This window comes from Hyphomicrobium sp. (assembly GCF_019753045.1).
GTDB lineage: Bacteria > Pseudomonadota > Alphaproteobacteria > Rhizobiales > Hyphomicrobiaceae > Hyphomicrobium_B.
This window is the reverse complement of record NZ_JAIELN010000017.1, coordinates 1-114,515: the sequence shown is the minus strand read 5'-3', so window position 1 is coordinate 114,515 and position 114,515 is coordinate 1. Positions and strand designations below refer to the sequence as shown.

102 protein-coding genes, 1 other RNA gene, 2 pseudogenes and 1 riboswitch (1 of these 106 running past the window's edge) are annotated in these 114,515 nt (G+C 61.0%); of the genes and pseudogenes, 48 read left to right on the top strand and 57 right to left on the bottom strand.

Translation table 11 applies throughout. The annotated features are described in order from the left end of the window. A protein-coding gene (locus K2Q04_RS18275; RefSeq protein WP_291166258.1) for an usg protein crosses the window boundary here: on the top strand, positions 1 to 107 show its 3' end. Its footprint begins 166 nt before the window's first position; 107 of the gene's 273 nt are visible here — the last part of the coding sequence; the start codon falls outside the window, past its left edge; the stop codon is at positions 105 to 107. Between the two features lie 295 nt (positions 108 to 402). Here the strand turns inward: K2Q04_RS18275 and K2Q04_RS18270 are convergent, their stop codons facing one another. Then, positions 403 to 1,434 (bottom strand): DUF4118 domain-containing protein, encoded by a 1,032-nt coding sequence (locus tag K2Q04_RS18270; RefSeq protein ID WP_291166212.1) that lies wholly within the window; start codon positions 1,432 to 1,434, stop codon positions 403 to 405. A gap of 226 nt (positions 1,435 to 1,660) precedes the next feature. Between K2Q04_RS18270 and K2Q04_RS18265 the strand changes: the two genes are divergently transcribed. From K2Q04_RS18265 to K2Q04_RS18250, 4 genes are all read left to right on the top strand, one after another. Next, positions 1,661 to 2,038 carry a DUF930 domain-containing protein gene (locus K2Q04_RS18265; protein ID WP_291166210.1) on the top strand — a complete coding sequence of 126 codons (378 nt, stop codon included), beginning with the start codon at positions 1,661 to 1,663 and terminating at the stop codon, positions 2,036 to 2,038. Between the two features lie 45 nt (positions 2,039 to 2,083). Next, positions 2,084 to 2,497, top strand: coding sequence for an arsenate reductase (glutaredoxin) (gene arsC, locus K2Q04_RS18260; protein ID WP_291166208.1), 414 nt, complete (start codon positions 2,084 to 2,086; stop codon positions 2,495 to 2,497). Between the two features lie 242 nt (positions 2,498 to 2,739). Beyond that, positions 2,740 to 3,564 carry a heme-binding protein gene (locus K2Q04_RS18255; protein WP_291166206.1) on the top strand — a complete coding sequence of 275 codons (825 nt, stop codon included), beginning with the start codon at positions 2,740 to 2,742 and terminating at the stop codon, positions 3,562 to 3,564. A 511-nt stretch (positions 3,565 to 4,075) separates the two neighbouring features. Next, positions 4,076 to 5,719, top strand: a complete 1,644-nt coding sequence (locus tag K2Q04_RS18250) for an arylsulfatase (protein ID WP_291166204.1) — start codon at positions 4,076 to 4,078, stop codon at positions 5,717 to 5,719. A gap of 228 nt (positions 5,720 to 5,947) precedes the next feature. On the opposite strand, the pseudogene K2Q04_RS18245 reads toward K2Q04_RS18250, so the two are convergent. The 3 genes and pseudogenes from K2Q04_RS18245 to K2Q04_RS18235 all read right to left on the bottom strand — a co-directional run. Continuing rightward, positions 5,948 to 6,142, bottom strand: a pseudogene (locus K2Q04_RS18245) (PsiF family protein); the annotation flags it as partial. 47 nt (positions 6,143 to 6,189) lie between these two features. Next, positions 6,190 to 6,567 carry a hypothetical protein gene (locus K2Q04_RS18240; protein ID WP_291166202.1) on the bottom strand — a complete coding sequence of 126 codons (378 nt, stop codon included), beginning with the start codon at positions 6,565 to 6,567 and terminating at the stop codon, positions 6,190 to 6,192. A 200-nt stretch (positions 6,568 to 6,767) separates the two neighbouring features. Further along, complete coding sequence (locus K2Q04_RS18235; RefSeq protein WP_291166200.1) at positions 6,768 to 7,094, bottom strand: hypothetical protein; 327 nt, start codon at positions 7,092 to 7,094, stop codon at positions 6,768 to 6,770. A gap of 926 nt (positions 7,095 to 8,020) precedes the next feature. On the opposite strand from K2Q04_RS18235, the gene K2Q04_RS18230 reads away from it, so the two are divergent. Then, the gene (locus K2Q04_RS18230; protein WP_291166199.1) at positions 8,021 to 8,569 is read left to right on the top strand and encodes a hypothetical protein; all 549 of its coding nucleotides are present in this window, start codon (positions 8,021 to 8,023) and stop codon (positions 8,567 to 8,569) included. Between the two features lie 1,156 nt (positions 8,570 to 9,725). After that, positions 9,726 to 11,207: a hypothetical protein gene (locus K2Q04_RS18225; protein WP_291166197.1), complete on the top strand. Its 1,482-nt coding sequence runs from the start codon at positions 9,726 to 9,728 to the stop codon at positions 11,205 to 11,207. A gap of 62 nt (positions 11,208 to 11,269) precedes the next feature. Here K2Q04_RS18225 and K2Q04_RS18220 read toward each other — a convergent pair whose 3' ends face one another. Then, on the bottom strand, positions 11,270 to 11,896 hold the full coding sequence (locus K2Q04_RS18220) for a DUF1285 domain-containing protein (RefSeq protein WP_291166196.1): 627 nt from the start codon (positions 11,894 to 11,896) through the stop codon (positions 11,270 to 11,272). Between the two features lie 188 nt (positions 11,897 to 12,084). Here K2Q04_RS18220 and K2Q04_RS18215 point away from each other — a divergent pair, with 188 nt between their 5' ends. From K2Q04_RS18215 to thiC, 7 genes are all read left to right on the top strand, one after another. Continuing rightward, positions 12,085 to 13,083 carry a MoxR family ATPase gene (locus K2Q04_RS18215; RefSeq protein WP_291166194.1) on the top strand — a complete coding sequence of 333 codons (999 nt, stop codon included), beginning with the start codon at positions 12,085 to 12,087 and terminating at the stop codon, positions 13,081 to 13,083. Between the two features lie 8 nt (positions 13,084 to 13,091). Next, entirely contained in the window at positions 13,092 to 14,090 is a 999-nt protein-coding gene (locus K2Q04_RS18210; RefSeq protein ID WP_291166192.1) for a DUF58 domain-containing protein, read from the top strand. Continuing rightward, on the top strand, positions 14,087 to 17,065 hold the full coding sequence (locus K2Q04_RS18205) for a DUF4159 domain-containing protein (protein WP_291166191.1): 2,979 nt from the start codon (positions 14,087 to 14,089) through the stop codon (positions 17,063 to 17,065). The genes K2Q04_RS18210 and K2Q04_RS18205 overlap by 4 nt, the downstream gene beginning before the upstream one ends. 11 nt (positions 17,066 to 17,076) lie before the next feature. Beyond that, positions 17,077 to 19,218, top strand: coding sequence for a hypothetical protein (locus K2Q04_RS18200; RefSeq protein ID WP_291166188.1), 2,142 nt, complete (start codon positions 17,077 to 17,079; stop codon positions 19,216 to 19,218). 30 nt (positions 19,219 to 19,248) lie between these two features. Beyond that, a complete protein-coding gene (locus K2Q04_RS18195; RefSeq protein ID WP_291166186.1) occupies positions 19,249 to 20,031 on the top strand; it encodes an NAD(P)-binding domain-containing protein in 783 nt (260 codons plus the stop codon). A gap of 86 nt (positions 20,032 to 20,117) precedes the next feature. Further along, the gene (locus K2Q04_RS18190) at positions 20,118 to 21,677 is read left to right on the top strand and encodes a DUF4332 domain-containing protein (protein ID WP_291166185.1); all 1,560 of its coding nucleotides are present in this window, start codon (positions 20,118 to 20,120) and stop codon (positions 21,675 to 21,677) included. Positions 21,678 to 21,886: 209 nt separating this feature from the next. Next, positions 21,887 to 21,997: riboswitch (TPP riboswitch) on the top strand. 112 nt (positions 21,998 to 22,109) lie between these two features. Beyond that, positions 22,110 to 23,993, top strand: coding sequence for a phosphomethylpyrimidine synthase ThiC (gene thiC / locus K2Q04_RS18185; RefSeq protein WP_291166183.1), 1,884 nt, complete (start codon positions 22,110 to 22,112; stop codon positions 23,991 to 23,993). A gap of 41 nt (positions 23,994 to 24,034) precedes the next feature. On the opposite strand, the gene K2Q04_RS18180 is transcribed toward thiC, so the two are convergent. Beyond that, entirely contained in the window at positions 24,035 to 24,253 is a 219-nt protein-coding gene (locus tag K2Q04_RS18180) for a hypothetical protein (RefSeq protein WP_291166181.1), read from the bottom strand. Between the two features lie 289 nt (positions 24,254 to 24,542). Here K2Q04_RS18180 and K2Q04_RS18175 point away from each other — a divergent pair, with 289 nt between their 5' ends. Both K2Q04_RS18175 and K2Q04_RS18170 read left to right on the top strand, forming a co-directional pair. Continuing rightward, complete coding sequence (locus K2Q04_RS18175; RefSeq protein WP_291166179.1) at positions 24,543 to 24,953, top strand: hypothetical protein; 411 nt, start codon at positions 24,543 to 24,545, stop codon at positions 24,951 to 24,953. Positions 24,954 to 25,012: 59 nt separating this feature from the next. After that, positions 25,013 to 25,297 carry a hypothetical protein gene (locus K2Q04_RS18170; protein WP_291166178.1) on the top strand — a complete coding sequence of 95 codons (285 nt, stop codon included), beginning with the start codon at positions 25,013 to 25,015 and terminating at the stop codon, positions 25,295 to 25,297. Positions 25,298 to 25,992: 695 nt separating this feature from the next. Here K2Q04_RS18170 and K2Q04_RS18165 read toward each other — a convergent pair. Next, positions 25,993 to 27,381, bottom strand: a complete 1,389-nt coding sequence (locus tag K2Q04_RS18165) for a polysaccharide deacetylase family protein (protein ID WP_291166176.1) — start codon at positions 27,379 to 27,381, stop codon at positions 25,993 to 25,995. Between the two features lie 223 nt (positions 27,382 to 27,604). Here K2Q04_RS18165 and K2Q04_RS18160 point away from each other — a divergent pair, with 223 nt between their 5' ends. Continuing rightward, the gene (locus K2Q04_RS18160; protein WP_291166175.1) at positions 27,605 to 27,931 is read left to right on the top strand and encodes a hypothetical protein; all 327 of its coding nucleotides are present in this window, start codon (positions 27,605 to 27,607) and stop codon (positions 27,929 to 27,931) included. A 225-nt stretch (positions 27,932 to 28,156) separates the two neighbouring features. Beyond that, positions 28,157 to 28,651, top strand: coding sequence for a polymer-forming cytoskeletal protein (locus K2Q04_RS18155; protein WP_291166173.1), 495 nt, complete (start codon positions 28,157 to 28,159; stop codon positions 28,649 to 28,651). A gap of 78 nt (positions 28,652 to 28,729) precedes the next feature. On the opposite strand, the gene K2Q04_RS18150 is transcribed toward K2Q04_RS18155, so the two are convergent. Then, positions 28,730 to 29,041, bottom strand: a complete 312-nt coding sequence (locus K2Q04_RS18150; RefSeq protein ID WP_291166172.1) for a hypothetical protein — start codon at positions 29,039 to 29,041, stop codon at positions 28,730 to 28,732. 182 nt (positions 29,042 to 29,223) lie between these two features. Here K2Q04_RS18150 and K2Q04_RS18145 point away from each other — a divergent pair, with 182 nt between their 5' ends. Further along, positions 29,224 to 30,195 (top strand): magnesium transporter CorA family protein, encoded by a 972-nt coding sequence (locus K2Q04_RS18145; protein WP_291166171.1) that lies wholly within the window; start codon positions 29,224 to 29,226, stop codon positions 30,193 to 30,195. 2 nt (positions 30,196 to 30,197) lie between these two features. On the opposite strand, the gene chrA is transcribed toward K2Q04_RS18145, so the two are convergent. Then, on the bottom strand, positions 30,198 to 31,526 hold the full coding sequence (gene chrA, locus K2Q04_RS18140) for a chromate efflux transporter (RefSeq protein ID WP_291166170.1): 1,329 nt from the start codon (positions 31,524 to 31,526) through the stop codon (positions 30,198 to 30,200). Positions 31,527 to 32,047: 521 nt separating this feature from the next. On the opposite strand from chrA, the gene K2Q04_RS18135 reads away from it, so the two are divergent. Then, the gene (locus K2Q04_RS18135) at positions 32,048 to 32,536 is read left to right on the top strand and encodes a septal ring lytic transglycosylase RlpA family protein (protein ID WP_291166169.1); all 489 of its coding nucleotides are present in this window, start codon (positions 32,048 to 32,050) and stop codon (positions 32,534 to 32,536) included. Positions 32,537 to 32,828: 292 nt separating this feature from the next. After that, positions 32,829 to 33,266 (top strand): septal ring lytic transglycosylase RlpA family protein, encoded by a 438-nt coding sequence (locus K2Q04_RS18130; RefSeq protein ID WP_291166167.1) that lies wholly within the window; start codon positions 32,829 to 32,831, stop codon positions 33,264 to 33,266. Positions 33,267 to 33,311: 45 nt separating this feature from the next. On the opposite strand, the gene K2Q04_RS18125 is transcribed toward K2Q04_RS18130, so the two are convergent. Then, complete coding sequence (locus K2Q04_RS18125) at positions 33,312 to 33,710, bottom strand: lysozyme inhibitor LprI family protein (RefSeq protein ID WP_291166164.1); 399 nt, start codon at positions 33,708 to 33,710, stop codon at positions 33,312 to 33,314. 232 nt (positions 33,711 to 33,942) lie between these two features. Between K2Q04_RS18125 and K2Q04_RS18120 the strand changes: the two genes are divergently transcribed. Further along, the gene (locus tag K2Q04_RS18120) at positions 33,943 to 34,740 is read left to right on the top strand and encodes a helix-turn-helix transcriptional regulator (RefSeq protein ID WP_291166162.1); all 798 of its coding nucleotides are present in this window, start codon (positions 33,943 to 33,945) and stop codon (positions 34,738 to 34,740) included. An 84-nt stretch (positions 34,741 to 34,824) separates the two neighbouring features. On the opposite strand, the gene K2Q04_RS18115 is transcribed toward K2Q04_RS18120, so the two are convergent. After that, positions 34,825 to 35,904: a patatin-like phospholipase family protein gene (locus K2Q04_RS18115; protein ID WP_291166160.1), complete on the bottom strand. Its 1,080-nt coding sequence runs from the start codon at positions 35,902 to 35,904 to the stop codon at positions 34,825 to 34,827. Between the two features lie 345 nt (positions 35,905 to 36,249). Further along, positions 36,250 to 37,155, bottom strand: coding sequence for a metallophosphoesterase (locus K2Q04_RS18110; protein WP_291166158.1), 906 nt, complete (start codon positions 37,153 to 37,155; stop codon positions 36,250 to 36,252). A 48-nt stretch (positions 37,156 to 37,203) separates the two neighbouring features. Here K2Q04_RS18110 and K2Q04_RS22255 point away from each other — a divergent pair, with 48 nt between their 5' ends. The 4 genes from K2Q04_RS22255 to K2Q04_RS18095 all read left to right on the top strand — a co-directional run bounded on the left by K2Q04_RS22255 (position 37,204) and on the right by K2Q04_RS18095 (position 41,186). Next, complete coding sequence (locus K2Q04_RS22255; protein WP_366935768.1) at positions 37,204 to 37,761, top strand: NUDIX domain-containing protein; 558 nt, start codon at positions 37,204 to 37,206, stop codon at positions 37,759 to 37,761. Between the two features lie 57 nt (positions 37,762 to 37,818). Beyond that, complete coding sequence (locus K2Q04_RS18105) at positions 37,819 to 38,340, top strand: N-acetyltransferase (protein ID WP_291166156.1); 522 nt, start codon at positions 37,819 to 37,821, stop codon at positions 38,338 to 38,340. A 196-nt stretch (positions 38,341 to 38,536) separates the two neighbouring features. Continuing rightward, on the top strand, positions 38,537 to 40,696 hold the full coding sequence (locus tag K2Q04_RS18100; RefSeq protein WP_291166154.1) for a DUF1217 domain-containing protein: 2,160 nt from the start codon (positions 38,537 to 38,539) through the stop codon (positions 40,694 to 40,696). Positions 40,697 to 40,862: 166 nt separating this feature from the next. Next, the gene (locus K2Q04_RS18095; RefSeq protein ID WP_291166152.1) at positions 40,863 to 41,186 is read left to right on the top strand and encodes a hypothetical protein; all 324 of its coding nucleotides are present in this window, start codon (positions 40,863 to 40,865) and stop codon (positions 41,184 to 41,186) included. Positions 41,187 to 41,271: 85 nt separating this feature from the next. Here the strand turns inward: K2Q04_RS18095 and K2Q04_RS18090 are convergent, their stop codons facing one another. From K2Q04_RS18090 to glmM, 11 genes are all read right to left on the bottom strand, one after another. Beyond that, on the bottom strand, positions 41,272 to 42,096 hold the full coding sequence (locus tag K2Q04_RS18090; RefSeq protein ID WP_291166150.1) for a hypothetical protein: 825 nt from the start codon (positions 42,094 to 42,096) through the stop codon (positions 41,272 to 41,274). Between the two features lie 337 nt (positions 42,097 to 42,433). Continuing rightward, positions 42,434 to 42,934 (bottom strand): c-type cytochrome, encoded by a 501-nt coding sequence (locus tag K2Q04_RS18085; RefSeq protein ID WP_291166148.1) that lies wholly within the window; start codon positions 42,932 to 42,934, stop codon positions 42,434 to 42,436. A gap of 5 nt (positions 42,935 to 42,939) precedes the next feature. After that, positions 42,940 to 43,752, bottom strand: a complete 813-nt coding sequence (locus K2Q04_RS18080; protein WP_291166146.1) for a quinoprotein dehydrogenase-associated putative ABC transporter substrate-binding protein — start codon at positions 43,750 to 43,752, stop codon at positions 42,940 to 42,942. Next, positions 43,733 to 45,403 carry a methanol/ethanol family PQQ-dependent dehydrogenase gene (locus K2Q04_RS18075; protein WP_366935767.1) on the bottom strand — a complete coding sequence of 557 codons (1,671 nt, stop codon included), beginning with the start codon at positions 45,401 to 45,403 and terminating at the stop codon, positions 43,733 to 43,735. Before K2Q04_RS18075 ends, K2Q04_RS18080 begins: the two co-directional genes overlap by 20 nt. A gap of 379 nt (positions 45,404 to 45,782) precedes the next feature. Beyond that, complete coding sequence (locus K2Q04_RS18070) at positions 45,783 to 46,580, bottom strand: YdcF family protein (protein ID WP_291166145.1); 798 nt, start codon at positions 46,578 to 46,580, stop codon at positions 45,783 to 45,785. An 81-nt stretch (positions 46,581 to 46,661) separates the two neighbouring features. Further along, entirely contained in the window at positions 46,662 to 47,951 is a 1,290-nt protein-coding gene (locus K2Q04_RS18065) for an adenylosuccinate synthase (protein WP_291166143.1), read from the bottom strand. 98 nt (positions 47,952 to 48,049) lie between these two features. Then, a complete protein-coding gene (locus K2Q04_RS18060) occupies positions 48,050 to 49,744 on the bottom strand; it encodes a mucoidy inhibitor MuiA family protein (RefSeq protein WP_291166142.1) in 1,695 nt (564 codons plus the stop codon). A 155-nt stretch (positions 49,745 to 49,899) separates the two neighbouring features. Next, entirely contained in the window at positions 49,900 to 51,072 is a 1,173-nt protein-coding gene (locus tag K2Q04_RS18055; protein ID WP_291166140.1) for a phosphoserine transaminase, read from the bottom strand. An 88-nt stretch (positions 51,073 to 51,160) separates the two neighbouring features. Beyond that, positions 51,161 to 52,093, bottom strand: a complete 933-nt coding sequence (locus tag K2Q04_RS18050; RefSeq protein ID WP_291166139.1) for a hypothetical protein — start codon at positions 52,091 to 52,093, stop codon at positions 51,161 to 51,163. 279 nt (positions 52,094 to 52,372) lie between these two features. Beyond that, entirely contained in the window at positions 52,373 to 53,173 is an 801-nt protein-coding gene (locus K2Q04_RS18045) for an outer membrane beta-barrel protein (protein ID WP_291166137.1), read from the bottom strand. A 252-nt stretch (positions 53,174 to 53,425) separates the two neighbouring features. Beyond that, on the bottom strand, positions 53,426 to 54,775 hold the full coding sequence (gene glmM, locus K2Q04_RS18040; protein WP_291166136.1) for a phosphoglucosamine mutase: 1,350 nt from the start codon (positions 54,773 to 54,775) through the stop codon (positions 53,426 to 53,428). Positions 54,776 to 55,126: 351 nt separating this feature from the next. Between glmM and K2Q04_RS18035 the strand changes: the two genes are divergently transcribed. From K2Q04_RS18035 to K2Q04_RS18025, 3 genes are read left to right on the top strand one after another with little or no spacing between them, the layout of a single operon-like run. Then, positions 55,127 to 56,035: a ParA family protein gene (locus K2Q04_RS18035; protein WP_291166134.1), complete on the top strand. Its 909-nt coding sequence runs from the start codon at positions 55,127 to 55,129 to the stop codon at positions 56,033 to 56,035. A gap of 26 nt (positions 56,036 to 56,061) precedes the next feature. Then, positions 56,062 to 56,583, top strand: coding sequence for a hypothetical protein (locus K2Q04_RS18030; RefSeq protein WP_291166132.1), 522 nt, complete (start codon positions 56,062 to 56,064; stop codon positions 56,581 to 56,583). A 33-nt stretch (positions 56,584 to 56,616) separates the two neighbouring features. Continuing rightward, on the top strand, positions 56,617 to 57,948 hold the full coding sequence (locus K2Q04_RS18025) for an APC family permease (RefSeq protein ID WP_291166130.1): 1,332 nt from the start codon (positions 56,617 to 56,619) through the stop codon (positions 57,946 to 57,948). Between the two features lie 35 nt (positions 57,949 to 57,983). Here the strand turns inward: K2Q04_RS18025 and folP are convergent, their stop codons facing one another. From folP to K2Q04_RS17935, 18 genes are all read right to left on the bottom strand, one after another. Continuing rightward, entirely contained in the window at positions 57,984 to 59,087 is a 1,104-nt protein-coding gene (gene folP, locus K2Q04_RS18020; protein ID WP_291166128.1) for a dihydropteroate synthase, read from the bottom strand. Further along, a complete protein-coding gene (locus tag K2Q04_RS18015; RefSeq protein ID WP_291166125.1) occupies positions 59,084 to 59,701 on the bottom strand; it encodes a hypothetical protein in 618 nt (205 codons plus the stop codon). Before K2Q04_RS18015 ends, folP begins: the two co-directional genes overlap by 4 nt. Before the next feature lie 184 nt (positions 59,702 to 59,885). Further along, complete coding sequence (ftsH, locus tag K2Q04_RS18010) at positions 59,886 to 61,841, bottom strand: ATP-dependent zinc metalloprotease FtsH (protein ID WP_291166123.1); 1,956 nt, start codon at positions 61,839 to 61,841, stop codon at positions 59,886 to 59,888. A 151-nt stretch (positions 61,842 to 61,992) separates the two neighbouring features. Next, positions 61,993 to 63,339 (bottom strand): tRNA lysidine(34) synthetase TilS, encoded by a 1,347-nt coding sequence (tilS, locus tag K2Q04_RS18005; RefSeq protein WP_291166121.1) that lies wholly within the window; start codon positions 63,337 to 63,339, stop codon positions 61,993 to 61,995. A gap of 40 nt (positions 63,340 to 63,379) precedes the next feature. Continuing rightward, positions 63,380 to 64,384 carry a tol-pal system protein YbgF gene (gene ybgF / locus K2Q04_RS18000; protein ID WP_291166119.1) on the bottom strand — a complete coding sequence of 335 codons (1,005 nt, stop codon included), beginning with the start codon at positions 64,382 to 64,384 and terminating at the stop codon, positions 63,380 to 63,382. 145 nt (positions 64,385 to 64,529) lie between these two features. Further along, positions 64,530 to 65,321 (bottom strand): OmpA family protein, encoded by a 792-nt coding sequence (locus K2Q04_RS17995; protein ID WP_291166118.1) that lies wholly within the window; start codon positions 65,319 to 65,321, stop codon positions 64,530 to 64,532. Positions 65,322 to 65,518: 197 nt separating this feature from the next. Next, positions 65,519 to 66,040 carry a peptidoglycan-associated lipoprotein Pal gene (pal, locus tag K2Q04_RS17990; RefSeq protein WP_291166116.1) on the bottom strand — a complete coding sequence of 174 codons (522 nt, stop codon included), beginning with the start codon at positions 66,038 to 66,040 and terminating at the stop codon, positions 65,519 to 65,521. A gap of 1,090 nt (positions 66,041 to 67,130) precedes the next feature. Next, positions 67,131 to 68,474, bottom strand: a complete 1,344-nt coding sequence (gene tolB, locus K2Q04_RS17985) for a Tol-Pal system beta propeller repeat protein TolB (RefSeq protein ID WP_291166114.1) — start codon at positions 68,472 to 68,474, stop codon at positions 67,131 to 67,133. Positions 68,475 to 68,562: 88 nt separating this feature from the next. Continuing rightward, positions 68,563 to 69,726 carry a cell envelope integrity protein TolA gene (tolA, locus tag K2Q04_RS17980; RefSeq protein WP_291166112.1) on the bottom strand — a complete coding sequence of 388 codons (1,164 nt, stop codon included), beginning with the start codon at positions 69,724 to 69,726 and terminating at the stop codon, positions 68,563 to 68,565. Positions 69,727 to 69,909: 183 nt separating this feature from the next. After that, positions 69,910 to 70,359: a protein TolR gene (gene tolR / locus K2Q04_RS17975; RefSeq protein ID WP_291166111.1), complete on the bottom strand. Its 450-nt coding sequence runs from the start codon at positions 70,357 to 70,359 to the stop codon at positions 69,910 to 69,912. 4 nt (positions 70,360 to 70,363) lie between these two features. Beyond that, a complete protein-coding gene (tolQ, locus tag K2Q04_RS17970) occupies positions 70,364 to 71,080 on the bottom strand; it encodes a protein TolQ (protein WP_291166256.1) in 717 nt (238 codons plus the stop codon). Between the two features lie 359 nt (positions 71,081 to 71,439). Next, entirely contained in the window at positions 71,440 to 71,931 is a 492-nt protein-coding gene (locus K2Q04_RS17965; RefSeq protein WP_291166109.1) for a YbgC/FadM family acyl-CoA thioesterase, read from the bottom strand. Then, a complete protein-coding gene (locus tag K2Q04_RS17960) occupies positions 71,928 to 72,872 on the bottom strand; it encodes a metallophosphoesterase (RefSeq protein WP_291166107.1) in 945 nt (314 codons plus the stop codon). Before K2Q04_RS17960 ends, K2Q04_RS17965 begins: the two co-directional genes overlap by 4 nt. Positions 72,873 to 72,992: 120 nt before the next feature. Next, the gene (ruvB, locus tag K2Q04_RS17955) at positions 72,993 to 74,039 is read right to left on the bottom strand and encodes a Holliday junction branch migration DNA helicase RuvB (protein WP_291166105.1); all 1,047 of its coding nucleotides are present in this window, start codon (positions 74,037 to 74,039) and stop codon (positions 72,993 to 72,995) included. Positions 74,040 to 74,103: 64 nt separating this feature from the next. Next, positions 74,104 to 74,508 carry a hypothetical protein gene (locus K2Q04_RS17950; protein WP_291166103.1) on the bottom strand — a complete coding sequence of 135 codons (405 nt, stop codon included), beginning with the start codon at positions 74,506 to 74,508 and terminating at the stop codon, positions 74,104 to 74,106. A gap of 53 nt (positions 74,509 to 74,561) precedes the next feature. Then, positions 74,562 to 75,185: a Holliday junction branch migration protein RuvA gene (gene ruvA / locus K2Q04_RS17945; protein ID WP_291166098.1), complete on the bottom strand. Its 624-nt coding sequence runs from the start codon at positions 75,183 to 75,185 to the stop codon at positions 74,562 to 74,564. Continuing rightward, the gene (gene ruvC / locus K2Q04_RS17940; RefSeq protein WP_092864616.1) at positions 75,182 to 75,709 is read right to left on the bottom strand and encodes a crossover junction endodeoxyribonuclease RuvC; all 528 of its coding nucleotides are present in this window, start codon (positions 75,707 to 75,709) and stop codon (positions 75,182 to 75,184) included. Before ruvC ends, ruvA begins: the two co-directional genes overlap by 4 nt. Beyond that, positions 75,706 to 77,790 (bottom strand): hypothetical protein, encoded by a 2,085-nt coding sequence (locus K2Q04_RS17935; protein WP_291166095.1) that lies wholly within the window; start codon positions 77,788 to 77,790, stop codon positions 75,706 to 75,708. Before K2Q04_RS17935 ends, ruvC begins: the two co-directional genes overlap by 4 nt. Before the next feature lie 164 nt (positions 77,791 to 77,954). Here K2Q04_RS17935 and K2Q04_RS17930 point away from each other — a divergent pair, with 164 nt between their 5' ends. Further along, positions 77,955 to 78,272 (top strand): hypothetical protein, encoded by a 318-nt coding sequence (locus K2Q04_RS17930; RefSeq protein ID WP_291166093.1) that lies wholly within the window; start codon positions 77,955 to 77,957, stop codon positions 78,270 to 78,272. 24 nt (positions 78,273 to 78,296) lie between these two features. Here K2Q04_RS17930 and K2Q04_RS17925 read toward each other — a convergent pair whose 3' ends face one another. The 6 genes from K2Q04_RS17925 to K2Q04_RS17900 all read right to left on the bottom strand — a co-directional run bounded on the left by K2Q04_RS17925 (position 78,297) and on the right by K2Q04_RS17900 (position 81,456). Beyond that, the gene (locus K2Q04_RS17925) at positions 78,297 to 79,046 is read right to left on the bottom strand and encodes a YebC/PmpR family DNA-binding transcriptional regulator (RefSeq protein ID WP_291166091.1); all 750 of its coding nucleotides are present in this window, start codon (positions 79,044 to 79,046) and stop codon (positions 78,297 to 78,299) included. Between the two features lie 97 nt (positions 79,047 to 79,143). Then, positions 79,144 to 79,971 carry a TIGR00282 family metallophosphoesterase gene (locus K2Q04_RS17920; protein ID WP_291166089.1) on the bottom strand — a complete coding sequence of 276 codons (828 nt, stop codon included), beginning with the start codon at positions 79,969 to 79,971 and terminating at the stop codon, positions 79,144 to 79,146. A 13-nt stretch (positions 79,972 to 79,984) separates the two neighbouring features. Further along, positions 79,985 to 80,560: a 5-formyltetrahydrofolate cyclo-ligase gene (locus tag K2Q04_RS17915; protein WP_291166087.1), complete on the bottom strand. Its 576-nt coding sequence runs from the start codon at positions 80,558 to 80,560 to the stop codon at positions 79,985 to 79,987. Between the two features lie 32 nt (positions 80,561 to 80,592). Then, positions 80,593 to 80,752: non-coding RNA, 6S RNA (ssrS, locus tag K2Q04_RS17910), on the bottom strand. 88 nt (positions 80,753 to 80,840) lie between these two features. After that, positions 80,841 to 81,188 (bottom strand): cell division protein ZapA, encoded by a 348-nt coding sequence (locus K2Q04_RS17905; protein ID WP_291166085.1) that lies wholly within the window; start codon positions 81,186 to 81,188, stop codon positions 80,841 to 80,843. Positions 81,189 to 81,234: 46 nt separating this feature from the next. Then, complete coding sequence (locus K2Q04_RS17900; RefSeq protein ID WP_291166083.1) at positions 81,235 to 81,456, bottom strand: hypothetical protein; 222 nt, start codon at positions 81,454 to 81,456, stop codon at positions 81,235 to 81,237. Between the two features lie 280 nt (positions 81,457 to 81,736). Between K2Q04_RS17900 and gap the strand changes: the two genes are divergently transcribed. Continuing rightward, on the top strand, positions 81,737 to 82,747 hold the full coding sequence (gene gap / locus K2Q04_RS17895; protein WP_291166081.1) for a type I glyceraldehyde-3-phosphate dehydrogenase: 1,011 nt from the start codon (positions 81,737 to 81,739) through the stop codon (positions 82,745 to 82,747). A 76-nt stretch (positions 82,748 to 82,823) separates the two neighbouring features. Beyond that, a complete protein-coding gene (locus tag K2Q04_RS17890) occupies positions 82,824 to 83,858 on the top strand; it encodes a class I fructose-bisphosphate aldolase (RefSeq protein ID WP_291166079.1) in 1,035 nt (344 codons plus the stop codon). Between the two features lie 81 nt (positions 83,859 to 83,939). Here the strand turns inward: K2Q04_RS17890 and K2Q04_RS17885 are convergent, their stop codons facing one another. Continuing rightward, positions 83,940 to 86,276 carry a L,D-transpeptidase family protein gene (locus K2Q04_RS17885; RefSeq protein WP_291166077.1) on the bottom strand — a complete coding sequence of 779 codons (2,337 nt, stop codon included), beginning with the start codon at positions 86,274 to 86,276 and terminating at the stop codon, positions 83,940 to 83,942. Positions 86,277 to 86,612: 336 nt separating this feature from the next. Here K2Q04_RS17885 and K2Q04_RS17880 point away from each other — a divergent pair, with 336 nt between their 5' ends. The 5 genes from K2Q04_RS17880 to K2Q04_RS17860 all read left to right on the top strand — a co-directional run bounded on the left by K2Q04_RS17880 (position 86,613) and on the right by K2Q04_RS17860 (position 91,452). Beyond that, positions 86,613 to 87,266, top strand: coding sequence for a thiamine phosphate synthase (locus tag K2Q04_RS17880; protein WP_291166075.1), 654 nt, complete (start codon positions 86,613 to 86,615; stop codon positions 87,264 to 87,266). After that, positions 87,263 to 88,354: a tetratricopeptide repeat protein gene (locus K2Q04_RS17875; protein ID WP_291166073.1), complete on the top strand. Its 1,092-nt coding sequence runs from the start codon at positions 87,263 to 87,265 to the stop codon at positions 88,352 to 88,354. Before K2Q04_RS17880 ends, K2Q04_RS17875 begins: the two co-directional genes overlap by 4 nt. 100 nt (positions 88,355 to 88,454) lie before the next feature. After that, on the top strand, positions 88,455 to 89,249 hold the full coding sequence (locus tag K2Q04_RS17870; RefSeq protein ID WP_291166071.1) for an inositol monophosphatase family protein: 795 nt from the start codon (positions 88,455 to 88,457) through the stop codon (positions 89,247 to 89,249). A 118-nt stretch (positions 89,250 to 89,367) separates the two neighbouring features. Beyond that, positions 89,368 to 90,417: a flagellar motor protein MotA gene (locus tag K2Q04_RS17865; RefSeq protein ID WP_291166067.1), complete on the top strand. Its 1,050-nt coding sequence runs from the start codon at positions 89,368 to 89,370 to the stop codon at positions 90,415 to 90,417. Positions 90,418 to 90,423: 6 nt separating this feature from the next. Further along, complete coding sequence (locus tag K2Q04_RS17860) at positions 90,424 to 91,452, top strand: peptidoglycan -binding protein (RefSeq protein WP_291166065.1); 1,029 nt, start codon at positions 90,424 to 90,426, stop codon at positions 91,450 to 91,452. Positions 91,453 to 91,695: 243 nt separating this feature from the next. On the opposite strand, the gene K2Q04_RS17855 is transcribed toward K2Q04_RS17860, so the two are convergent. Next, a complete protein-coding gene (locus K2Q04_RS17855; RefSeq protein WP_291166062.1) occupies positions 91,696 to 93,519 on the bottom strand; it encodes an ABC transporter transmembrane domain-containing protein in 1,824 nt (607 codons plus the stop codon). Between the two features lie 286 nt (positions 93,520 to 93,805). On the opposite strand from K2Q04_RS17855, the gene rpmE reads away from it, so the two are divergent. Continuing rightward, complete coding sequence (gene rpmE / locus K2Q04_RS17850; RefSeq protein ID WP_291166060.1) at positions 93,806 to 94,030, top strand: 50S ribosomal protein L31; 225 nt, start codon at positions 93,806 to 93,808, stop codon at positions 94,028 to 94,030. 85 nt (positions 94,031 to 94,115) lie between these two features. On the opposite strand, the gene K2Q04_RS17845 is transcribed toward rpmE, so the two are convergent. Together K2Q04_RS17845 and K2Q04_RS17840 are read right to left on the bottom strand one after the other, a co-directional pair. Beyond that, entirely contained in the window at positions 94,116 to 94,664 is a 549-nt protein-coding gene (locus K2Q04_RS17845; RefSeq protein WP_291166054.1) for a DUF1465 family protein, read from the bottom strand. 382 nt (positions 94,665 to 95,046) lie between these two features. Beyond that, positions 95,047 to 95,238 carry a DUF1192 domain-containing protein gene (locus K2Q04_RS17840; RefSeq protein WP_291166052.1) on the bottom strand — a complete coding sequence of 64 codons (192 nt, stop codon included), beginning with the start codon at positions 95,236 to 95,238 and terminating at the stop codon, positions 95,047 to 95,049. A 149-nt stretch (positions 95,239 to 95,387) separates the two neighbouring features. Here K2Q04_RS17840 and K2Q04_RS17835 point away from each other — a divergent pair, with 149 nt between their 5' ends. After that, positions 95,388 to 96,386 carry an NAD(P)H-quinone oxidoreductase gene (locus tag K2Q04_RS17835; RefSeq protein WP_291166050.1) on the top strand — a complete coding sequence of 333 codons (999 nt, stop codon included), beginning with the start codon at positions 95,388 to 95,390 and terminating at the stop codon, positions 96,384 to 96,386. A 21-nt stretch (positions 96,387 to 96,407) separates the two neighbouring features. Here K2Q04_RS17835 and K2Q04_RS17830 read toward each other — a convergent pair whose 3' ends face one another. Beyond that, on the bottom strand, positions 96,408 to 97,355 hold the full coding sequence (locus K2Q04_RS17830) for a TIGR01459 family HAD-type hydrolase (protein ID WP_291166048.1): 948 nt from the start codon (positions 97,353 to 97,355) through the stop codon (positions 96,408 to 96,410). A gap of 37 nt (positions 97,356 to 97,392) precedes the next feature. Continuing rightward, positions 97,393 to 99,666, bottom strand: coding sequence for an EAL domain-containing protein (locus K2Q04_RS17825; protein ID WP_291166047.1), 2,274 nt, complete (start codon positions 99,664 to 99,666; stop codon positions 97,393 to 97,395). A gap of 475 nt (positions 99,667 to 100,141) precedes the next feature. On the opposite strand from K2Q04_RS17825, the gene K2Q04_RS17820 reads away from it, so the two are divergent. The 7 genes from K2Q04_RS17820 (at position 100,142) to K2Q04_RS17790 (ending at position 108,274) form a co-directional block, all read left to right on the top strand. Further along, positions 100,142 to 100,879 carry an SDR family NAD(P)-dependent oxidoreductase gene (locus K2Q04_RS17820; RefSeq protein WP_291166046.1) on the top strand — a complete coding sequence of 246 codons (738 nt, stop codon included), beginning with the start codon at positions 100,142 to 100,144 and terminating at the stop codon, positions 100,877 to 100,879. Between the two features lie 115 nt (positions 100,880 to 100,994). After that, entirely contained in the window at positions 100,995 to 101,900 is a 906-nt protein-coding gene (locus tag K2Q04_RS17815) for a LysR family transcriptional regulator (RefSeq protein WP_291166045.1), read from the top strand. A 204-nt stretch (positions 101,901 to 102,104) separates the two neighbouring features. Beyond that, on the top strand, positions 102,105 to 102,635 hold the full coding sequence (locus K2Q04_RS17810) for an NAD(P)H-dependent oxidoreductase subunit E (RefSeq protein ID WP_092864546.1): 531 nt from the start codon (positions 102,105 to 102,107) through the stop codon (positions 102,633 to 102,635). Continuing rightward, positions 102,632 to 104,197 carry an NADH-quinone oxidoreductase subunit NuoF gene (locus tag K2Q04_RS17805; protein WP_291166044.1) on the top strand — a complete coding sequence of 522 codons (1,566 nt, stop codon included), beginning with the start codon at positions 102,632 to 102,634 and terminating at the stop codon, positions 104,195 to 104,197. The genes K2Q04_RS17810 and K2Q04_RS17805 overlap by 4 nt, the downstream gene beginning before the upstream one ends. A 54-nt stretch (positions 104,198 to 104,251) precedes the next feature. Next, complete coding sequence (gene fdhF, locus K2Q04_RS17800; protein ID WP_291166255.1) at positions 104,252 to 107,149, top strand: formate dehydrogenase subunit alpha; 2,898 nt, start codon at positions 104,252 to 104,254, stop codon at positions 107,147 to 107,149. A 31-nt stretch (positions 107,150 to 107,180) separates the two neighbouring features. Further along, positions 107,181 to 107,999, top strand: coding sequence for a formate dehydrogenase accessory sulfurtransferase FdhD (gene fdhD, locus K2Q04_RS17795; protein WP_291166043.1), 819 nt, complete (start codon positions 107,181 to 107,183; stop codon positions 107,997 to 107,999). Positions 108,000 to 108,031: 32 nt separating this feature from the next. Next, positions 108,032 to 108,274, top strand: a complete 243-nt coding sequence (locus K2Q04_RS17790; protein ID WP_291166042.1) for a formate dehydrogenase subunit delta — start codon at positions 108,032 to 108,034, stop codon at positions 108,272 to 108,274. On the opposite strand, the gene K2Q04_RS17785 is transcribed toward K2Q04_RS17790, so the two are convergent. Together K2Q04_RS17785 and K2Q04_RS17780 are read right to left on the bottom strand one after the other, a co-directional pair. Further along, positions 108,271 to 108,756, bottom strand: coding sequence for a cupin domain-containing protein (locus K2Q04_RS17785; protein WP_291166041.1), 486 nt, complete (start codon positions 108,754 to 108,756; stop codon positions 108,271 to 108,273). The two genes, K2Q04_RS17790 and K2Q04_RS17785, sit on opposite strands and share 4 nt — an antisense overlap. Before the next feature lie 98 nt (positions 108,757 to 108,854). Next, the gene (locus K2Q04_RS17780) at positions 108,855 to 110,939 is read right to left on the bottom strand and encodes an elongation factor G (RefSeq protein ID WP_291166040.1); all 2,085 of its coding nucleotides are present in this window, start codon (positions 110,937 to 110,939) and stop codon (positions 108,855 to 108,857) included. 362 nt (positions 110,940 to 111,301) lie between these two features. Between K2Q04_RS17780 and K2Q04_RS17775 the strand changes: the two genes are divergently transcribed. Further along, positions 111,302 to 111,550: a hypothetical protein gene (locus K2Q04_RS17775; protein ID WP_092864537.1), complete on the top strand. Its 249-nt coding sequence runs from the start codon at positions 111,302 to 111,304 to the stop codon at positions 111,548 to 111,550. 78 nt (positions 111,551 to 111,628) lie between these two features. Here K2Q04_RS17775 and K2Q04_RS17770 read toward each other — a convergent pair whose 3' ends face one another. Further along, positions 111,629 to 112,831, bottom strand: a complete 1,203-nt coding sequence (locus K2Q04_RS17770) for a pyridoxal phosphate-dependent aminotransferase (protein WP_291166039.1) — start codon at positions 112,829 to 112,831, stop codon at positions 111,629 to 111,631. Positions 112,832 to 113,685: 854 nt separating this feature from the next. Between K2Q04_RS17770 and K2Q04_RS17765 the strand changes: the two genes are divergently transcribed. After that, positions 113,686 to 114,171 carry a hypothetical protein gene (locus tag K2Q04_RS17765; RefSeq protein ID WP_291166038.1) on the top strand — a complete coding sequence of 162 codons (486 nt, stop codon included), beginning with the start codon at positions 113,686 to 113,688 and terminating at the stop codon, positions 114,169 to 114,171. Positions 114,172 to 114,407: 236 nt separating this feature from the next. On the opposite strand, the pseudogene K2Q04_RS17760 reads toward K2Q04_RS17765, so the two are convergent. Beyond that, positions 114,408 to 114,515: pseudogene (locus K2Q04_RS17760) on the bottom strand (class I SAM-dependent methyltransferase); the annotation flags it as partial.

Here is a 114,515-nt window from a genome sequence, read left to right as displayed (position 1 = left end):
GGACAGCAAAGCTCGAGGGCCAGCTCTACCGCGTAACCGTCGCGCATTCGAAGCTGATCCGCCCGGCGGAACTCAGATTGATCGGGACAGAATTTAAGCTGCACTAGGAAGCGAAGTTCGCGCTAAAGGCGGTCCGCCTTTTCGAGGACCGCCGCGCCGGGTTCGGAAATGGGGGATCGCGCGCCGCGTCGCGCGCGACGCCGAACGAATTCGATCATCGCCGAGGCTTTGGCGGCCTATGCGCGACGTAGCATTCCATCAGTCCGCGAGCAGGCCGACCGCCCCCCACTTTACGGAAGTGTAAGTACTGTTTCCCGCCGGATTGGGGTTACGGTCGGGCCTCACTGGGGAATTCCCAAGGACTCCGAAACTCCAGGCAGGGCGAAATGCACTGCCTTTTTTTTATTTTGCGGCCTTCACCGGGATCGTGACGACGATTGCAGTCCCCGGCGAGCGGGGTTCGACTTCAATCTTACTGCCGAGCTGCGCTGCGAGCATCCCCATCAGGCGATTTCCGATGCCTGACAACTTTTCCGATTCCGGCCTGTCACCCTGCCCGACGCCATCGTCCGCGACAACGAGCTTATAGACCTCTCCCTCCCGTCGAAAATCCACGACGATGTTTCCGGGGCGTTGACCAGGAAAAGCATGCTTCGTGGCATTGGTAACGGATTCATTGATGATCAACCCGAGCGGGACTGCCTTTTCCAAACTGACCGAATGGCTTTCGGCATTGCATTGGATTGCAACGGGGCGCATCGCGAGCCGCGACAACCGGAGGTCGGCGCACAGTTCTGTAATATAAGATTTCGTATCGACGAAAACCTGCTCGTCGCGCAGCTCCAGCCGCCGGTGTACGCGCGCGATCGTCTGCACGCGCTCCGCGGCCGAGGCCAACGCCTCGCGCGCCTCCGCATTTGCCGACCGCGATTGCAAGTTCAGAAGCGTGATGACATTGGCGAAATCATTCCTTGTGCGGTGGGCAAGCTCGTGGAGCAGCACGTCGCGATCCCGCACGGCTTCGCTGACACGCGCATGCTCGTCGGCGAGCGACACGAGCCCCGAATGCAAAGCTTCGACAACCGCCGAGATCGCAAATCCGATCACCACAAAGAGCGCGAGAGCCGCCTGGTCGGACCGGTCGACGGCCTCCACCCAATAGCGCGGCTCCATAAAGAAATACGAGACCGCCAGCGCGCTCAAAACCGTGGCGAAAAAGCCGTTGCCGCGATCGAGGAACGCCCCGGCAATAAAAATTATCGGAAAATATGCAAGGAATGGGTAGCGATGAGCCGCGTCCTGCACCCAATTTTGCTGGATCCAAACGACCAGTGCCACGAGTGCGACAGTCACAAGATAGCGCAACGCGACAGGAACTCTTCTCGAGGCGTCGGCAGCTCGGTGAACTGTCGAGATCCATCCTTGCATGCGCATGAAACGCGCCTCGGCAAGAATTGTTCAAAAGACTGTGGTTGCCTCCTTTCCGTTTCCTGAGGCATGAAGCTGCGAAGCGACCCGGTCATGCAAACCCGGCAAACCAAAAAAGAACGTGACGCTCGCTATGCTCTCTGGGCATAAGGAGCCCGAGGAGCTGCGCCTTCGTCTCGGCAGATTTTTTGGCGAGAAGTTGGACGCAGTTCCAGGCACCGACGGAGGACGAATGCAGCGCTGGCTTTTTCTGATTTTGATTGGACTGACATCTCCCGCAAGCGCTGCGTCGATTGATCAATCCCTGCTCAAGCTCGATCCGGAGGAGCGCGCGCATCAGGTCTGCATCCTGAAGGGCATCGACGATATCAAGCGCTCGAAGAAGTTGCGGCACGTCGATCGCGTAAAAACGAGCATCCTCTCGCGCGCAAAATTCGACGGTACCACGGTCGTCGCGAACGGCGGAGCCGTACGCGCCAATAATCATTGGTATCAGCTGAAGTTCACCTGCGCCGTCACGAGTGAGCAAATGAAGGCGACGTCATTCACCTATGAACTCGGCCCCGAAATTCCCGAAAGCCAATGGGAGGACCTCGGCCTGTGGAAGTGACGCTCCCCACGCGGCGGCAGATGCCGGCAATCGCAAAGTGAAATCATGTCCATCACGATCTATCACAACCCAAGTTGCGGAACATCGCGCAACACGCTTGCGATCATTCGCCAAAGCGGAGCGGAACCGCGCGTCGTTGAATATCTGAAGACGCCGCCGAGCCGCGATGAACTCCGAGCGTTGCTCCTTGCGATGGGCATTTCAGCCCGTGATCTGCTTCGCCGGAAGGGTACCCCGTACGACGAGCTTGGCCTCGACGATCCGAAATGGACCGACGATCAGCTGATCGGCCTCATGCTCGAGCACCCGATCCTCATCAATCGCCCGATCGTGGTGACACCCCTCGGCACCCGGCTTTGCCGGCCATCCGAAACTGTGCTCGACATCCTTCCCAACGCCGACATCGGCGCATTCACAAAGGAAGACGGCGAAGTCATCCCAGCGCGCGAAAAGAAATAAGTCGCCTTTGCGATGCTCGCGCGGGCGTGCCTGCTGGCGCCGGGAATATCTTTTGCAACGGGCGAGCATAAATCTCACGACATCTTAGGCAGTCCCCGCGCACCGAGAGAACGCCGAGTGCACGATGAACCATGTTCGTGCAGTCAGGCCCAAGCCCGAAGACGTCAGGGCGGCGAATAATGGCGCGTACTGAATATTACGAAAACCCAAGACACCAGTTATTTTCAAAGAGGAGATTGCCAGTGAAAGCTCCAAAATTCGTAGCGTGCGTTCTCACGGTACTCAGCGCCTCTGCCGGCGTCGCGCATGCGACGGACGCTTCGTCTGATTTGAAGCGATCGTGTGCCGGCCTTCCCAGCGTTTCAGTGCTGCGAGCCAGCCTCATCGCAGCGGCAAACAGCCCGAACGCCTTGAACGGCCTGCAGCTGCTCAACTGGGCGACGGTCGTCAACCGCGATGGCATCGTCTGCGCAGTCGCATTTCAAGGCGACGACCGCGGCGCGCAATGGCCGGGAAGCCGCGTGATCTCGGCGCAAAAGGCCAACACCGCGAATGCGTTCAGCCTCAACAAGCTCGCCCTTTCGACGGCGAACCTCTTCTCGGCCGTGCAACCGGGTGGAAGCCTTTTCGGCCTGCAGGAAAGCAACCCCGTCAACACCAGCGTCGCGTACGGCGGCGATTCACGCCTTATCGGCACCTCGAATGACCCGATGGTCGGCGGCAAAATCGGCGGTGTCAACGTCTTCGGCGGCGGGCTCGCGCTTTACGATGGCAGCGGAACGATCATCGGCGGCGTCGGCGTTAGCGGCGACACCTCGTGCCGCGACCACTTCGTCGCTTGGGAATTGCGCCACGTGCTGAAACTCGACTACGTGCCCTCAGGCGTTTCCGGCGATCCCAACCGGCCGGACAATATCATCTTCGACATCCCAACAGCGCAGGTCGCAGCGCCGTCACCCGTGCCAGGACCGAGCACAGGCGGCTTCGGACATCCGAAATGCATCAACACGGGCAACCCCGCCGCGCTCGATCCGATCCGCCACGTTTCGATCGCTTCATCGCATTGAGCCAACACAATCGGCAACCTGCTCGCGCAACGCGAGCCGGTTGCTCCACGAAAAACGCTGCATCAAACGCAATCTGGCCCGCTCCGCTCAACTGAAACAAGGATTTTTGAGTAACGGTTAAAGATCGCCGAAAAAGCGCTTTGGCTCGCGGCATCACTAAGAAACCGGATGCAGACCTAAGCTGGAGCCGCGTCTCTATTTTTTGGTTATGCGCGCCAAACAATTTCCAGCTGCCGGCAACCCTCAGCGACGCACGCATTCAACGGTAAATTTTCGCAGCAGAACCGTTTGGCGCCGCGCCGGGACGAGAATTGCATTTGACGTGTCGCCGCTTTGAGCAGAGCTTCCCCTCAAGGACGGGAATTTATCACCGCTTGTTCCGGGGGGACCGGAGCGATGCTATGCCGACTTCATTTGGCAAGGTGATCTTCGCGTCGGATATCGGACGATATCCATCCCAATTTTCCATTTCTCATTTTGAAAAATAGCCGCTGGCACCAGGAGATTTTCCATGCTCGCTTCACGGCCCTCAACGAAGATCACCGGGCTGCTCGCAGCCGTGGCTCTCACTCTTCCATCGCTTTCTGCCTCACCCGCGCAGGCCCAATCCCAACCCAACATCGTCGTCATCATGGGCGACGACATAGGCATGTGGAACATCGGCGCTTACCACAGGGGATTGATGGCCGGGCGAACGCCAAACCTCGACAAGATGGCCAAGGAAGGCATGCTGTTCACGGACTATTACGCCGAGGCGAGTTGCACGGCAGGTCGCGCCAATTTCATCACCGGCGAGCTTCCGATCCGCACCGGCATGACGACGGTGGGTCAAGCGGGCGCTGCGATCGGCCTCCCTGCCGAGGCCATCACCATAGCAACGGCGTTGAAATCGATGGGCTACGCCACAGGCCAATTCGGCAAGAACCACCTGGGCGACAGGAACGAATTCCTCCCGACCGTCCACGGCTTCGATGAATTCTTCGGCTACTTATATCATCTCGATGCGATGGAAGATCCGGCCCATCCCAACTATCCGCAGAACCTTCTGAATGTCGTCGGCCCGCGCAACATGGTCCATAGCTGGGCGACGGATGTCGACGATCAGACCGAGATGCCGCGTTGGGGCAAGATCGGAAAACAGCGGATCGAAGACGCCGGCACGCTCTATCCCAAGCGCATGGAAACGGTCGACAACGAGATCCGCGACCTCGCAGTCAACTTCATGGATAAAGCCAAAAAGGATGGCAAGCCGTTCTTCGTCTGGCTCAACCCGACGCGCATGCACATCGTCACCCACCTCTCTCCCAAATACGAGGCGATGCGCAATTCAGAGAATGGCTGGTCGGAAGAAGAGGCAGGCATGGCGCAGCTCGACGACGACGTCGGGCTCGTGATGCAGAAGATCAAGGACCTCGGCGTCGACGACAACACCATCGTCGTCTTCACGACCGACAACGGCACCGAAGTCTTCACGTGGCCCGACGGCGGCCAAACGCCGTTCGCGCAGTCCAAGGGAACCGTTCTCGAAGGCGGCTTCCGCGTACCTGCTATCGTTCGCTGGCCCGGCCACGTACCGGCGGATTCAGTGCAGAACGGAATCTTTTCCGGCCTCGACTGGTTTCCGACGTTGGTCGCCGCCGCCGGCAATCCGAACATCACGGAAGAACTGCTGAAAGGTAAGCAGGTCGGCGACCGGACGTACAAGAACCATCTGGATGGCTACAACCAGCTCGATTGCATCTCCGGCAAGGGCCCATCCGCGCGCCACGAGATTTTCTATCTCGGCGAAAGCACAGTCGGCGCGGTGCGCATCGACGACTACAAGTTCCGCTTCATCGATCAGCCGCAAGGTTGGGTGGGACAAAAGACGCACCCCGACATCCCCTACATTACCAACTTGCGCCTCGATCCGTTCGAACGCACGGGCTGGCCGGAGAGCGGTACGAAGGAAGGCGGACAGCAATACTTCGATTGGTTCAAGTATCAGTTCTGGCGCTTCGTGTTCGTTCAGCAGATGGTCCAGAAGGAACTTCAGACGTTCCTCGACTTCCCGCCAATGCAGCGAGGCGCGAGCTTCAACCTGGACGCTGTCAAAGCGGAAATGCAGAAGCGGATGGAGCAGGCCGAAGCCGCAAGCAAAGGCACCGGTCAGTAACACAGCAGGTGTGATCGGCGGCCGGCGCGCGGAACGCGTGTCGCCGATCACAACTCAAAAACTACGGCCGGCTCCGCGGAGCGGAGTCGCCGATCGCAAAACAAAAGACTATTAATTTTGCGTCTTGGCAGTCGCCGCTGAATTGTCGGCCTTCGCCGGAGCCGGTGTCGCGCTAGACTTGTCGGCCGCTGCCGCTGGCGTCGTCGCAGCCGAAGAGCCGGCCGCCGATTTCGCTTTCAGGTCCTTTTTGCACTGGGCGCGGAATTTGACACGCTCCTTGCCGTGCAAGCCCTTTGCGTCGGCCTGCTTCGAGCATTCGATCGACTCAGGCGTCTTCGGTTTGGATTTCGAATCTGCAGCGAAAGCCCCAGTCGACGTGGCCGCAATCGCAACGGCCGCCAGCAATGTCGTGAAAGATTTCATGTCGTCATTCCTTTAGTTTTTTCGGATCAGTTACGTTGCACGGCGTGTCAGTTCCACCATCCGCGCCGCGAGCGGTAGTCTTCGCTGAGGTCCTCGCGGTCGTGACGAATGTCCGTCACGTCCCGATTGAACTTTTGCTCTGCCCCGCGAAGCTCGACGGCCTCTTCACGGGCATTTTCCCTGGCCTCATGGGCGGCCCAGACTTCGTCATGCAACCACGCCCAGCGCGCATGGCGGCGCGCATCGCTGAGCTCCTGGCGTTCCTCATCGATATGGCGCACATCGCTGGCGATTGCGGCGCTATCTCGGCGAATGTCGTTCCGATCTGTGCGTATGTGAGTATTGTAGTCATAAGCGTAAGCCGTGGACATCGAGGTTGCAGCGACACCGGCGGCTAGAGCGATAGCGGGAAAAATCCTATTCACGTGACTCTCCATGGAGACGCGTTGAATGCGTTGGCTCAGCGGCGTCCTCGCGCTTTTGCCGTTCGGGATAATTGAAAAGGGATGCCACCCGACGCAGCGCAGATTGCGCGCCTTCGGTTGAACCGTTTCGGAATAGGGAGTTCACAGACCGTTCAGGATTCGGTCATCGCTTTGCTAACGTCCGCCCAGCCGCCAGGCGCTCAGGAAATTTCCGATAGCTCTCGGTGGAGCGGCAGCATGCTGTCGCGAGCCCAATCATCGAGGGACGCGAATATCCCAGTCGCTGGCCAGCGCGGATCGGGCTCGGTCCGCTTGCTCCACGTCATATGGACTTCCGCGACGCGGCCATCGGCGAGACGGAATAATGCGTCGTCGGTGTCATCGCGCCGTGCGATCAGCCGAACGGCCTCGCCGTAGAGAACGTGACGGCTCGAGACTTCGAGCCGAAGCTGGGCTTCGAGACCCGCGCAGATGGCCTTGTCTTCGACCGGATACCACGGCTCGAGCCAATCGAAACCGTCCGCCATTTCACTGCACCCTCTGAAAAATACCCGTGTCCCCGCCCCGAAAACGCATCGTCGCGCACCTTCTATGCAGCGGCAAGCAGCTAAGCAACGGCTTCCGTCATCCTCGACCGAGCGAACCGACGCTGCGCTGTGTATCACAATGCTGCAATAGGATGTCGTCAGACTATTTCTGTCGGTTGATCGCGCTTGAAGCGGGCGCCGGCGAAATGAAAAAGACGACGGAAATGCTCAAGCCACGTCATTCTTTTGACCCAGTTTGCGTATAAGCTTGGCCTTGCGGGATTTCAGAGTATTGCGCGACGGTGTGCAAAATCACACCGCGTTTGCAAGCGTATTCGGAGCCCGCTATGCGTATTCTTCCCCTCCTGCCATGGGCCGCGATCGCGGTCATTTGCGTCACTCAGACCAGCACCGCGCGCTCTCTTCCCGGCCCGTTGGGATCGCCACAACCCGTCGCTGCGCCGGGAAATATCCTGCCCGCCTTCGTCTCACCGGGAACGCTCGGGGCATTTCTCACCGCCGTGCGTGACGCGACTTTCATCACGTCCGAAAGCCGTACGGCTGCGGAAACCCTCAGCGCCAGATTTTTCGACGACGCCGAGACCAGGAGCGACGTTTCTAAACGCCCGGAACCTGCTGCGGCGTCGGCAATTAGCAACGTTCACGTACCGTATATTTTCGCAGCGGCCCTTTTCGAACCAAGTCTTGTCCAACCGGGGAGCGCTTCTCCCAAACACACAACAAAACAACGACGCGTTGCGCGGCGTGCGCAAGCACAGCGGCCCGTTGCTCGAAGCTTTGAAAATGCACCGCGTCCAGTCCGGCTCCAGCCCGCACGTGATCAACTCTCCAAAGCCGACCTTCTTTGGTTGAACGGATAATCGAGCGCCGGAAGCCATTCAGGATTTATCTCAAAGGATTTGGGTATGTCGGCACCTTCCATTCAAATTTCCAATTTCGCCGCGCATGCAATCGACATGGAATACGATGTCGAGAGGATCATGTGGCATAGCTTGGCCGATAGCGAGAAACGGCAAGTAAGCATTCCGGATCAGGATCGCGGAACATCTTTGCTGCTCATGATGCGCGACGACTTCAAGGAAGCGCTGCGGGCGATGCACAGTCATGTCATCCTGTCGAACGCGCTGCGCAAACGTCAAAACCTCGCGCAGATTCATGTGTTCGTCGGCTACGGCGGAGGCTTTTCTGAGGTCCTGCCGGTCGACGACATCGTGGCCGAAGTCATCAAAGAAGGGGCGGCCGGCGACGGCGATCTCAAAATTCTCTGCCATTGGAATATCGATCGAAATGGGAGGACGGTTTTCCCGTTTCAGCCGGGCCGCCTCATGGAGGTGGAGCGCGTCATCAAGCTGGTTCATCTCCAACAACGAGCCGGAGAACTCATTGCTCTAGCGAATGCATGCGCAGCCGAGGCGGACCAAAAGGGCGGAACCTGGCTTCAAAAGCGAGGATAAACCACGCAAGCCCCTCACCTACCCCCACCACACGCCACCACTCCACACGACATCTCATCGCGACCATCACCACCCGCATCGCTCGCGCCCATTCCACGCATGCGCATCCATCCGGCGCGACGGCAAGCGTCCGCGACGGCCAGCTCGCGGATCTCGAAAAGAGAAACAGCAAACGTGCACGGCGGCCGGCTCGCCGGAGGCGAGTCGCCGTGCACAAAACAACAAAGGGACGGGGCGGCACGGCCTCGCTCTTTGCAGTTGGATTTGGGATGCGGACCGATGCCGCCCCGTGCATGCCAACTCTCCGCCTCGGCTCCGGCCCTTGCGTCCGGCGCCTCTCGTATGAGTGCGGATCGCCTGTGAAAAGCGACCCCTGAGCCGTCGAACCCGCCATCCGCCCCCGCATCTCCTTTCGAGAAGGCGTTTCACCGCGCCGCCTCCTCAGAGGCCCGCGCGCGGCAGGCAGCGAACCCGCGGCATACCGATTTCTCCGCGCGACCCCGCATGCTCTTCACCACACACGTCTCGCGGCACGAGCTCATGCCCTTTGTCAGCGTGGCAAGATGCGGGAAGTATGCGAGCGCGGACGAGAGCGGGGATAAGTTTTCGGTGACCGTCTCGAAACGCAGTTAAGGCGGCACTGCTTCCCCACCGTCATCCCGGCGAAGGCCGGGATCCAGCCAACGTGCAGCGCACACGCACAGCGGTAGCCTGCGCTACGCTCCCGTCATCCTCGACCGAGCGCGGTGAAACCGCGTCGAAGGTCGGGGATCCAGCGTGAGACTCGTCGAAGACGCAATATCGAGCCTCCGGCGCTTCTAACGCTGGATCCCCGAACGCGCATCGCTGCTCTCACGCGTTCGAGGATGACGAAGGTTGAGTTGAGCGCACTTGCAAGTCACGGCCGGACAAAAGGAGTGCGCCGTGCGCACAATGACCGGGGATAAGTTTAAGCGTGGGGCACATCCCAAACGACAAAGTCATTTCGCCGTCGTAGTCGTTTCGGAGGGGCATAACAAGGCATCGAATCGCGACCTAAAAAAGAACCATTACCAGCTAATTAGATATATTACCCTCTTCGGACTCGCCCCCGTTAGTCGGAACATAATCCATGTGCGATGGCCAACGACTTCGACGTGATAGAGCCCGCAAAAGATTGCGAAAGCTTCTTTCTCGAACTGACAAGCCATCACTGCTGCGCACAGTCTGGGTGCTAGATCGCGCGCGATATGATCCCGATTTTGTTCAGCCCAGCGGCTACAATTTCCCCCCCGAAGCTTTGACGCCGGAGTATGGGAACGCACATGCGATTTATCCATGGGAACTCGAAACGCTTCTCACCGAACTTCTTTATGTGCGGGGAAATAGGGGGCAGAGGATTGCGAATGCAAGATCCTGGGCTCTAATAGCGACCACAGCGAATTGCATCCGAACCATCGAAGATGCCGAATACGCTCTATTTGCTGAAGAGGGGCAGATACTTCGCGAGATGTCGCGGATTGGATATCGTCAATTTCGCTGGCAACCGCAAAATTGGGACGGCGCAGAGTACGTCCGTTGGTGGTCAATTTTTCGCGGCACCGATCTATCCAGAATATTTGAACGATTGATGGGGGTCAGCGTCGATAAAATCCTCTCTGTCGGGATCACTTGGAATCACTTGTTCAACTCACAGATGCAGACTGAAAGAATTCAGATATCGGACCACCCTAATATTTCTCAACAAGATGTTGACACCGTAATGCATTTACTAAGCGCTCCAATAGACGAACTTGAAGAATCTTCGCGTGAAGTGATCGCTCAAGGAGGATCGACCGCCTATCGCCGTGGCGTGCTGCGCCGCACCCCCATCATAAGAAATATGTCAAATGGCATTACCTCTTATATGCGTCCCATGGAATTGCTTTTAAAATGGAGAATATCATCAGGATTATACTACGATGTTATCGGAGACCGCGAAGTCAGGGACAGAAATCTAATTGGCATAGCGTTTGAACAGTATATTCGAGATCTGTTCGCAGCCAAATTTATCAACTGCACAATTGTTGGCGATTTAACCTACGGCAGCGCCGCACGCCCCCGAAGGACTCCTGACGTATTGGTGTGTCAAGGGAATATCGTGAGGCTCGTTATAGAGTGTAAAGCCATCAAACTCCCACTACCCGTCCAAACTACCCTAGGGGACACACCCGAGCGTTCAAGGGTGATCGAGGATATCGCAAGAGGCATAAAGCAGGTTTGCGAGTTTGACTTCCGCTTAAGCAATGAGATCCCGGAGCTTGACCTTCAATATCCCGACGATTTGCTAAACGTCGTGGTAACCCTCGATGATTGGGTTTTTCTTGGACACGATGTTAAACGCGACATCGTTGATCGTGCCCGCGTATTGCTGGACGCCGATGAGCTGTCTGACGCTGCCTCGGCGGTAGGACGGACCATTCTATGTAATGCCGATGAAATTGAAAAGCTGTTGACAATTTACACACCCGAAGGTGTGTTTGATCTTCTTCGCAATTCCCTTTCCGACGAACATCATGCGTCACCGTTAGGTGCAGTGATGTCGACGCATCGAGCCGGACGGATGACTCAAACGCGCAACCCCTTGGCCGATCGCGTGCATGAATTTCTGAGAGTATAAGAGTAGTTAGGTTCGAAACCTGTGGAATAAAATCGAGCACTAGAAGTTTTGGCGACAACCCCTCACCCCATCCGCCACCACTTCCCCCCACTCCACACACCCACCTCATCCCCACCGCTCTCACCCACTTCCGCCAGCTCCACCAGCTCCGCATAGACCGCACGCGTACAAAGCGCCTCCAGCCTCCCGCGCACGAGCACGTAGGGTTTCAATCCACCATCAGGCTCCGACGGCTGGAACCGCAGCGGATGCTCAGGCCCGATCGTCACCACATCATCGACGTTCGTTCGAAGCGTAATCGTCCGCGCACGGCCCTCGCCCACCGCCGCCATCTCGACGGCGAGGAACGGCGCGTCCTCCACCTCGACGTCGACCTTCTCCGCGGGCGTGACGAGATAGGTCCGGCCGTCGTCGTCCTTCCGAAGGATCGAGGCGAACAGCTTGACGAGCGCGATGCGCCCGATTGGGCTGCCCTGGTACGTCCAGGTGCCGTCGCGGCGGATCTTCATGCCGATGTCGCCGCAGTAGGGCGGGTTCCACTTTTCCACAGGTCTGACGGTCTTCTCCCCGCCCGCTCCCGCGCCCTCGGAAGCGGCCCGCAGCAGCGCTTCGAGGCCCGATGACGGCTGCGACGGATGTGCATCAGACTCCACGTTCAGACGGCTAACGTCCGATTTTTCATTCGCCATTTACGTTCCGCGCAATCGCGGGCCTCAAAGAGTGCAACATCCTAACGTAACGTTCACTTGACCCTATGAGGGCCGGGCAGGATCGTCTAGGTTCACGCCACCGCCGGGAACGCCATTCCTCGGCCGTTGTTTCCAAAGGCGTTTTTGCCACAAAGAATGACAAGAAGCTGCCGCGCGAGGCCTCCCTTATGAGCACTGTCGTCGAAACCCACACCGATATCGTGCCGCGGCTCGAAGCCGCTGCCGAACGCGTGCAGCGCGCGCACAAGGCTGCCGCGTCCGTCATCTTCGGACAGGATCTGGTCATCGAGCGCACGCTCATCACGATCCTCTCAGGCGGACACGCGCTGCTCATCGGCGTTCCGGGGCTCGCGAAAACGCTGCTCGTCGAAACGCTCGGCAAGGTGCTGGGCCTCGACGCCAAGCGCATTCAGTTTACGCCCGACTTGATGCCATCTGACATCATCGGCTCCGAAGTGCTGGAAGACGAACCCGGCCGCGGCCGCTCGTTCCGTTTCATCAAGGGCCCGATCTTCACGCAGCTGCTGATGGCGGACGAAATCAACCGCGCGTCTCCGAAGACGCAGTCGGCGCTGCTGCAGGCGATGCAGGAGCATCACGTCACCGTCGCAGGCCAGCGCCACGATACGCCCGCGCCGTTCCACGTGCTCGCGACGCAGAACCCGCTCGAACAGGAAGGAACGTATCCGCTTCCCGAAGCGCAGCTCGACCGGTTCCTGCTGCAGGTCGACGTCAGCTATCCCGATCTCGCCGCCGAGCGCCGCATGCTCTACGCGACGACCGGCACCGAAACGCCGAAGCTCGAAGCCGTCATCTCCGCGCAGGAACTGATGGCGACCCAGCGCCTTGTCCGCCAGATCCCTGTGCCGGACAAGGTCGTCGAAGCGATCCTGAAGCTCGTGCGCTCGGCCCGTCCAGGCACCGGCGCGAACAACGACACCGACCGCTTCGTCGCCTGGGGTCCGGGACCCCGCGCCAGCCAGGCGCTGATGCTCGCCGTCCGCGCGAAAGCTCTCATCGATGGCCGCCTCGCGCCGTCCGTAGATGACGTCGTCGCACTCGCCGAGCCGATCCTGAAGCACCGCATGGCGCTGACATTCGCCGCCCGCGCCGAAGGCGAAGACCTCACTCATATCATCGCGCGTCTCGCGGCGGCCGTGGAGTAGGTGCACGCATGGCGAGCCCACTAGGGCGGACAAGCGGCGGAAGCGAAGGCCCAACCGCGGAAAGCCGGCGCGTTCTGGGGCTCGAGCGCGAAGCCGTCTCGCTGGTCGATCGCATGCCGGAGTTGCTGATGGAAGCGGCGCGCATCGCCTCGACCGTCGCGCAGGGCATTCACGGGCGCAGGCGCGCGGGTCCCGGCGAAACGTTCTGGCAGTTCCGGCAATATCAGGCTGGCGAGAATGCGAGCCTCGTCGACTGGCGGCGCTCCGCGGGCTCCGATCATCTCTACGTTCGCGAACGCGAATGGGAAGCGGCGCACACGCTTTATCTCTGGCCGGACGTCTCGCCGTCGATGGATTTCAAAAGCCATCTGTCGAACGTGACGAAGCGCGACCGCGCGCTTGTGCTGGCGCTCGCCTCGGCCGAACTCTTGGTGCGCGGCGGCGAACGGGTCGCCCTTCTCGCGCAGACGCTGCCGACCGCGAACCGCAACGCCGTGACGCGCATTGCCGAGACGATCATCGTCAACGCCAAATCGGATCTGACGCAGAAAAGCCTGCCGCCGAATGCCGGTCTCAATCGCTTTTCGGGCCTCATCCTCTTCAGCGACTTTCTCGCCCCGGTGCACGCCATCCGCGAACGCCTGGAAGGCTACGCAGGTAACGGCGTCGGCGGCCACTTGGTGCAGGTCCTCGATCCGGCGGAAGAAACGCTGCCCTATCAAGGCCGCACGGAATTCACGACACCCTCCGGCAACCAACGCTGGGTCGCCGACCGCGCCGAAACGCTGCGTCAGAAGTATCAGGAGCGGTTCGCCGCCCATCGGGCCGAACTCGCGGAAATGGCGAAGCGGTTCGGCTGGTCGCTCCTCACGCATCACACCGACCGTCCGGCGTCCGAACCTCTGCTGTCGCTGCTGATGCGCCTCAACGGTTCGGCGACGGGCTACCGCTGGATATCGTCGAGCTCGGATGCCGTCTCGACTGAAACCAAGGAGCGCGCTCGATGAGCCTCGGCCCGCTCGCTTTCCTCAATCCTTGGCTGCTTGCGGCGCTCGTCACGCTGCCCGTCATCTACTGGCTGCTGCGCGCCGTGCCGCCGCGCCCGACGCAAGTCGAATTTCCGCCGACGCGCATCCTCGTCGGCCTCGAGAACGATGAGAAGACAGCCGAGAAAACGCCGTGGTGGCTGACGCTCATTCGCCTCGTCGCCGCAACGCTCGTCATCCTCGCCGTCGCCGAACCCATTCTCAATCCGTCGAAGGGCTCGAACCTCGGCGGCACCGGCCCGGTGGTCGCGTTCGTGGATAACGGCTGGGCGGCAGCGTCCCGCTGGCCGGAACGCGCGAACATGCTCGAACGCATCATCGGCGAAGCCGAAAGCGGCGGACGCCCCGTCGTCATCGTCCCGACCGCGGCGACGAGCAAACTCCACAGCGTCAAGATCGAGCCGCCGGGTGAAGCCCGCAGCACGGCAGCCGCACTCGCGCCCGAACCCTTCGATCCAGATCGCCAAGCCGCATTCACCGCCTTGCAATCGGCGCTGTCGGAAGCGGGCGTGAAGAACCCAAGCATCGTCTGGCTGCACGACGGCATCGACCACAAATCCGAGGTCGGCGACGTTGCGAAGGAACTCCAAAACCTGTCGGGGAATGGCACCTTCGCCGTGCTCGACGAAACGAACGGCCGCGAAGCGCTAGGCCTCGTCGCCAACCTCGCCGAGAAAGGCAAGCTCGAAGCCGTCGTCCTGTCACCGGGAGGTCCCGCACGCGAGGGCACGGTCAACGCGTACTCCGCGCGCGGCGAACGTCTCGGCGAAGCGCCGTTCAAGCTCGCCTCCGGAGCGACATCCGCCAAGGCAACGTTCGAACTGCCGCTCGAATTGCGCAATCAGGTCGCCCGTATCGAAATCGCGAGTGAACGCTCGGCGGGCGCCGTGAGCCTGATCGATGCCATGACGCAATGGCACCGCGTCGGTCTTCTCTCGGGCGAAAGCCGCGAAGAGGCGCAGCCACTGTTGGCGCCGCTCTACTATGTTCAAAAGGCGTTGAAGCCCTACGCCGACGTCGTGGTCACGAAGGATTCAAACCTCGTCCAGGGTCTCGATTCCGTTCTGAAGCAGAACGTATCTGTGCTCGTGCTCGCCGACATCGGCACGCTCGCGGGCGAAGCCGCAGAAAAGGTCGCCGACTTCGTCGATCGCGGCGGCCTGCTCGTTCGCTTCGCCGGACCAAGACTTGAAAAAGCGGGCGACGATCTCCTCCCCGTCGCGCTGCGCTCGGGAGGCCGGTCGCTCGGCGGCGCCTTGTCGTGGTCGTCGCCACAGCCGCTCGCGCCGTTCGACGAGAGCAGTCCGTTCTCCGGTCTGACGATCCCGAAGGACGTGACGATCAACCGTCAGGTTCTCGCCGACCCCGCCGAACTCACGCCCGACGTCGAGATCTGGGCGCGTCTCAAGGACGGAACACCGCTCGTCACGTCGGCGAAACGCGGCAAGGGCCGGTTGGTGCTCTTCCACGTGACCGCAAATTCCGACTGGTCCAATCTTCCGATCTCCGGGTTGTTCGTCGAAATGCTTCGCCGTCTTTCCACCATGGGCGTGGTTGGCGCCTCGGCTTCCGGACAAGGCGACGGCACGAAGGTCGAGAATTCCGATACGACAGCGAAGGCGCGCAACGACGCGAGTTCCCTCGCCCCGCTGAAAACGCTCAACGGCCTCGGCACGCTCGTGTCACCGCCGCCGACCGCGGAACCGCTGAAATCGTCGGAACTGCAAACGGCAAAACCAAGCTTCGAGCATCCGCCCGGCTACTACGGCCAGTCGGCGAGCCCGCGCGCACTCAACGTGCTCAACGCGAAAAGTGCGCTCATACCGTTCCCGGCGCTACCGGCGGGCGTCACGCGCTTGAGCTATGACAACGCTGCAAGCACGGCGCTGAAACCTGCATTGCTCTCGACCGCGCTCATGCTGCTCTTCCTCGATATCCTCGCCGTGATGCTGCTGCAGGCCGGCGGCATCCGCGGGTTGTTCTCACGCCGTCCGCGACGCTCGAGGGCAGCTGGCGCCGGCGCTGCCGCGCTTGCATTCGCGGTACTTGCATTCGCAGGCGCAGGCGATGGCAAAGCCCAGGACATCCAGCCGAATTTCCAGGACATACCGCAGCTCGACAATTTCGCGCCGATGCAGCCGGCTCAGTCCGGCCCGGACGTCGTACGCCGCGCGCCGACACCTGCCGACAAAGCCGCGATCGATGCGACCAGCAAAGTCACGCTCGCGTACGTGACGAGCGGCGACCGCGAAACCGACGAAACGAGCCGCGCCGGCTTACAGGGGCTCGGCCGCGTTCTTCAGACCCGAACCGCCGTCGAGCCCGGCGAGCCCGCGGCCGTCGACATCACCAAGGATGAGATCGCCTTCTATCCGATCCTCTATTGGCCGGTGCTGGAATCCGCCGAAGCCCTTCCCGACTCGACGATCGCCAAGATCGACGCCTACATGAAGGAAGGCGGCCTGATCATATTCGATACGCGGGACTACGGTCAGGGCGGCGCGAATACGCTGCCGCTCGCGGGACGCGGAGGCACCGCCTTGCAGCGGCTCTTGAGCAAGCTCGACGTGCCGCGCTTAGAACCCGTTCCCGAAAACCACGTCGTGACGAAGTCGTTCTATCTGTTGCGTACGTTCCCGGGACGTTGGGACGGCGGCCAGCTCTGGGTCGAAGCCATTTCGAACAACGACAACGAAACGCATAAGGCGCGCGTCTCGGACGGCGTCACGTCCATCATGATCACATCGAACGATCTTGCAGCCGCCTGGGCGCTCGACGATCGCGGCCGCCCGATGTACCCGGTCGTGCCCGGCGGCGAGATGCAGCGCGAAATGGCGTTCCGGGGCGGCATCAACATCGTCATGCACGCGCTGACAGGCAACTACAAAGCCGATCAGGTTCACGTACCCGCTCTCCTCGAGAGACTGGGGCAATAGAGGCATAGCTTTTGAACTGGTCGATCACATTCGCTCCGCTGCTCCCCGTCCCGGTTCTCATCGGCCTGACGGTGCTGGCTGTCGCGCTGATCGTGGCGCTGCTGTTCCGTCGCTCGCGCGGAGCCTTCATTCGCGCCGCCGCGCTCGCGGCGCTGATCGGCGCGCTCTTCAATCCGATCCTAAAGGAAGAGCAGCGCGAAAGCCTCGCCAACGTCGCGATCGTGGTTTTGGACGAAAGCCCGAGCCAGAAGCTCGCCGACCGCAGCAAGCAAATGGAGGCCATCCGCTCCGACTTGGAGACGAAGTTCGCGAAGATTCCGAACCTCAACATCAAGTGGGTCACGGGCGGCGTTCCCTCCGAGGCCGCGCCGCCAGGAACGAACCTTTTCACCGATCTTAACGCCGCGCTGAATGACACCGCGCCCGACCGCATCGCGGGCGTCGTCTTCGTAACCGACGGTCAGGTGCATGACGTTCCGAAATCGGCCGCGGCGCTCGGCTTCGATGCGCCGGTTCACACCCTGTTGACGGGCAAGCCCGACGAGTTCGACCGGCGGATCGAAGTCATCGAGGCGCCACGCTACGGCCTTGTCGGACAGTCGCGCAAGATTGAGGTCGCGGTGCGCGAGACGGGACACGCGCCGTCTGCGAATTCAGGTGCAGCAACGTTGAAGGTCCGCCGCGAGGGCCAGCCGGACGAGACGGTGCGTACCGAAATCAATCGCAACGTCAAAATCGACATGCCGATCCCGCACACGGGGACGAACATCGTCGAGATCGAGCTTCAACCCGTCGAAGGCGAACTGACGACGGCCAACAACCGCGCCGTCGTTGCGGCCGAGGGCGTACGCGAAAATCTCCGCGTGCTGCTCGTATCCGGCGAACCCCATCCCGGCGAGCGCACGTGGCGCAACCTTCTGAAATCCGACGCGGCCGTCGATCTCGTGCATTTCACGATTTTGCGTCCGCCTGAAAAGCAGGACGGGACGCCCATCAATCAGCTTTCGCTGATCGCGTTCCCGACGCGCGAGCTCTTCTCCGAAAAGATCAACGAGTTCGACCTGATCATTTTCGATCGCTACGAGCACCGCGGCATCCTGCAGCTGCTCTACTATGACAACATTGCCCGCTACGTGAACGATCACGGTGGCGCGCTTCTCATTGCGGCCGGCGACGATTACGCGAGCCCCTACAGCATTTATAAGACGCCGCTCGCGCCCGTGCTGCCCGCGCCGCCGACCGGCCGTGTCCTCGAAATGCCGTTCAAGGCCAAGGTGACGCCGGACGGACAGAAACATCCCGTCACGAAGGACCTGCCCGGCTGGAACGCGGCTCAGGTGGCGGATGCGTCGCCCGAACCGACGTGGGGAAAATGGTACCGCCAGGCTGAGGTAACGCCGCAGCGCGGCCGCGTCGTCATGAATGGCGCCGAGGACAAGCCGCTCCTCATCCTCGATCGCAAGGGCAAAGGCCGTGTTGCGCTTTTGACGTCCGATCACGCGTGGCTGTGGGCCCGCGGTTACGACGGTGGCGGACCGCACACCGATCTTCTCCGCCGTCTGTCGCACTGGCTGATGAAGGAGCCCGATCTCGAGGAAGAACGTCTCATCGCGTCAGCCAAAGGCCTGAAGCTGACGATCGAGCGCCACTCGATGGAAGACAAGGTCGGCCCCGTCAAGATCCTCGGTCCCGGCGGCGATACCTCGAACGTGACGCTCGACGCCGTGCCGGTCGAAGCGGGCGTGTGGCGCTCGGCCATCGATGTGAAGCTTCCCGGACTCTATAAAATTGAAACCGATGGTCCCGATGGCGAGCTGACGGCGGTCGCCAACGCCGGCGTCGAAGACCCGCGCGAAATGAGCGAGGTGACGGCGACCGATCAGAAAATGAAGCCGATCGCCGATGCGACGGGCGGCGGTGTTTTCTGGACGAAGCCGACGAGCGTGCTCGCGTCTGCAACCGATATCGATGTACCGCGTATCTCAATGATGTCGGCCGCCAAAGTAATGGCAGGGTCCGGCTGGCTTGGCCTCAAGGACCGCCAGGCCTATCTGACCCGCGGCGTCAAGCTGACGCCGATGTTTACGGGCCTCGCAGCGCTTTCGGCTCTGCTGGCCTTGATCGCGTTGGCTTGGTGGCGTGAGGGAAGATAGCGATAAGCAATAGCGATGGGGCACGACACAATGGGTCACGCTCTGAACAATGGGCCGGTCGGCGTTATCGGCAATGACGAATTCGGCGTGGCGATCGCCGAACGCATCGCCGGTTGCCGCCTCCGTGTCATGTACGCAGCACTGTCCGGCTCCCCGCCGGTCGCCTACGGCGAAATGCTCGAGCCGGCGAGCGAGTCGAACATTGCCATGCGATGCCCGATCGTGCTTGCCGCCATCGAAGACACCGAGACGTTCCGCCGGCTCCTCGTGGGCGATGGAGCGAAGGCCGTTTCAGGCGGACTGCAGCCGGGCTCCGTACTCGTCGATCTCGGCGCCCGCACGCCGCGTGAATTTCAAACACTGTTCGAAGTCCTGGAGCCGCGAAACGTCGCGCTGGTCGACGCTGCATCGATCAGCGCCCCCGAGGCGACGCTGCACGGCCACGCGAAAATTCTGCTCGGCGGCGACCTCGCATCGGTCGAAATCGCAGAAAGCATTCTGGCGCTGCTCGGCAACGTCGAACGCACCGGCCCCCTCGGCAGTGCGCACGCCGCGGCCGCGCTGATGGGCTATATCGAAGCCGCACAATCGGTCGCCCGCGAAGAAGCACTGGCGCTCGGTGCGGCCTGCGGACTGACACCGGAGACGCTGAAACGCGTCCTGTCCGACGAAGCGGCGCCACGCGAACTGAACGTCGTGCAGCTCGCTCGCCGCGCCGCCCTCGCCCGCAGGATCGCCCGCGACCGCCGCGGCAGCGCCGATATCATCAACCTCGCGGCCGAAAAACACGCACGAAACCGCGAAAATCGTTGATGACCTGCAACTCGGGGACCGAATCAATCGAGCAGGGAACGCGACTCACGTAGACATCGGGACCGGTTGCTCACCCTGAGGCTCCCATGTCGCTCCTTTTCCGAATTGTCTACGCCACGCACGCGAATGGCACCCATCATAAGCTGGCGCTCGACGCGCTCGAAGCCATGGCGCGCGACGACAGCGAAGAGTGGACGCGCCTTTTCCTGAAGCATGTCGACCGCTACCTCGAGGGCTCGAAAGCGCCCGACGTGACGTTCAAGGATTTCAAGAACCACGTCCTGCACGTCTCTGAGAACTATTGGGGCGGCGCGCTCGAGAAAACGAACGAATGGTACAGCCGCACCGTCTTTGAACTCAAAGCCGGCAACTGGCCCGAAGCAGTCTACGCCGCAGGCGTGCTGAGCCACTACTTCACCGATCCCGTCATGCCGTTTCACACCGGCCAGACCGAAGCCGAAAACGCCATTCATCGCGCCGCTGAATGGAGCATCAATCGCTCTTACAATACGCTGCGCGCGCTCGGCGAAAAACGCTACCCCAACCCTGACGTTCGCGTTCCCGCCGGTCCGCGCTGGCTCTCCGAATTCGTGTGCAATAGCGCCGAGTTCTCGCATCGCTATTACGAAAAGCTCATCGCCCACTACGACATTCACAAGGGCGCAACGCGGCCGGAGGAAGGCCTCGACGACATCGGCAAGAACATCGTCGCCGAGCTTTTGATCTACGCGTCGGCAAGTTTCGGCAAGGTTCTTGATCGCGCCATCACCGAAGCGAACGTGCTGGTGCCCCAAGTGACGCTGACGTCGGAAACGTTCCTGGCGATGTCCGAGATCCCGCAGAAGTTCATCGAGAAGCGGCTGTCGAACGCCGAAGACAGAAAGCTCGTCAGCGCCATCTATGACGAACTGCGCGCGACCGGCACCGTCCGGCATTCTCTCTCGGAAGACGACAAGACAATCCGCGAACTTCATTACAACGAGGTTCTGGCGCCGAAACTCGCGGAGCGGAACGAAGAACGCGCGGCCCGCATCGAAGGTCGTGACGATACCCCACTCGAACTCGCCGTCGCTAAATCCGCCGTATCGCTCGCACAAATCTCCGAGCAGCCGCCGGCACTTCCCGAAGCGCCGCCCCCGAGGCCGCGAACCGAGACCATGTCGGCGCATCAGAAGCCAGCGCCCGCGCCCCGGCAATGGGATGGGCGCACGATCGAAACAAAAACGTACCTCATGGCCGACGACGATCTCGAAGCCGCGCCGTCCATCGGACCGAAGACCGCCGATCGTATCGCGGCAATCGGCGTGTACAGCGTCGGCGATTTCCTCGCGCAAGATCCGGAGGCGCTCGCGCAACTGCTGAACGATCCGCATCTCGACGCCGAAACGCTTCTCGATTGGCAGGATCAGGCAAGGCTCGTGATGGCCGTGCCGGGCCTCAGAGGCACGCACGCGCAATTGCTCGTCGGCGCAGGCTATCGGACAGCGCAGGCCGTCGCCGAAGCCGATCCCGTCGCACTTTCTGCCGACGTATTGCGGTTCGTCACGACGTCCGCCGGCAAGCGCGTATTGCGCGAAGGCCGCCCGCCCGACATCGAGAAGATCAAAGGCTGGGTAGCCGTCGCCAAGCAGGCCATCGCCGCATAGCTTCGCCTATTCAAGGGGCGCGGTTTTTTTTCGTCATCCCCGCGAAGGCCGGGATCCATCCAGGGCCGATGGCAACCCGTGTAGACCCTACACGTGAGCGCCCGCTTTCTTAGCTCCGGGAGCCTGGGCGGATCCCCGCCTTCGCGGGGATGACGGCGGTAATTGTCCCGCCAGGCTTGCAAACGTCGGCCAATGGAGTCACGGTGGTCTCGTTTTCCGAGGGGCGCCGGTGATCCGGCTGAGATCGCGGATAGGAAGCGCGAGCACCCTTCGAACCTGATCCGGGTTATGCCGGCGAAGGGACGGAGCACACAGTGGCACGACGCCACCAATCCGCACCTTTCCGGGCAACGCATTTGTCCGCACGCGCTTTTCGCGTGCCATCGCCCAGCCGTGTCTCACAGAGGCGTGGCGGAGAGGAGCAAAACTGCCATGAATAAACCTACGCGCGCCGCCGATATTCAAAAGCCGAAAGTGACCGTCGGACCGCAGCGGGCTTCAACGAAAGTCTATTCTTCACCCCCAGGCCACGACGAACTCCGCGTGCCGTTCCGCGAAATCGCGCTGACTGATCCGGCCGAGCCCGCGTTCCGCGTCTATGACCCATCGGGTCCATACACCGATCCCACCATCACGATCGACGTCGAGAAGGGCCTTCCGCGCATCCGCGATGCGTGGAACGCCGGACGCGCGGGGATCGAAACCTACGACGGCCGCACCGTGAAGCCCGAGGATAACGGCCACGTCTCAGGCACCCACGCGGCGCGCGTATTCCCGACCGATTATCGTCCAATGCGCGCATCGAACGCCGAACCCCTCACCCAGTTCGAATGCGCCCGCGCCGGCATCATCACCAAGGAGATGATCTACGTCGCGCATCGCGAAAACCTCGGCCGCGCAGCGGTTCTGGCGCGCGCGAAAAACGCGTTGGCCGATGGCGAAAGCTTCGGCGCCGAACTTCCCGAGCACATCACGCCCGAGTTCGTCCGCAGCGAAATCGCACGCGGCCGCGCCATCATTCCTTCGAACATCAATCACGGCGAACTCGAGCCGATGATCATCGGTCGCAACTTCCTCGTGAAGATCAATGCCAATATCGGCAACTCGGCCGTGACCTCGTCCGTCGAGGAGGAAGTCGAGAAAATGGTGTGGGCGATCCGCTGGGGCGCCGACACCGTGATGGACCTCTCGACGGGCCGCAACATTCACACGACGCGCGAATGGATCATTCGCAATTCGCCCGTACCGATCGGCACCGTGCCGATCTATCAGGCGCTCGAAAAATGCGGCGGCGATCCGGTCAAGCTGACCTGGGAACTCTATCGCGACACGCTCATCGAGCAGTGCGAGCAAGGCGTCGACTACTTCACGATCCACGCGGGCGTCAGGCTGCCGTTCGTTCCGCTCACCGCCAACCGCGTGACCGGCATCGTCTCGCGCGGCGGCTCGATCATGGCCAAGTGGTGCCTCGCGCATCATAAGGAAAGCTTCCTCTACGAACGCTTCGACGAGATCTGCGATCTGATGCGCAAGTACGATGTCTCGTTCTCGCTCGGCGATGGCTTGCGGCCGGGCTCGATCGCCGATGCCAACGATCGCGCGCAATTTGCCGAGCTCGAAACGCTCGGCGAGCTAACGAAGATCGCCTGGGACAAGGGCTGCCAGGTGATGATCGAAGGCCCCGGCCACGTGCCGATGCACAAGATCAAGGTCAACATGGAGAAGCAGCTGAAGGCCTGCGGCGAAGCCCCGTTCTATACGTTGGGACCGCTGACGACCGACATCGCGCCGGGCTACGATCACATCACATCAGGCATTGGCGCCGCCATGATCGGCTGGTTCGGCACGTCGATGCTGTGCTACGTGACGCCGAAGGAGCATCTCGGCCTGCCGAACCGCGACGACGTCAAGGTTGGCGTCATCACCTACAAGATCGCGGCGCACGCGGCCGACCTCGCCAAGGGACACCCAGCGGCGCAACTCCGCGACGACGCGCTCTCGCGCGCCCGTTTCGATTTCCGCTGGGAAGATCAGTTCAACCTCTCGCTCGATCCCGATACCGCCGTCGCCTTCCACGACGAGACCCTGCCGAAGGACGCTCACAAAGTCGCGCACTTCTGTTCGATGTGCGGACCGAAGTTCTGCTCGATGAAAATCACGCAGGACGTCCGCGATTACGCAGCGACACTGAACGACAAGGAAGTCGGCATGGCCGAGATGAGCGAGAAGTTCAAGGCTATGGGAAACGAGGTTTATCTCGATGCCGACGAGGTGAAAAAGCAGACATCAGCTCGCGTGCCGCCGGTTAGCAACTGAGCTCCATCCACGCACGGACGAGCTGATGCCGCTTCGGATGCTTAGGCCGCGACAGACGTCATGCGCTCAACGGTTGCAGCAAAGTGTCCGCACCAGTCGCTCTTATCGACAATGGGCCAAGCAGCACGCGCATTGGCAGATGCTGTTTGGGGAAGGGGCGGATTGAACCGGCACAATCCGGTATCCTTTTCTTTATGCTTTGCGGCAGTACCCATATGGGTGTCGTAGAATTGGCAGTTCGCGCAGGCACAAGTGGTCATTGGACAACTCCTTGCAGAACATGCCCCAAGTTAAATTATAAGCGTCAGGGGGGCACTTTGAAATAGTGCAGCGCAGCGCCTGGCGCGGCAGTCCTCCCCCCATTGCAAACCCCATGCAAAAAAGCCGGGCAAATGCCCGGCTTTTTAAAAACTGTTTACCGTGTCTTACGCCAACTCATTTGCCGAGCGCGTCTGAAACGCCAACGCTGACAGCGTGGAAAACCAATGGCCCATTCGCTAGTTTTGCCCCATCTAAGAATAACTGGAATGGAAAAATCGGGGGGGACCGATGGGCTTCAAGGGATACCAACTCGGCGAACTGTTCGGGATCGTCTTGCTGCTCGGGGCGACGGCAACGCAAATGTTTTATCTCGATCCATTGAAGCGCCAGATCGAATGGCGGCTCGCAACCTTTAGCATTCAGCAATCGGCGCAAGTGCAGATCAAGGCGGTTCAAGACAATCAAATCGCTCTCCTGCAGACGTTGAACGCCCCCGCCGACAGGATCAAGGAAGCCGAAGCGGAACGCGAGAAAATCCTCGACAGGTTCAAGACGGCTGACGCCAATATCTCTGACTACATGATCGATAAGGAAGGCGTTGAAGACAATCTTCAACTCGTCGTCCTTGCCCTCTTCGCTCTCGGAACGCTTCTCGCAGGCTTTGGGCGAGCGATGGAAATGCGCAGGCGCAGTGATTGACCGCGCGCCACGCAGAAATACCCGCCAACCGCTGCAAACTTCAGCTCAATGGATTTCCCATGCTCGCTTTTCGAACCTTCCTGTTGGTCGACATTGCCGCGCTATTTCTCGCACTTTACTTCTTCGTCGCCGGCATCGCCGACGGCTCGGTATCGTCCTTCAACATCATGCTTTGGTTGAGCGTGCTAGGCGGCATCAGTGCGATCATCGCCGTGGGCTACAGCCTCAAGACCAAGGATCGCCGTGGGCCAGCGAATGCGGTGCTGGCTGTTCTCGCCCTTCCGGCTATCGCCGCCGCGCTATTCGTCCTCATGCTGCTTATCACGCAGCCTCGATGGAACTAGAGAACGCCGCAACGCTGGCAGTATCGTCGCATGCCCCTTTTCAAAGCCGGCAAACAGTGCCAGCTTAACGTCATCTTTCGACAACCGAGAGGAGGTGATCCGATGTCTAGTGGGGTCTTGAAGCGGACGATGTCGTGGTCGCTCAGGCTTGCATCCGGAACTCTCCTGGAGCGCATCTGAGACCTAAGCGGTAGACATTGCACTCCGCTCAGAATGATGATCTCACGGGGCCGCTCTTTCGGGAGCGGCCCTTTCTGTTTTTCGGAAACGCTCCATGGCGAGCCAATCCACAGCAATATGCACTGCACACTGATAAAACATTGAGTTGTATCCAGAACGCCACACCTGCTTGAATTCAGAGCAAGACGATTCGTTTTGTCTGGAAGAAGCGCCGCACCTCACATAGCTTTGCGTGAAGTGGGCAGCCGATCGGGGGATCGACTGGGGGATGGGTTTAGTCCCACTTAATGCCGGAAACGCTACACGTCGATCATCAGCGTCGGCCGTAGCGAACGCCCAAGGATAAGCCACTGCGCTGTCTTGCGCTTAGGCCACAACACTTGGTTTGCGGCGGGCCCGGGGGGGCCTAACAGGGCGTCCAAAAAGAAATGGGTGGCATCGCCGCCCATTTCTTTTTTGTGCTTTCGGCGCTGCCGGCCGGCTCGACGAAGAAGAGTCGGCAGCACCAATCGGCTTCATTGCCCGAACCAGTATTCCCAAGCTTCCTTCACGCGCTGTGATATCGATTTCTTCGGCTGCTCCGGCCCCGTCTCGACCGGCATCATAGGTGCAGCGGGAGCGGCATTCGCCGTCGCGGTCTCCTGCGCCTCTGCCGCGGAAACGGTTTTGACCGGAGACGGCGTCTCCGACTGCAAGTGCACAGCCGCAGTGTGCGTCGGCGAAGCAGCTGCGGTGCCGGCCGCCGGAAGACTGCCAGTCGCCGTGACGACCGGGCCATTCGGAGACGGCGGCGACGACGGCTCGGCGATGGACTTCATCGGCTCAACCGCCGACTGCTTGCCCGGAGCCGGATTGGACGGCGGTTCCGAAGGCGTTGTCGGAAATGCCGGAAGCGGCGGCGATGCCTGAGCCGCTGGCGTCGCGGCACCAGCAGCCGGAGCTGCGGCCCCCGTAGTCGTTGGGGCTTCAGGAGTAGGAGGAGCCGGCAGTCCTTCGGGCTCTCCACTGTTCGAAGCAGACTCAGGCGCCGGCGCTGGCCCATCGATCGTCTTGACGATGCTCGACACCGGCCGCTCGGCGCCGACCTGCGGCAAGCCCTTGGCTTCCTTCTCGATGGCTTGATCGTATTCCGCAACCGTCGTCAGCGGGGCCTTCGCCGTCATGTGGACGATTTTGTATCCCTTCGCCTTGAGCTGGGCGAGGATCATCGGCACGGCCTTCGCCGTCGTCTTGTGAATGTCATGCATCAAGAGGATGCCCTTGCCCCTCTTGTCGATCTTCTGCATCAGCGACTTCACAAGGTGATCGGCCGTCTGCGGTTTGAAATCGAAGCTATCGATGTCGGTCGAGAACATTGCGATGTTGCGTTTGCCGAGATAGGCGACGGCCTCGGGCGTGTCGGCGAGAGTTGGAAAGCGGAAGAACGGCGCGACCGGGCCGCCGACGGCGCGATGAACCGCGCTGACGCCGCGCTCGATCTCGTCCTTACCTTCGTCGAATGTCTTGAGCTTGGCGATCGACTTGTGGCTCCACGTGTGCGTGCCGACCGTGTGTCCGGCTTTGGCGACTTCGCGGATGATCTCGGGATATCCGAGCGCCATCTTTCCGATCGAGAAAAAAGTCGCCTTCACGCATTCATCGCCCAGCGCCTTCAGCACGGCTTCCGTCGTGTACTTCTGCGGACCGTCATCGAAGGTCAGGATGACTTCCTTGTCCTGCAGAAAGTCGTAGGCCTTGTAGTTGTCCATGCCGAAGCCTGGACCGCCGGTCGTATCGATTTCAACGGTGCGGGATACCCCAAGCGTACCCGCGCGAGGACAGGCTGCTTCATCCGCTGCATAGGCGACGGGGACGGCGGAAAGTGCCGTCAGACCAAATAAGAGCGCCACCCGGCAAACGAACATGTTGTCCTCCCTTATTTTATTAACGGAACCTAGCAGACTCCAATGGCGGCAGCAGCCCGTCGCAGAAAAATTGAGACGAGCACGTCGCTTTCCGGCTTCACTACCCAGGCTCTTGTTCAGCATAAGTGTTGCATGAGTCGGACATTTGTCGCACCTGAGTTGAACTCGTGAGGAATGGTCCCTAATTTCAATGACCTACAAACAGAAATGAAGTGAGTATCTGATGACGGCATTTTTCGGCCCGGCGCTAACCATTGCCGCGATACTGGGCTCGGTCGCGCTGTCCGTATCGGCAGCAAACGCGATGACGGTCGCGAAGCCCGCAGGCGAAGCATCCACAAGGCACATTCAAGTAGATTACCGCGGCGACGACCGTCGCTATCGGCATCAGCATCGCTATGACCGCCATCGTGGTCGCCATGTCGTGCATGCGCCGTTCACGCGCGTAGAAAGCGGCCGCAGAACCGTAGTCGATGCACCTTTCGTGCATGTCTACAAGGACCGTCACGGCAAGCACATCGTTGCGCCGTTCGTAGACCTGTACAGATAGCACTCGCTGGCGATCGGAAATGATTTTGCGCGGGCCGTCGACGAGGCGGCCCGCTCGCTTTTTGGGCAAAGCGTGACGTTAATAATCTTCCGCAAAAAAGGTTTTTCGCAGCGCGGTGAAACTAGGCTGGAACATATGCCAACTTGGCCATAATGTACCCCAAGTACAGTGATTAGGCTGCGGTAGCGGGACGGGCGATAGCAGTTCTTTTTTTGGGGGTAGTAGATGTTCAACCGCGTAGCGACGCCGGATATTCGTGGCCCTGAGCCAGTCAAGACACTCACACCGCAACAGCCGCCGATACCACAGGCGAAAACTCCCGCTCCACCGCTTTTCGGCTCCCCGCTTCAGCAATCGAGCCCCGTGATCGACGCACCGACTTCGGTCCTCGGGCAGGACATCACGATTTCCGGTCAGCAGCTCGTCATCAAGACCAAAGGCTCGCTTCTCATTGCCGGACACATCCAGGGCGATGTGCATGGCGAAGCGGTAACCGTCGGCGAAACGGGAAGTGTTGTAGGCACCATCACGGCGCGTACCATCACGGTGCAAGGTGAGGTCAGCGGCGCCCTCAAAGGCAGCTCGGTGAACCTCAACGCGACATCGCGTGTCGATGGCGACATCGTCAAGCAGACGCTCTCGATTGACGAAGGTGCGCAATTCGACGGCAGCGTCCGCCGCGCCAAGGATGTTGGCGAGGTCACGCCCGACCTCGCCTGAGATTGGGTCCGCATCTGATGCCGGTGATCGTCGCGATTGAAGCGATGATCACCACATCACACCGAATCCTGGCTCTCACTAAAAGCGTCCGCGCACCGACGGGATGGCCTGGTCGCACGACTCCTTGATACGGATGTCCTGTCCGATGAACCGGCAAAGGTGTTGCTTGAACAACGGGTCATTGCGAACCCTGTCGGGCGAAGCGCTAAACCCGTAGTCGTGCGCTACCTGCGCGACGTACTGGTCCTGGCAATAAGGCGTCGCCATCCACGTGCCCTGCACCTGCTGATAACCCTTCTTGCACGCGATCTTCGCCTCCGCGGGGAGCGCCAACGCCGCGGCTAAGAGCGCGACGCCGCCACCGATCCCAACGACCAATCGTAGAGCCATGTAGCCTCCTTTGAGACTGAATTGTCACACTTAGTGCGTCTCGCTGCAACAGACCTCATCCACCAAGCTTAGACCTTACGGGATTGTCGGGCGCTTAACGACGTGAAATGGCTGGACGGCCGATCCAGCCGCCGGGCCGCCGGCAATTGAGAGATACGCGAATCCAAAAAGGTCTACGCATAATGATCACGGTGTATGACGCAGTTGGCGAGAAATTGGTACCGCGAGGCCCTGTCGGGGATATCACGACGGCCGTCTGGATCGACCTGATCGACCCGAAGGAAGATGAGGACAAGTTCATCGAGAAAGCGCTCGGCATAGAAGTGCCGACCCGATCGGAGATGCGCGAGATCGAGGCCTCGAACCGTTTCTATACCGAGAACGGCGCCTACTACATGACGAGCATTATCCTGCACAACAGCGAGCAGGGCGTGCCGATGACGTCCGTCGTCACCTTCATCCTCTTCCGCAACAACCTTGTCACCGTGCGCTACGCCGAACCGCGAGCATTTCCGATTTACATCGCGAGAGCCGCCAAGGGCGATGTCGACTGCGTAACGGGCCCGGGCGTGATGATCGGCCTGTTGGAAATGCTGATCGAACGGGAAGCCGATCTCATCGAGCGTGTCCAGGATGAGGTCGAACGTATGGCGCCTCTCGTGTTCGGGCAAACCACTGCGAGCCGCAGGCCCCAGAACCGCCGCCTGGACGTCCTTCTCAAATCGGTCGGCAAGGAAGGCGATATAACGTCCAGAGCTCAGGAAAGTGCGATGTCTCTGCATCGGCTTTCGCTCTACTTTGCCAACGCCGCGCGCGAGCGGAAAGACGACACCCGCGTGCTCGCGAGGATCGACGCGGCCAACCACGATATCCTGTCGCTCATGGAAAGCATGCGCTTTCTATCGGCCCGCACGAGCTTTCTGCTCGACGCGACCCTCGGCATGATTTCCACCGAGCAGAACCAGATCATCAAGCTGTTTTCGGTCATGGCGGTCATGCTGATGCCGCCAACGCTGGTCGCATCGATCTACGGCATGAACTTCAAGAACATGCCCGAGCTCGAACACCCCTGGGGCTATCCCATGGCGCTCTTTCTGATGTTTTTCGCAGCCCTCATCCCCTACCTCTATTTCAAAAGAAAGGGATGGCTCTGACCTCAGCGGAGAAGCGCCAGCAACAGCGAGGCAGCCGCTGAAACGCCGAGCGTGGTCACGATGCCGGCACGCAGCACGAAGAGGAGGATCGCGGCTAGGATGCCGAGCGTCAGCGCTGCGGGATCGATGCTCGTGATTTCGGGCACCTCGAAACGGAGCGGCCACGCCGCCACCTCGAAACGGTCCCGAAAGAGTACGTGCAGCGAAAACCAGAGCGACAGGTTGAAAATCACCCCGACCACCGCCGCCGTAATGGCCGACAACGAAGACTTGAGTTTCGGGGCCGACTTCAACCACTCGACGTAGGGAGCGCCAGCGAACACGTAGAGAAAGCATGGCACGAACGTCGCCCAGAGCGTGACAGCCGCGCCGAGGACACCGAAGAGGAGCGATGTCTCCCCGCCGTGCCTGGCCGCTGCAAGAAATCCCACGAATTCCGTGACCAGGATCAGTGGGCCCGGCGTTGTCTCCGCGAGCCCGAGCCCGTCGAGCATCTCGTCCGGCTTCAACCAGCCATAACCCTCGACCACCTGCTGAGCCATGTAGGCAAGGACCGCATAGGCGCCGCCGAACGTGACGACCGCCAGCTTCGAGAAGAACAGCGCCAGCTGGCTGAGGACGTGATCGAACCCGAATGTGAACGCCACCGCCAACAGCGGCAGCGTCCAGATCGCGAACCAGATGCCGATCACCCTCGCCGTCGAAGCGAGCGGAACCGCCACGGCCGGAACCGGTGATGCCGCCGCGCCCTGGTTCGCAGCCGCATTCCGCCAGTAGCCAAATAGCCCGGCGGCGAGGATGATCAGTGGAAACGGCACGTGGAAAAAGAAAATGGCCGCGAACGACAGGGCAGCGATCAACCACTCGACGCGCCCCGCCAGCGATCGCCGCGCAATCCTGATCAGCGCCTCGATAACAATGGCAAGGACGGCCGCCTTGATCCCGGTGAACACGGTGACGACGACCGGCACGTTCCCGAACGACGCGTAAAGCGCGGCAAGCATCAGAATGACCAGCGCACCCGGCGCGACGAACAACAGGCCGGCAGCCAACCCGCCGCGTGTCCCGTGCAGTTTCCAGCCGGCATACGTCGCGAGTTGCATAGCCTCGGGACCCGGCAGCAGCGTGCAGAAATTGAGCGCCAGCAGGTAGGTCGCCTCATCGAGCCATTTCTTCTGCTCGACGAGCACCCGATGCATCATCGCGATCTGGCCGGCCGGCCCTCCGAATGACATCAGACCGATCTGCGCCCAGACACGCAGCGCCTCGCTGAACGATGGATTGACTAGGGGCTCGGCTGGACCAGCCCGCACTGGTTCGTGATCGCCCATCTCTGTCTCACACTCGAAGTCCCACGCACCGGCCGACACATTGAAAAAGGCGTACACGGATCAACGAAAGCCGTCCGCTGCCCTAGAGGATTGAACGGTCGAGATATTTGCGGCGCCACCCGGCGCCACGATTTTGTTCCCTTAACGGGCGTCCAATTCTGCGACCTGGCGTCGCGCAACCTAAAAGTGCACTCAAAATAACTTAGAATTTTCCGTAACTTACGGATTATGGTTAAAAGGTGGTATCTGCCATGGGTTGACCTCTTATCCACAGGGTGCTCGTTGTGCCGGGCCAGAACGGGGGGAGACCCCAGTTAGCACGGGCAGCAGGAAGAACCAGGTTCTGGAGTTCTGTAACGGGTCACAGGGGGTCATTCGCCTTAAGAGCTACTTTCTCCCAACATTAACGACGGTGCCGCTTCCGAAGCGGTTGCCCCGTGGTCGCCTGGTGGCGTGCCGCGGGCGGGGGAAACCGCTCATTCGACCCGAACCACTGCTGCTCCTTTAACAAGGAGTGAACTATGCGTTCAACGATTGCGATCGCCGCGTTCGCGTTCGCTGGGGTTACGGCAGCAACCGTCCCTGCAATGGCAGCCTCGTCGCACCACAAGGCGACGTACCACAAGACGTCGTACCACAAGGCTTCCTACCAGAAGCACGCTCACGTTTCCGGCCGCAAGGCCACCAAGAAAGTCGCCGCCCGCAAGTCGGTTGGCGGCAGCGGCGGTTCGCACGGCATCGCATCTTACTACTGGCAGGGCCAGCAGACCGCTTCGGGCGCTCGCTTCAACCCTGAGGGCCTGACGGCCGCTCACCGCACGCTTCCGTTCGGAACACGCGTTCGCGTCACGAACCAGTCGAACGGCCAGTCGGTCGTCGTCACCATCAATGACCGTGGTCCCTTCGTCGGCGGCCGCGTCATCGACCTGTCGCGCGGCGCTGCCCGCCAGATCAACATGACCGGAGCCGGCCTGGCCCGCGTCTCGCTCGAGGTTCTCGGCCGCAGCTGAGCCTGAGCGTTATCTTTGAATAAACATCGGGAGGCGTTGGGCAACCAGCGCCTCCCGACGTTTTTCCGCCATCCGAATCACCATAGTCCTGGGCGCTAGGGGAGTATCCGGGGGGATGTGCGTGCGCCGAAGCATTTGTTTGGCATGTGTTGCCGTATGGATTGTCGGTCTGGCGTCGCTAGCCGGGGGAACCCCGTCAGAAGCCCAATCCCTGGCCCAAGATCTATCTGGCCCGGCAAGTAAGGCCAAGGCGAGCGGCCAATGGACCACGGTGACGGCCCCAGCTCGCCCAGTGGGCACATTCGATCACTGGCAGGCGAAAATAACGATCGCCAAGCCATCCTTCATCAGCGCCAAGCAACCTGTTAAGCAACCCGTTGCCGCTGCAGCGCCGATCGGCGAACAGCCCTACGGACTTCATGGCCCCGACCCGGCCGGAACCGGTCACGCCATGAAGGGCATCGCGTCATTCTACGGAAAAGGCGAACGGACCGCGACCGGGGAAGCCTTCAACCCGCAAGACATGACGGCCGCACACCGGACGCTCCCCTTCGGCACGCGCGTCCGCGTAACGAGGGTCGATAACGGTGATAGCGTCATCGTTCGGATCAACGATCGCGGCCCCTTCAAGCCAGGCCGCGTCATCGACCTGTCCACAAAAGCCGCCGAAGACCTCGGCATGACCGGCATGGGCTTAGCGGCTGTCAACCTCGAGGTTCTCGACCGCTAAGCCGGTTTGCTTGGGAAAGCTCGCACTGGCACGGGGGGATGTCGCTCAGCGCTCACTGCGCCGGTAAGCCTGCTCGAGACGGGACTCCAGCACGCTGATCTGGTCGAGATAAGCGCCCCTGATGCAATCGACGTCCCGGCCGCAGCTATCGCGGGCGTCCAGAAACCGGCGCTGATACATCTTCAAATCGTTGCGTTGATAGCGATTGTCGTAGGCCGACTTCAGCTCGGAATATAAAGCGCTCATCCGCTCGTCGAGCCCGGCCAGCCGGTCGCTTCTGCAAATCGTCCGCTCAGACGCCGTACGCGCGCGCTGGCAATCGAATTCCTGTGCGGCCGCGGGGCGAACTGCACCGGCGATGATGGCGAGCGCCAGCAACGACCCAACCGACACTGCTGCCGCCAACTTCGAAGTGCCAGACTTGTATATGACTGCTTCCGACATGTGCCCTTTTCCTTAGTTCTCGCGCGTCTCTTGGCGCTGGAGCCCACCCCAGCGGTGGACATCCCGACAATGCGGGAACCGGTCCGGAAACGTGAGGCCGTTAGGCGCCACTTGGCGGCAATGGAAGGAAGCCGGGTTATTGCACCCGGATTCCGATTGCGTCTTACCGGAAAGAATCGGTATTTTCCCGCACCGGCGACGTCCGTCGCCCGGCTTCAAAATCAAGCGGCCAATGAAGAAAGCTGTCGCCCAGCCTGCGCCCGCCACCACTCGTCCCGAGGCGCTCGAGCGCATCAAGACGGCTATGGTCGAAAAGAAGCTGACGCAGGCTGAATTGGCCGACGCTGCCGATTGCCACGAAAAGACAATTCAGAACCTCCTCGGCGGACGCTCCGTTCGCGATCAAACGTTGTTCGACGTCTGCATGGTTTTGGGCCTCGATTTTCACGGCCTCCGCGACGCCTGGCATGGCGAGTCAGTTGCGCTTGAAAGCGCGGGCGGACCGCTGGAGCTGAGAGGCAACGGCGGCGGTATCGCGCCCATTTATATGGGGGCCTACACACGCGCGGCCGTCGACCATTACATCGGCAGTTATCTGACGCTCAGACGATCCTTCTCGGTTGCCGACACGATTATCGCCTATCGCACCGATATCACCTGGGACGCCGAGTGGCCGAGCCTTCTCTTTCAGGAACGCGACCGGCCGGACGCCCCTTACGCCCATCGGGGCCGGCTCTATATCCCGGCCTCGTCGAGTTTCATCCACCTCGTCTCGCTGACCAAGGGCGCGATGCGGATGGTCGTCGTCTCTCAACTCGATCGCGCCGGCGAGATGCGCGGCATCATCACGACGCTGAACAAGCAACGCGCAACTTTCATCCCGGTCGCGACGCCGATACTCTACGCCCAGCGCGAAAACTTCGATGCCGATGCCTTCGGCGAGGTGACGCCGAAGAACCCGGCCTATGGCGAATACAAACGCCTGCTCGACGAAACCATCGCTGAGGGCTACGCGCGGCTCGTAACCTGATCGCGCTATTCCCTGCGCTGGCGGCCTACTCCCCGTCCGGGGAGTCGCCAGCGCAAATCAAAGAGACGCCATCGAAAACCAAATTTACTTCTGGCGTTTGCCGCCAACGCCCCGCTTTTGAACCGGCCGCTTGGCGACGATCGGCGCGCGAAAGGTGACGCCGTCCTCGACGGGCGGAAAGAAGTAGTTCACGAGATCGACTGTTTCGAGCCGTCCGACAGCTGAACGCGCAACATTGAGCCACTTATCCGCGTACTCGCGTCCCGCACCGTGCAGGTACGTGATGATGTCCCAATCGGGCTTGAGCGTCGTCTCGGGATTGAGCGCTCCGGTGACCGGGCCGCCATCGATCAGATGGAAGCGGTGCCGGCAGAGCGGCGCCAGTCGCCCCTTTGCCAACAGCACCCCCGATGTCTCGCGCACCGCGGTTATAACTTCGATATCGCGCACGAGCGGCGCGTTGAACGTGAGGCGGCTCGCGTGAATTGAAATATCGCGCGCTGTCGTCGGCAACTTCGCGTTGGCGCGCGGCGCGACCATGACAAGCAGCGTATCGCCAATCGGACTTTCGCTCGCGAGCGTCACAAGGTCGGGGTTTGCGGAAAAGCCGCCGTCCCAATAGGCCGCGCCGTCGATCTCGACGGCATGATGCATCACCGGCAGACAGGCCGACGCGAGAACTGCATCGACCGTGATCTCGTGTTCGCGAAAGAGACGGGCTCTGCCGGTCGCGACATGCGTGGCTGCGATGAGCAGTTCGACCGGCGACTTGGCCCGGATCAATTCGAAATCGACATGCTCAGTGAGCAGACGCCGCAGCGGATCGAAACCGAGCGGATTGAATTCGTAAGGCGACAGCATCGACGCGAGATGCGTTGTCCGCACCAGCCCGTTGAGAAACGGATTGAGCCGCGTCAGATCGGGGATGGCGGCGTTGTGGATGGCGTGCCAGATTTTGTACATCTTCTCGCGCGCTTTATCGCGCGAGCCTTCGGCAAGTCCTGCCGCGAGCGCGACCGCATTGACGGCGCCGGCACTCGTTGCGCTGATCCAGCCGAACTGAAGCGTATCGTCCTCTAACAGACGATCAAGAACGCCCCATGTGAAGGCGCCATGAGCTCCGCCGCCCTGTAAGGCCAGATTGATGTAAGCAGATTTTGGCAAAACCGCATTGCTCCCCGCAGGCCAATGAAACACCAAAGGCCAACGTGACTCCATATCATTAACGCGCGCGGCAGAGGTATGTCATCGACGCCGCGGCAGAACGACTGGGCTATCACCAAGGTTGGTCACTAGCGTGTAAATGTTACACTTGCTCGTTGGGCGTTTTGCTTGCTCAACGCTTGTGCGATCAGCGTCTGCAGTGTGCTCAACGCGTAAGCCTCAACTCGCGAAACTCCGGAATGGTGGTCGCAAATCGAGCTGATGCGTCAGCTTGCAGCACGAACGTCACGAGACTCGAGCAGTGGCATTTGGCCGCGAAGATGCGAGCAAGCCACATAATCGAAATCATATCCCGGGCGTCAGAACCGTCTCGCTGATTTTTCTGACAGGCGAATCCGGCGCATCGATTCCACGCACCACGTGGCGGATACGAAGCCCGTTCTCGCTTTTGAAGAACGTGAAGAGATTATAGCTTGCCAAAGGCTCTTCGCCATGTGTGACAGCAGCTGACGCCGACGCGACGCCGACGACCGGAATGGACTTTGTTCGAGATCTGAGCCAATCGACCCGCGTTTTGTGATTGTGGCCGTAAAGCACAAGCTCGGCATCGCCGCGCTCGAGCAGATGCGCGAAGTGGGCGGCATCGCTCAGCGCGCGCCTGGGCGGAGCCAGATTGGGAAGCGGCGGATGATGGATGAGCACGACACGGACGATACCCTCTTCACCGAGAGCCGTCAGCTGCTCGCCCGTGATCTCAAGCTGATGCGCGCCGACCCGTCCGCTGGCGAAGAACGGCGGTGTTTCGACAGCGGAATTCAACCCGATGAGCGCAATCGGACCGACGCGCCGCACGAACGGAAACGCCAGCGTATCGTTTTCCCCGCCCATGTATTCCGCCCACCGGGCGACGCCCGGATCGCCGTACAGGCTCGAATAGATGTCGTGGTTTCCCGGAATGACAGTCACGTTCTCGGGCGAATCGATGGATTTCAGCCAATCGAGGGCCGCTTCATATTCCGACGGCAGGCCGAGATTGATGAGATCGCCCGTAATGACGATATGGCCGACGCGAAGCGCCGTAGCATCGGCAATGAGCTTATCGGCAATCTCGCCTTGATGAACCCGGCGCCGCTTGCGAAGCCAATTCAAATATCCAAGCACCCGCTTGGCATTCCAATATTGCCATCGGCTCCCGAAAACGGGCGGCAGATGCACGTCGGAAAAGTGCGCGAGCGTGAAAGTCTCGGTCATATTTGGGAATGCGATAGGTAAGCTGCGGGGAACACACTCTAGCACACCGTGGTAACTAGCAAATGCCTAGCGCCTAAGAGAAAAACGAACGGCCGCCACGCAAAGGAGAGTTCGACGTTGAGGGAAGATAGATTTCTGCTGGGCCCCCTCGTCGCCCGCGCTTTCCAGCAATACTGGCGATTTACACGCGGCGTATATTTGTCCGTCGAGGCATGTGTCATAGATGACGCGGGCCGAACGCTCCTGGTGCGCCAAGACGAGAACGACGGCTGGAACCTGCCCGCAACGACCACCCGGGAGGGCGAGACCCTCGAGACCGCGGTTCGGCGCGGCCTCCGCGACATTGCAGGCATCGAGGTTAATGCAAAGCCGGAATTGCGTGAATTTTATGCCGGGACCCGGGACCGCCGGACAGGCCAGATAAGTCCGACGGGCGAGCGGGGCCAAACGGGATTGTATGTCGTCCGCGATTGGCGGCGGCTTTCGACCCCCAGCACGCCGGCAATGAACTTCTTTCCGCTCGGCTCCCTGCCCGCCGGCCTCCCGCCGGAGACGGCGGAGCGAATTCGTCGCTCGCATGAGGGTCGCACAATTTCCCAAGTATGATAGAAGCCCCGCCTGCCGGACGTTGCCGGCTTCCTCAAGCTGCTTAGAAGTCCGCGCATGTCACCTTCACTTGTCATTCGGAAAGCACGCCCTGGCGATATCGCCGAGATATCGAAGCTGCACGCGCGCGTTTTCGGACCCGGCCGCTTCGCGCGCTCCGCCTATCGGGTGCGGGAAGGAAAAGGGCATCTGTCACGGTTCTGCCTCGTCGCCTCGATCGGCAACGAGATCGTGGCATCGATCCGAACGACGGAGATCACCATCGGCGGCGCCAAAGGTGCCGTTCTGCTCGGGCCCGTTGCGGTCGACGCCGATCACCGGAGCTTTGGTCTGGGCAGCAAGCTGATAACGGCGGGCCTCGAAGCTGCGCGCAGCGGCGGCGCCAAGGTCGTCGTCCTGGTCGGAGATCATCCCTACTACGGCCGCTTCGGCTTCGCGGCCGTGCCGCCCGGCCAGATCGTATTTCCGGGCCCGGTAAATCCGTTCCGCATTCTGGCGCACGAACTGGAGCCTGGCGCGCTTGCCGGCTACCGCGGACTCGTCATTGCAGAGCCGCCCGTCGAAACGCTCGACTATTAAGCCCGGCGAGCCGCGGCAGTAACGTCATCGTAACCCGGATCTGTCGACCATTCCTGCGGGCGGTTTACGACAGCTGCTGATGACGCACGAGTTGTATCTGGAGTTCATCCGCTGCAGATCGGAGGCCTTGGCATGCCGGTTGAGCTGTGAGATTCCTGATTCACCAATTCGAGTCGATTGAAGCCGAAAGCTCGCGATGATCTCAACGTATCTCCTCTATCGGACCTACGCCGCGGACATTCCCAAAACGCTTTCGCGTATTTCCGCCCAGAGCGACGTTTCGAACGCCGCGAAATATTATCAGGCCAACATCGACAAGGTGACGACGGTCGATGAGTTCCTGAACAATTCTCGCCTTTTCAGCTACGCGATGACGGCGTACGGCCTGAGCGATATGACGTACGCCAAGGCCTTCATGAAGAAGGTCCTGACCAGCGACCTGACCGACAGCAAAAGTTTCGTCAATAAGCTCACCGATACGCGATTTTTGGAGTTTGCGAAGGCCTTCCAATTTTCGACGGACGGCACGCTTGCGACCCCGCCGACCCTCGCGCAAAATTCCAAGGAAGAAAGCGATACGATCGGCCTGTACACGCAGCAGCAGGTCAACAAAGGCACCGCTGCCTCGACCGAAGCGACGTACTATCAGGCGGCGATCGGCAATATAACATCCGTCGATCAATTGATGGCGAACCCGCGGCTGCTGAATTTCGCCGTGACCGCCTACGGCTTGAACGCCAACATCACATCAGCCGCAACGATCAGAGCCGTCCTGACGAGCGATCTTTCCGACCCGAATAGCGCCGCCAATACGCTCGCAAGTTCGAACCCGAATTATAAGCTTCTCGCCTCCGCCTTCAATTTTGCGACGGACGGCAGCGTCAACGGAACCGCCCAGTCGAGCGACAACATCATCAGCACGGTTTATCAGTACTTCAACGCAACCGGATCAAGCGCAACCTCTTCCGCAGCGACATTCAAAACGCAGTATTATAATTCTGCCATTTCGAGCGTGACTTCCGTCGACGATCTCTTGGCGAACAGCACCCTGTTCGACGTCGCGGTCACGTCCGTTGGTCTCAATCCCAACACGCAATCGAAAACGCTGCTGCGCCAGATCCTGACCAGCGATCTCTCCGACCCGAACAGCGTCGCAAATCAGCAGACCAACGCCGCATACAAGAAGCTGGCGGCGATGTTCAGCTTCAACACCGACGGGTCGGTCAAAGACGGTGCGGCACAAACATCGGCGCAAGTCACCAGCCTGTTGGCTTCCTACGCGAAAAATTACAATGCTGCCCAGACAGCATCGAACAACACGGCCACCGCCGCTTACAAGGACGCGATCGCCGGGATTTCGTCCGTCCAGGATCTGCTGAACAGCTCGGCTTACAACTTCATCCTGTCCGCCTACGGACTAGATCCTCTGAAGATGACGAAATACACCGTCACCAAGATCCTTCAGAGCGACCCGAGCGACCCGAACAGCTTCGCGAACCAGTCGCATAACCCCGCCTATATCGCGATGGCGTCGGCATTCAACTTCGACTCGAACGGCAAGGCCAAGACCGCAGCGGTAGCCCAGACGGATTCAAATCTAACCGCGACCGTCAAACTCTATATGACGCAATCCGACACATCGACGGCCGCGCTGGATCAGGCCGAGGCCGATAGCAATTACTACGCAACGACGATCGCCACGATCAACAACGTCGATGATCTTCTGAAAGATACCAAGCTCGTGAATTTCATGCTCAGCGCATACGGGCTGAAGGATGCGAAACTATCGACGAGCGATTTGCGCACCATCCTGACGAGCGATCCGTTGGATCCAAAGAGCTATATCAACAAGACCGAAAATTCGCAGTATCGCCCCCTGGCCCTGGCATTCAACTTCGGAACCGACGGCAAGAGCCTCACTGTTCCGGCAGGAGAAGCGCAATACCGCAGCCAGCTCGTGGCAACCGCTGACGGCTACCTCCAGCAGACGATGGAAGCGCAGGCAGGCGATCAGAGTGACGGCGTCCGCCTGGCACTTTATTTCCAGAGGAAAGCTTCGGGTATTACCTCGCCCTACCAGATCCTTGCCGATAAGGCCCTGGTGCAGTTCGCCCAGACAGCCCTCGGCCTCTCCTCGCTGATGTCGGCCGCCGATATCGACACTCAGGCGAAGATGATAACTAAGAGGCTCAATCTGGCTGATCTCCAGGACCCGGCGAAATTGAACAAGCTCATTGCTAAGTTCGCGGCGCTCTACGATGCGCAGAATGCCAATACCAGCCAGTCCCCGATCCTTCAGCTCCTTCAAGGAAATTCAAGCTCTAACGGGATCATAACGATCAATCCGATTACATAGTAAATCGCTCCCTCGGCCGGTCGCCCTTCGCCTTTTTGTGCCATTAATGCAGCAGACTGAAGGATCCGGCTAAACGGTCTTTTAGTTGTTGGTCGGCAGGATTAACCTCCACAGCAGGGAAAATGCGTCTTCCTCGACGCCGGGCTCCGATGCGAAGGACCACGCGATGAGATCATTTACTTTCACCTCACTGGCCACGGCAGCCGCGCTGGTAACGGCTGGAACCGCCGCGTCAGCCGGCCCTCGCTCCCAGTCAGGAGCGCGAACCGCATGCTGTGGCGTCGTATGGGCTCCTGTCGACCGCAGGGGACCGACGCTCCCGGCCGACGACTTCCTGCTTCCAGACTCGGCGTGGAACGGTCACTCGCCCAGCACCGCCGGCACAGCGGGACCCAATTGGACACTAAGACAACCGGTGTTCGGCCCACCGTTGCCGACGCTGCCGACACCGCGGCGCAAGCCATACATCATCCTGAACGAGACCGACTGAGCACCCCCCGCGCGAACCGAAAACCGGCGCAAACAAAAAGAGACGTGAGTTCCCTCACGTCTCCAGTCAAACAAGTGCGTGGCGATCAGAATGCTCGAAATCGAAATCGCGCCGGAACATTGTTATCGCGGCTGTTGCCTCCACGGACCCCGCCGTACCAAGCTGCGGCGAGCCCGATAAGAAGTCCTATCCCGGTCAGAAGCCCCGAAAGCTCCGTCGCCTTCTTCGCCTTGTCGAGCGCGGCAATCGCATCGGTGTAGGCCTGATCTACACGCGTTTGCGCCTCCGCAATCGGGATGCCCGCCTTAGCCGCAACGATCGACGAGACGAGCGTTCGATCGGCCGGCACAAGATGTTCGTTACCGAACGATCTCATGAACACCGCCTCGATCGTCTTTTCCTCCTCGCGCGTGAGAAGCTGCACGTTCGTCACCGGCTTTCCTTCCGGCGGCGTAGAGAGCGTCGAAACAATGGCCGACAACGGGCTCGACGAAGCGCTCGAGAATTTTGCGATTGCCGACGTTCCGGCATGAAGCGCCGCCGAACCGATCCCCGCCGCGATCAATCCACCGAACAGGACGCACACACCCCAAGTGACGAGACCCTGAAGCCCATCGCGAAATTCAACTTCGTCCGGCGGCACATCGCTGGCGCGCGGACGCACACGAGCAGCCACAAATCCAGCGATCAGGAACGACGCTATCGTCACGATGAGCGCCCAGGCCGCCGCGACGGACAAAGCGAGCCAACCATGCGACTGTCCCGGCCAAGGCGATAAGAGCGAAAGTCCCCCAGCGATGCCGAGCGACATCAAAACGAAGGAGAGTGCCGATCCGGCCACCGCGCCTGCCAAAATACCCCGCCAGCTGAGGAACGGGCCAGGTTCGCGCATATCTATAACTTCGACCATCGCGGCATCTCCATCGATCATCTAAAACCCAAAAGGCCCAGAAGAAACGAAATGACCACGATTAATCCGATCAGATAAATGATCTCGTGCACTGCACGTCTCCTCACATAACGCCGGTCTTTCAACACAGCCGGAGGGAGGTTTGTTCCGGAAACAACGCGCGTTTGGGGCGTCCCCTTGAGCAGCGAACGCCGTTCCTGAAATTTTAAGCTCGTTCTACCCAATGGAAGTCGCGCGACGCGGGCGGCATTCCTCTGAAGGAGCCAAGATAACTCAATGGGCTACCTGAAGACCCCACCAGGGACAGCGAATATGCGCGCCGCCGGAGCAGCTCCGTCTACTTCGCGGGTTCGGTATCCGATGGCGACCCTGCGACGGGAACTGAAAGCGAGCGCACGAACGCCGCAACCTCCCAAACCTGCTCGTCAGGCAAAAATCCGCGGAAGGACGGCATCCCGTTCGGTCGTCCCTCGCGGATAGAGGCCGCGATATTCTCGATCGAACCGCCATAAATCCATATCTTGTCCATCAATGGCGGGCCCATGCCGCCACCGCCGTTGGCATGGCAGCCGACGCAATTCATCGCCGAGAAGAGAGCTTTGCCTTTCTCGATCGCCGCCGGATCGTTCTCAGCCTTGCGGCCTTCGGCGCTTGTCTGCGCGATAGGCTCGCCGCCTCCTGGCGCAAGTGGAACCAATGAAACTTGTGGCTCGGGATTCGTCGGCTGCTTCGATGCCGGTTTATCGTCCGCGGCTCGAGACTCGTACCCCGCAAGCAGGATGCCCGCCAGAACCGCAAAGAGAAGCATAGAGCTCAGATAGGATGGAAATCGTTTCATCGGATTCACTCCGCCGCTGCGGATTTCTTCATTGCTGAAGTCTGAATGTGATAATCCGCGAGAATGTTGCGAATGTCCGCTTGCCGCCTGTCGAGAGAACGATTGATCTCTTCGGCAAGCGCCATATCGGGTTTCCGCACGCCCATCGAAATTGAAAACGTCATGTTGGGAACGTCGCTGATGTGGGTGACGCGTAACGGCGGCGTCTGCCGGGCCGCGTAATAATCCGCCACCGGCCCCCACACGACCGATATATCGACATCGCCACGCGCAATGCCTTCGACGACCGGAAGAAGCGGGTCGGGCTTCGACCAGTCACCAAAGACCATGTAACCTTTGATGCCGTTCGTGATGCCCCGGCGCGCAAGCTCCGTCATCGGCGGCGTATTCGCCCCATCGTTACCGACGAGCTGAACGCCGATGCGTTTACCGCGCAGGCTTGCGTCGTCGAACGACGTTATCGGGGCAGAAGTCCCCGCAGGCTGAACGAACGCGTAACTCGCCGTGTAATAGGGCTTCGTCGGGCGTACGCGTTGAAAGTCGACGGGCACGCCGGGAACGACATCACAAAGCCCGGCACCAAGACCTTTGCGGATGAAACCGCGCCACTCAGGCGTCCAGACGAACGTCGCTGTCACCCCCATGTCGGCCGCGATAAGCGTCGCGATCCGATTTTCGAATCCTTCACCGCGATCGTTCGAGAACGGCATGTTGTTAGGATCGGCACAGAACTTCAGTTCGCGCGCGTGTGAGGGGACAGCCGAAAGAGCCACAGCGCCGATTGCAACAAAGAACGCTCTATTGAACCGAGAAGACATAGAGCGACCCTCCCTTAGTCGTATGCTCAGGAAGATCTTTGACGGCATTGACGAAGCCGAGCGCGGCGGTGCCATCGCGCTTATCCAATCCACCGGCGACGATCGCTCCGGCCCAGCCGCCGACACCTGACAGGATGGAGACGTACTGGTTGCCGTCGGGACCCCGCCACGTCGTCGGCTGACCGATGATGCCGGACCCAGTCTTGTACTGCCAAAGAAGAGCGCCGGTCTTCGCATCGACCGCCTTGAACCATCCTGCCATCGTTCCATAGAAAACGACGCCGCCTGCAGTCGCGAGCGCGCCGCTCCACACCGGAAATGACTCGTTGATTTTCCAGACCGCCTTGCCCGCCTGAATGTCCCACGCCGTCATCTCGCCGCGGTGCCCGCCGGGACCGGCCTTCATGTGCACGTCGGCGCCGACGTAAGGCGTGGCCGCGATATAGCCGACGTCTCTCTCGGTGATATCCATGCAAAGATTGTTGTGCGGAATGTAGAGAAGGCCGGTCTGCTCAGAGAATGACGACGGCTGCCAATCCTTGCCGCCAGGAGGCGCCGGGCAGATATCCTTCATTTCCTGATCGACCTTCGGCGCCTTAGCCTGATTATAAATCAAGCGGCCCGACATCAGATCGACGGTTTGGCTGCTGGTGATCGGCACGAACGGATTAGCCGCGAGAACTTCTCCCTTCTCGCGATCGATGATGTAGACGTAGCCGTTGCGGTCCGGATGAACGAGGACCTTTCGATCTTTGCCGTTCCAATTCATATCCAATAGGATGCATTCGTTGACCGCGTCATAGTCCGAGACGTCGTGAGGGCTGAGCTGATAAAACCAGCGCGCCTGCCCCGTATCGGCATCACGTGCAAAAATACCGGCGGTCCAGAGATTGTCGCCCGGACGCATCGACGAATTCCACGGGCCCGGATTCGACGTGCCGTAGTAGACCATGTTGAGTTCGGGATCGTACGAAACCCACCCCCAGACAGTGCCGCCGCCTTGCTCCCACATGCCGGGCGGCCACGTCGTGACGCCAAGATCCTTGCCCTGGAATTGCGGATAGAACGAATTGAATCCCGTTCCGATCAAAACATCCTTGTCGGGACCGGTGTTGAAAGCTTTCCACAAAACCTTTCCCGAGCCTTGATCGAGCGCCGCGATCCAACCGCGTACGCCCATCTCGCCGCCGGAGTCGCCAACGATGACTTTGTCCTTGGCGACGAGCGGCGCCATCGTCATCGTCTCGCCCTGGTTGATGTTGCCCATCTGTGTGCGCCATATCTCGGCGCCCGTGTTGGCATCGACAGCGACGGTATTGCCGTCCAGCGTATTCAGGAAGAGTCGGCCGTTGGCAAAAGACACGCCCCGATTGACAACGTCGCAGCACGCGACGCCCTGCGAAGCAGCGAGCGGATGCGGTTCATATTTCCACTTCATCGGCGCGCCGGGCTTCGAGAGATCGAGCGCATAGATGATGTTCGGATAGGGAGTGACGACGTAAAGCGTGCTGCCGATGACGAGCGGCGCAGATTCTTCACCGCGGTCCACACCCATCGAGAAGGTAAACTTCGGTTGAAGCTTCGATACGTTCTCGGTGTTGATGTCGTTGAGCGAGCTGTAACGCGTCAGACCGGTATTTGCGCCCGGCATCTGCCACTCGTTCCCGCCTGCTATCGCGAAGGCGGAACTTTTGGTGGCGATACGTTTTGCTGGGCTAAAGTTTGAGCGGATGCGGGAAGCGAACAAATTGCAAAAAGCGGCAAGCTAAAAAATAATAACTTGTACGGCTTGAAATTGCGCATCGGCGTATCCCCAAATGTTGGGCGCGGCCGGTGCCGAAAAGAACAACGCGTAAGCCGCCAAAATTCGCGCTCATTGCGTCAACGGCACCCTTTCAGTGCCACAACCTGTCGCGTCATTTCAGGTTCCAGGGATCAGATCCCTTTTGCGGAACGCCAGACGGTCTACCGTTAAGCGGAAGAAAAGAACTGTCCGGCGTCCAAGATCCGCGGCTTGCGATCACGCGCGATCAAGGCCCTGGAAAGAGCGACGCGCTTCGCCCCGACGCCCAGTACGCGAGCAATCCAATCCACTCTTTGGCGGCGAGATCCGTTCGCGCCAATCCAGCGGAAACGCTGTCCAGCGGACGAACTGCATCCCGTCTGCCGCGCGTCCGAAAATCGACCGGATAGGGCACGACATCGAATCCGGCTTTTCGAAAGACGCCGACCGAACGCGGCATATGGTAAGCCGAAGTGACAAGAAGCCATTTGTCTTGCGGACTAGGATTGACGAGCGGCTTCGTGAACATCGCATTCTCGTAGGTATTCCGCGAGAGGTTCTCGATTACGATGCGGCTTGGCTCAATACCGGAGTCGACGAAATACTTTCGGATTTCCGATCCCATCCCCTCGCCGCCGAAAAGAGACCCGCTGCCGCCCGTGAAGATCACTTTCGCATCGGGAAGCGCGCGCGCAAGGCGGACGGTCTCGGTCAACCGTTCCGCAGACTCGTTGAGTGCCAAGCCGCCTCGGCTGTCGGTTATCGCTCCGTCCTCAAAGCCGCCCAATAAAACGATGCCGCTGATTTTCTCTTGCGGCACATCCGGAACGCGCGTCGCAAAACGCTGCTCCAAGGGCAGAATGAGGATATTTCCACCGGGCAGAAAGCCGAAAAGAACAATGATGCCGAAGCCGGCCGACAAGAAGAACGCGCCGAGCTTCCGACGCCGGAATTGCACACAGAGGAATCCCGCGGCAAGTGCGAGAACCGCCAGCGTCGACGGTTGAATACAGAAGAAGACGACCTTCGAAGCGATGAAAAACATTGCGGTCGTCCCCTACTCTCGCCCGTGAGCCTCCAATGATCTCAACCGGGCGCGCACGCGCGCCCCGCCGTTTCTCCGTTTTCAGACGAAAGGATCCTTCATCAGGATCGTGTCGTCGCGCTCTGGGCTCGTAGACAGCAGCGTGACCGGACATTCGATCAGCTCCTCGACGCGACGAACGTACTTCACGGCCTGCGCCGGAAGATCGGCCCACCGCCGCGCGCCTTGCGTCGATTGCGACCAACCCTCGAAATCCTCATAGATCGGCTCGACGACAGCCTGCGCCGACGAACTCGCTGGCAGGCGATCGATACGCTCGCCGTTGAGCTTGTAGCCGACGCAGATGCGGATCGTTTCGAAACCGTCGAGAACGTCGAGCTTTGTCAGCGCGATGCCGTCGATGCCCGAAACCTTCGCCACCTGACGCACAAGCACGCTGTCGAACCATCCGCAGCGCCGCTTGCGACCCGTAACGGTGCCGAACTCGCGGCCGCGCTCGCCGATCTTTTCACCGACCGCGTCCAGAAGCTCCGTCGGGAACGGACCCGACCCGACGCGCGTCGTGTAGGCCTTGGCGATCCCGAGCACGTAACCGACGTGACCCGGACCGATGCCCGAGCCGGTCGCCGCTTGCGCCGCAACCGTGTTCGATGACGTTACGAATGGATAAGTCCCGTGATCGACGTCGAGAAGCGCGCCCTGCGCACCCTCGAACAGGATGCGCTTCCCCTGCCGCCGTGCCTGATCGAGCAACTCCCACGAGACGTCGGCATACGGCAGAACTTTCGGCGCAATGGCGATCAGCTCCGCCATGAGCTCATCCTTGACGACTTCGGGCTGGCCGAGGCCGCGGCGAAGCGCGTTGTGATGCGCAAGCGCCCGGTCGATTTTCGCGCCGAGCGTCGCGGGCGACGCCAGATCCTGCAGGCGGATCGCGCGACGCCCAACCTTGTCTTCATAGGCGGGTCCGATGCCGCGTCCCGTGGTGCCGATTTTCTCCGTGCCGGCCGCCGCCTCACGAACGACATCGAGCTCGCGGTGCAAAGGAAGAATGAGCGTCGCGTTCTCCGCGATGCGCAGATTTTCCGGCGTGATCTTGATGCCCTGCTGCGTCAGACGCGTGATCTCATCCGTCAGCGCCCACGGATCGACGACCACGCCATTGCCGATAACCGACAACTTATCAGGCCGTACGACACCGGAAGGCAACAGCGAGAGCTTGAAAGTCTTGCCGCCGATGACGAGCGTGTGTCCCGCGTTATGACCGCCTTGGAAACGAACCACGACGTCGGCACGCTCCGACAGCCAATCAACGATCTTGCCTTTGCCCTCGTCTCCCCATTGGGCTCCGACCACCACGACGTTTGCCATTAACTTGAACCTTCTCACCTTCTCATGATTTGGCCCCGGCATCTGCCAGGGCCCCGCGGCAAGTCCGCTAGCTTAAACTTAAGATTTGGCCTGCAGCCTCAAGGGCCGTAGGTGATCGACTTCGCCGCCGGCCAGGACACGCGATAGCCGTACTCCAGAATTTTTTCCTCGTCCGGCTCAAGCTTGGCCTGGAACGCGATGATACCGCGCTTGTCGTCCACATTCTGCATCGTCGGCGAAACGCGGCCCGTAAGATCGACCTTGATCTCGTCGTTCTGCGCGACGGGAATGCGGTCGAGAATGGTCACGTCCATCGCCCGCTCGTGCATGTTCTTTACATTGACCCGGAAGTTCCGGCTATCGATGTGCGACGTCGAAATGAGCCCGCTCTCGCCACGCTTCTCTTCCAGCACCGCATGCTTGATCTTCACCTGATCATCGATGCCGAAGCCGAGATCGTGTTCGCTGCCCGGGCTGAGAAGGGGCAAATCGCCGGTGCCGACGAACGTGCCGTCGCGGAACAGATAAACGGTGCCGGGCAACAGAGGCGTGCCCTTGGCGAGCTTCAGCTTCGCGTAAAGATAGGCGCTGGTATCGACCTTTGGCACGGCACGGCAGCTCAACGCCGGCTCGATCGCCTCCGACGCGAGAAGCACGCGCTTGGCTTCACCGGTTCCAGCGACGCTCGCCCGCCCGGGAACCTCGAACGTTGCCTCGAACGGCGCGCTTTGCAGCTGCGCCACGGCTTCTTCAACGTTGACGGACTCCGGCGCCGCCTGCTCAAGCGCGCCGCCGAGCGCGTCCGCAGCAGCAATATTGCGGTGTTTCGCCATCATGCGCGGCATTGGCTCGGAAAGAGGAGGAGGCGCGGCAGCAGCCACCGGTTTCGGCGCCTGTTCGAAATCCACGAATTGCGTTTCGAGATACGGCGCCGACGAACTGTCGCTCGGTCGCGACGTCGAAAGCTTCAGCGAAACGTTGTCCCAATTTTCACCCGAACGCTGCGTAATCGCGGCGCGCCGGTCGAGAGAGAGTTTCGGCGGCTCCGTTTTCGAACCCGTCCCGAGCCGCGCGTCGTAAAGGGGCGCCCAATGCGCATCCGGCACCTGATAGCGAATGCTCAAATCTGCTTCGAGAGGCGTTTGCGCAACCACGTGAACGCGCACTTCGGTCTGTTCAGTCCGTGCGGGCGCCAATGCCGCGAGCTGCTTCTCGGCGTCGGAAATCTGCCGGTCGATCTCACGAATTTTCTGCTCGGCATCGAGTGCGAGCTTGCTCGCGTCACTCGTCGCTTGCGCAATGAGCGCCAGAACTTTCGGCCAGTCTTCGAGCGGCGTCGCTGCCGGTGCCGCTTGCGCGGAAGAACGCGACGGAAGTTGTGCGAGATTGGCGATGAGCTTCTTTTGCGTCTTCGCGGCCTGAGCCTGCGCGTCGACAGTCGTCTTCTGATCTTTGAGCGCTTGAATCGAGTCTTCTAGAATTTTGCGCTGCTTGTCGGCGGCTTCGCTCTCGGCGCGCTGCAGAAACTTCCTCGCCGTATCGACCGAGCCGATGTCGAGCTTGCCGGTCGCCTTGCCTTCGACGCGCACGGAACCCGGCACCGCACTCGCGGGTACGTCGCCTATGACGATCGTGTGCTCGCCCCTCTCGATGTGCACCTTGACGATGCGCGTGACTTCGGCACCCGACAGAAACACCGTAACATCGTCGATCGCCGACGTTGCCGGTACGTCGGCCGCAAGCGCGCTCAACGGCGTGGCGGCCAGGAAAGCTGCCGCAAAGACAAAACGCATCTCGCTGTGACCTTTGGTTGTTTGATTCTGACGATGCCCGGATGAACCGCCCTCGGCGAGGTGCGACCCCGGCCGATTATGGCCGATGCAAAGCGCGATAAAAAGGCATTGACAGGGCCCGTGTTAACCAGAATACGCGAAGGGATCCAGCGAATTCAGGCTGAGAGCGCCCCCGCGCGAACTTTCGCATACGCCCAATCGAGCCACGGCAGAAGTGCGGCGATATCGTCCGCATCGACCGTAGCGCCGCACCAGACACGGAGCCCCGGCGGCATGCCGCGATAAGCGGCGATATCGAAGGCCGCAGCCTCATCCTCAAGCAGTCGCACCATATCGCGCATGACATCGAGCCGCACGTCCTCCGAAGCCTCGGCAAGCGCGGGCTCGGCAAATCGCATTGCGACGGATGTGTGTGAGCGCGTCCGCGGATCGGCGGCGAGCGGCGCGACCCAGGGTGTCCGGTCGATCCACTCGTAGAGCAGCGAAGAACTGGCTTTGCTCCGCGCGATCGTTCCGGCGATCCCCCCAAGCCCTTCAGCCCAAGCCAGCGCATCGAGATAATCTTCGACGCACAGCATCGACGGCGTATTGATCGTCACGCCCTGAAAGACGTCCCAAAGAATCCCGTCATGGTTCGTCAGCCTGAAAAGCTTCGGTATGGGCCAAGCCGGACGATAGGAAACGAGACGGTCGAGCGCTCGTGGCGACAGGATGAGCATGCCGTGCGCACCCTCTCCGCCAAGCGCCTTCTGCCACGAATAGGTCAGCACGTCGATTTTGCCGATGTCGATGTCTTCCGCGAATAGCGCCGACGTTGCATCGCAGAACACGAGGCCGGCGCGGTCATCGGGGATCCAATTGCCGTCCGGCACCTTCACGCCCGTCGTCGTGCCGTTCCAGGTGAAGAGCACGTCGCGCGAAAAATCCACAACGCTGAGATCGGGAAGATACCCAGGATTACCCTCGAACGCGCGCACATCGGGAAGCTTCAACTCGCCGATCACGTCGCGCAGCCAGTTCCGGCCGAACACGTCCCACGCCAGCACATCGGCGCCGCATTCGCCCAACAGATTCCACATCGCGAGTTCGAATGCGCCCGTATCGGAACCTGGAACGATCGCAACCTCATAACCGGGCGGCAGGTTGAGAATGTCCCGCGTCCGGTCAACGGCGAGCTTCAATCTCTCGCGCCCATCGGCAGACCGATGCGAACGCCCGACGAGCGCGCCCTCCAACGCATCCGGCCGCCACCCGGGGCGCTTGACGCACGGGCCGGACGAAAAGAATGGTCTTCGAGGTTTGCTTTGTGGCTTTTTGATTCCGGGCATTGGGGCCTCTTAGCACGGAGGACACACAAGAAAAAAGGCGGTCGCGAACGACCGCCTTTCGGCACCAAGCAACACTGGGGTGCACGTTCTAATCGAACTTGATACGGATGCCGGACCGGAACTGCTGCAGGACGGCGTCCTTGTAAACGATTTGATTCCCGCCCGAGGCCGACGGCGCGACAGATGATATCGCGCCCTGCTCCCAGAGCATCTGCCAGCCGTTGTCCCAGATGATGGATTCGGTGAGGTTCGTGGCAACACCCGCCTGCACGGCTGCAGCAAAATTGATCTGGTTTTTGCTGGTAGAACCCTTCTCCGTCGAAGAGTTCCCCGGAAGCGAGGGATTGCCCGAGCAGGTGTTCGGCGGATACGGACCATCGATGGAGTTGGAACCACCGATACACGTCGCCGTCTCCGAATACGACCTCTGCAGCCTTCTCCAGGAGAAGCCGCCGCCGCCGCCGATGTAGGGAGTAAACCGGGTTCCGGTATTGAAATCGTAGATCAAGTTCACGAGGCCGGTCGTTCGCGAAAGCTGCACGGTGTCGGTTCGCGAAATGGAATAGGTGTTCGTATCGATGCCACCAATTGTCGTGTTGGGCGCCGAGTTCGTAGCGAGATACCCCAATTTGTAATCATTGGAGATCTGATAGTTGGGCGTGTAATCGATCGCGACTTCAGCCCTGAGAGACGGCGTCAGATAGCGGCCGAACGTCAAACCGAAAATCGGCGACATCGGCAGGTCGCCGCTGTCCTTCGCGAAGTAGCCGGGCGTTGAATCGCCCAGATAGTCGACATCCGTGTCTTTGACCGACGCGCTTTGCGAGATGTTCCCGCCGAACGTCAATCCGACGTACCAATCGGAGTCCGCATCATATGTCGGCACGGGAACGGGAGCCGGAACGGGTATCGCGACCCCGCCGCCCATATCCTTGACGCCGCCCCAGTCGGCGGCCATCGCGGGCGCCACACCGGCAGCAATCAGAAAACACGTGGCAATGCACGTTTTTGCACGTTTCATATTCGATCCCTCAAAGTCGGCACGCATGTATCTGCGCGCCACTCAAGACTCTGCTCAACGCTACGCTTGCGCTAACCGAGCCCTAGGAGGGAACAGCGGTTTCGGTTCGGTGTCCGTGGGCTCCCCGGGAAGGAGGAGCCCACTACGCTTCACGGGGGAGGACACGCAAACGCGAAACACGCACAACAAACCACACCTTTGGCATTCCGGGCGGAAACAGGCGCTACGCCCCTGTTTCCAATTCTTCTCGAGGGCGCGACAGGCGCCCCTGACGAACGCTCAGTTCAGGTCGTACCGAAGGCCGACGCGAAGCTGGTGAGCGGTAATGTCCTTTAATTTTTCAGCAGACGTCACACCGTCCGCATCGAACGAAGCCGTTTCAGCTTTGCCGAGGTAGAGGAAGCGATAGCCGAAATCGAGGTAGAGCGCGTTGCCCGAGCTGACAGCGACCGGCTCATCCTTCATACCGCTGACGTACGTCGTCTGACCGCCGCGGATGCGCCAGGAGACACCGGCCATTGCTGCTGCCGCGAAGTTATCGGTAGACTTTCCACCATACTCGGTTGTGCAACCGCACTGCTCGAACGTCCCTGACGACGTCGAATTATGCGCATAACCGATGCCGGCGCCGATGTACGGAATGAAGCGGCCGCCACGGTTGAAATCGTAATAGATGTTGGCCAGCACGACGGTGCTGCTCAAATCGAACTTCGAATTGCCGACGAGGCTGCCCGGAGAATAATAAAGCGAGGACTCGGAGCTGGCGTCGAAGATATGATCGACCGTGATATCGCCACGGAAACCGCGTCCGAAATAGCGGCCGATACCGCCACCGACGCTCCACGCGCCGTCTTGGCTGGTATTTCCGACCTCACGGCCGCTGTAGCTCACCGAAGGATTCGTGAACCAGTTATATCCGCCGTCGGCCCGGATGTACCAACCAGCCGACGCAGCCGGCATGGCCTCCATGATCGGAGCGTCCTTGAGACTGGTGCCGCCGAGGTCGGCAGCCGATGCACCCAGAGCACTGCCGAGAACGAGTGCCGCGCTGAGAACGAGTACTTTGCGCGTAAAAAGCATGTGACTTTCCTTCCGGTGTCGGCTCGACGCGCGATGCGGCGGGCCGGTACTAAAACCCGTCCCGAATATTACCAATAAGGTTTAAAGGGAGCTTAACCGGCGTCGAAGTCTGATACGCAGGAGCAGAAGCCGAAGTCCTAATGAGAAGTTAACATCATGCGCGCGCGGATGATCGCGCGACGCCCGGCGCGCCACGCCAGGCCGCGGTCCTGCCGCTGCTGATTGACCCTTGCTATGTGAAAAAGAGCGAGCTTACGCCGCCGCTGCCGACTTAACCGCGTCGCAGATATCGCCGACGATGCTCGACACGACTTTCTCGTCGTCGCCTTCCGCCATCACACGGATGACAGGTTCAGTGCCCGACGGCCGAATGACGAGACGGCCATTCTCCCCGAGCTTCGCCTTCGCGCCCTCGATGGCCTTGACGACGCGCGTATCTTCGAGCGGACGCCCGCTCGCGTAACGCACGTTGCGCAAAATCTGCGGCAGCGGCTGGAAGCGATTGCAGACTTCCGACACTGTCTTCCCCGTGGCGACGACGCACGCCAGAACCTGCAGTGCAGAGACCAATCCGTCGCCCGTCGTCGTGAAATCGGAGAGCACGATATGCCCCGATTGCTCGCCGCCGACATTGAACCCATGCTTGCGCATGTGCTCGGTGACGTAACGATCCCCGACCGGCGTCCGCGCCAGCGTCAACCCGATGGAGCGCAGATACCGCTCGAGGCCGAGATTGCTCATCACCGTCGCAACGATGCCGCCCGCCGCGAGCTTGCCCGTACGGTGCCAGCTTTCCGCGATCACCGCCATTAGCTGGTCGCCGTCGACGATTTCGCCCTTCTCGTCCACGATCACGACACGATCTGCGTCGCCGTCGAGCGCGATGCCGATGTCGGCGCGAAGCTCTTTCACCTTGTCGACGAGCGCCTTCGGCGACGTCGAACCGCAATTCAAATTGATGTTGCGGCCGTTAGGCTCGACACCGATCTTGATGACCTCCGCGCCGAGTTCCCACAGCGCTTCCGGCGCGACCTTGTATGCAGCGCCGTTCGCGCAATCGATGACGATGCGCAGGCCCGCGAGGCGCAGCTGCTTCGGCATAGTGCGCTTGGCGAATTCGATATACCGCTCCTGCGCGCTCTCGACCCGCGTCGCGCGCCCGATGCGGTCGGCTTCGACAAGCATGGATTTGGAATCGGAATCGATCAGATCCTCGATCTGCTTCTCCATCTCGTCCGACAGCTTGTAGCCGTCCGGATCGAAGAGCTTGATCCCATTGTCATTGGAAGGATTGTGGGATGCCGACAGCATCACGCCGAGATCGGCGCGTAGCGACCGCGTCAACATGGCGACGGCCGGCGTCGGCATCGGTCCGAGAAGGAACACGTCCATCCCGACTGAGGTAAAGCCCGACATGAGCGCCGCTTCCAGCATGTAGCCGGAAAGCCGCGTGTCCTTGCCGATCACGACGCGGTGGCGATGTGTGCCCGACCGGAAAACGGTTCCGGCCGCCATCCCGACCTTCAACGCAATCTCCGCTGTCATCGGATGCGTGTTGGCGAGACCGCGAATGCCGTCCGTCCCGAAATAGCGGCGTGTCATGCTAACCTCCCGTCGTGTCGGACCCGGCGATTGCGCGCGACAGGCCCAAATCGACGATCCGAAAAAATATCGGCAAGCACCAGGCGATGACCTGCGGCGTGCTTCGCCGTCCCCTTAGAGAGCATAGATGCCCGAGCGAACACTACCATTCCATTCCGTTGGTTGAATTGCCGCAAATTTTACACTGAATTCCACTGAGGGTTGCACGGGCGCATCCAATCTTTCCACATTGTGTGCTTTTGAGACCCGTGTTGGACCGGGTCATGGAATCGGCCCATAGGTCGGCTATTGATGTAGCGCGCGCTTCAGAGGCAATGTCGTTTAGCGAGCGCAATCTGAGGGGTATCGACTATGGCAGTCTTTCTAGCGGTCGCTAACCGCAAGGGCGGCGTCGGCAAATCCACTTGCGCGGTGATGCTGGCGCACGGGCTCGCCGTCTACGGGGGCAAGCGCGTCCTGCTGATCGACCTCGACTCTCAATGCAACGCATCGCTGATCCTGATGGGCGGCCAGGGCTGGAACGAAGCCCGCAAGGCCGGCAAGACCATCGCCGACTACTTCTACGACCTCTTCGACGGCATTCCCGCCAACGCTCGCGATTACGTCGCCAAGAATGTCGGCGACGTTTCCCTGGCGAACGGCAAACCGGCCCCGATTTCGCTCGTCCCCGGTTCACTCCTCCTGGAGGACATCCAGGGCGAGCTGTACCTGAAGCAGGCAAGCCAGAGCAACGTGCCGGAAGTCGTCGCCAACCGCGTTCGCGGCCGCATGGAAAGCCTCATCCGCCGCTTCGAAGGCGACTATGACGTCGTCATTCTCGACTGCGCGCCGGGCCTCTCGTTTGCAGCGCTCGCGGCCCTCAAAACGGCCGACAAAGTCATCGTGCCCTTCCGCCCCGATTACGTCTCGCAACTCGCCGTCGATCGCGTCGCTATGCTGATCGAGGACATGCGCAATCTCGACGACTTGGCCGCAATGCCGGCTGAGGACAGGCGTTACGTCTGCCTCGCAAACTACGTGCGCAACGACGACCGGGACTATATGATGATCGAGGAAATAAGCCTCGTACATCCCGTGCTCGAGACATTCCTGCCGCAAAGGAATGGCATCGCCAATGCCTTCGACTACATCGGTCAGTTGCGAACGATCGACGTGAAGTATTCCGATGCCGCCGGCGACGTCAAAGAGCTTCATCAGGAAATCGCCCGCCTGGTTGAAACCGTGGCGGCGAAGAAGAAAGCCAAAGTCTCTGTCTCTTAACTGCTGAAGGCGAGAAAACGTCGAACATGAGCAAAGGCAAACAGCTCTGGCCCGGCGACGAAATGGCGACGTTCTTTCGCGCCCACATCCTGCGTGAAACGGCGCTTGAGGGCGAAGCGGCCGAACGGCTCGCGCTTGCGTTGACGAAAGCGGTGAACCGCATGCTGGTTCGGGAGATGCCCCCGGAACTTCCGCCAGAGCTTTCGTCAGAACTTCCCTCTGAACGTCCGTCAGAGACTCTCGAAGAGGCCGCCGCGGCCCCGAAGACCAAGAAAACTGCGGCCCCGGCCGAAGCACAGGATCGGCACGACCGCGCCGAGAACTTCAATCCCTACCGCTTTTCCGCACTCGTCACGCTCTCCAAGCATGGCCGCGAAGGACTGATGACGCGCCTTCAGGAAATCAAATCGGCGGAAAATCTCCGCGCCTTCGCCGAAGCGCAGCACGTTCCGGTCGAGGCGTCCGTGAAGCGGACCGACGACATCCGCAAGGCCATCATCGCAGGCGTGGAGCGCCGCTTGGCCGACCGCAAAGCCGCGGCGAGCTGACAAGCCCTCCAATAACAAAAAGGACGCGACGTGGTGGCCGGAGCGCCGACTGACGCAAAGCAGCCGAGCCTCCGCCGCTCCATCGGGACGACACAGCTGGCGCTCTATGCGCTCGGCAGCATGATCGGATCGGGTATCTACGGCCTGATCGGCAAAGCGGCCGGCGAAGCTGGATCTGCGGTCTGGCTGTCATTCCTCGTCGCCCTCGTCGCGGCGCTGCTGACATCGCTCTCCTACGCCTCGCTCGGTTCGCGTTACCCGCGCGCCGGTGGCGCCGCATACGTCACCGACCGCGCATTCCGCCGTCCAAGCCTCAGCTTCACCATCGGCCTCGCTCTTGTCGCATCCGGACTGACATCGATCGCGACCCAGTCGAAGATCTTCGCGGCGATCCTCGCCGACATGGCAGGGATCGAAGCCTTGCCGCCGGCTGCCATCGCGGCGGGCTTTCTCCTGATCCTCAGCGGCATCGTCTTCCGCGGCATCCGCGAAAGCATGTGGGTCAACGTCGTCTGCACGCTGATGGAAGTCTCGGGACTCCTCCTCGTGATCGCGTCGGGCATGTCCTATTGGGGCACGGTCAACTACTTCGAAACGCCGCCAGACCGCGCCGACTTCGGCCTGCCTCTCATCGTGCTTCAGGCATCGGTGCTCACGTTCTTCGCCTTCATCGGCTTTGAAGACGCCGTCAACGTCGCCGAGGAATGCAGAGATCCCGCGCGCACGATCCCGCGAGGCCTCGTCATCGCAACGCTCGCCGCAGCGGTCCTCTATGTGGCTGTCTCGGTTACGGCCGTGTCGGTGTTGCCGTGGCAAGAACTCGCCGCCGCGCCGAGCCCATTGACGGCCGTCATGCAGCGAACGCTCCCCGACATGCCGGCCGGGCTAATGAGCTTCATCGCGCTCTTTTCAGTGGCGAACACCGCACTCGTCAACTACGTGACAGCCTCCCGATTGATCTACGGCATGTCCGGACAAGGGCTTCTGCCGGGTTTCATGGGACGTGTGCACCAGACCCGGAGAACACCCCACATAGCAATCTGGCTGCTCTTCGCATTGCTGCTTCTTCTGATCATGGCCGGAGACATCGCCGATCTCGCTGCCGCAACCGTCCTGCTGCTGCTCGTCGTGTTCATCGCCGTCAACGCATCGCTCATCGTGTTGAAGCGCAGGGCGGGCGAAGCGCCGGGACAATTCGAGCTTCCTTTGATCTTGCCGATCGCCGGCATCGTCGTCTGCGCGGCGCTTCTAGTCACCCGCGTGGCGAGCACCGATTGGCGCGCCCCGGCCGTCGCAGGCGCGCTCCTCGCGGCAATCCTCTGCTTCTACCTCGTCCTTCGAATGATGAGATTGACCAACCGATAGGGCGAGGCACCGCTCCGCCGCCCATCCAGCTGCGATCAGTCGAGCCCCTTCTCCGTACCCGCCGCGCATGCGCGCCAAACTTCTATGGCCTGCTTCGTTTCCTTGACGTCATGAACGCGCACGATCTGGACGCCGGCGGCAATGCCCGCGATTGCGCAAGCCAGCGACCCAGGCACCCGGTCTTTCGCATCTTCCACATTGCAGAGCTGCCCGATCATCTTCTTGCGGCTGGCGCCAAGCAAAAGCGGCACGCCGAGCCCGTGATAGAGCGAGAGACCCGCCATCACCGCGACGTTATGATGAAGGTGCTTGCCGAAGCCGATCCCCGGATCGGCGACGAGCTTCGCCTTTGGGATTCCAGCCGCGACGCACGCCTGGATGCGCCCCTCGAGATAATCGAAAACATCGAGCACGACGTCGTCGTACTTCGGATTGTCGTTCATTGTCTTCGGATCGCCCTGCGCATGCATGATGACGATCGGCAGCCCGGTCTCGGCCGCAACCTCCAAGGCTTCCGGGTCATACGTGAACGCCGAGACGTCGTTCAAAATATCAGCACCCGCCGCAGCCGCACGCCGCATCACCTCGGATTTGCGGGTGTCGACCGAGATCACCGCATCGGTCTTGGCGCGCAATCTCTCGACCACGGGAATGACCCGGCGCAGTTCCTCATCGACAGCGACCGTATCCGATTGCGGCCGCGTGCTTTCCCCGCCGATGTCGAGAATGTCGGCGCCCTCTTCGACGAGCCGCAATCCGTGTGCGACCGCATCTTCGGTACCCGCGAACTGGCCGCCGTCCGAGAAACTATCCGGCGTGACGTTGACGATGCCCATGATGCGCGGGCGATCAAGCGACAACCCGGCGACGCGCGCACGCGGCTCGGAAAGCGCTTGAAGAATGTCGGCAGCCGACAACGCTTCCCGGCCCCAGTCCCCGCTGAAGGCGTCCCCGAGAATGACCGTCCGCCGCTTCGTTTCGGGCGAACTGCGCGTCAGAACATCGAGTGCCGCAAACGACAGCCGGCCGCCGGCAAGCGGCAAACCCTTCCATTCGGGAACGTCGGCTTCATCGATCGCGTGCCGGGAGCTCCGATCCCAGAAAATCGCACTAGGCTGCAGGTAGACTGATCGTTTCAAACCAACGATCCATTGTTGGGCCGCCCCACGCGAAACACGCCTTTGATTTGGGAAGGATTACAGACACATATCTGCACATGAGTCTTTTCATAAAAATAGGAGTTGGGATAGATGGGTTGTCCCTCGAAAAAAATTCCAAGAACCGTATCAATAGACGGCTGATCGCTATTTTTGCGAATGTCGTGTAGCGATCTGATAACGGCACAGTCCAACTTTGGGCGCCCAGGCTCGTTGACTGGGTATTCGCCCTCAGATTGTTGAAGGATTTGGGTGAGGGCACCGTGCGCCGAGCGGAGCTCGGCGGCTCCCGCTGCCGTGGTGAGGTCAAGACACAGGCCCATGTCAATCACTGCGCCAACAACAGCTTCATCCCAACTCCCTTTGGCGCGTCGCTTCTTTTCATTGGCGAAGGCTAATGCGCGATCAGGATTGGACTGCCAGAAATAAATTCCGGGACCTAGCCAATCATAAAGATTGTCACTTGGCTTGAATGCTTCGCCGGCGAGCAGGGCCTCCGCTGTGTCCTTGTCGCATCCGTGATATCCAAGAACGAACGACGCGGACAGTCGATGCACCTCACTTATAATCCTTACCCAATTTTCCCCGATTGTCATGAATGCCTAGCTCGCGCAATTTAGCGCGAGCTACATCCGGCGTAGCGGTATTGGCTGAGACCCAACTATTCGCACGCTCCACAAACTTTCCCGTCGCTGCTTCGCGGGAAATTTTGCCGGAACTAGAAGCTGGATTTTTGCCACTTGGTATTTTGCCCATATGAACCACCCCATACTTCCACGATCAGCCCTGCGGCTGCGGTTCGGGCTCGATATCGATCCCGCCCTTAGGCTCGCCCCGTGGCCGCGGCGGCTGCCGGCCCGCACTCGGAACGGCCGATCCGGCCGGCCCCTTGCTGCCGTCATCGTCCGTCGGACGCGTGATCTTGTCACCGCGCATGATCGCCTGACACTCGTCGCCGTTGATGGTCTCGTATTCCATCAGCGCCTGCGCCATGGCTTCGAGTTCGGCCTTGTGCTTCGTGAGAACTTCCCACGCAAGGCTCTGGCCGGTGGTCACGATCCGCCGCGTCTCTTCATCGATGAGCTTGGCGGTCTCCTCGCTCATGTTCTTCTGCTGCGTGATCGAATGGCCGAGGAACACTTCCTGCTGGTTCTCCGAGTAGAGCAGCGGCCCGAGCTTGTCGCTCATGCCCCACTCCGTCACCATCTTCTTGGCGATGTTCGTCGCCTGGCTGATGTCGCTCGAAGCACCCGTATTCAAGTGTTCGCGGCCATAGATGATCTGCTCGGCGACACGGCCGCCGAAAGCCATCGCGATCTTGCCCTCGCACCACTGCTTCGAATAGCTGAGGCGATCCCGCTCCGGCAAACTCATCGTGACGCCCAGCGCCCGGCCACGCGGAATGATCGTCACCTTGTGCAGGGGATCGTTGCCCGGCACGACGAGATTGACGATGGCGTGGCCCGCCTCGTGATAGGCGGTCGCGAGTTTCTCTTCCTCGGTCATGGCCATGGTCTTGCGCTCGGCGCCCATCATGACCTTGTCCTTGGAATCCTCGAACTCCGCCTGCGTCACGAGCCGCTTGTTGCGCCGCGCGGCAAGCAGCGCCGCTTCGTTGACGAGGTTTGCGAGATCCGCGCCGGAGAATCCCGGGGTACCGCGTGCGATCACCTTCGGATCGACGTCCGGCGCCAGCGGCACCTTCTTCATGTGAACGCGCAGGATCCTCTCGCGCCCAACCACATCCGGATTGGGAACGACGATCTGGCGGTCGAAACGGCCGGGGCGCAGCAACGCCGGATCGAGCACGTCGGGACGGTTCGTCGCCGCGATGATGATGATGCCTTCGTTGGCTTCGAAGCCATCCATCTCGACCAGCAACTGGTTGAGCGTCTGTTCGCGCTCGTCGTTGCCGCCGCCGAGACCCGCGCCGCGATGACGGCCGACGGCATCGATTTCGTCGATGAAGATGATGCAGGGCGCGTTCTTTTTCGCCTGCTCGAACATATCGCGCACGCGGCTTGCGCCGACGCCGACGAACATCTCGACGAAGTCCGAGCCCGAGATCGTGAAGAACGGCACGTTGGCTTCGCCGGCGACGGCGCGCGCGATGAGCGTCTTACCGGTGCCGGGAGGGCCGACCAGCAAGCAGCCACGGGGAATGCGCCCGCCGAGGCGCTGGAACTTCTGCGGGTCGCGAAGAAACTCGACGATCTCCTCGAGATCGGCCTTCGCCTCGTCGACGCCCGCGACGTCCTCGAACGTGACGCGGCCATGCCGCTCCGTCAGGAGCTTCGCGCGAGACTTGCCGAAGCCCATTGCTCGGCCGGAGCCCGACTGCATCTGGCGCATGAAAAAGATCCACACGCCGATGAGCAGCAGCATCGGAAACCAGCTCAGAAGAATGCTTGTGATTGACTGCACTTCATCCTCGGCAGGCCGCGCTTTGAACTTCACACCCTTCTCGCGCAGGCGGGTCACGAGGTTCGGGTCTTCCGGAGCGTAAGTCGAGAACGCCGCATCGCTCGAGCTTGCGTCTTTTTTCGTTCCGGTGATGCGGTTACCCGCAATCACGGCTTCCGACACGTTACCCTTATCGACGGCGTCTAGAAATTCCGAATACTGAATTTCGTTCGACCGGCGGGCCGTGCTCGGGTTGCTGACCAGATTGTAGAGTGCCAGCAATAGGACGAACAACGCCGCCCAGATCGCAAGTTTCTGATAATTCGGGTTCATTGGTTTCCTTGATGGCGCCATCGGCACCAAAATGGCGCGTGCTCGGTGGCACTGCTGCCCCCAAAGTGAGAGCTTAACATAGGTGGCAGCCCATCTCCGCACAAGTTATGCGTTTACTCAGGTTCCCACGGGCTACAATACGTACAAATCCTTAAAATGTACCCGCTGCCAAGGGGGTAATATTAAATCCTGCGGGGTCGAGCGGCTCGGCCCCCGCCAGGGCAAATGGCGCGAGCGAGGGGGCGGCAACGAATTGTTCTCCCGCCCAAAATGACGGGAGCGCCGCGGATGCACGCGCGGGCGGCAGCTGACGGCCACGGAGCCGCGGCAGGATCGCCCGGTACGCGGCCAGCCCCAGTGGTTTGACGGTAATGACGGAGGCCTGCGACCCTCGGTCCCCGGTTTCCGCAGACCAGCGCAGCACAAATCGACTGTCCCAAACCCGGACGGTGCCCGGCTGAAGTTCGATCGCCGCCTGATCGAGACGGCCAGCCTCCCGCCAGATGCGAATGAAACGGAGCCCCCCCGAGATCATCGCACCACCTAGTGTTGCAGCAGCCTTTCCATCCCGTTGCAGGTGCGCCGCCAGGGCCTCGATTTCGGATAGCCTCGGCTCGGGACTATCGCCTCCATAACGAGCGATAAGACCCGCCAACACCTTCTGCCTGAGGTAGGCCGGGCCGTCGTCGAACGCGCGCCGGTCGAGCGTCGCGAAGATCTCATTGCCGAACGAAAGCGCAAGCGACGCAATAAAACGCTCTTCGGCATAGACGAGTGCATCCCGAGCGTCGCCAAGGCGGCGGGCCGACGTGGCAAGCGCCTGCGGCGACAATCCCGCATCGTGGAAATTTGACAACGCCGAACGTACGCGCGTGCGCTCGTAACGGTCATCCGCGTTCGTCGGGTCTTCGAAATAACCAACGCCGCGTGCGGCGACCGTCGCGACGAGACGCGCTTTTCCAAAGCCGAGCAGAGGCCGCACCAGAGTAACCGGAGACGTCTCGGCGATAAGCCTTTCGGTCCGCATGCCTGAAAGGCCATCGATTCCCGCGCCGCGCTGCAGCCGCATGGCGAACGTTTCAGCCTGATCATCGAGATGATGAGCCGTCGCAACCGCAACGTTGTCAGCCGCGAATCCGCGTGCGTGTTCATCCAGAAGACGATAGCGCGCTTCCCGCGCGGCCATCGGCACGCCCGTTTGCGGCTTCACGTCGTCCCAGGTCAAAACGGCATGCGGCAAACCCAGACGTCGCGCAGCCGCTCCGACCTGCTCGGCCTCGAATCGCGACTGGGGCCGAAGACCATGATCGACGGTCGCAACGGAAATGGACGGCGTCGGCGATTTCGAACGCGCCCGCCATTCCGCCGCGAGAACCATCAGCGCCATGCTGTCCGGACCGCCGGACACGGCGAGCACCACGTGGCCGAAGCGCGCCAGCCGCCCGAATGCGGTATCCGCTTCGGCATCGGTGACCGGCAACTGCGAGCCTCGTGTCACGGATATTCAGCTCGGCGGAGAATTCGCGCCCGCCGCTCCTTTATTGGCAGCCGATCCGCTGCCGCTCACTCTGTGCGCGCGATTTCACGTTTTGCGGCGCTGTCGGGAATTTCGTCGCGAGTTCGGAAAAAGACGAGCACGCCGCATCTTTTTGTCCGAGCCGGTCGAGCGACATCGCGAGCTTCAAAAGACTGTCAGGCGCCTTCCCGCTTTGTGAATACGTCTGATAGCCCTTCAGGAAAGAGCCCGCCGCTGCCTTGTATTGACCGCGGACGAAATAAGTCTCGCCGAGCCAGTATTGCGCGTTTCCCGAAAGCGAGTCGTTCGGAAACTTCTTCAAGAAATCGCCGAATGCCGTTTCCGCGGAGCCGTAATCGCGCTGAAGCAAGTAGCCGTACGCCGTCTCATAAAGCTGCTTCGGGTCGCCGCTCGTCTCGCTGGCGGCGGGCAAGGCAGCCGTAGCGACCGGCGCAGGCAATCCGCCAGCACCGCCGCCGTGGTCGGGCTCGGCCGCTTGTGCATGGCTGTCGATGAGCCCGCCGATGGCATCGCCGCCGGATGAAACCGTTGTCGATCCGAAACCGTCGACTGCCGCGTCCGCATGATCGGTGGCGCCGGTCTCAGTGCCTCCTTGAATTTCAGAACGGCGCGGTACGCCGCCCATGCTGCGAATCTGATCCGAGAGCTGCTGCACTTGCGCCGAGAGCGCACGAACCTGCGTCTCGAGTCCTTCGATCCGCGCCGGGTCCGCGGAAACGGCGCCTCCGGACGAAGGGAATGGCGCAGCGGTCGAGCCGCCGCCCTTGGCTAGTGTTTCCAAAGTTCCGACGACGACCTGCATATCGACGAGTTGCTCTTCGAGAGCTTGAACCCGGGCTTTGAGCGCGGCATCGCCGGAGGAAGCAGCAGCTGCTGGTGCCGCACCGCCTTTTGGCGGGCGGGCGTCGCTGGTTTGCGCCAGCGCCGGAACAGCCGTTAGGGCGAACGCCAGCGCTACGATTTGAAATCGCAAGCCACTCCGATGGATCCCCGCAAGCTTGGCCATTCCCGGCTCTACCCCTAATGTTCGATCGAATGTTAAATCACTAACGCCGCATGACGTGACGAGACGTCCGGAGAAGCTTACCCCAGCGCCGTCTGCACCTCCACCTACGCCGGGTCGCAGGACCCATCAACTGGGGAGTAAGGAATCACTGCGAAACCGAATCGGCCGGATCCGCCCTGCGGACGTTTACCGGGCTGACCGAACCCTTCGCGGACGCACCCGACATCGCTGACTTCGGCCAGTTTCCGTCGAAATGCCATTCCTTGATGAAGACCTCGGCATTCCGGTTCTGCGCCTGGCACATCGGATCATCGCAAACAGCCAACCGGTCCGCGGAGCCCGCCGCCTTAACCTCGATGCGTGCTTCCGCGATGCCTGCCGCAATGAGTCGGTCACGCACCACCTGGGCACGCTGCAGCGAGAGAATTTCTGCCGCGCTCCGCCCGACACTGTCGTCGGCCCGGCCAATCACCAAGACCGTGAGATCGGGACGAACCGTCAGCCAGCGTGCCTGGCGTTCGACGATGCTGCGCGCACGCCCGCCGAGGATCGCGCTATTCTCGGCGAAGAACACGCGATCTCCGACATCGAGAAGAAACGCGCGCCGGAACTCGGCCGCCCGCTCGGCGATGCCCGCCTTGATTGCTGCACGTTCCTCGGGGGTGCTCTCGCCACGATCAAGCGCGGCCAACGCACGCTTCGCCCTCGCTGCTTCGACAGATCCGGGAAATTCGCTGATCACGCGAGCCAGGAGACGCCGGCCCGAATCTTCCGCGTGATCGGAAAGAGCATCCAGCCCGTCTTCGACGAGCTCCGCAGCGGTTTCGCTGTCCGCAGTCTGATCCTGAGCAAAAACGCGAGGCGCAAGCACAGCCATCAGGCCAAGCACCACACACAAAACGCCCGCCGAAACGTTGGAAGTCCGCAATTTCAACATCGAATACCGGCGCCGCACCAAAGAAAGCCTCGGGCGCCGGTTATGGAAGTCCAATTAGGCCAAACTTTGCTGAAACCGCGTTCCTCGAAAGCTCTGTGGGAGTGTGGCTCAATTGAGCCAACTCCTGAGACACAGCCGGCCTTCGATGTGCCGCTGTCGCTTATGCGCGGTATGGCAGCGTGTTGGCGGGGCGACGGTTAACGCTGGCTAACCACGCCACCGCTGCCGCCGCTGTTGAGCACCGTTTGAGCGCGGCGATTCTGCGACCAGCAGGAGATGTCGTTGCAAACCGCGACCGGACGCTCTTTGCCGTACGAGATCGTGCGGATGCGCGCGCCGTTCACGCCGTGCTCGGAAAGGTAGTTGCGCACCGTCGTTGCACGACGGGCACCGAGCGCGATGTTGTATTCACGCGTACCGCGTTCGTCGGCATGGCCTTCGATCGTGATCGTATATTGCGGGTACTGCGCCAGCCACTGAGATTGCTTCGACAGCGTCTGCGCAGCTTCGGGCGTCAGATCGACCGAGTCGGTCGAGAAGTAGACGAGGTCGCCGACGTTCTGCGTGAAGTCACGCTGAGAACCTGGCGTCGCGTTGCCATACTTGCTGCTCAACCCGTCTGGCTGCATGTCCTTGTTGGCGCACGCGCCGAGCGTCGCGGCAAGAATCGAAACGGCGGCAAGGCGCAGACACCAGCTCCGCGCGAACGTGGCCATCATTTCGCAAATCCCCTTCGTATCGATCTCATCTCTCGCGTGAGTTGCACACGCTTCGTCCTCTGAGAGAGATAGCTGTTTCATCCCCGCATAGAGAATCGTTCAGCCCAAAATATGGCCGATTCCGCTGTCGACCCACCCGTAACCCACAAAAGCGCGCTCAGGATGTTCTGGATCCACTGCGATCCCTTCTCACACAAACTCTTAGCATCGAGATACGAGGTGTGCGTGCGACTAATTCGGTTTTGAGCAGATTTCTCGACGTTTTCCCGCACTAAACGCGAGCGCAAGAATCGCCTGCGCTTTCGAGCTTCTACGAACGGCGATGCAGATCGGAAATCAGTCTCAGACAAATCAGTCTTAGGCAGAGAGACCCGTCGAGCAGATCGCCGAGCACACCAGTAATGCTCTCCTCGCACGTCGGAACGCGTCCGAGAAACTGCACTCTAAAAAGCTCAAGACCGAGATGGTGGCGAGGTAGTCGCCAACAACTCGGTCTTGAAGATTAGGATGAAAAACGCAGTACTTTGCAAACAAGAAGCACTCAGCGTGCAACCTGCTCCGAAGTGGCAGGCCCGCCAAGCTTAAGCGGCTGGTGCTCGACTTCTTTCCGGCATGCGCCGAGAGCAACAGCTACAAAAACGGTAGCGAGAACAAATGCGCTTTTCATAGGTAGTCTCCTTTGAGACAGAGTACTCGCTATTAACGAGCAACCTGGTCGCTAGCGGTCGGGCCGCCGAGCTTCAAAGGCGTATGCTCAGCCTCACGGCGGCATGCGCCGAGGGCCACAGCCGCAACTACTGCTGACAAAAGGATCAGCCCCTTCACACCCTGCATGGTCATATCTCCTGATACGATTCCGGCAAAAGCCGTACTCTGGGGTACCGGGAGGGCGCGTTCCGATCAAGAACAGAGGCAGCAATTCCCAAGTTTTCCAAGCCAATAGGTGCGAAAATGCAACGGGACTTAGTGGGGAAAAGTCAACACTTTTTGGACTACGGTTAAGATGCACAACCCATTGATATTGCGCATCTTTATTGATCTCGAAAGAAGCGTCGTTAATAATTGGACAGCTTCGTTCGTAAATAGGGTGTTAATTCAGAAGCGGTGACCAAGCGGGGTCCGAAGCGAACGCCGGAGTGTCCACCTTTCGCTCGTTGTATCCGGTGATATCGACCGAGAAAATTCGCGGCCCCCCATTGTTCCCCTGCGACTCGCGGAAGAACATCAAAACCCGCCCGTTCGGAGCCCAGGTCGGCCCCTCGTTGTGGAAACCTTCCGTAAGGATGCGCTCGCCCGAGCCGTCCGGCTTCATGACGCCGATGATGAACTGGCCGCCCGACTGTTTGGTGAACGCTATATAGTCGCCGCGTGGCGACCAGACCGGCGTCGAGTAGCTGCCGTCGCCCGTCGAGATCGGACGCTGGTTCGATCCGTCCGAATTCATGACCCAGAGCTGCTGTCTGCCGCCGCTCCGGTCGCTTTCGAAGACGATCTGACCGCCGTCCGGCGAGTAGCTTGGACTGGTATCGATGCCGTTCGACCGCGTGATCTGCCGCGGCTGCCGTGAGCGGAGATCCATCTCGTAGATATCGGAGCCGCCATCGGGGCGCCCGAGGCTCATGACCACCCGCTGCCCGTCGGGAGAGAATCGGGGCGCGAACGTCATATTGGGAAAGTCGCCGACGAGTTCACGTCGGCCTGTCTCCAGGTTCATGATGAAAACCTTGGGCTGGCCACCGCCGCTGTAGGACATGTACGTGATTTCTTGGTTCGTCGGGGAGAACCTCGGCGTCAGCACAAGTTCTTGACCTTGCGTCAAAAGCCGGACATTCGCGCCGTCCTGATCCATGATCGCGAGACGCTTAATGCGCTTCTCTTTCGGCCCCGTTTCATCGACGTATACGACGCGCGTGTCGAAGTAGCCCTTCTCGCCCGTCAGCCGTTCATAGACGCTGTCCGCGATCAGATGGCCGATGCGGCGCCAGTTGCGCGCCGACGTAGAAAAGCGCTGGCCGACGAGCTGCTTTCCGCCCGCAACATCCCAGACCCTGAACTCGGCGCCGACCTTGCCGTCGCCCGCATTGACCACCCGTCCGACGACGAGCGCATCGGCTTGAATGGAGCGCCAATCGCCGAAGCGCGGTGCAGCATTGACGTCCCGAACCTGCTCGAGAAACGATTGATGATCGAGCGGCCGGAAGAGCCCCGAACGCTCGAGATCCGCTTCAACCACGGCGGCGATATTGCTCGCGAGCTCCTGATCGTCCCCGAGAAAGCTCGGAATTGCGATCGGAATCGGCGCGATCGTGCCTTCCGTCTGCGTACCTTTGAGCTGCGCCATCGCGGGAGGCGCCAACCCTGGGACGAGCCAGACGCAAGCGGCGACGAGCGTCGCAACGGAAAACAGCCTTTTAAGGCGGACTTTCAATGTCATGAATGGTCTCTCATGCGTCTCAGTACGATTCGGAATTCTCAAAGCGCGATGTTTCGCTTCGCGGTCGAATGAAGCAACTTTGGGGCGTTTACAACATTTCACGCGGATCGAAAGTCCAGTCGATGTACTTCCACCCGCCCTCGTACTTGTCCGGAGGCAGGCGGAACGGAGCGCACATCCTGACGGCGCGGAGCGCCGCCTCGGCATAAACTTGCCCCGCGGTGGTCGATGGCGCCGACGTAACCCTCGGCTCGCCCACGAGTGTACCGTCGGGATTGAGTTCCCAGTGCAGTTCGACGACCGGAACCTCGCTGCCGCCGCCCGTACCCGGCGGACGCCAACAGCCATTGAGCTGCGACTTCAGCATCCCCTTCAAGAGATCCTGCTCGCGCGCGGAAAGAACCGTATCGGAGCCCGTTTGCGTCCCGGCTTCCTTGCCGAAGTTCGTTGCGGTCGAGCTTGAGCCTGCCGCCTGCTGCCCCTTCTTCCGCTTGTCCTTGTCGAGAAGAGCCTTGGGCGTAGCGTCGTCCGGCGACTTCTCGAGTAGAGAAGCGATCTTGCTCGGATCGAACTGCTTCTTGGCGGCTTCGGCTTTCTTCTTGGCCTCTTCCTGTTTCTTCTTCTTGAGCTCGGCAGCCTTCTTCTTCTTCGCCTCTTCTTCAGCTTTCTTCTTGGCTTCCTCTTCAGCCTTTTTCTTGGCTTCGGCCTCGGCCTTTTTCTTAGCCTCTTCGTCAGCCTTCTTCTTGGCTTCCTCGGCCTTGCGCTCTTCATCAAGCTTCTGTTCCAGAAGCTTTTTTTCGTCAGGCGTCGGCCCCGGAGCAGGCTCCGGCGGCGGTGGCGGCTCTTCGATTTTCTTGGCTATGGGATCCGGCTCGGTCTTGGCCGGCGCGGGTGGCGGCGGAGGCGGGGGCTCGGCAGCTTGAGGCGGCTCGGGCTCCGGTGGCGGTTCGACCTTTGCGACCTGCTCTTCAGCGGGCGGCGGAGGTGGTGGCGGCGGCGCGTTGTTCGGCTTCGCCGTGTCGTTCTTGCTGTCGTCGGGCTTCGGTTTGTCGTTCGCCTTGGTCTCGAGATTTTTCGCATCCTCGGCGCCCTGCTTCAGGCGCAGGAACTCGGAAGGCGTGATGATATCGGCCGCGATCGCCGGCGTGTCGGGCGATAGCGGCGGCGTAGTGCGCATGGAAAAGAGCGCCCACCCGAGGAGCGAAGCATGGAAGAAAATGGACAGAACAAGTCCGAAGGGCACAGTCAGCACCCACCTTCTCTGAGAGACGGCATGTATGAGCGCGCGCAATGGCGGCGAACCGCAGGGCGAACCGGGATACGCGTCGTCGGCCGCGAGCAATTCAAGCGACGGGTCGGCACAGCGCTTCGCGTGTTCATTGGCCGACGCGCATCCTGGTTCGTCATACGTATCGTCCTTTAGCGATTACGGGTGCTAGGAGCCTCCCTTCTCTCCATTGAGAACGAACGACAGTTTCTTGAACCCACTTTGGTTGATGCGGCTCATCACCTCCATCACCGTCCCGTAGTTCACGCCCTTGTCGCCGCGCACAAAGATCGTCTCGTCGTAACCGTTTCCGGCGATGGCCTTCAGTTTCGTCGCCAAGTCATCCAGCTGAACCTGGGTGTCGCCGATATAGACGTCGCCGTTGGCTTTCACCGTGACCGCGAGCGGGTCCTTCTTCGGAGGCTGGATCTCCTGCCCCTTCGATTCCGGCAGATTGACGTCGATGCCTGTCTGCAGAAGCGGCGCTGCAACCATGAAGATGATCAAAAGCACGAGCATCACGTCGACCATCGGCGTAACGTTGATCTCGCTCATCGGCATGTGCCGGCCGCGACGCCCGCGCCCGCCGCCCCCGCCTCCCTTGACGCTCATCCCCATCGGCTTAAGCCCTTACGTCGATCTGGCGAGATACGATCGCTGCGAATTCATCGGAAAAAGCGTAGAGACGCTGCGATATCGCAGCCGAATCGGCAGAGAACTTATTGTAGAAAATAACCGCCGGAATGGCGGCCATGAGGCCGAGCGCCGTCGCGAACAAGGCTTCGGCGATACCGGGTGCAACGACGGCCAGCGATGTGTTTTTCGAAACCGCGATCGACTGGAAGCTCGTCATGATGCCCCAGACCGTACCGAACAGACCGACGAACGGCGCCGTCGAGCCGACGGTCGCAAGAAACAGGAGACGCCGGTCGAGACGTTCCATCTCGCGGCTGATCGTGACGTCCATCACCTTCTCGACGCGCAGCTGAATGCCGCCCAGCGCGCGGATGTTGCCTTCGACGGAGCGCTTCCACTCGCGCATCGCTGCAACGAAAAGCGCTGCCATCGTGATCGTCCGCCCGCGCGACAGGTTCGCATAAAGCTCGTCGAGCGACTGGCCCGACCAGAACAACTGCTCGAAGCGGTCGCTCTCGACGCGTGCGCGCCGGAACGCGAGCAGCTTTTCGAAGATGATCGCCCACGACCAGACGGACGCGATGCCAAGCCCCGTCATGATGATTTGGACGGTAAGGCTCGCATGCAAAAACAGTTCGATGAACGAGAAGCCACTCGCTTGGACCGGGGCAACGGCGCTTTGGGCGACATCCGCGGGATTCATTTCACCATCCATGTCGAAGAATTGCGATACCCGTACGGAGCCGCACGGGCCGTTGAATTTCGGCTGCATTGGGACGCGCCCGGCGCGGGCCCGATGAAGTTTGCGTATGACGGCGTAATGACGTCCACCCCGGCAGCAAGCGCCATCGCCCACCACACTCATTCGCATCCAGAGCTTTTGACGCCCAATATGACGAAACGAGGGCTTGATGTAGCCGATGGCAATGACGCATCTTCGTGTTTATCCACGAAAAACGCGGCCATTTACCTCATGATGAGCCATGACGACCGAGGTCGGGAATGTCAATCGGCGTGTGGACGCGCCTTGACGGCGGCGGCGAAATATTGCGCGCCGAAGGCTTACGTCCGGGAATTTTTTGCCCCCGCCGCATGCGCTTGAAAGGCTTCGCGCACAGCGTCGCTCAAGCGGAGCGGCTTCCCTGAAATCGACACGAGCACCACGACGACCTCGGCCGAAACGAGACGCATCCCATCGCGGCTGATCGTCTGATCGAGCGTAACGCTGGCCGCACCGAGCTCCTTGACGCGCGTCTCGACCTCCAGGAGATCGTCCATGCGTCCGGGACGTGCGAAGTCGAAGCTCATCCGCCGGACAACGAAGGCCGCGGGTTCTCTGCTGTCGGAACCGTCGATCAGGCGCCTGGCGTCAGTGCCGAGAAGGCGTAGAAAATCGGTGCGGCCGCGTTCCGCGAAGCGCACGTACGAGGCGTGATAGACGACGCCGCCCGCGTCGGTGTCCTCGAAATAGACGCGAACGGGAAGAATGTGCCGCTGACCGCTCGCATCGCGAACGATGCGCCCGGCAAGATCGGGCCACTGCGCGCCGGTCAAACTTCGCCCCCTTCGGAGCCGCCAAGCTCAATGACTACGATTTCGGGCGGAGAGCCGAACCTGATCGGCAACGACGAGCACCCAAGACCGCCCGAGACGATCATGTGCCGCTTGTCCTCGACGATGTGACCATACGCGTACCGCGATCCAAAACGCGACGGCACGATCGGAGCGTATCCGAATATCCGAACCTGGCCGCCATGCGTGTGACCGGCAATCGTCAAGGAAACCCGCTCATAAACCTTCGGAAAGATATCCGGCTCGTGCGCCATCAGGATCACCGGAGCGTTGTCCGTCACCTGTCGGAGCGTCGCCGGCAGATCATCGACGCCGTGATAGGCGACTTTGCCCCCTTGCACGAACTCGTCGTATTCGTCGTTTCGCGGCCAGAAAGCCCATTGATCGCCAAGACCGGCGAGCCAGAAAGCACGGCCATCCTTCTCGAGCCGCACGGCATTGTTCTCATAAACCGGAATGCCGACCACTTGCAGCGCCAATCCGGCAGGCGTCGGGCCCGCGCGTTTTTTCTGCACGTCGCGCGATTCCCACCAGTCGTGATTGCCGAGAACGGCATGGACGCCAAGGGGCGCCTTGAGCCGACCCAGAACTGTCGCCCAAGCGCCATTGCTCACGCGCCCTGAATATTTCCCGAGCCGATGACCGACGACGTAATCCCCGAGCAGCAGTATGGCGTCGACATCGAGCTTGTTCGTCTGCTCGACGATGACTTCGAGCCGCTCGACCGACATCCAAGGCTCGCAAACGTGAAGGTCCGCAAGCACGGCAAACTTCAGTTTGAGACCCGGCGTCCAGTTGGGAGGCGTCAACGTGTAGGACGTCACTCTTTCGCGGAAGGCTTCGGCCAGCGCGTAACCGCTGAGCGCCGTCGAGCCGACACCGGCCACGCCCGTCAACTTCAGCAAATCGCGGCGACTGATCAAACCCGTTTTCCCTCGAACCGTACTGCGGAAGGACGAAGCGTTCCGCATTCTGGCCGGAGAATGCTGTCGAATCCGTGAACTTCGCCACCTCAAAGCGGACCAAGACAGGCGAGAGCGGCGTTAAGTCCCGTCCTCGTCGTCCTCAAAAATAGGCAGTTCCGGCGATGCGGCGCGCGCAGGACCGTTAACGCCGAGATGGCGATAAGCCTTCAGCGTCAAAACCCGCCCTCGCGGGGTGCGGCCGATGAACCCTTGCTGCAGAAGAAAGGGCTCCACGATCTCCTCGAGCGCATCGCGCGGCTCGGAAAGCGCCGCGGCCAGCGTTTCGATACCGACCGGCCCGCCTTCATAGTTGTGAAGGACACACCCAAGGTAGCGGTGATCCAGCGCATCCAGCCCCTCGCCATCGACCTCGAGCATCGTCAGCGCCCGGTCGGCGACCTCGGCATTGATGACGACGGCGCCTTCGACCGACGCGAAATCGCGAACGCGGCGGAGAAGGCGTCCGGCGATCCGCGGCGTGCCGCGCGAGCGTTTGGCGATTTCACGCGCGCCGTCGGGCGACATCTGCGCACCGAGCACGCGCGCGCCGCGGCCGACGACCTGTTCCAGTTCTGCAATCGAATAGAAGTTGAGCCGGACCGGAATCCCGAAGCGATCACGCAGCGGATTGGTCAGCAGTCCCGCGCGCGTCGTCGCGCCGACGAGCGTGAATTTCGGCAGATCGATACGCACCGACCGCGCCGCCGGCCCCTCGCCGATCATCAGATCGAGCTGGAAATCTTCCATGGCCGGATAGAGTATTTCTTCGACAGCCGGATTGAGCCGATGGATCTCGTCGATGAAGAGCACGTCGCGCTCTTCGAGATTGGTCAAAAGCGCCGCGAGATCGCCCGCCTTCGAGATCACCGGCCCCGACGTTGCCCTAAATCCGACGCCCAGTTCCTTCGAAAGGATTTGCGCCAGCGTCGTCTTGCCGAGACCCGGAGGACCGGCGAAGAGCACATGGTCGAGCGCGTCGCCCCGCCCTCGCGCCGCCTTGATGAAAACGCGAAGGTTGGCGCGTGCCTGCTCCTGCCCGACGAAGTCGTCGAGCGACTGCGGACGTATCGTCGCCTCGAAGGCGTCCACGTCTTTTCGCGCGCTGCTGACGAGCCTGTCGGTCATGGTTTGTTCGTGAGGCTATTCGCCAGCGCCGTCAAGTCGACGGGCTGACATCTGAAGCCCGATTTCAGTGTTTGAGAATGCCGATCGTCATCAGCAACGCCCGCATGCCGATGAAGAGAAGACCCGCGGTGAACGCCAGAAATGGCACGCCCATACTCGCGTCCAACGGGAAAATGATGGCCGCCGCTATGAACCCGAGAACCCCGGCGACTGCCGCCTCGAGCCAGCCATAAGTGCCGTTCTGCAAAACGAACGGCGTTAAACCCAGCGCCGAAACGGTCGCCGGAAAAGCGCTCCAGATGAATGCGCCGACCCCGGCCTCGCCAAGGCCTTGACCGCCATGCGCAGGCAGCAGGAAATCGGTCGCCGGGCTGAGAAGCATCAGCCCGAGATCGATGAGGCCCGCAAAGAACGGGACCGCCAGCGAGGTGATCAGAACCATCCAGAGCGCGCGTTGGGTATTGCTCAAAATGATTTTTCCCATGGGTAGCGAAGTGTTCCGATAGAGAGTCTCAGCGGTCGCTAGCGAGCCAGTTCCTTGAGACTACGCTTGATAAGCCCCGCCGTGTCGGCCGCCTCTCCAAGCTCTTTTGAAGCAACGGCGACCGCGGCGCTCGCCTGGGCCGGGTTGTAGCCGAGATTGGTCAGCGCCGAGAGGGCTTCCGAGAAGGCCAATCCCGCGGCAGAGCCATTCGGCTGCGGCGTCGCGTGGCCGGCCACGGGGACGGCATGGCCTCCGATCGACAACCCCGGCGCCTTATCCTTCAATTCAGCGACGATGCGCATGGCGAGTTTCTTGCCGACGCCCGGCGCCTCTTCGACCGCGGCCCAGTTGCCGAGCGCCACCGCGCTCGCGAGATCCTGCGGCGACATGATGCCTAGAACGCTCAACGCGACTTTCGCGCCGACGCCCTGAATTGACTGCAGCGTCCTGAACCAGCTACGCTCGAACTCGCTCTGAAACCCGAAAAGCCGGATCGCATCCTCGCGCACGTGCGTATCGATCGTCAGCGCCACATCGTCGCCCGGCTTCAAATTGCGGAGCGTCCGCGATGACGCCTGCACCTCATAGCCGACGCCATTGACATCGATGACGAGAAAACTTTCGCCGACAGCGTCGACCTTGCCTTTGAGCTTGCCGATCATGTGGAAGCGACCTTGGTTGCTACGGCCGCAAGTCGCTGCCGGCTGACGCGGTGATGCGCATGCGTGATGGCGATCGCAAGCGCGTCGGCTTCATCCGCGCATCCGAACGTCGCCTTCGGCAGGAGAAAGCCTATCATCGCCTGGATCTGTTGCTTTTCAGCGTGTCCAGCGCCCGTCACCGACTTCTTGATCAAGTTCGGAGTGTATTCGGCGACGCGCAATCCGAGCCGCGCGGGCGCGAGAAGAACGGCGCCGCGCGCCTGTCCGAGCTTCAACGTCGAACGCGGGTTCTCGTTCACGAAGGTCTCTTCGACCGCGGCTTCCGACGGGCTGAAGCTTTGGATGACGCTCGTCACGGCGTCGAAAAGCGCGGAAAGCCGATAGGCGAGATCGTCGTCCTTCGGTGGCGTGATGACGCCGGACGCGACGTAACCGAGCCGGACGCCGTCGCTTTCGACGATGCCCCATCCCGTCCGCCGCAAGCCGGGGTCGATGCCGATAATGCGAATCGTTCGTCCATTCATGCTCTCCGCATAGCACGAACCGCATAAGGCGCCGAAGGCGTCATAGGTGGCGGCGGCAGCGGCGGCGGCTTCGTGGCGTCCGCAACTTTACCTGTCAGAATGGCGTCGAGTGCCTCGGCGACGTCGGGCTCCGTCCAGTAGCCGGTGTGGCCGCCGATCCCCATCACATGATTATCGACGCGAAGCCCCGGTGGCGGGTTGATGCGCCCGCCGATGTAATCGTCGACGCGATAGAGATTGATCCAGCATTTGAGGCTCGCCGCGATGCCGAGCGGCGCCCCCTTCGATGCCGAGTACTCATGGAAATACTTTTGATAGAGCGTGCCGAGCGGCGACCCGAACGTCAGCAGCGCTGGCGAAGCGTCGCCCAGCCGCGCGTAATGCGGACCGTTATCGCGCAGGAAGTCATACACGATGACCGAGCCCTGGCTGTGCGCCAGGAAGATGACGCCGTCGTATCCCTGGTTCTGCACGAAATGTTCGAGAACGAGATTGAGCCGCCCCTGAATGCGCTCGCGCCGCAAATGGCGGAAACGCGCGCGAAATGCTGACGGGATGAAGTACGCCGCCGTCTCCTGCCGCGGCTGATAATGATGGTCGATGAGATCGCGCGCGACGTTGACGACGTTCGCAATCCGCCGCCCGAAGAAGAACGGCAGCGCCAGCGCGACGACGGCCGCGACCGGAAGGATGTAGCTTCGCAACTTTACGAAGACATGGTTGCTGTCGAGATAGGGTTGCACGAACACCAGCGCCATGACGACGATGAACGCCACGATCAGCAGCGCGACCAGAAAGGGATTGAACAAGAGCCTCGGCATATTTCGCGCCGTGTGCTCGAGATCTGAAAGGCCTCGTCGTGCCCGCAAATGCCTGAGTTCGATCAGGATGCCGCCGCCGATGATGAACAGCATCACGGTCAGCGCGGCAGCCGCAAAGATGAACTTAAAGCGGCCGATCCAATCGAGTTCGATATTGGGAACCTGCACGAGCTTCGCGACGGCGCTGGTCCTGTCGATCTGATGCGCCTCGATCGCGCGCTCGATGAACGGCTTTGCTTCCTTGAGGGTCGTAATCGTCTCGGCGCGATTGAGGATCGGATAGATCGCGCTGACGACGACCGTCGTCCATAGCAGGAATTGCATGATCAAAATGGCAATGCTCGTCGAGACCGTCGCGAGCCGCGAATGATCTCCCGTCTTCAGCGCACGCACGTAAGCGAGGCCGAGCAACGCCGTGGCGAACAGCATCACGCCGCCCCAAATGCGCCAGCCCCAGATGATGACTTTGTAAAGTCCATTGATGTAGCAAGCCGCCGCCGACGACCCGGCGATTGCGCAATCCACCGGATACGCGCCGACGCCACGCTCCGGACCAATCTCGAGATCGGGAACGTTTTTAAGGAGCGGCAACAGCACGTCGTAAAACGTCAGCACAAAAACCGCGAGCGCCGCGATCGCGAGCCAGAACACGGTGTCGTACCACGAGTAATCCTGCTGCCGCGTAATCCGGTAGAAGACGTAGATCGATCCGACGAACATTATCGCGGTGACGATCAGCACCTGCGATCTCACGTCCACGACGTCGGTCGTCAGAGTAGCAGGCTCGAAAAGAAACAGACCGCAGATCACCGACGTCACGATCGTCAGCGCCGCGCTTGGGCCGCGAATGAGCCAGCCGGCGATCCAGAGTATTTTTCTCAGAAGCCACGAGATCGCATCCCGTGACCGGTCGAGCATCGCGTCCACGAGGTGATGAGATTCGAAGATGACGCGAAAGAGCTGCAGCAGCGTGTTCACGCGGCCTTCCTGAACAGTCGTCAGGTCGGCCCAGTGCAGCTCCACGGCTTCGATCTCGATGCCGCTGGTGTGCGCCGCGCCCCGGCGAATGACAGGAAACACCGGCGGGGGCGTACCGATCTCGGGCTCGGCCATCCGGTTGTATTCGTTGGCGGGAGAAACGCTGTAGCCCGGCCGCGTCGCCGCAAGCGTATCGAGAACGGCGTTGACGCAATAACCAGGCTCGGTCTCACCGACGCCATGGACAACGACAAGCCCGACGCGAACCCGACCCGCCGCCATTCAGTACCCCCGTACGCAATATACTGCCCAATCATAATGCCTTTGACGTGATCCGCGATACCCCTCGGAGCCCTCAGGGGGCCTCGTCAGAGCACGCGATTTCGGCTTTAGTGTTGCCGATTGACCAGCATCTTTCGTAACCAATCCGAACTGATGAGGACGTCATGGACCCGACATTTGCTCATCCGCTCTGGATTGTGGCGGGTTTACTGCTGATCCTTGCCGGATTCTGGTTATTTCGGTGGTCCCGGCGCAACAGCGCTGCAGGCGAAATCGCCGCCGCCACGACTGAAGCTGCCATTAACAAACTTTTGAAAAATCCTCCGGCGAAGGCCCCGGCCGGCGCGCCGAGCCCGGCGAAGAAGCGAGCGGCCGCAAATTTCCGCAACGCAATGGCTCAGCTCGCGGGCATCGTCGGGTTGTTGATGCTCATCACCGGACTTGTTTATGCAGTGTTCGGAATATTCTATCCCGGAGAATAGCGTCAGACGGCGATAGCGCTTCGGTCAAGCCGCAGTCAGCTTCTTCATGACTTCGTCGGAAATTTCGAAGTTTGCGAAAACGTTCTGCACGTCGTCATCGTCTTCGAGCGCCGCCAGCAATTTCATGATGGACTGAGCGTTGTCCTCCTCGACGGGCGTCGTGAGGCTCGGCTTCCAGATTGCTTTGACGCTTTGAGCTTCGCCGAGCTTCTTCTCGAGATCGGCGGCAACGGTGCCCAATGTCTCGAACCCGCAAGCGATGACGTGACCGTTTGCATCCGACACGACGTCGTCGGCTCCGGCATCGATGGCCGCTTCGAGAACGGTCTCGGCCGAGCCCGCCGCCGCCTTGTACGTGATCTCGCCGACATGATTGAACATATGGCTGACCGCGCCCGTCGCACCGAGGTTGCCGTTGTATTTCGTGAACACGCTTCTGACCACACCGCCCGTGCGGTTGCGATTGTCCGTCAACGCTTCGACGATCACAGCAACGCCGCCCGGCGCGTAGCCCTCGTAACGGACCGCCTCGTAGTTCGCGAGATCGCCGCCCTGCGCCTTCTTGATCGCGCGCTCGATATTATCCTTCGGCATATTTTCCGCGCGCGCTTCCTGAATGGCGAGGCGCAGCCGCGGATTCATATCGGGATCGGGTGTTCCGGACTTGGCGGCGACGGTGATCTCGCGGGCAAGCTTCGCAAAGAGCTTCGAACGCATCGCGTCCTGCTTGCCCTTGCGGTGCATGATGTTCTTGAATTGCGAATGGCCGGCCATGCTCGTGCTCGCTTGACTTGGAAATATGCGCTGATCTTAAGCCCGTCTTTTGCGCAACGGCCGCGCCCCGGTCAAGACATCGGCGGCGAGCCGGACTTCAGGCGCCCGACCAGAACGCTGGAACGGCTGGCTCGAGGTGCGGCCCGAGCCGCAAAGGCCCGGCGTTCACGGCCAAACCCGTTTTATCATCGATATCGACGGCGAATCCCGAAATTGTTCCGGGTCCGACCGCCGGCTCGTATCGGCCGCGCGGAATGCGGGTCAAAAACCGGTTTATCGGCTCGTCGGGATCCATGCCGAGAACCGAGTTGTAGTCGCCGCACATGCCCGCGTCCGACATATAGGCCGTGCCGCTCGAAAGGATGCGGGCGTCCGCCGTCGGCGTGTGCGTGTGCGTCCCGACGACGAGGCTGACGCGCCCGTCGAGGAAAAGACCCAGCGCCTGCTTCTCGCTCGTCGCTTCGGCGTGAAAATCAATGAGGATCGCGTCAGCGCCGTGCTTCAGCGCGCACGCGGAAATCTCGTTATCAACGGCACGGAACGGGCAGTCGAGCTCGGTCATGAAAACACGGCCCATGGCGTTCACGACGAGGACATCCGCCCCGCTCTTCGCCTTGAGCAAGGTCGCCCCCTTGCCCGGCGTTCCCTTGGGATAATTGAGCGGACGGATCAGCCGGTCGTGACGTTCGATGAAGACCAGAGCGTCCTTCTGATCGAACGAATGATTGCCGAGCGTCACGCAATCGGCGCCGGCATCGATGAGATCGTTGAGGATCGCCTCGGTAATCCCGAAGCCGCCTGCCGCGTTTTCGCCGTTGATCACGACGAAATCCAATCCATAGCGCTTGATGAGGCCCGGCAACGCATCACAAACCACCGTTCGGCCAGGGCGACCGACGATATCGCCGAGAAACAAAAGACGCATCAAGAATTCCGGATCAAAGGTCGAGGCAACGTTGCGGGCCTGATGGCGTCAGAACCCAGTCGAGTTTCTCGTCATAGCTTTCGACCGGCACCGCGTCGACCTTTTGTTCATCATAGGCGATTCCGACAGCGACGATGGGTTTTAAGGCCCTCAATCGCTTGAGCGTCCGGTCGTAGAAACCGCCGCCGTAGCCGAGCCGGTAGCCCCGTCCGTCGAATGCCAGGAGCGGCACCAGAACGACGTCGGGGTCAACGGCCGGCTTGTCTTCGAGCGGCTCTGCGATCCCCCAAGCGGCCGGCGCCATAGCGTCGCCCGGCGACCACGATCGCATCAAAAGCGGCTTCCCACGGCCTTGCATTACGGGGAGCGCCAGCCGGAACCCTTCGGCCTGCAGCCACGCCATCAGCGGCCCCGGATTGATCTCGTCGCGGATAGCGGCAAAACCCGAGACGACCGTATCGGCCTTGATCCCAAGAAAATCGAGGCCCTGAGCCGCAATCTTGCGGCTCGCCTCCGCTCCGTGACGCTCAAAGGCTTCTTTACGCCGAAGAAGCGATTCGGCCCTGAGTTCTTTCTTTGCGTCTGGCATAGCTTCCGCAGTCAAACGCGCTATCCGTTGAAAAAAGTGCCGCGAAGGCCGTTGGGAACATGATCCCGCGTGGTCCCTACGATTGTAGGTGGGCACCATGTGTCCGAAGCCACGGCTCCGGACAGGGACAGCACCCGTGCGGATCTTATAGGCCCCCGGGTCATTTGTCCCTGACGAGCCCCGCAGCATGTCTGATTTAAGTGAGGTGGCAGGAAAAATCCAGGGTTACCGCCGGATTGGCTGTCGATTCCGGCTGCCACGGAGCGCGTACTGTGCCGCATCAGCCTTTGGCACGCCGCCGCACGGGCTCGAGATCTTCGTCCTCGTGGTCCTCGTCGGTCTCATCGCCGGATTCGTCCCTGATCGAGCGAATGGCGGCCGATCTGGCAGCTGGCGAGCTGCCTTCGAGCAATTCGTCGACATCCGCCCGGGCATCGAACAACTCGTCGGTTACCATCAATGCGGCCATCAAGATTAATCGCTCGTCGCCGATGGCCCCGTGCTCACGCACGACAGCATCGAGCTTCGAACTCAAATAATCAACGATATCGGTAAGACGCCCAGCGTCGTGCTCTTCGCACTGGAAGCGATAGGTGCGTTGATTGAAGGTGAACGGGACCTCGGCCATTCTATCCGGCAGCTCCGCCGCTCTCCCCTTGAACGACGCTCACAAGTCAACCGCTCTCGTGCAGACTATGAAGCGAATCGAGAACCCAATCAATCCGGTTCAGCGCATCAGCGGTCCGCTGCTCAAGCTCCGCAATCCGTTGCTGCGCGGTCGCGAGCTCGGCCCTAAGGCGCGCGTTCTCCGACCGCAACTCCACGTCGCCAGCCGGTTTGCGGGCCGACTTGACGTCGTCCGCGCGCTTCATCTTAACGGTGTTGCGTTCAGTCATGGCCTCTAATCGCCCTTTCGGGCGACACGATTGACGCATCTATCACCTATGCTTGCCCTCTACGTTACGTGGCGAAGGTAAATGCAGTCAATAAACGAGACCGTGTTGTACCCCGTCGAACGTAAAGATTTGCAGGCGCGGACGTCCCTTCAACAGAGCTGAATGATTGACAGCGGCCCATTAAGTGACGTTAAAGACCCGCAATTACTGGCGATAACGGTGATGAGGCCTACATCTCATCAACCCCAGCATAAAATCTTACCCCGGAGGACCCCCGAGAATGACTGTGAAGGTGGCGATCAACGGTTTCGGCCGCATCGGCCGTAACGTGCTGCGCGCAATCATCGAGAGTGGACGCACGGATATCGAAGTCGTCGCCATCAACGATCTCGGCCCCGTCGAAACGAACGCGCATCTGCTGCGTTATGACAGCGTGCATGGGCGTTATCCGAAACCAGTGAAGGTCTCAGGCGACACGATCGACGCGGGCAGCGGACCGATCAAGGTTACCGCGATCAAGAACCCGGCTGAGCTTCCTCACAAATCCCTCGGCGTCGACATCGCGCTCGAGTGCACGGGCATCTTCACATCGAAGGACAAGGCCAAGGCGCACCTCGACGCGGGCGCCAAGCGCGTGCTCGTTTCGGCTCCTGCCGATAACGCCGATCTGACGGTCGTCTACGGCGTCAACGACGACAAGCTGACGAAGGACCATCTGATCGTCTCGAACGCGTCGTGCACGACGAACTGCCTCGCGCCGGTCGTCCACGTGCTCCACAATGCGATCGGTCTTCAGCACGGCTTCATGACGACGATCCACTCCTACACGGGTGACCAGCCGACGCTCGACACGCTGCACAAGGACCTCTATCGCGGCCGCGCGGCAGCGCTGAACATCATCCCGACGACGACCGGCGCCGCCAAAGCCGTCGGCCTTGTCATCCCCGAGCTGAACGGCAAGCTCGACGGCGCATCCATGCGCGTGCCGACGCCGAACGTTTCGCTGGTCGACTTCAAGTTCGTCGCCAAGCGCAACACGACGGCCGAGGAAGTGAACAACGCCCTCATCGAAGCGTCGCAGTCGAACCGCCTCGCTGGCATCCTGGCGATCACGAGCGACAAGCTGGTCTCGATGGACCTCAATCACGACCCGGCTTCCTCGACGGTGGCGCTCGATCAAACCAAGGTGATCGACGGGACCTTCGTTCGCGTCGTCACGTGGTACGACAACGAATGGGGCTTTTCGAACCGCATGGCGGACACGGCCGTCGCCATGGCAAAGCTCATCTAGCCGAATTCTGACGGGCGCCATGAACGGCGCCCGTTTTCATGAGTAGTCAATTTGAAAGCGGCCTACGGAGGCAAAGATGAGCGAAAGACTTGAAGATATCGCCCGCGCTCTGGTTGCGCCTGGAAAAGGCATTCTCGCTGCCGACGAAAGCACGAGCACGATCAAGAAGCGCTTCGACACGATCAAACTCGCCTCGACCGAGGACAGCCGCCGCGATTACCGCGAGATGCTGTTCCGGGCGACGGAGGGCATGAAGAATTACGTTTCCGGCGTCATCCTCTATGACGAGACGATCCGGCAGAAGGCGAAGGACGGCACACCGCTCGTCGACATCATGAAGGCGACGGGTTCCATTCCGGGCATCAAGGTCGACGTTGGCGCGAAGCCCCTCGCGGGCCCGACATCGAAGATCGAGACCGTTACCGAAGGCCTCGACGGCCTGCGCGAACGCTTCGCCGAATACCACAAGCTCGGCGCTCGCTTCGCGAAGTGGCGCGGCGTCATCACCATCGCCGATGGCTTGCCGAGCTGGAACTGCGTCAAGGCCAATGCTCACGCACTGGCCCGTTATGCAGCCCTCGCCCAGGAAGCCGGCATCGTTCCGATCGTCGAGCCCGAGGTGCTGATGGACGGCCCGCATTCGGGTCACGACATCGACGAATGCTATCGCGTGACGGAATGGACGCTGCGCACGGTGTTCCGCGAACTTTACGACGCGCGTGTCCAACTCGAGGGCATCGTGCTGAAGCCGAACATGGTCATCGCCGGGCAGAAATCCGCGAAGCAGGCGAGCCCCGCCGAAGTCGCGGAAAAGACGATCAAGTGCCTGAAGGCGACGGTGCCGTCAGCTGTTACGGGAATTGCATTCCTGTCGGGCGGCCAGTCCGACGAAGCTGCCACCAAGCACCTGTCGCTCATGAATGCTTCGGGTCCGCTGCCCTGGCCGCTGACGTTCTCCTACGGCCGGGCGCTGCAAGCAGCAGCGATCCAGGCGTGGAGCGGCAAGCCGGAAAACGTTGCAGCCGGCCAGCGCGCATTCACGCATCGCGCGAAGATGAACAGCCTTGCCGCTCTCGGCAAATGGAACGAGACGCTCGAGAAGGCTGCCTGATCGCGGTCAAACAAAGTTTGGCAAACAAAAAAGAGCGGATCGAACGATCCGCTCTTTTTTTGTGCCTCTATCGCAGCGCGCCTAGTTCAAGAAGATGTTCGAAAGCGCATCCTGAATGGTGCCGCCCGTACTCTTGCCTTGCGGCTTCTGCTGCTTCGCTGACGCGCTCTTCTTCTGGTTCTGGTTCTTCTTCGAAGGCGGCGGAGCGTCCATCATGCTGTCGGAGCCCGCATCGGCACCAACAGTCGCGCCACCCGCATCGTTGGACGCGGTCGGCACGCCGCTGCGTGCGCTCGTTTCAGCCGGATCGAAGGCCTCGGGCGCCGTATAGCGAACCGGACGGCCGCGCAGCGCCGACATGATGCGCCCGTCATGACCGTAGATGTCTGCGTAGTTCAGGAGACGCCCATCGTCGTCGACGCGAGCCGTGAAGTAGACGAGGTAGACCGGCACTTCCTTTGAAAGCGTAACGCTCGCGCCGCTGTCCCAGAGCTGGCCGACTTTTTCAGGCGAATAACCCTTGTCTTCCGCAAGCAACACCTCAGCCGTGCGCCGTGGCTCCTCGACGCGCAAGCAGCCATGGCTCAATGCACGGTTGGTTTGAGCAAACAGGCCGCGCTCGGGCGTATCGTGCATGTAAACATCATGCCGGTTTGGGAACCGGAATTTCACGAGGCCAAGCGGATTATCTGCGCCAGGCGGCTGCGTGAAGCTGTACTGGCGGATATCGGCAGTGCTCCAGTTGACCGAATCCGGATCGACCGGCCGGCCGTTGTAGTAGACCTGCAGCTTGTAGGCTTCGAGCACGCGCGCGCCGCCGCTTCCGCCGCCACCGCCGAACAGCTGATCGAAGAAACCGATGCCGGTGCCGCCGCCCGACGCGCTTCTGAGGCGCGGCAGAAGCTCCTTGGACTTGATGCCGTCAGGCATCCCCCAGCTCGGCTTGAAAATCACGAACTGCATGTTCGCAGCGAGCACAGGCGTCGGCCAGGAAGTCTGCCCGACGATCATCTTCTGCTTGAGTTCGAGCTGGTTGCCCTTCCAGATTTCACTCGTGAACTCGGGAATGTTGTTCATCACGTAGAGGTGCCCAAGATCCACCGGCAGCCAGCGCCAACGCTCCATATTGGCGATGAGCCGGTCGAGGTTCTGCTTGGGATCGACGCGCTTCGGCTCTCCCGCCTTGTTCAGAGCCGTGCGCACGCGGTCGCTCAAAATGCCGTTGGCTTTGAGACCGTTGTCGCGCTGAATGCCACGCACCGCATCGACGAGTTCGTCGTCATAGACGCGCTCGTCCGCTGGATTTGCGGCAGGCATCTTCAAGCGCTGACGCAAGAGCGCAATCTGATCGTCTTCCGCGCCGGGTTTCAGCTGCTTGCCTTGCGGCAGCTTCACCACAAGGGCCGGATCGACGGGCTCTTCTTCCTGCTTCGGGCCGCGTGCTTTCAGAAGCGCCTGGCGCAGGCGCTCAAAGCCGACGTGTTTCGGATTCAATCCGCGCAGATAAGCGCCAGGCTCCGCAACACTCGACAGTTCGCCGATGACGGTCTTTGCGTCCTTCACCGGCGGCTTCATGTCGAGAATGTTGCTCAGCGCCACGGGATCGAGACGGCCCCCGCGTGCAAAGCGAGCATATTTCAGAGCGGCAAGCGTGAGCTGCACGTCAGCAGCGCCCAGCGCCTCTGCATTCGCGCCGCTTGCTACGTTCGCCACAACGAAATCGGAAGGCTCGAGCCCCCAATCGTCGGCGGTTCGGAGCGTCGAAATGACGGCCTTGGCTTTATGCGTGAAGCCGCTGTCATCCACCCATAGCGGCTCGGTCCGAGAATTGTAGAAGTCGCGCGCGGCTGCAACGTCCACGCCGATGTATTCCCGGCCGGAGAGCGCCTTGTCGCCGAGCCTCGCGCGCGCGGCCTCCACGATCGGGTTGACGGGCGGCGCGACTGGAGCCGCGACAGCGGGGGTCGGTTCGGTCTTTGGTTGAACGGCGCTATCCGCGGGCGCAGCGGCCGGCTCAACAGCGGCGGGCGCCGGAGTAGCGGCGGGAGTGGTAGCAGCTGGAGTGACAGCAGCGGGAGCTGCATCCGACGGAGGCGGCGCGGATACGCTCGGCGCGGCAGGTGCGGGCGTTTCGGTCGGCGGCGTTACTGCAGCGGTCGCGGGAGAAGTTGGTGTCGAAGCCGGAAGTCCAGCAGCAGGAGGCGCTTCAGGTGTTGTAGCAGCGGCCGCAGCCGCGTCTTTCGCAGCCTCCGAAGCGGGAATAGCGCCCGTCGTCGTGTTCGACGGCGGAAAATACGTCGTCGTTCCACTCTCTGATGAAATTTGAACAGGGGGCTCGGCCATTGCAGCCGAATTGACGCCGATTGCACCGATCCCCAGCAAGCTGACGCCCAGAAGGCGAAGAGAAAATTTGATCATTCCCCGTGTGGCTCCGATAGGCGAGAGGCGCGGCGATGCCAGCGTTGCCGACACTACGTGAGCCCTCAAGTTGGCGGAAAAACGCCGAAACTCAGAGATGGGGCGACATTGGCCCGTTCCCCCAAACTGGTAAACTGCCAACGCCCCGGATTCCGGCGAAAAAACCCGTCTGTGACTGAGAAAACTCGAATCGTCTTGAGTATAGCGCCGATTACTGCAACCCAGTGCCCCAAACCACGTTGGCAAACAGCCTTGCCAATCCACGTTGAAAGCCGCCCGCTTCTTGTTTCCGCCGCAATCGGCTTTGAAGAGCGGGCCTGAACCGGAGCCTATCGCTTGTCGAGCGCCACCAGCCTCTACCTTGACTTCGAGATTGACGCGGGATCTCCCGCAGCGCACGCGGTGAGCCTGCTCGCCGCGGCGTCCGGCGCCGCCACGATCGCGAGCGTTCTTATCCGCTCCGCTGATGGAACGTCTGTGGACGAAGCACTGGCCCGCAAGCTCGTAGCAGAGGCTCAGAAGAGGAATATCGCGGCGCTCGTCGCTTCAAGTCTGGAGGACGCCACAAAGCTCGGCGCCGACGGCATCCACCTGCCGTGGTCGCGCGATATCGTCCGTCAATTCAAAACATTGAAGCAATCGGCGCCGGCGGGAACGATCATCGGAGTGGATGCCGGACGCAGCCGCCACGACGCGATGGAAGTCGCCGAAGCAGGTGCCGATTACGTTGCGTTCGGCGTTCCGCCCCACGTCGAAGACCGCGAACGCGCCGCCGAGCGCCAAATCGACCTGATCGAATGGTGGAACGAAGTATTCGAAATCCCCTCCGTCGCCTTTGATGTCGACGATCAGGACGCAGCTCACCGTCTCGCCGCGGCCGGCGCCGACTTCGTTTCCGTTCGGCTCGGACCACAGGATACGGAAGCAGCAGCCGCGGCGCGCATTCGGGAATTTTCCGAGGCCATAAGGACTCCGGAGCCAGCGAAATGACAGCACGCGCGACGAAGTTCATCGTACCGCTCGCAGTCCTGATGCTCGCCGGCTTTGGCGCGGCTGCTCCGCTCTTGGCGGACAACAGCTCGTGGTTCTCGCGCGATACCGAAACGCCTGTGCCGAAGCTCGCGCCTTCGCCGAAGAAGGCGCCTTCACCGACGCCTCCAGCGCAACAGGGCACGTCCGAAATCCAGAAAACAATTCCCTCGATCGTGCCCGCGACCGGCGACGACGCGGCCTATACGGCCTTCGATCAGGGCCAGTACCTGACGGCTCTCAAGCTTGCGGAAGATGCAGCCGCGCGCGGCGAACCGCAGGCCAACACGCTGATCGCGCGGATTTACACGGAAGGGCTGGGCGTCCAAAAGGACGACAAGAAGGCTTTCGAATATTACAAGCGCGCGTCCGACCTCGGCGACATGCAGGGAACGTTCGCGCTCGGCCTCTCGTATGCCGAAGGCCGCGGCGTGAAAAAGGATCGCAAGGCCGCCGCCGAGCTGTTCGAAAAAGCGGCGCTGACCGGCCACGCCGAAGCCAATTACAATCTCGGCCTTCTTTTCCTCAAAGGCGACGGCAAACCCGAAAACCCCATTCGCGCCTATCAGCACATCCGCTACGCCGCCGAAAAGGGCTTGCCTCAGGCGCAGTACGATCTCTCCGAACTTTATCAGACCGGATCGGGCGTCGCTGCCGACGCGCTCGAAGCAGCCCGTTGGCTGTCCCGAGCAGCCGAGCAGGGCTATCCCGAGGCGCAGTACGATTACGCCGTGAGACTGATCCAAGGCATGGGCCTTACGAAAGACGAGCCCAAAATCCCAGTTCTGATGAAAGCCGCGGCCGACAAGGGCATCGCGGGCGCCCAGAACCGTTTGGCCTACGTCTACTTCGACGGCATCAAGGTAAAGAAAGATCCGGTCGAAGGCGCCAAGTGGCGGCTCATTGCCAAAAAGCATGGTTTCGAAGACGACGAGCTCGACGCGCGGATTGCGAACATGCCCAAGGCCGACCGCCAGAAAGCGGAAGCCGAAGCGTCCGCCTGGGCAGATCGTATTCGCGCCGATCCCGGCATGGCCGAACTCCAGTAGCCATTCACTGGGCGCTTTGGCCTTTCAGTCGCCTTGCCACGGGGTCGAAGAGCCGTTAGAGCCCGGCTCTCCCCTTTTTGCGCCCGTCCGGATCAACGAAATGAATAACGTATCCCCGACACTCAACGTCATGATCTCGGCTGCACGCAAGGCGGGGCGTAGCCTCACGCGCGATTTCGGCGAGGTGGAGCACCTGCAGGTCTCGATCAAGGGACCGGCCAATTTCGTATCCGCGGCCGACCACAAGGCCGAAGACATCATCTTCAAGGAGCTGTCGAAGTCGCGCGGCACCTATGGTTTTCTCATGGAAGAACGCGGCGAGATCGTCGGCGCCGACAAAACGCACCGCTGGATCGTCGATCCGCTCGACGGCACGACCAACTTCCTGCATTCGAACCCGCTGTTCGCAGTCTCGATCGGCCTCGAACGCGAAGGCCAACTCGTTGCGGGCGTCATTTACAATCCTGCGAGCGACGAGCTTTTCACGGCCGAAAAAGGCAAGGGCGCGTACATGAACGATCGCCGCCTGCGTGTCGCGGCCCGCAAAAACCTCGGCGACGCGCTCGTGACGACTGGAATTCCCCACCGCGGCCGCGAGGGCAAGGCGCGCTACCTGAAAGAGATGGACCTCTTGATGAACGAAGTCGCGGGCATCCGCCGGACAGGCTCGGCCGCGCTCGACCTCGCCTTCGTTGCGGCAGGGCGGTTCGACGCCTACTGGGAACACAATCTTCAGCCATGGGACGTTGCGGCCGGCATCGTCATCGCGCGTGAGGCTGGCGCCTTCGTCACCGATTTGGCCGGTGGCGACAAAATGATGGAATCCGGCGACATTATCGCCGCCAACCCCTACATTCACAAAGCTTTGGGGTCATTCCTCTTCAATAAAGCCTGAATCGGGCCGCATAGCCGCGGGGCGGCCGCCAGTTTGGCATGATGTTGCCCGTTTTCGATGGAACAGCCTTGCGCTAAGGTTCTGCAGGACCAGCGGGGCGTTCCGGAGGCAAGGACGAATGGCGAAGATCCGCCCGGGCGATGCTTCGGCACTGGCCCCGGTATCACGGCGGTTGACACCACCCGGTGTCTTCCTGCTGCGCATGACGATTTTTTTGACGCTGGTGGGTTTTCTCGCCGCCATTCTGTTCGATCAATTGAAGCACTCGTTTCTGAACAACCCGGGCCTTAACGGCCTCATTGTCGGGGCGTTGGCGCTCGGCATCATTTACGCCTACCGCCAGGTCTTCCGCCTCTACCCCGAAATCCGCTGGGTTAACGCCTACCGCATCTCCGACCCCGGCCTCTCGATCAGCGCCCGCCCCGTGCTGCTGGCGCCGATGGCGACGATGCTGCGCGACCGGACCGGCACCCTTTCGCTGTCGACTGCCGCCATGCGCTCGTTCATGGATTCGATCGGCTCCAGGCTCGACGAAGCCCGGGACACCGGCCGCTACCTTGTCGGCCTGCTCGTCTTTCTCGGCCTGCTCGGAACGTTTTGGGGCCTCCTGGAGACCATCCAGTCGGTCGGCGCCGCCATCGACACGCTGGACAGCAAAGCGACCGATAACGTCCAGCTCTTCAGCGACCTGAAGGCCGGCCTCTCCGCGCCGTTGAAGGGCATGGGCACCGCGTTCTCGTCATCACTGCTGGGTCTATCGGGCTCGCTCGTTCTGGGCTTCCTCGAGCTTCAGGCGAGCCACGCCCATAACCGCTTTTACAACGAGCTCGAGGAATGGCTGTCGGGCATCACCGAGCTGACACCTGCTGGCACCGGCGCCCATACGAATGATTACGTCAATCGCCAGCTCCTGTCGGCGGTTGTCGAAATGCAGCGCTCGCTGGAGGACTTTGCGAACCGCGTCGTCGATCAGGCTGCCGTGCCTGCGAGAGCCGGGCCCCCCCAGGACGACGTCCGGGACCTCGCGCGCGGCGTCAACCAGCTCGTCACGCAGATGCGCTCGGAGCAGAAAGTCGTCCGCGAGTGGGTCGACGAGCAGGCGCAAAGCCAAGCCGAGGTCGCCGCCATGTTGCGCAACCTTGCCGACGCCATGAAGCGCGGAGTTTAAAGACGCATGGCACGCGGACGGTCCCGTCGCAGCGGTGAATACGGGGAATTCTGGCCGGCCTACGTCGACGTGCTGTCGACACTTCTTCTCGTCGTCACGCTGTTGATGTCGATCTTCATGATCGCCCAATATTTCTCGGCCCAAGAGGCAACGGGGAAAGACTCCGCCCTACAGCGTCTGACCCAGCAGATCAGCGAGCTGACCTCGATGCTTTCGCTCGAGAAAGGCAAATCGCAGTCGGCCCAGGACGATCTCGCGGCCCTGCAAGCCTCTCTCTCGTCTCTGAAAGCCGACAATGAGAAATTGACGGGCGCAGGTCTCGGCGCCGACGACCGCGCCAAAGCGGCGGAAGGCCGGATCGCCTCGCTCGGCGCTGATCTCGACAAGCAGAAGAACATTTCCGCCGAAGCGCTGTCGAAGGTTGACCTGCTCAATCAGCAGCTCGTCGCCCTGCGCCGCCAGATCGCCGCACTGAGCGACGCGCTCGATGCTTCACAGAAGAAGACGACCGAGAGCGACAAGACCATCAAGGACCTCGGCGCCCGACTGAACACCGCGCTCGCGCAGCAGGTGCAGGAACTGAAGCGCTATCGCTCCGATTTCTTCGGCCGCCTGAGAGAACTACTGAAAGACCGCAAGGACATCCGCATCGCGGGCGACCGCTTCGTGTTTGAATCGGAAGTCCTGTTCCCGGCCGGATCGGCGACGCTGACGCCAGAGGGTGACGCTGCGATGGATCAGATCGCATCGGCGATCCTGGAGCTTCAAAAGGAAATCCCGCCCGACATCGACTGGGCGCTGCAGATCAACGGCCACACTGACATCCGCCCGATCTCGAGATCGCAGTTTCCATCGAACTGGGAATTGTCGACCGCGCGAGCCTCGTCCGTCGTCAAATACCTGATATCGCGCGGTGTGCCGCCCGATCGCCTCGTGGCCGCGGGCTACGGCGAATTTGCACCGATCGATCCGGGCCTGACGGAAGAGGCCTTCCAAAAGAACCGCCGCATCGAGCTGAAGCTGACCAACCGGTAACGTGACCGGCGGCCGGCGCGCGGAACGCGTGTCGCCGGGCACAAAGCAAAAAGCTGTCGCCGGGCACCAACGATCAAGAAATTCTAAGCGCGTCCGCGAGCCAACGGATCAGCTCGGCGTTGTTGTACGAGATATCGTACGCGAAACAGCCGAACAGAACGACAATGACCGTCAGAGCTTTCATGAGAGTGATGATCAGCACGCGGAAGTTAATGAAACGTTAAAGAGCGTCCGTCGAGCCGTCTACTCGGCGGCTTCGCGCCCGAATTGAAGCTCGGCGAGGTGCGCATAAATCCCGCCTCGGCGGACAAGCTCGACATGCGTCCCGGCCTCGACGATCCGCCCCTTTTCCATGACGAGAATGCGGTCGGCCTTCTGAACAGTCGCGAGTCGATGCGCGATGACGATGCTCGTCCGGTCCTTCATCAGGTCTTCGAGCGCGCGCTGCACAGCCCCTTCGCTCTCGGCGTCGAGCGCGCTCGTCGCCTCGTCGAGCAGCAGGATGGGAGCATTTTTCAAAATGGCGCGTGCAATGGCAATCCGCTGGCGCTGCCCGCCCGAAAGCGAGGTCCCGCGTTCGCCGAGCTTGGTATTGTAACCGTCCGGAAGGCGGCGAATGAAGTCGTCCGCCTGGGCCGCCGTCGCAGCCCGTCGAACTTCCGAAAGCGTCGCTCCCGGCGTTCCGTAACGGATGTTCTCCGCGACCGTGTCGGCAAAGAGAGCAACGTCTTGCGGCACGAGCGCAATGAGACGGCGCAGAGCGGCGACGTCGGCCTCTTTGACATTTACGCCATCGACGCGAACGACGCCTTCGTTGGGATCATAGAAACGAAGGAGCAAGTTGAAGATCGTCGACTTGCCCGAACCCGAAGCGCCGACAAGCGCCAGCGTCTCGCCGGTATTTGCCCGAAACGATACGCTATCGAGCGCCTTCTCGGCGGGGCGCGTCGGATAGGTGAAGCTCACGTTCTCGAATGCGATGGTGCCGGTTGAAGGTTCGGGCAACGGCGTTGGATGCTCGGGGGAACGGATATCGGGTACCGTCGCCATCATTTCCGAAAGCCGCTCGGCGGCGCCGGCAGCCTGGCTCATCTCGCCCCACACTTCCGAAAGTTCGGCCAGCGCGCCGGCAGCAAAGAGCGCGTAAAGAACGAATTGCCCGAGCCGCCCGCCGGTCATATCGCCGACAATGACCTCGGATGCGCCATACCAAAGCACACCCGTGACGCTCACGACCGTGAGCATGATAGCGACGAAGGTCAGTGCCGCGCGGGCCAGCATCCGCCGCCGCGCTGCTGCGAACGTCCGCTCGACGGCGCGCGCAAAGCGATCGGAAACCGTCTTCTCGTTCACGTACGCCTGCATCGTCCGGTAGGCGCCGAGGTTTTCCGAGGCGTAAGCCGAAGCCTCGCCGAGCGTATCCTGAGCCTGCCGCGACAACCGCCGCACGACCCGCCCGAATCCGACGAGCGGCAGAACGATGATGGGAATGGCCAGGAACACCAGTGCCGACAGATTGGGGCTGGTGATGAACATCATGACGAGCGCGCCGATCAGCATGATCGCGTTGCGCGCCGCCTGACTGAGCGCCGTCCCGGCGACGGCCTTGATCTGCGTGGTGTCCGCCGTCAGCCGGCTCATGATCTCGCCGGAGTGATTGAGATCGAAGTAAGCGGGGCCGAGCTTTGCGAGCTGCGCGAAAACCTTGGCTCGAAGGTCGGCAACGACCCGTTCGCCGATCCAGTTCACGAAATAAAAGCGGGCCGGGCTCGCGATCGCGATGACGAGGCCGATGGCGATGATCGTCAGGAAGTAGTTGTTGATCAGCGTTGAATCGTTGCCGCCAAAACCGTTGTCGATCATCCGGCGGACAGCAAGCGGCACCGAAAGCATCGCAATCGCCGAGACGACCAGTGCGATGATCGCGCCCCACAGGGCGCCCTTGTGACTGAGGATCAGCGGCTTCAGCGTTAAGAGCGGCTTGAGCGCCAAGCGCCTCGATTGCCGCGTGTTTTCATCGTCGGGCTGGGCCCGTTCCGAGCCCTGATCTGCTACGTCGCTGCTCATCGGCCTTTTTTGGTCCAAAGCTTGGGGAAACAAGATATTTCAACCCTGAAGCCGGCCCGGACCATGCCCCACCGGGCAGCCGGGCTCAAGAGACAATGGGCCGCTTTTTGGCCCGGAAGGCTTACAGTTTCCTCAGGTTAGACCCGACTTGAGGCCGTTATCCGGCCTTGTGCGGCAGGCTTATCTCGGCTAAAGAACGCGCCAATTCAGTCCCCTCTGCACATACCGGGGCCGAAGCTCGTTGGAGCTTCGCCGTGAAAATCGCATTTAAGACGGACACAAGGCCATGAAGAAAGACGCCGACCTTCACCCGGATTACCACCAGATCAAGGTGGTGATGACGGACGGAACGGAATTCACGACCTATTCGACCTACGGCAAGGCCGGCGACACGCTGGCGCTCGACATCGACCCGAAGACGCATCCGGCCTGGACCGGCGGCGACGCGAAGTTGATGGACCGTGGCGGCCGCCTGTCGCGCTTCAAGAAGAAGTTCGAGGGCATGTTCTGATCGCCAAAGGCGTCGAACGCACTCTCTGGAAAAGCAAAGGCCCGGTCTCGCGACCGGGCCTTTTGCGTTCGGACTGACTTTGAATTCAGCTGAATTTGACTGAAAATGCGCGCTCGAGCAGGCCCACCTGCTGTGCAACCGGATTGACGGCCGCTTGCGGCGTCTCGGCAGCGGAAGGCTTCGCCAACACGCGATCGAGCTGCGAGATACGATCGTGAAGCTGGAAGCTCTCTTCGATCAGGTTCTGCAAACCTTGCGGAAGGTCGGTATAACCTTTGACATGCGACGGGCGGCCGAAAGCCTGTAGCTTCACGCGGCGGCGCTTCTTCTGAGCCTCTTCATCGGTGATCTCACCCTCACGCAGCGCGCGCCGGATCAAGAGCCACGAAGCAAGGTCGAGCAGCCGAGTTGTAAGCCTCATGCTTTCGGTGGCATAGAGCACCCCCACGCCGCCTACGAGATCCTTGGCCTCTTTCCGCCCCGGTCCATCAAGGTAGCTCGCCGTGCGCTCGACGAGCGCCATGCCTTCCTTGAAGATGTGGTCAAACTGCTCGGAGGACTGAAACCGCTCACCGAACGAGACCGTTGTGGCGCCGCCCGCAGGCGCGCCGTCCACGCGATATACGTTACTCATGACCCTCAACGATACAAACGCTTACCCGTCCGCAACTGCTACCACGAACTGACATTAGTGCACCATAGTTAAGAAGAATGCCCAAAACGGGGCATCTATCCCCACTTCCGGCGAACCTCCTGTGGACAATGCAAAAAAAGAGCCGCCCTCAAAGAGCGGCTCGAAGGTCAACAGTGAGGCGTCAACAAGCGGCAGAGGGGCCGCTTTTATCCAGATGGCCTGGATCGAGGCTCAAAATGGCCCGATATGCTTAAAGTTCAGTTAAGTGAAACCGTCCGCTCACTGTTCCAACGTTAGCAAATCGAAACATCGCGCCGAATTGATCCGATCCCAAAATCGGACACCGCAAAGCGCATTTCAAAATAGATGCTTCAGAGCCGCTTCACGACTTGAAAAGCGCACGCGCGGCCGCTTCGTGCTGGCGCTTGCGATCGAGTTCCACGTTCACGCGCGCGATCTCCGCGTTGAGGTCTGCGATCCGCTTTTCAAGCTCCGCGACCGACAGCGTTTCGAGGTTATCTCCGATAGCCGCGCCGCTCGGTTTCTTTCCCGGCATCAGATCATCGAGGTCCATGACTGTTCCTCCAACTTTTCTTTTGTCGCTCAGCTTATTTGAGACGCGAGGGGGCGTCGAGAGTTGGCCGCCACCACGCGCGCAACGCTTGCCCCGCTTGGCGTCCCAGTGCATTCCTCTCGGCTATCTTCAATGAGAAAGCGAGCGAGATGAGTCTCCCGACATCGATGAAAGCCGTTGTGATCGTGGGATCGGGCGGTCCCGACGTGCTGAGCTTGACCGATTTGCCGGTGCCGCAGCCCAAAGCGGGCGAAGTCCTGATCAAGGTTGCAGCTGCCGGAGTAAACCGGCCGGACGTGCTGCAGAGGCAGGGAAATTATCCTCCGCCCAAAGGTCACTCGGAACTTCCGGGCCTCGAAGTCTCAGGAGTCATTGCCGCGCTTGGCGAGGGAGCTGGCCAATTCGCCGTTGGCGACCCGGTCATGGCTCTTGTTCCGGGTGGCGGATACGCCGAATTCGTCGCCGTGTCCGAGCTGTGCTGCATCAGAAAGCCGGAGGCGATCTCATTCGTCGAAGCGGCAGCGATCCCCGAAACCTTCTTCACCGTCTGGCACAACGTGTTCGACCGCGGCCACCTCAAGGCTCGCGAGAAATTCCTGGTCCATGGCGGCACGAGCGGCATCGGCGTCACCGCCATCCAGCTCGCGAAGGCATTCGGAGCAACCGTCTTCACGACCGCCGGCTCGGATGAAAAGTGCGAAGCCGCCCGCGCCCTCGGCGCCGACGTCGCCATCAATTACCGGTCAGAGGATTTCGCGCAGGTGATCAAGAACGAGACCGCAGGTAAGGGCGTCGACGTCATCCTCGACATGGTCGGCGGCGATTACATCGAGAAGAACATTCGCTCGCTCGGGGACGATGGCCGCCTCGTCAACATCGCCTTTCAGAAAGGATCGACCGCGACGGTCGATTTCATTCGCGTGATGCTGAAACGGCTGACCCTCACCGGATCGACGCTGCGCATTCGTACCTCCGAGGTGAAAGGCGAAATTGCCCGCAGCATCGAGGAGCACGCTCTGCCGCTCATCGTCTCCGGCAAGATCAAGATACCGATCGACAGCACCTATCCCCTCGCGCAGGCGAGCGAAGCGCACGCACGAATGGAGAGCAGTGCGCACATAGGCAAGATCGTGCTGACCGTCGCCTGAGCGGCCAATCGAGCGATCAGCCTACCACACCAAACTTTGCATGAGAGCGACCGGCTGCGGCGCACCCGCTGGGAAAAGCCGCCCGGCCGCTCCCGTGAGAGATTCGTCAGAGCCGACGTAGATGCCGCTCGCGATGAAGACCGAACGAATGCCAAACCCTGCCGCGCCCGCGATGTCTGTCGCGACGCCGTCGCCAATCGCGAGCACACGGTCCTTGGGAACCGGAACTCCGCGGATATCGGATCCCGTACGCAGCGCCAGATCGTAAATCGGCTGATAGGGTTTTCCGGCATAACTCACGTTGCCGCCCAGCGCCGCGTACGCGCTCGCGATCGCACCGGCGCAATAAATGATCCGGCCGCCGCGCTCGACCTTCAAGTCGGGATTGGCGCAGACCATCGGCACGTTGCGCACCTTGAGCTTCTGAAGCAGCTCCGAATAATTTTCCGGCGTCTCGGTTTCGTCGTCGTAGAGTCCCGTGCAGACGGCGACATCCGCATCGTCCGCGGACGCTCCAGGCGTTGCGCCAAGTCCGGCGAAGATCGGCAGATCGCGCGACGGCCCGATGTGCAGGATAGGCCGTCCCGCCCAAGCTGCGATGAGGCTGCGCGAGACGTCGCCCGAACTCACGATGCCATCGTAAGCGGAGCGCGCAACACCGATGCCATCGAGCTGACGGATCACGCTGTCATGCGGACGCGGCGAGTTGGTGACGAGAAGCGCAGTGCCGCCCTGCTTTCGGAAAGCTTCGCAAGCCGCAACGGTCGATGCAAACGGCCGAACGCCATTGTGCAGCACGCCCCAGATGTCGACGAACCAGAGGTCGGACGAGGCAGCGAGCGGAACGATGGAAGAGAAGAGCGGAATGGCAGACATGCGGACCTTGCCCGAGGCCCGTTGTGCGAAATGCGATATGCGATATGCGACCTCGATTTGCGGCCTATAAACGAGCAGGAGCCGGACTGTCATCCGGCTCCGTCGTCACAGTCAGCGTGGTTCCGGCTGGTTACGCCGCCGCCGAATGCTTGGCCGGACGGCTCCCGTCGATGTTGACCTGGCGAGGTGCTCCAAAGAGCGGACCCTGGCCGAGCAGAATGCCCGCATCGAGCAAGCGCTTCTGCATCGCAGCATCCGTGATACCGCTCGCGATGACCGAGAGTCCCGCCAGCGTCACACGTTGCAGGATTTCATCCGCCGGCACAAAGCGGTCGCGCGACGTCATCCCCTCAAGCAACGGCTGTGCGCCGAACCTGACGAAGCGGAAGCCGGCTTGCTGGAGCGCAGCAAAATCCGTCCCCATGTGCGTCACCTGATCGAGCGCGAGGCGGAAGCCGAACGAATGCATGTCGCGCAGCGCCTGCCATGCGGCCGGAGTGAATTCGTCGATCGAGCGTTGCGAGAACGTCAACACGAGCTGTGCGGAAATTCTCGGCCGGACTTCGTAGGCGTGAGCGAAGGATTCGAGGAACGTCCTGCTCGTGACCGACGAGCCGAGAAAGCTCGTCAGTAGCGAACCGGCCCTGTCGCGCGCATCCATCCGTGACGCGAGAGCGGCGGCGCGATTGAGACGCGAAATGTCGAAGCGCGTATCGAGATCGCCGCCGACCAGCGAGAAATCTTGCTCGCTTGCGTCGTGTGGTTCGCCGGAGGCCGAACGCAGGTTAGCCGTCATTTCATAATGGCTGACGGAATGCTCCGCGATTGTCACGATCGGCCCGAGCGTCACGTCGATCGCGTCCTCTTCGATCGCGCGAGCGATCGAGGCGACACGCGGCGGCAATTCGGGAGTAGACGCCGGTTCGGCACTGAACTCCAGGATAGGCAGTTCAGGAAGCGTCAGCTCTGGAAGCGGCGAAGCTTCACGCTGAATGCTGCCCGGATTTGCACGCTCCATCTCAGCAAGGCTCATTCCGCTTAGATTTGGCTCATGGCGGCCCAATTCAGCGTCAGCTTCCTCTTCGCGGAACGTAGCGTCGTCGACGGAATCTTCCGGCTCGAAACCGGCAATGCGCTCCGCAGTTGCCGGAATGACGAGTTCTCCGAGACCCTGCGACTGAACAGGCTCCGCCGGTGGCGAAACCGGTGCTGGTGCAGCTGCCTGCATCGGCGGTGCGCCCGGCGACATCGAAGGCGCCGGCAGCGAAGCCGGAGCCGAAGCAGATTTCGAAGCCGGTTTGGCCGCATCAAGTGTTGGAAGGAAATCGCCGAAGCCCGCGGGCCGCTGGCGCATGCTGGTTGCAACGGCTCTCAGCGCACCGATGGAATCTTCGAGCGCGCTTGCACTCGGCTTCGGCAGCTCATGCGCACGCGAAGACTTCGGCGCGCGCAACGCCTCGGCAGCGTTCACCTCGTCAGCGAGTTCCTTAATCTTCCGCTGCACCAGCTCGAGATCGCCTTCGATCGTCATCGCAACGTCGCCCTTCGGCACGTTGGCCGAAGCAGACCAGCCCGGAGGCGGTGTGACGCCCTTTACCGGCGGCTGCTGCGGCTGAACATCGACGCGCCGCCGGAATGACCAGCGCTCGCGACCGGTTTCGGGAACCGGCCTTTCGCTCGCCGGTGCCGCAAAGACCGGTCGGCCCTTGGGCTCGGCAGTGGGTTTCGCGGAAACCGGTTCAGCGGCGGACTGCATCGGCGCATGCGGCGCCGAGCGGCCTGCCCTGTCGGCGTCAACGGACGCAAGAGGCCGGGCACTCGAAAGACCGGCTGTGCCGTGAGGCGGCTGAGGCGCGCCGGCTGGCTGCGCCGGAGCCGCCGGTTCGGAGCGCGGAACCAAATTGCCGATATCGCGGCTAAGTTCGCGAATGCGCGATTCCGGCGTGCTCGAAGCTGCCGGTACATTCACGGCTGACGGCGCATTCGGAGCTGACGGAAGCGACGGACCGGGCGCGGCCACCGCTGGCGCCGGACGCGCCGATGAGATCTTCTGCTTCGCTCCGTTCGGCTTCACGTCAAGGCGCGCCTGCGCAAACTCGGCGCGCGCGAGTTCCGCCTTGAGCAGCGCAATCTGCGCCGATTTCTGAACCTGCTTATGAATGAGCATCAACAGCGACAGCGCAACGACGCCAGTCGCAATCGAGATCGGCATCGAAAGGCCGAGCTGCGAAAAGCACATCATCGTAATCGCCGCGGACACGATCAGGATTGATGCAACGATAAGCCCGTCGCGCGATCTGGGCTCGCGCGGCGCGTCGGCGGCCTGACCGGTAGCCGGACCGATCGATGGCTCCGCGGGGCTATTCGCCAATCCATTCGTCGGGCCGTTCGCAGGGCCAACCATTGGACCTCGCATCGGCGCGGACCCGGTGCCCTGTCCGGGACCTTGCCCCGCGCTTTGAGAGAGAGCCTGCGACGGCGCAGGCGTGTCGGATTGATCGACACTTGCTTGCGGCTTTGAATTGTCCTGCTTTGTCATGGTGTTCCAGGCTGCCTTCGATTCGTCTTGCCTCAACCTTCGCAGACACATGAAGGGAAGCAATGTGCCGGCGGCCGCTATCACCACCTTTTCGCGCGGCATCGCCACAACCAAGCAAATCATAACCCCGCCGGGGCCCGCCGGTCACATGATTCTATGCTTCGAACATATCGCCGGCGGCGGTGCATAGCCGCAAAAGCGCCCTTGACCCGTCTCCCGCAAACCCGAATCGGCGCGCTGTTTAGATCTCGTTAGGCGAATCGGCGTGCTATTATCCGACCGACGGCGCCTCTCGCGTTTGTTGGTTTAGCGTATGTCTGGAGGGGAAGAGCGCATGTACATGGATCGAGTAGGTGCCAGCGTCGAAAGTGAAGTCTCGAGTGAGCTTGAGCGCGCGCGCATCCTGATCACGGGCCTGACTGGCATCGCCGGCGTTGACGTTGCACGAGCCTTCGCAGATCTGAAAGCCCGGCTCGTTGTCCATACGACCGACCTTTCCCCCGAGCTGGTCGAACTCGCAGCCCTGCTCTCGCAGAGCGCCAGCGAAATTCGCCTCCACACCCTCGACATATCGACGGCCGATTGCGCCGCGAAATTCGCGCAGACGTCGGCCCAGGCTTATGGCGGCCTCGATGTTGCGATCAACATGGCGACGATCTCTTCCACCGAAATCCAATCGATTCGTGGCGAAGGCGATCTCGAAGCCCTCGTCTCGACGAAGCTCGCGCCGCTCGCACAGCTGACGCGCGTCATCGCCAACCGCATGAACCTCGTACTGAGCGAGGGCATGGTCCTGAACGTCTTGAAAATGCCTGAGCCGCAAGATCGCCGCTCGGCCGCTGTCGCCGGTTTTGCCCGGACGGCACTGGCCGCGATGATCGCGAACGAAGCGCGCGAATGGGCGGGTAAAGGCATCCGCATCAACGGCGTCGGCCCGCGCGCCTTCTATGATGGCAGCCGCTCTGGCGCTTATCTCACGAACGAGCCGGACGTGGCCACTTTAGCGCTCCACCTCGCGTCGCGCCGGGGACGCTCGCTCTCGGGTCACGTCTTCGATGCAGGCGGACTCGACTTCTAAGCTCGCCTCCGGCTTTCTGCCCCTATACGGGCCGATCGAGCCTTGAACGGGCCGCTCGATTGCATTTGATCATCGAACCGCCGATGATTAGCCCTCTCTCGGGAGAGAGAGACGAATGGACATCCGCCAGCTTCAATATCTGGTCGCCCTCGCCCGCGAAAAGCATTTCACGCGGGCGGCCCAGGCTTGCAACGTCACCCAGCCGACGCTCTCTGGGCGCATCCGCCAGCTCGAGCTCGAACTCGGCGTGCCGATCGTCGAGCGCGGCCAGCGTTACCAGGGCCTGACCCAGGAAGGCGAGCGCGTCCTCAAATGGGCGCAGCTCATCCTCAACAACTGGGCCTCGATGCATCAAGAGCTGGCGCACCTGGCGATCAGCGATTTTGGCCTGACCGGACGGCTGACACTCGGCGCAATACCGTCGGCGTTGCCGATGCTCCCCTACCTCACGCGCGACATTCAACGCCTGCACCCGCAGATAAACTTCACGATCATGTCGATGAGCTCCGAGGAAATTCTCCGCGGGCTCGAGGACTATTCGATCGACGCCGGCATTACCTATCTCGACAACGAGCCGATCAACGGCCTCGTCGCGACGCCTCTCTATGTCGAGCACTACTGTCTTTTCATCCCCGATGGCCACGTCTTCGCCGATCGCGAGACCGTGACGTGGCGCGAAGCCGCCGAACTGCCGTTGGGGTTGCTGACTTCAAACATGCAGAACCGGAGAATCATCGACCGGGCCTTTCGCGATGCCGGATGCCGCCCGGCGCCCGCACTCGAAACCAACTCCGTGATTAACCTTTATTCGAATGTCAGGCTGATGCAGCTCGCCAGCGTGATGCCGCATTATCTTTTGGATCTGCTCGGCAACAACGGTGGATTGAGAGCGATTCCCCTCGTTGAACCGAAAGTCGCGCACAGCGTAGGCCTTGTAACCCAGAACCGCGATCCTGTCGCACCCCTTGTTCGAGCGTTTCAGGCGGCCGCCGCTAAATTTTCAGTAAACATTATTTCCTGAAGAGAAATAAACACTTAGCAGCCCGTTTTTGCCTCAAACTGTGAGTTTCACCTCAGTTATTGCGCTGCTTCATAGGTGACATCTATGACGAGATCGGTCATATCGATTTGAATAATGAGACCGGATGACACACTTAACGTCACGCGGCAAAGTGGTTTTCGGGATCACCGTGGCCGCCAACAAAACACTGAGGAAACGCCACACATGGCGAAGAAAGCCGTAAAGCAAACGAACGGCTCGCGGGTAGACCAATTCCCGGCCCCGACCCCTGCTGAGGTCGCGGCGCTGGCGTCATGCGCACGCCACGGAAACAAGCCTGACGAGCTTCTTGAGATCTTCCACGACTTGCAGCACCAGCTCGGCTACGTGCCGGACGCAACGTTGCCGGTCATAGCCAAGGCATTGAACCGCTCGCGCGCCGAAATTTACGGCGTGCTGACTTTCTATCATGAATTCAAACGCCATCCGGTCGGCAAGCACGTCGTTAAGATCTGCCGCGCCGAAGCCTGCCAGTCGATGGGCACGGACGCATTGTGCCAGCACGCTGAAAAATCATTGGGCACGTCGCTCGGCGGCACGACGGCTGACGGAATGGTCACCATCGAGCAGGTTTTCTGCCTCGGCAACTGCGCGCTCTCGCCCGCCATCATGGTCGGCGAAAAACTTTACGGCAAAGTCGATCCTAAACGTTTCGATGAGATCATCGGCGGACTCGAGAAGGAAGCCGCGGAATGATCAAGATCTTTGTACCACGCGACGCAGCGGCCCTTTCTGTCGGCGCCGATGAGGTTGCAGCCGCAATCGCCTCCGAAGCGAAGAAGCGGAAACTCGAAGTCGAGATCGTCCGCAACGGTTCGCGCGGCATGCTCTATCTCGAGCCGCTCGTTGAGGTGACGACTGCGAACGGCCGCGTCGCCTATGGCCCAGTTGCGCCAAGCGACGTGGCGAGCCTGTTCGATGCAGGTTTTCTCGACGGCAAGGCCCATGCGTTGGGCCACGGCCTCACGGAAGAAATTCCATATTTCAAAAATCAGGAGCGGCTGACGTTCGCGCGCTGCGGCATCACCGATCCTCTTTCGATCGAGGACTATCGCAGCCACGGCGGTTTCGCCGGCTTGGCGAAAGCCCTCCAGATGAAGCCGATCGACATCGTAACGGAAGTGACGACGTCGGGCCTTCGCGGTCGCGGCGGCGCCGGCTTCCCGACCGGCATCAAATGGAAAACGGTTCACGATCTCCCGGCCGGTGAAAAGTACGTCGCCTGCAACGCCGACGAAGGCGACAGCGGCACCTTTGCCGACCGCATGCTGATGGAAGGCGATCCATTCTGCCTGATCGAAGGCATGACGATCGCGGCCATCGCGGGTGGCGCCCAGAAGGGCTACATCTACGTCCGCTCCGAATATCCGCACTCGGTGCACGTCCTGCGCGAAGCAATCGAGATTGCGCGTCGCGCCAACTGGCTCGGCGACAATATTCAGGGAACAAAGCATTCCTTCGATCTATTTGTACGTATGGGTGCAGGCGCCTACATCTGCGGCGAAGAAACCTCCATGCTTGAAAGCATCGAGGGCAAGCGCGGCATTGTTCGTTACAAGCCGCCGATCCCCGCAATCGAAGGCCTGTTCGGCAAGCCGACGATCATCAATAACGTGATGAGCTTCGCGGCCGTACCGATCATCATCGACAAGGGCGGCGAGTTCTATCGCGACTATGGCGTCGGACGCTCGCGCGGCACGCTGGCGTTCCAGATCGCAGGCAACATCAAGCAGGGCGGTCTCGTCGAGAAAGCTTTTGGCGTTACGACGCGTCAGCTGATCGAAGACTGGGGCGGTGGCACGGCGACTGGCCGTCCGGTTCGCGCAGTCCAGGTCGGCGGCCCGCTCGGCGCCTACATCCCGGAATCCAAGTTCGACGTTTCGATGGACTACGAGGAATTCGCCAAGGTCGACGCGATGGTCGGCCACGGCGGCCTGGTCGTCTTCGACGACACTGTCGACATGGCCAAGCAGGCCCGCTTCGCGATGGAATTCTGCACGATCGAAAGCTGCGGCAAGTGCACGCCCTGCCGCATCGGTTCGACGCGCGGAGTCGAGGTGATCGACAAGATCATCGACGACGTCGATCGCGAGAAGAATTTAGCCCTGCTCGAAGATCTTTGCGTGACTATGGCCGACGGCTCGCTCTGCGCAATGGGCGGTCTGACGCCGTTTCCGGTCATGAGTGCGGTTCGTGGTTTCCCCGAGGACTTCCACAAGCCGTCGCCGAATAAGTTTCTCGCGGACGCTGCAGAGTAATTTCAGAATTAGAATCCTCAACGAGGACGCTCGATGAACCACCACGTCAAGCCGATGACCCTCATCAAAGAGATCGACTACGGCACGCCCAGCCCAGAGATCACCGATGCCACCAAAATGGTGACGCTCGAGATCGACGGCCAGGAGATCACGGTCGCCGAAGGCACGTCGATCATGAACGCCGCGATGCAGCTCGGCATCCAGATACCGAAGCTCTGCGCGACCGACAGCCTCGACGCCTGGGGCTCCTGCCGCCTTTGTCTTTGCGAAATCGAAGGCCGCAAGGGAACGCCCGCATCTTGCACGACACCCGTCGCGCCCGGCATCAAGGTCACGACGCAGAACCCTCGCCTCGCGAACATTCGCCGTGGCGTCATGGAGCTCTACATCTCCGACCACCCGCTCGACTGCCTGACCTGCGGCGCCAACGGCGACTGCGAGCTGCAGGACATGGCGGGCGCCGTTGGCCTCCGCGAAGTGCGCTATGGCTATGACGGCGAAAACCACGTTTTCGCGAAGCGCGCCGATGGCGAAGCGAACGATCGCTTCAAACCGAAGGACAGCTCGAACCCCTACTTCCAGTTCGACCCCGCGAAGTGCATCGTCTGCTCGCGTTGCGTCCGCGCCTGCGAGGAAGTGCAGGGCACGTTCGCACTGACGATCGACGGCCGCGGCTTCGCTTCGCACGTCTCGGCCGGCATGGACGAAGAATTCCTGGCCTCCGAATGCGTCTCATGTGGCGCCTGCGTGCAGGCCTGCCCGACCGCGACACTGATCGAAAAGTCGGTGCTCGACCTCGGCCAGCCCGAACACTCCGTCGTGACGACTTGCGCCTACTGCGGCGTCGGCTGCTCGTTCAAAGCCGAAATGCGCGGCGAGGAAGTCGCGCGCATGATGCCGTACAAGGATGGCGGCGCCAACGAAGGCCACTCGTGCGTTAAGGGCCGCTTCGCCTTCGGATATGCGACCCACAAGGATCGCGTGCTGACGCCGATGATCCGCGAGAAGATCACCGATGAGTGGCAGGTCGTGTCGTGGGACGAGGCGATCAACTACGCCGCAAAGCGCCTGAAAGATACGCAGGCGAAGTACGGCAAGGATTCGATCGGCGGCATCACGTCGTCGCGCACGACGAACGAAGAAGTCTACGCCGTCCAGCGCATGGTCCGCGCCGCCTTCAATACGAACAACATCGACACCTGCGCCCGCGTCTGCCACTCGCCGACCGGCTACGGTCTGAAGCAGACGTTCGGTGAATCCGCCGGCACGCAGGACTTCAAGAGCGTCGACAAGACAGACGTCATACTTCTCGTCGGCGCGAACCCGACCGACGCGCATCCGGTCTTCGGATCGCGCATGAAGAGGCGCATCCGTGAGGGCGCCAAGTTGATCGTCGTCGATCCCCGCCGCATCGAACTCGTCCGCTCCGCGCACGTCGAAGCTGCCTATCATTTGCAGCTCCAGCCTTCGACCAACGTCGCGATCATGAACGCCATTGGTCACGTCATCGCGACCGAGAACCTGATCGACCGCAAGTTCGTCAAGCGCCGCTGCGAGCCGACCGACTTCTATCGCTGGGAAGAGTTCATCAAGCAGCCGGAGAATTCGCCGGAAGCACTCGAACCGATCACCGGCGTTCCGGCACTGCAGGTTCGCGAAGCGGCCCGCCTCTATGCCACCGGCGGCAACGCTGCGATTTACTACGGCCTCGGCGTCACCGAGCACAGCCAGGGCTCGACGATGGTCATGGCGATGGCCAACATCGCGATGGCGACGGGCAACATCGGGCGCGAGGGCGTCGGCGTGAACCCGCTGCGCGGCCAGAACAACGTGCAGGGCTCGTGCGACATGGGCTCGTTCCCCCATGAGCTGCCGGGCTACCGCCACGTCTCGGTTCCCGAGACCCGCGCCGTCTTCGAGAAGGAATGGAACGTCAAGCTCGCAGCCGAGCCTGGCCTTCGCATTCCGAACATGTTCGACGCCGCCTCCGACGGATCGTTCATGGGCCTCTTCATCCAGGGCGAGGACATCGCCCAGTCCGACCCGAACACGCACCACGTCGAACACGCGCTGTCCTCGATGGACATCGTCATCGTGCAGGATCTCTTCCTCAACGAGACGGCAGCGTTCGCGCACGTGTTCCTGCCCGGCACGTCGTTCCTTGAAAAGGACGGCACCTTCACCAACGCTGAGCGCCGCATCAACCGCGTGCGCAAGGTGATGCGCGAGAAGCAGGGAATGCCGGAGTGGGAAGTCGTCTCCCGCATCGCGACCGCCATGGGCCACCCCATGCGGTATAACAATGCGGCCGAGATCATGGACGAGATCGCTCGCCTCACGCCGACGTTCGAGGGCGTTTCCTTCGATCGCATCGATGAGCTTGGCTCGATCCAGTGGCCGTGCAACGAAGAGCACCCGACCGGCACGCCTGTGATGCACACGGAAGAGTTCACGCGTGGTAAGGGTCGCTTCATGCTGACGGGCTTCGTCCCGACGGCGGAACGCTCGAACCGCAACTTCCCGCTCATCCTGACGACCGGGCGCATCCTCGCGCACTACAACGTCGGCGCCCAGACGCGCCGCACGGACAACGTCGCATGGCACCCCGAGGACATCCTCGAGATCCATTCGAGCGACGCCGAACTGCGCGGCATCAAGACCGGCATGAAGGTGTCGCTCGCGAGCCGCGTCGGCGCCACGACGCTGACGGCCAAGATCTCCGACCGGATGCCGCCGGGCGTCGTCTATACGACGTTCCATCACCCGGTCACGGGTGCCAACGTCATCACCACGGACAACTCGGACTGGGCGACCAACTGCCCCGAGTACAAGGTGACGGCGGTGCAGGTGACCGTCTCCAACCACCCGTCCGAGTGGCAGGAGGAATGGCAGGAGCGTGAAGTCGAGAACAAGCGCATCTCCAAGGAAAAGAAGCTGGAGCCGGCCGAGTAATCTCGACCTCCCAGCCTGGAGTTGAATTGCGATGAATGTCGTGCCGAAGGACGTAAAGCAGCCTCAGGGTGGAGCGGAGCTTTGCTCGCGCCCCGCCGTAGGCGAGCTGCAGACGGCCTCCGGCACGCAGTCCGTGACATGGCAGCTCCCCGAGGAGGTGCCCGTCGCGCTGCAGATCAACTCCGAGCCCTACACGGTCATGATGTCGACGCCGGCGGATCTCCGCGATTTCGCCGTCGGCTTTCTCGTCGGCGAAGGCATCGTCCCGGATCCCTCCAAAATCCAAGGCATCCTCGTGATGCCGGTCGAAGGCGGCATGGCCATCGACGTCGCTGTGCCTGACGCCGCGATCGAAACATCGCGTCTTGCGCGCCGCGCCATGGAGGCCCGCACGGGTTGCGGCCTATGCGGTGTCGAAGACATCGAATCCGCCGTCCGGCCCTTGCAGCGGCTTGGCCGGACATGGTCGCCAAGTCCTGACGCGATACGGCGCGCCGAGCGGGACCTTTTCGATCACCAGCCGATGAACCGCTTCAACCGGTCGGTTCACGGCGCAGCTTGGGTATCGAAAGACGGCGTGATCCGCTTCGTCCGCGAGGACGTCGGCCGCCACAACGCTCTCGATAAACTCATCGGCGCCCTCTACACGCAAGGCATCGACCGGACGGACGGTTTCGTCCTGATGACGAGCCGCTGCAGCTTCGAACTGGTGCAGAAATCAGTCACAGCGGGCATCCAGGCTCTGGTGACAGTCTCCGCGCCGACCGTCCTCGCCCTCGAACTTGCCCAGAAGGCCGACCTCTTTCTGGCGTCTCGCGGGCCAGGTGGCCCCGTCGTATTCCATTCCTGATCAACGCAATCCAATCTCAATCGAGAAACCTGATGCAAGCTTCTGATCTCGTCCGCATGGCCAATCAAATCACGGACTACTTCGCCGTCTACCCGAAGGCCGAAGCTCTCGACGGCATCTCCAAGCACATCCATGCCTCGTGGGAGCCGCGCATGCGCAACGCTCTGAAGGCTCACATCGATGCCGGCGGCGAAGGCTTGTCGCCGCTGTTTCTCGAAGCGATGGCCGATTACTTCAAGGGCCCGAAATCGCCGGCAAAGGCAGCGGCGCGCTAATAGGACGTGCCGTCCTTGTGCGTGAAGAGCCAGCGTCCGTCCGCGCCAAGACGTGCTTCTAGATCGTCGGCAGGGTAAGTCCCGGTGTCCCCCGGCGTGCGATCCCCGACCTCGAGATAGACGACGTCGCGATCCGTTCGGTTGACGAGGTGATGCGCCACGCCCGCCGCGGGAAAGCCCGCGCACATGCCCGGCGCGAGTTCGATCTCACCCGCGTCCGTAATCAGCGTCGGCCGGCCTTCGAGGATATAGACGAATTCGTCCTGCTTGCTGTGGCGATGAAGAAGCGCGGATTCCCCGCCCGGCCAAAGTCGCGTGAGATTGACGCCGAAGTTCTTGAGCCCGAACTGATCGCCAAGTGCCCGCTTCTCCCGCTTCAGCATCCGGGAAAAGAACGGCTCGGGATAATTCGAGGGCTTCGTTCTTGGTGGAACCGCGGCCGCCTCGACCGCCAACGGAAGTCCCCTGCTTTCCGCAGACATTTTTGTCTCCGCAATGATTATCGCCCGGTACGTTAGCAGCCCTCCAACAAAAAAGGGCGGTTCGAACCGCCCTTTTCCATTCCAATCTGAAATGGCCCTTACTCAGCCGCCGCGCGGCTGGCAGCGAGGACTTGGTCCTTGAGCCGCCCGGACACTTCCGACAGATGATCGAATCCGAAGGTGAACGAGCCGACACCGGCCGTCGCGGACCTCAGATCAATGATCAGGTTATCCATCTCCGCTTCCGGAATATGAGCCTGGATCAAATCCCATCCCGGCCATTCCGGACGTGCGTCGAAGCCGAGGATCTGGCCGCGCCGCTGCGAGATGATGCTGTTGATCCGCGCATTGGACTCCGACGGCACCGCGATGGATACGGCCATGATCGGCTCGAGCAGAACCGGATTGCACTTCGGCAACCCTTCCGTCATGGCGAGCCGCCCCGCTTGCCGGAAGGCCATGTCGGAGGAATCGACCGAGTGAAACGACCCATCCGTCAGCGTCACCGCAACGTCGACGACGGGAAAGCCGAGCGGACCTTCGGTGAGGTAATCGCGCACGCCGATTTCGACCGAGGGAATGAAGTTCCTCGGAATGGCCCCGCCTGTGATCGTCTCGCTGAAGGTAATGCCGCCGCTTCTCGGTAGCGGCTTGATGTCGAGCTTCACATCGCCGAACTGGCCATGCCCACCCGACTGCTTTTTGTGCCGTCCGCGAACTTCAGTCGACGACCGGATCGTTTCCTTGTACCCGACACGCCGCTTCTCGCGCACGACTTCGATGCCGTACTTGCGCAGCAGCCGTTCGAGCGCCACCCGAAGGTGCATCTCACCCTGCCCATGCAGCAGAATTTGATGCATCTCGGCATTGTGTTCGAGCAACAACGACGGGTCTTCGTCGACCAGCTTGGCAACGGCGGACGAAAGCTTCACCTCGTCTTTGCGATCCTTGAGGCCGAGCCCAATTGCGAGCGCCGGTTGCGGCGCCTCCGGTACGTGCAGTTGCGCGATCGCCGTCTTGCCGACCGCGATCGTCTCGCCCGAATGAATCGAATCGAGCCGTCCCAGCGCCACCGTATCGCCTGCTTTGGCAGGCCCACGCTTGATCGCCTCTTCGCCGCGTATGGTGAAGATGCCGGCGACGCGCTGCTCGTGCCCGCTCGCACCTGTCACCGTCGCACCATCGGCGATTTCGCCCGCTAAAACGCGCGTATACGATAATTTTCCGCCCGCCTTCGTATGCACGCTCTTGAAGACGTACGCCGCGGATTTGAGACCATCGAGCTTCAACCGCTTCGCCGTATCCTCGACGGTCGGACATTCATGACGAAGCGCCTTCAGCAGCCGAAGGATTCCGTGCCCGTGCTCGGCTGAGCCGATGAGGACAGGACATATCAAGCCATCGCGAAGCTCCTTGGAGAGGTCGTCGAAAACGCGATCGTTCGGCGGCGGAATGTCCGCTAGCAACTGCTCCATCAGTTCATCGTCGTAATCAGCGAGCTTCTCGAGCATCTGGAATCGCGCTTCCTTCTCGCGCGCTTCGATCGCAGACGGCAGCTCGATGATCTTGCTCGATGCATGTTCGCGGTAAACGTACGCGCGCTCCGACGCGAGATCGACGAAGCCCGTTGCAATCCCGTTTTCCCAGATCGGCATCTGGCGCAGCACGAGCGGTTTGGCGCTTGCCGGCTGCAGGCTCGGAATGACGTCGTGAACCGGAATGGGCGAGGTATCGATCTTGTTCAGGAACACGATGTGCGGAACGCCCGCGTCATCGAGTTGCTTGAGAATGACCTGGAGGGCCGAGACGCGTTTCGGATCGGCTTCGCAAACGACGACGGCCATATCGCAGGCAGGAAGCGCGAGTGTGCCCTCATGCGCGAACTCGACGGAGCCCGGACAATCGATAAACGTGAAATTTTCACCAAGAAATGAAGCATCCGCGACGTTGAGACCGACGCTCATCGCGTGCTCGCGGGCCTCTGGCGAACCGTCGCCAACCGTCGAATTTTGTGTGATTGAACCGGCCCTTGAAATGATGCCGGTGCGGGCGAGTATGGCTTCGAGAAGTGTCGTCTTACCGCTGGCGAAGGGTCCGACGAGCGCAACGCATCGCGCGCCTCGGACCCCAGCCCTGGTACTTTGATTGCCATTCCCGCCCTTCGGGCCATCTGAGCTCGTCATGATTGCCTCCGATGTTGCGAGGCGCGCGACCATGCAAGCCGCGCCCCGCACCTCGGAAGAGAGCGGCCAAAGGAATGCTCGCTCCAAAGCGGTAGAGGCACAACGGGAATCACCGCACAGTTTCGTGAAAAATTTATTGCGGCGCGGTAGAATTACTCGATATGCGGGGGTCCATTACTGCGCCGCCAAAGCTACTTCTCGCGATATCCTTCCCGAGGGGGCCCGCAAGACAAAAATAACTTGAATAACTTTAAACTTGTCGCATTGTGAACTCTTCCGGCGTTTCACGCGTTCATAGGGCACTGGCGAGAAATACGGAACGAGCCAGAGGGATATTGGCTCAGGAAATGCGAGGCTGGGTTATGAGTATCGAAACATTGATGTCCGCGGCCAACGCTGCCGGATATGTCATGGCCGCCGAAGAACAACTCCCCGACGCTTTCGGCGCCGAACCTCAGGTGTTTGAATTCAAGTCGCAGCCGCCGACGGCGATCGCGATTTGGCGACCGGTTGTTCCCGCCGTCGATGGCAAGCCGCTCACCGGCCACATCGCCAACGCGTGGGACTGGTTCACCGATCGCTTCGTTCATCACGGCGCAACGCCGGCCTGAGAAGCGAACAACGCCCAGCGCTGAATTTGAAAAGCGCGCGACCAAGGTCGCGCGCTTTTTGTTTTGCCGGTTTTGATCTCAGGCGAGATTTCCGCAGAAGCGCTGAATGCGCGTGCAGGCATCCTTCAACGACTCGGTCGAAGCCGCATACGAAACGCGGAACGACGGCGATCCTTCGAACGCCGCTCCGTGGACAACCGCGACGCCTTCTTCCTCAAGCAAAGCCGTGACGAAATCTTCGTCGTTCTTGATCACCGTGCCCGTTTTGCTCGTCTTGCCGATCAACGCCTTTATGCTCGGATAGACGTAGAACGCCCCCTGCGGCTTCGGGCACTGCAAGCCCTTTGCCTGATTGAGCATGCTGACGACGAGATCGCGGCGCTCGACGAAGATCTTGTTGTTGGCGGCGATGAAGTCCTGCGGCCCGTTGAGAGCTTCGACGCCCGCCCACTGCACGATCGACGACGGGTTCGAAGTCGACTGCGACTGCAGTTTGCGCATGGCATTGATGAGCACTTCCGGACCCGCCGCATAGCCGAGACGCCAGCCGGTCATGCAATAGGCTTTCGACAGCCCGTTCATTGTCAGCGTGCGGTCATAGAGCTTCGGCTCGACTTGCGCCGGAGTCGCGAATTTCAGTCCGTCGTAGAGCAGGTGCTCGTACATATCGTCCGTCAACACCCACACGTGCGGATGCTTCAGAAGTACGTCCGTCAGAACTTTCAGATCGGCAGCCGAGTATGCGGTACCCGTCGGGTTGGATGGCGAATTGAAGATGAACCACTTCGTCTTCGGCGTAATCGCCTTCTCCAGTGCTTCCGCCCTGAGCTTATAGCCGTCTTCGATGGTCGTCTCTGCGAAGACCGGCTTGCCGCCGCCAAGCAGAACGATATCGGCATAGGAAACCCAGCACGGCGCGGGAATGACGACCTCGTCACCCGGATTGAGCGTCGCGAGCAGCGCGTTATAGAGCACCTGCTTGCCGCCGGTCCCGACCGAAACCTGGCTTGGTTTGTAGTCGAGGCCATTGTCGCGCTTGAACTTCGCGGCGATCGCCGCCTTGAGCTCGGGTATGCCGTCGACGTCCGTATACTTCGTTTTGCCCTCGTCGAGCGCGCGCTTCGCAGCGTCCTTGATGTTCTGCGGCGTGTCGAAATCGGGCTCACCGGCCGACAACGAGACGATGTCTCGCCCTTGCGCCTTGAGTTGCCGCGCTTTCATCGAAACGGCGATTGTCGCGGAGGGTTGGATGCGGTTCAGAGTGTCGGCGATGAAGCCCATGTTGGCGTGGCCTGTTATCGGATTGAGTTATCGGGATTGAAATTAAGCGTTTCGCGACGCGAAATAAGCGGCGCGGACCGTAATTGCAATGTTTCCGTGCTGCAAGGCAGCGTTTTCCCTGGAGCGGGACTGCACTGCAACCTCTGATGCGACGGCGCAACAAATGCACCAAAATCATCCCGCGAACGCCATTTGATAAGCTTGCGCCACAATCCGAACCCATGGCCGCCCAGAAGCCCGGTTCAACATTCTCCCACGTGATCTGCTTACCAAGTTGATGACGAGCGGGAGGAATTGAGACGATGCCAGCCAGCGTTCAGCCGGAAGCACGTGCGCGTCGACGGAATGGCGCGGCGAAACCCAAATACCGGCGCCGCCTATGGCGTCCGATAATTGACATTGCCATCAGCGGCTTGGCGTTCGTTCTCGTTTCGACGATGTTCGTGGCGCCAGTCAGTGCAGGCACGAGCCCCGCCGCATTCGCGGGCCTCCAGCTCGCCCCCAGCCCGGCAGCCGTGAAGGCCCTCGCCGAGCCTGGCCCGCTGCCGATCGTCGCCATAGCGACCGCCAGCTCCCCCGCCGATGCGGTCTACCGCCAAACCAGCCAAACGGCCGCCTGGGGATTGCTCGGTGTCGCATTTTCCCTGATGGCCTCACTGAACTTAGCGTTTCTTAGGCATCTTCGCCGAACTTACGCCCCGAATCTTGCCGTTTCCCCCTGTCGGGGTAGGGTATGCGGCTGATGTGGCGTGACGCGCTATTGAATTGCCTTAATCTCGACTGTACCTCTGGAAACGGCGAGCGGGCATCTGCGCCGTTTTCGCCAACCTGATAGGAATGCTGGAGGCCGAAGCATGACGAAGCAGGAATTGAGACCCTTCTGGTTGGGCTTGACGGCCGGCGCTACCGTTGCCGCCATCGCTGGCGCATTGTTTTTCGCCAACAGCGAAACCGTCCTCCGGAAGAGTTTTCAGACCGCCCTCAACAAAACCAGCGTCGAGGCCAAGCAAGTCGCATCGGCCAAAGCCCCGATCTCGGGATCGGAAGACTTCTGGCTGACCGCCATGCGCGACGGCACGGCCCCCGTCACCAAGGCAATCTCTGTCGGCGATCAGATATCGATGAACCTGGGCGGCGTCCGGCGCACGCTCGAAGTCGCAACCGTTGCGGACTTCTCGCCGCAAATCACCCAGATCGACACATCGTCGGGATCAAGCCACTTGGTGCTCGTGACGGCGCGTGATTTGGGCGACACGGCAGCTCGGCCGATCCGGTTCGTCATGGAAATCCAGCAGGGCGGCGCTCCTGTCGTAGCTGGCCGCACCGGCCGCACTCTCTAACGGCTTCGAGTGCCCGCGATGGCGGCCGGTTCTCCGCAAGGGGAGTCGCCATCGCCAACCAAAGCTCACCCTCACCACGGCTGCTGTTCGTTGTCCTGAAAAAATCCGCCGTTCGGCCCCGCGCTGTCCAGCGTCGCGAGCCAAATCGCGGTTTCCGCGCCCTGTTCCGGCGACCGAGGCGCAGCCTCGCCCCCCATGGCAGTCCTGACCCAGCCCGGCGAGCAGGCGTTGACCTTCACGTCCGCGCCGGACGCCCGCGCGAGGTAGAGCGCGAGACCGCCCCAGCCGCTGCCGATGTCGAGTACGCGCTGACCTGGCGCGAGAGCGAGTTTGGCTGCGATGTG

What these genes read in the sequence shown, in the direction of transcription:
- K2Q04_RS17925 (WP_291166091.1), bottom strand. Translation starts at nt 79,046, where the DNA reads ATGGCCGGCCATTCGCAATTCAAGAACATCATGCACCGCAAGGGCAAG.
- K2Q04_RS18155 (WP_291166173.1), top strand. Translation starts at nt 28,157, where the DNA reads ATGTTCAACCGCGTAGCGACGCCGGATATTCGTGGCCCTGAGCCAGTC.
- K2Q04_RS17935 (WP_291166095.1), bottom strand. Translation starts at nt 77,790, where the DNA reads ATGGCGGCGGGTCGGGTTCGCGTCGGGCTTGTCGTTGTCCATGGCGTC.
- K2Q04_RS18215 (WP_291166194.1), top strand. Translation starts at nt 12,085, where the DNA reads ATGAGCACTGTCGTCGAAACCCACACCGATATCGTGCCGCGGCTCGAA.
- K2Q04_RS18205 (WP_291166191.1), top strand. Translation starts at nt 14,087, where the DNA reads ATGAGCCTCGGCCCGCTCGCTTTCCTCAATCCTTGGCTGCTTGCGGCG.
- K2Q04_RS18060 (WP_291166142.1), bottom strand. Translation starts at nt 49,744, where the DNA reads ATGCGTTTTGTCTTTGCGGCAGCTTTCCTGGCCGCCACGCCGTTGAGC.
- fdhD (WP_291166043.1), top strand. Translation starts at nt 107,181, where the DNA reads ATGAATGTCGTGCCGAAGGACGTAAAGCAGCCTCAGGGTGGAGCGGAG.
- K2Q04_RS18030 (WP_291166132.1), top strand. Translation starts at nt 56,062, where the DNA reads ATGAGCAAAGGCAAACAGCTCTGGCCCGGCGACGAAATGGCGACGTTC.
- ruvA (WP_291166098.1), bottom strand. Translation starts at nt 75,185, where the DNA reads ATGATCGGCAAGCTCAAAGGCAAGGTCGACGCTGTCGGCGAAAGTTTT.
- K2Q04_RS18265 (WP_291166210.1), top strand. Translation starts at nt 1,661, where the DNA reads ATGCAGCGCTGGCTTTTTCTGATTTTGATTGGACTGACATCTCCCGCA.
- K2Q04_RS18065 (WP_291166143.1), bottom strand. Translation starts at nt 47,951, where the DNA reads ATGGCAAACGTCGTGGTGGTCGGAGCCCAATGGGGAGACGAGGGCAAA.
- K2Q04_RS17840 (WP_291166052.1), bottom strand. Translation starts at nt 95,238, where the DNA reads ATGGACCTCGATGATCTGATGCCGGGAAAGAAACCGAGCGGCGCGGCT.
- K2Q04_RS18145 (WP_291166171.1), top strand. Translation starts at nt 29,224, where the DNA reads ATGATCACGGTGTATGACGCAGTTGGCGAGAAATTGGTACCGCGAGGC.
- K2Q04_RS18090 (WP_291166150.1), bottom strand. Translation starts at nt 42,096, where the DNA reads ATGGTCGAAGTTATAGATATGCGCGAACCTGGCCCGTTCCTCAGCTGG.
- K2Q04_RS18100 (WP_291166154.1), top strand. Translation starts at nt 38,537, where the DNA reads ATGATCTCAACGTATCTCCTCTATCGGACCTACGCCGCGGACATTCCC.
- K2Q04_RS17865 (WP_291166067.1), top strand. Translation starts at nt 89,368, where the DNA reads ATGGCGAAGATCCGCCCGGGCGATGCTTCGGCACTGGCCCCGGTATCA.
- K2Q04_RS17845 (WP_291166054.1), bottom strand. Translation starts at nt 94,664, where the DNA reads ATGAGTAACGTATATCGCGTGGACGGCGCGCCTGCGGGCGGCGCCACA.
- K2Q04_RS17930 (WP_291166093.1), top strand. Translation starts at nt 77,955, where the DNA reads ATGGACCCGACATTTGCTCATCCGCTCTGGATTGTGGCGGGTTTACTG.
- K2Q04_RS18035 (WP_291166134.1), top strand. Translation starts at nt 55,127, where the DNA reads ATGGCAGTCTTTCTAGCGGTCGCTAACCGCAAGGGCGGCGTCGGCAAA.
- K2Q04_RS17900 (WP_291166083.1), bottom strand. Translation starts at nt 81,456, where the DNA reads ATGACTGAACGCAACACCGTTAAGATGAAGCGCGCGGACGACGTCAAG.
- K2Q04_RS18120 (WP_291166162.1), top strand. Translation starts at nt 33,943, where the DNA reads ATGAAGAAAGCTGTCGCCCAGCCTGCGCCCGCCACCACTCGTCCCGAG.
- tolR (WP_291166111.1), bottom strand. Translation starts at nt 70,359, where the DNA reads ATGGGGATGAGCGTCAAGGGAGGCGGGGGCGGCGGGCGCGGGCGTCGC.
- K2Q04_RS17770 (WP_291166039.1), bottom strand. Translation starts at nt 112,831, where the DNA reads ATGGGCTTCATCGCCGACACTCTGAACCGCATCCAACCCTCCGCGACA.
- K2Q04_RS18150 (WP_291166172.1), bottom strand. Translation starts at nt 29,041, where the DNA reads ATGGCTCTACGATTGGTCGTTGGGATCGGTGGCGGCGTCGCGCTCTTA.
- ftsH (WP_291166123.1), bottom strand. Translation starts at nt 61,841, where the DNA reads ATGAACCCGAATTATCAGAAACTTGCGATCTGGGCGGCGTTGTTCGTC.
- K2Q04_RS18160 (WP_291166175.1), top strand. Translation starts at nt 27,605, where the DNA reads ATGACGGCATTTTTCGGCCCGGCGCTAACCATTGCCGCGATACTGGGC.
- K2Q04_RS18070 (WP_291166145.1), bottom strand. Translation starts at nt 46,580, where the DNA reads ATGTTTTTCATCGCTTCGAAGGTCGTCTTCTTCTGTATTCAACCGTCG.
- K2Q04_RS17805 (WP_291166044.1), top strand. Translation starts at nt 102,632, where the DNA reads ATGATCAAGATCTTTGTACCACGCGACGCAGCGGCCCTTTCTGTCGGC.
- ruvB (WP_291166105.1), bottom strand. Translation starts at nt 74,039, where the DNA reads ATGACCGACAGGCTCGTCAGCAGCGCGCGAAAAGACGTGGACGCCTTC.
- K2Q04_RS18270 (WP_291166212.1), bottom strand. Translation starts at nt 1,434, where the DNA reads ATGCGCATGCAAGGATGGATCTCGACAGTTCACCGAGCTGCCGACGCC.
- K2Q04_RS17875 (WP_291166073.1), top strand. Translation starts at nt 87,263, where the DNA reads ATGACAGCACGCGCGACGAAGTTCATCGTACCGCTCGCAGTCCTGATG.
- K2Q04_RS17790 (WP_291166042.1), top strand. Translation starts at nt 108,032, where the DNA reads ATGCAAGCTTCTGATCTCGTCCGCATGGCCAATCAAATCACGGACTAC.
- ruvC (WP_092864616.1), bottom strand. Translation starts at nt 75,709, where the DNA reads ATGAATGGACGAACGATTCGCATTATCGGCATCGACCCCGGCTTGCGG.
- K2Q04_RS18165 (WP_291166176.1), bottom strand. Translation starts at nt 27,381, where the DNA reads ATGTTCGTTTGCCGGGTGGCGCTCTTATTTGGTCTGACGGCACTTTCC.
- K2Q04_RS17855 (WP_291166062.1), bottom strand. Translation starts at nt 93,519, where the DNA reads ATGAGCAGCGACGTAGCAGATCAGGGCTCGGAACGGGCCCAGCCCGAC.
- pal (WP_291166116.1), bottom strand. Translation starts at nt 66,040, where the DNA reads ATGATGGCCACGTTCGCGCGGAGCTGGTGTCTGCGCCTTGCCGCCGTT.
- K2Q04_RS18250 (WP_291166204.1), top strand. Translation starts at nt 4,076, where the DNA reads ATGCTCGCTTCACGGCCCTCAACGAAGATCACCGGGCTGCTCGCAGCC.
- K2Q04_RS17860 (WP_291166065.1), top strand. Translation starts at nt 90,424, where the DNA reads ATGGCACGCGGACGGTCCCGTCGCAGCGGTGAATACGGGGAATTCTGG.
- K2Q04_RS17765 (WP_291166038.1), top strand. Translation starts at nt 113,686, where the DNA reads ATGACGAAGCAGGAATTGAGACCCTTCTGGTTGGGCTTGACGGCCGGC.
- K2Q04_RS18235 (WP_291166200.1), bottom strand. Translation starts at nt 7,094, where the DNA reads ATGGCGGACGGTTTCGATTGGCTCGAGCCGTGGTATCCGGTCGAAGAC.
- K2Q04_RS18190 (WP_291166185.1), top strand. Translation starts at nt 20,118, where the DNA reads ATGTCGCTCCTTTTCCGAATTGTCTACGCCACGCACGCGAATGGCACC.
- tolQ (WP_291166256.1), bottom strand. Translation starts at nt 71,080, where the DNA reads ATGAATCCCGCGGATGTCGCCCAAAGCGCCGTTGCCCCGGTCCAAGCG.
- K2Q04_RS17820 (WP_291166046.1), top strand. Translation starts at nt 100,142, where the DNA reads ATGGATCGAGTAGGTGCCAGCGTCGAAAGTGAAGTCTCGAGTGAGCTT.
- K2Q04_RS18170 (WP_291166178.1), top strand. Translation starts at nt 25,013, where the DNA reads ATGCTCGCTTTTCGAACCTTCCTGTTGGTCGACATTGCCGCGCTATTT.
- K2Q04_RS17870 (WP_291166071.1), top strand. Translation starts at nt 88,455, where the DNA reads ATGAATAACGTATCCCCGACACTCAACGTCATGATCTCGGCTGCACGC.
- K2Q04_RS18125 (WP_291166164.1), bottom strand. Translation starts at nt 33,710, where the DNA reads ATGTCGGAAGCAGTCATATACAAGTCTGGCACTTCGAAGTTGGCGGCA.
- rpmE (WP_291166060.1), top strand. Translation starts at nt 93,806, where the DNA reads ATGAAGAAAGACGCCGACCTTCACCCGGATTACCACCAGATCAAGGTG.
- K2Q04_RS17835 (WP_291166050.1), top strand. Translation starts at nt 95,388, where the DNA reads ATGAGTCTCCCGACATCGATGAAAGCCGTTGTGATCGTGGGATCGGGC.
- K2Q04_RS18105 (WP_291166156.1), top strand. Translation starts at nt 37,819, where the DNA reads ATGTCACCTTCACTTGTCATTCGGAAAGCACGCCCTGGCGATATCGCC.
- K2Q04_RS17915 (WP_291166087.1), bottom strand. Translation starts at nt 80,560, where the DNA reads ATGCCAGACGCAAAGAAAGAACTCAGGGCCGAATCGCTTCTTCGGCGT.
- arsC (WP_291166208.1), top strand. Translation starts at nt 2,084, where the DNA reads ATGTCCATCACGATCTATCACAACCCAAGTTGCGGAACATCGCGCAAC.
- K2Q04_RS17830 (WP_291166048.1), bottom strand. Translation starts at nt 97,355, where the DNA reads ATGACAGTCCGGCTCCTGCTCGTTTATAGGCCGCAAATCGAGGTCGCA.
- chrA (WP_291166170.1), bottom strand. Translation starts at nt 31,526, where the DNA reads ATGGGCGATCACGAACCAGTGCGGGCTGGTCCAGCCGAGCCCCTAGTC.
- K2Q04_RS17920 (WP_291166089.1), bottom strand. Translation starts at nt 79,971, where the DNA reads ATGCGTCTTTTGTTTCTCGGCGATATCGTCGGTCGCCCTGGCCGAACG.
- gap (WP_291166081.1), top strand. Translation starts at nt 81,737, where the DNA reads ATGACTGTGAAGGTGGCGATCAACGGTTTCGGCCGCATCGGCCGTAAC.
- K2Q04_RS18180 (WP_291166181.1), bottom strand. Translation starts at nt 24,253, where the DNA reads ATGACCACTTGTGCCTGCGCGAACTGCCAATTCTACGACACCCATATG.
- K2Q04_RS17825 (WP_291166047.1), bottom strand. Translation starts at nt 99,666, where the DNA reads ATGGTTGGCCCTGCGAACGGCCCGACGAATGGATTGGCGAATAGCCCC.
- K2Q04_RS18095 (WP_291166152.1), top strand. Translation starts at nt 40,863, where the DNA reads ATGAGATCATTTACTTTCACCTCACTGGCCACGGCAGCCGCGCTGGTA.
- K2Q04_RS18195 (WP_291166186.1), top strand. Translation starts at nt 19,249, where the DNA reads ATGGGTCACGCTCTGAACAATGGGCCGGTCGGCGTTATCGGCAATGAC.
- K2Q04_RS17995 (WP_291166118.1), bottom strand. Translation starts at nt 65,321, where the DNA reads ATGTTGAAATTGCGGACTTCCAACGTTTCGGCGGGCGTTTTGTGTGTG.
- K2Q04_RS17810 (WP_092864546.1), top strand. Translation starts at nt 102,105, where the DNA reads ATGGCGAAGAAAGCCGTAAAGCAAACGAACGGCTCGCGGGTAGACCAA.
- thiC (WP_291166183.1), top strand. Translation starts at nt 22,110, where the DNA reads ATGAATAAACCTACGCGCGCCGCCGATATTCAAAAGCCGAAAGTGACC.
- ybgF (WP_291166119.1), bottom strand. Translation starts at nt 64,384, where the DNA reads ATGGCCAAGCTTGCGGGGATCCATCGGAGTGGCTTGCGATTTCAAATC.
- K2Q04_RS17785 (WP_291166041.1), bottom strand. Translation starts at nt 108,756, where the DNA reads ATGTCTGCGGAAAGCAGGGGACTTCCGTTGGCGGTCGAGGCGGCCGCG.
- K2Q04_RS17780 (WP_291166040.1), bottom strand. Translation starts at nt 110,939, where the DNA reads ATGACGAGCTCAGATGGCCCGAAGGGCGGGAATGGCAATCAAAGTACC.
- K2Q04_RS18210 (WP_291166192.1), top strand. Translation starts at nt 13,092, where the DNA reads ATGGCGAGCCCACTAGGGCGGACAAGCGGCGGAAGCGAAGGCCCAACC.
- K2Q04_RS17890 (WP_291166079.1), top strand. Translation starts at nt 82,824, where the DNA reads ATGAGCGAAAGACTTGAAGATATCGCCCGCGCTCTGGTTGCGCCTGGA.
- K2Q04_RS18055 (WP_291166140.1), bottom strand. Translation starts at nt 51,072, where the DNA reads ATGCCCGGAATCAAAAAGCCACAAAGCAAACCTCGAAGACCATTCTTT.
- K2Q04_RS17775 (WP_092864537.1), top strand. Translation starts at nt 111,302, where the DNA reads ATGAGTATCGAAACATTGATGTCCGCGGCCAACGCTGCCGGATATGTC.
- K2Q04_RS18075 (WP_366935767.1), bottom strand. Translation starts at nt 45,403, where the DNA reads ATGCCGGGCGCAAATACCGGTCTGACGCGTTACAGCTCGCTCAACGAC.
- K2Q04_RS18220 (WP_291166196.1), bottom strand. Translation starts at nt 11,896, where the DNA reads ATGGCGAATGAAAAATCGGACGTTAGCCGTCTGAACGTGGAGTCTGAT.
- K2Q04_RS18050 (WP_291166139.1), bottom strand. Translation starts at nt 52,093, where the DNA reads ATGAAACGTGCAAAAACGTGCATTGCCACGTGTTTTCTGATTGCTGCC.
- K2Q04_RS17905 (WP_291166085.1), bottom strand. Translation starts at nt 81,188, where the DNA reads ATGGCCGAGGTCCCGTTCACCTTCAATCAACGCACCTATCGCTTCCAG.
- glmM (WP_291166136.1), bottom strand. Translation starts at nt 54,775, where the DNA reads ATGACACGCCGCTATTTCGGGACGGACGGCATTCGCGGTCTCGCCAAC.
- K2Q04_RS18015 (WP_291166125.1), bottom strand. Translation starts at nt 59,701, where the DNA reads ATGACAATCGGGGAAAATTGGGTAAGGATTATAAGTGAGGTGCATCGA.
- K2Q04_RS17885 (WP_291166077.1), bottom strand. Translation starts at nt 86,276, where the DNA reads ATGATCAAATTTTCTCTTCGCCTTCTGGGCGTCAGCTTGCTGGGGATC.
- K2Q04_RS18110 (WP_291166158.1), bottom strand. Translation starts at nt 37,155, where the DNA reads ATGACCGAGACTTTCACGCTCGCGCACTTTTCCGACGTGCATCTGCCG.
- fdhF (WP_291166255.1), top strand. Translation starts at nt 104,252, where the DNA reads ATGACCCTCATCAAAGAGATCGACTACGGCACGCCCAGCCCAGAGATC.
- K2Q04_RS17815 (WP_291166045.1), top strand. Translation starts at nt 100,995, where the DNA reads ATGGACATCCGCCAGCTTCAATATCTGGTCGCCCTCGCCCGCGAAAAG.
- K2Q04_RS18175 (WP_291166179.1), top strand. Translation starts at nt 24,543, where the DNA reads ATGGGCTTCAAGGGATACCAACTCGGCGAACTGTTCGGGATCGTCTTG.
- tolB (WP_291166114.1), bottom strand. Translation starts at nt 68,474, where the DNA reads ATGACATTGAAAGTCCGCCTTAAAAGGCTGTTTTCCGTTGCGACGCTC.
- K2Q04_RS18230 (WP_291166199.1), top strand. Translation starts at nt 8,021, where the DNA reads ATGTCGGCACCTTCCATTCAAATTTCCAATTTCGCCGCGCATGCAATC.
- K2Q04_RS18080 (WP_291166146.1), bottom strand. Translation starts at nt 43,752, where the DNA reads ATGTCTTCTCGGTTCAATAGAGCGTTCTTTGTTGCAATCGGCGCTGTG.
- K2Q04_RS18045 (WP_291166137.1), bottom strand. Translation starts at nt 53,173, where the DNA reads ATGCTTTTTACGCGCAAAGTACTCGTTCTCAGCGCGGCACTCGTTCTC.
- K2Q04_RS18135 (WP_291166169.1), top strand. Translation starts at nt 32,048, where the DNA reads ATGCGTTCAACGATTGCGATCGCCGCGTTCGCGTTCGCTGGGGTTACG.
- K2Q04_RS18085 (WP_291166148.1), bottom strand. Translation starts at nt 42,934, where the DNA reads ATGAAACGATTTCCATCCTATCTGAGCTCTATGCTTCTCTTTGCGGTT.